We start from the raw sequence: 115,343 nt of genomic DNA, 5'->3' as shown, positions 1-115,343 counted from the left end.
GGGCCGAGTGGGATCGCGCTGAGCTTAACGATCCGGCCTCCATGCAGGCCACCAACGTCAGCGGTACAACCATCGGCGATATCTCCGGCGAAGCTGCCTCGCGCAGCAGTAAAAACAGCGCCACGACGGGCGCGGTCTGGTTCGAAGATAATATCGACGTGTTGTCCGGCACGGCGGTAATTCCGGGGCTGCGTTACGATCACCATAACCAGTTCGGTGGCAACTGGAGCCCGAGCCTGAACGTTTCTCAGGAACTTGGCGATAACGTAAAACTGAAAGCCGGTATCGCGCGCGCCTTTAAAGCGCCGAACCTGTATCAGTCCAGTAAAGGTTATCTGCTTTCCACGCGCGGCAACGGCTGCCCGATTGGCGTGAGCGGGAGTTGCTATCTGCTCGGCAATGAAAATCTGAAACCAGAAATCAGCATCAATAAAGAGATTGGGCTGGAATACACCAAAGAGGGTTTTGACGCGGGCCTGACCTGGTTTCGCAACGATTACCGCAACAAAATCGTCTCCGGCGATCGCGTGGTGGGCTTCGCCTCCAACGGCAACAATATTTTGCGCTGGGAGAACGGCGGCAAAGCCGTGGTCGAAGGGCTGGAAGGCAACCTGACGATCCCGGTCATGAAAGACGTGCTGAGCTGGCGCACCAATGCGACGTATATGATTAAGTCGGAAATGAAAAAGAACGGCAACCCGCTGTCGGTTATCCCGAAATATACCGTTAATACGATGCTCGACTGGCAGGTGAATGACAAACTTTCCACCAACCTGAACTGGACTTTCTATGGCCGGCAGAAACCGCGTCAGGCGGCGGAAATTCGTCTTGAAGACGGTGGGAACCTTTCCCGTAAAGAGGGCGGCGCGTATTCCATCGTTGGCGTGGGCGTAAACTATGCGCTGACCAAAGATTTGCGCCTGAACGGCGGCGTCAGCAATCTGTTCGACAAAACGCTGTATCGTGAAAACGAAGGCGCTTCCACGTATAACGAACCGGGCCGTGCGTACTACGCGGGTGTGACGATGTCGTTCTGATGCCTCATGGGGGAGGCGCGCCTCCCCTTTTACCACAGCAAGATAACCCCGCTTTTCCCGTTTTTTCCTGCCTTTAGCGCCCAGAACCGGTGTTATTATACGGTCGCGCCACGCCCTTCAGGCTGCGCACAATGAACGAATAACACTAGCTGAGAAGCCCCATGACGACAGAGCAAGCCACTCCACAAGGTGAACTGGTTTTACGTACCCTGGCGATGCCCGCCGATACCAACGCCAACGGCGATATTTTTGGCGGCTGGCTGATGTCCCAGATGGACATTGGCGGCGCGATCCTTGCCAAAGAAATTGCCCACGGGCGCGTGGTAACCGTGCGTGTCGACGGCATGACGTTTCTGCGCCCGGTCGCGGTAGGCGATGTGGTGTGCTGTTACGCCCGCTGCGTCAAGCGCGGCAACACGTCGGTGACGATCAATATCGAGGTATGGGTCAAAAAGGTCTCTTCCGAGCCGATTGGCCAGCGCTATCGCGCGACCGAAGCGCTGTTTATTTATGTCGCGGTCGATGACGACGGCAAACCACGTCCGTTGCCGCCCGTGGCGTAACGGCAAAAAAAAGCCAGAGGCTGAGCTCTGGCTTTTTTTCACATGCAGCATTACTGCATCGTAGCGCCGCCATTGATGCGGAACACGATATTCACAATCAACCCTGTGCCAGGCTTACCCGCTTCGTAACGCCATTTGCGCATCGCCTGTTTTACTTCTCGCTCAAACATGTTGGCGGGTTTCGCCGACAGGATTTGCACATTCTCCACGCTGCCATCGGGTGCGACGTCAAATTTCACGCGCACCTGCCCTTCCATCCGCAGCGCATAAGCGCGCGCCGGATATTGCGGCTGATTACGGCTTAGCGCGCGCGGGCCCGCGGGCGCGACATTCGCGGGCGCTGACGGCGCGGGCCGCGACGCAGGGGCCGTGGTACGCGCCGGGGAATTATTCTCAAACGGCGACGCCGGGCGCGGCTCAGCGGGTTTGACTTCCCGCTTCGGTGCCTCTTCCACCTTTTTCACCGGTTTGGGTTTCGGCTTCGGTTTCGGCTTCGGTTTTTCAATAACGACCGGTGCTTCTTTCGGCGGCTCCGGTACAACTTCGGGTTCCGGTTCTGGCTCGGCGACAGGCTCCGGCGGCGGCGCCACTACAGGCTTTGGCGGCTCCAGCGATTCAGGCGCGACCATCGTCACGGAGATCGGCTGCGACGGTGCGGGCATCTCAACCACCTGATTTGCCGAGGTATATAGCACAGCCGCCGCCACAATGGCGCCGTGGATCGCGACGGAAAGCAGCGTCGGCCACGGAAAACGGCGAGGCATATCAAGGGTCATTGAAGTCATAGTCGTTTCACTGAATGAATGAGAGCTCAATTTTAAATGCAAATAGCAATCATATTCAACAACTCAGCCCGCTTCTGCGTCGTTTCTCAGGCGGAGTGCTGAAAATTCCCGCGCTGATGTTAAGGATTTAACAGGCCATTTAACTTTGCGTTGCACACCTGACGGCTTTCACCTACCGTTATTCACCTTGCCGTTTCATAAAAAGGAGTGCGACATGCTGTATGTCATTTACGCGGAAGATGTGGCTGATTCTCTGGACAAGCGTCAGTCGGTGCGCCCGGCGCACCTGGCGCGTTTACAACTGTTACGTGATGAAGGGCGTCTGCTGACAGCAGGGCCAATGCCTGCGGTAGACAGCAACGATCCGGGTGTAGCGGGTTTTACCGGCTCAACGGTGATCGCAGAGTTTGCCTCGCTTGAAGAAGCGCAGGCCTGGGCTGAGGCCGACCCGTATATTGCCGCAGGCGTTTACAAGACAGTCGCGGTAAAGCCTTACAAAAAAGTATTCTGACCGCGGCCGACAGGCTGCGTAGTGCAAAGGGCATTAACCGTTGGTGTGCCCTTTTTTTGCGCGGTCATTTTAGCAGGCGGGCGTTATTTTCCGCCCGGAACCAGCTGCAGCACCGTTGCGGTGGCATGGTGACGTGCGTTATGGCATCGATGAGACGTCACAAACTGACGCGCCGCTTCGCAGGCCGAAACACTTTCTGGCAGACGCTGACTGACGGTAACCGCCTCTTTTGCAAAACCAAAAATTCCGCTGGTTAATGTTCTGTCATCAACAGTTTTTGGCCTCGCTCCACAGGCGCCTTTGTGTAACAAAAATTTATGGATTTCTGTCAGAAATTCCTCTTGCTTAGTCATAAATGCTCCAGCAGTCACGAATGAAAGTTGCACCTGTAGGAATACAAGCTGTCGATGAAGATAATCTAACCTGGACTGACCAGAAACAATCGCCGGAAATAACATTAAAAAGGCTTCATTTTACATAAGAGCAATTATCACCGGCGGAAATACACGATATATGACAATTTGTGAATTTACGTTAAGTTTCGAAAAGTATTTTAAAGCATTGTTTTTTAATGGATTACTTTGATTCGATCAGCATAATCCCAAATCGAAAATATTCAAAAGCAACGAATTTTAGATGGTGGTTTTTTATACCAGAATATTCCTATTTTTATTCCAACCCATTAGCGCGACGCGAGAAGACAAGATCTAAAATTTACCTTAATGCACGCACGATTAAAGAGACGATAAAAAGAGGAATTTGGCGTAATTCAGACGACAGCGATAGAAGGTTTACGAAGGGGCGGTTTTGGCGATATTTCGGGGCACCGCAGGCGGTGCCCTTTCACTACGTTTAGCGATCGTGGATGGCGAACAGCAACGAATTGCGCTGACGATTCACAAGACATTTTCTGATAGCGTGAATTCGCATATTGCGTCGGGATTGTGCTTCCAGCCAGCGCGCTTTACGTCGTTGAGACTGCCGCTGCATGCGCCAGCGCCCAACTTCGGTTCTACTACGCCTCATTTCTGATACTCTTGACTGAAACAGAACCGTCATTATAGCCCCTTCCCGCCTGCAAACCAGCGCTTTTCTGACAGGTTCTTATTGGAGTGCGAAAGGGTTGTGCGTAAACTCTTAACGATACGCTTTTTAAAGGATTTTTAATCTATGACAACCTTCTACACGGTAGTGAGTTGGCTGATCATTCTGGGATACTGGCTACTCATCGCAGGCGTGACGCTGCGCATTCTGATGAAACGTCGCGCGGTTCCTTCTGCGATGGCCTGGCTGCTTGTCATTTATATTCTGCCGCTGGTCGGGATAGTCGCGTATCTGTCGGTCGGTGAGCTTCACTTGGGCAAACGACGCGCCGAACGCGCCCGCGCCATGTGGCCATCGACCGCGAAATGGCTGAACGATCTTAAAGCCTGTAAACATATTTTCGCCGAAGAAAACAGCGCGGTGGCGAGCGCACTCTTTCAGCTTTGCGAGCGCCGCCAGGGCATTGCGGGCGTTAAAGGCAACCAGTTGCAGTTGCTCACCTCCTCTGACGACGTGATGCAGGCGCTGATCCGCGATATTCAGCTCGCCCGCCATAATATTGAGATGGTTTTTTATATCTGGCAGCCCGGCGGAATGGCCGATCAGGTCGCCGAATCGCTGATGGCCGCAGCGCGTCGCGGCGTGCATTGCCGCCTGATGCTCGACTCCGCAGGCAGTGTCGCCTTCTTTCGCAGCCCCTGGGCGGGCATGATGCGCAATGCAGGCATTGAAGTCGTCGAAGCGCTGAAGGTCAACCTGATGCGTGTGTTCCTGCGCCGTATGGACCTGCGCCAGCACCGCAAAATGATCATGATCGACAACTATATTGCCTACACCGGCAGTATGAATATGGTAGACCCGCGTTATTTCAAACAGGACGCGGGCGTCGGTCAGTGGGTGGATTTGATGGCGCGCATGGAAGGCCCGGTCGCCACCGCGATGGGCATCGTCTACTCCTGCGACTGGGAGATTGAAACCGGCAAACGCCTGCTTCCTCCGCCGCCAGACGCCAACATCATGCCTTTTGAGCAGGCGAGCGGACACACGATCCATACCATCGCGTCCGGGCCTGGCTTCCCGGAAGATCTCATCCATCAGGCGCTGCTGACTTCGGTGTATGCGGCGCGTGAATATCTCATTATGACCACGCCCTACTTCGTGCCGAGTGATGACCTGCTGCACGCCATCTGTACGGCGGCGCAGCGCGGCGTGGATGTGAGCATTATTCTGCCGCGTAAGAATGACTCCCTGCTGGTGGGCTGGGCGAGCCGCGCGTTCTTTAGCGAGCTGCTGGCGGCGGGCGTGAAAATTTATCAGTTTGAAGGCGGGCTGCTGCACACCAAAAGCGTACTGGTCGATGGCGAACTGAGCCTGGTCGGTACCGTTAATCTGGATATGCGCAGCCTGTGGCTTAATTTTGAAATTACGCTGGTCATTGATGACGCCGGATTCGGTGCCGATCTCGCCGAAGTGCAGGATGATTATATCTCTCGCTCGCGCCTGCTGGATGCGCGCCTGTGGGTAAAACGGCCCTTCTGGCAACGTGTGGTAGAGCGACTGTTTTACTTCTTCAGTCCGTTGCTGTAAAACGTGCCCAACATCATTTACTGGGGTAGTCACGATGGAAATGGATCTGAATAACCGCCTGACGGAAGACGAAACGCTTGAACAGGCTTACGATATTTTTCTGGAGCTGGCGGCGGACAATCTCGACCCGGCGGATATCATTCTGTTTAATTTACAGTTTGAAGAGCGTGGCGGCGCGGAGCTGTTCGATCCGTCTGAAGAGTGGCTTTCGCATGTCGATTACGATCTGAACCCGGATTTCTTCTCTGAGGTCGTCATTGGCCTTGCGGAGAAAGACGGCGATGAAATCACCGACGTCTTCGCCCGCGTGCTGCTGTGCCGCGAAAAAGATCACAAGCTGTGCCACATTCTGTGGCGTGAGTAATTACAATTCGCGCGGCATTCGCCGCGCAATTATTTCTCGTCCCTGATTTTTACCCCGCACGCCTGACAATAATTCGCCTGTTTTTGATATTTCGCGCCACATGCCGGGCAGCGCTGCGCCTCTTTTTTATCCGCCAGCGCGCTGGTCATTTGCGAAGTAATAATGCCGGTCGGAATAGCAATCACAGAATAGCCAATCAGAATGAGCAGCGAGGCCACCGCGCGGCCACCCGCGGTATGCGGCGTAATGTCGCCATAACCGACCGTCGTTACCGTCACCACCGCCCAGTAGACCGAGGTGCCAAGCGTATTAAAACCGCTTGATGCGCCCTCAATGCCGTACATCAGCGCGCCGGCAATCACCATAACGATAGAAATAAACGCATAAAACGCGATGAGCTGATGGCGGGCATTCACAATGGCCTGCCAGAGCAGGCTGGAGGAGGACATGATGCGCAGCAGTTTCAGAATGCGCAGCACGCGCACGGCGCGCAGCGTACGCCAGATAAAGAGGTAGTTAATGCCAAGCTCAGGCCAGAGCCAGAGCACATAGAGCGGCAGCACGGTCGCCAGATCGATAAGCCCCCAGAAGCTCAACGCATAGCGCGCCGGATTCGGCCAGACCAGCAGGCGCAGCAGATACTCCAGCGTAAAGACAAAGGTAATGCCCATCTCAATCAATACGAAGATATGCCATTCGCTGTAAGTGAGATGATATTGCGTACCGAGGCCGGACTCGATAAACACAACAATGACGCTGAAGAGCGCAAACAGCCCACAAAGCGCCTCAAAGCGGCGACCGCTACGCTGATGCTGGTCGAAAAGAAAATGGTAGGCGCGCTGACGAAATTCGGTTATCCGTGACACGTTGTCCTCGCAAAAGAAAAGGGCTGGCACCTGCCAGCCCTTGCGATTATAACGGGTCCACCTTCAGGCAGGAAACCGCATGGCGGAAACTGCCTTCCAGCACCGGCCGCGTCTGGGCGCATTCCGGTCCGGCCATCGGGCATCGCGTGCGGAATACGCAGCCCGACGGCGGATTGATGGGCGACGGCAGCTCGCCTTCCAGCAACTGAATGGTTTTGTTTTTTTCGAGATCCGGGTCCGGGATCGGCACCGCCGACATCAGCGCGCGCGTGTAAGGGTGCAGCGGATGATGGTAGACCTCATCATAGGTGCCAAGCTCCACAGCATGTCCCAGATACATCACCAGCACGCGATCGGAAATATGCTTCACCACCGCCAGATCGTGCGCGATAAAAATCAGCGACAGGCCCATCTCACGCTGCAGTTTTTGCAGCAGGTTCACCACCTGCGCCTGAATCGACACGTCGAGCGCAGAAACCGGTTCGTCGCAGATAATCAGTTTCGGCTCAAGGATCAGCGCACGAGCGATGCCGATACGCTGGCACTGGCCACCGGAGAATTCATGCGGGTAGCGGTTGACGAGGTTTGGCAGCAGGCCCACTTTCATCATCATCGCTTTTACGCGGTCACGGACTTCCTGACGCGGCATTTTCGGATGATAGGTGCGCAGCGGCTCGGCGATGATATCGCCTATGGTCATACGCGGGTTCAGCGAGGCGAGCGGATCCTGGAAAATCATCTGGATATCGCTGCGCACATCGCGCCACTCTTCCTGTTGCATGCCCAGCAGATCTTTACCGAGCCACGCCACGCGGCCGCTGGTGGCTTTGACCAGACCAATAATGGCGCGCGCGAAGGTGGATTTTCCGCAACCGGATTCCCCCACCACGCCCAGCGTTTCGCCTTCATATAGCCGCAGCGTCACGCCATCGACCGCTTTTAACGTTTTGGCCGGCTGCCAGAACCACTGCTTGCCGTCTTTAATATCGAAATGCACCTTGAGATCGGCCACTTCGAGCAGAACTTTTCTCTCTTCAGCTACGGTGCTCATTTCAGCTCCTCCACCGGTTTAAAGCAGGCGCGCAGGCGGCCAGGGGCGAATTCTTCCAGCGGCGGCGTCGTGCTGCAGATTTCCATTGCGTGCGGGCAGCGCGGCTGGAACGGACAGCCTTTTGGCAGGCGCAGGAGGTTCGGCGGGTTGCCCGGAATGGTGAGCAGGGATTCGCCTTCCGCATCGAGACGCGGTACGGCATTAAGCAGACCGATAGAATACGGGTGCGCCGGATCGTAAAAGACCTCACGCGCTTTGCCATATTCCATGGTGCGGCCTGCGTACATCACCAGCACTTTGTCGCAGATGCCCGCGACCACGCCGAGGTCGTGGGTGATCATAATGATGGCGGTGTTGAATTCGCGCTTAAGTTCGTTCAGGAGCGTCATGATCTGCGCCTGAACGGTCACGTCGAGCGCGGTGGTCGGTTCATCGGCGATCAGCAATTTCGGACGGCACAGCAGCGCCATCGCGATCATCACGCGCTGGCGCATACCGCCGGAGAATTCGTGCGGGTACATGCGCATGCGCTTGCGCGCTTCCGGCATTTTCACCGCGTCCAGCATCCGTACCGACTCTTCAAATGCTTCGGCTTTGCTCATGCTTTTATGCAGCATCAGCACTTCCATCAGTTGCTCACCAACGCGCATATACGGGTTCAGCGAGGTCATCGGATCCTGGAAAATCATCGAAATCTGCTCGGCGCGCAGGCGGTTTAGCTCGCGCTCCGGCAGGTTGAGGATTTCACGGCCGTTAAACGTCGCCGAACCGCCAATGCGGCCATTGGCGGCGAGCAAGCCCATCAGCGCGAACGCCGTCTGGGATTTGCCGGAGCCGGATTCGCCGACGATGCCGAGCGTTTCGCCGGCGCGCAGGCTGAAGTTCAGGTCGTTGACGGCGGTGACATCGCCGTCAGGCGTCGCGAAAGTGACGCGTAAATCTTTAACGTCAAGCAGCGTCGCTTGAGACGCCGCGGTCTGTTGCGGCGCAGAGAGTTCAATGGTGCTCATGGCGGCACTCCTTAACGATCTTTCGGGTCGAGGGCATCACGCAAGCCATCGCCGATAAAGTTAAAACAAAACAGGGTGACCACCAGGAAACCCGCCGGGAAGAGCAGCAGCCAGGGCGACACTTCCATGGAGTTAGCGCCATCGCTCAGCAGCGCGCCCCAGGAGCTGAGCGGCTCCTGCGTACCGAGGCCGAGGAAGCTTAAGAAAGATTCAAACAGGATCATGCTTGGCACCAGCAGCGAGGCGTAAACCACCACCACGCCCAGCACGTTCGGCACGATATGACGCACGACAATGTTCGCCGTCGACACGCCGCCCACCTGCGCTGCTTCGATGAACTCTTTACGCTTCAGGCTGAGCGTCTGGCCGCGTACGATACGCGCCATATCAAGCCAGGAGACCATCCCGATAGCGACGAAAATCAGCAGGATGTTCTGACCGAAAAAGGTCACCAGCAGAATAACGAAGAACATGAACGGGAAGGAGTTAAGGATTTCCAGCAGACGCATCATCACCGAGTCCACTTTGCCGCCGAGATAGCCGGAAAGCGAGCCGTAGAGCGTACCCACGATTACCGCCACCAGCGCCGCCGCGACGCCCACCATCAGCGAGATACGCCCGCCGATAGCAACACGCACCAGCAGATCGCGGCCAGAAGAATCGGTGCCGAACCAGTGGCCCGATTCGGTATCAGGTGGCGCGGACATCATGCCCCAGTCGGTATCAAAATAGCTGAACTGCGACAGCATCGGCGCGAGGGTGACGAACAGCGCAATCAGCGCCAGCACAATCAGGCTCGCCACCGCCGCGCGGTTATGCATAAAGCGACGGCGGGCGTCCTGCCACAGGCTACGCCCTTCTACTTCCAGTTTTTCACTGAAGTTTTCCAGCGCCTCGCTGTTTTTCTTACTCAACATCATGGCGTACTCCAGTGTCAGTAACGAATTTTCGGATCGATAACGGCATACAGCACATCGACGATCGCGTTAAACAGAATGGTCAGCGCGCCGACCAGAATCGTCAGGCTCAGTACCAGCGAATAGTCGCGGTTCAGCGCGCCGTTCACGAACAGCTGGCCAATGCCCGGCAGGCCGTAAATAGTTTCAATAACCATCGAACCGGTGATGATGCCGACAAACGCAGGGCCCATATAGGAGAGCACCGGCAGCAGTGCGGGTTTCAGCGCGTGGCGCAGAATAATGCGGCGCATCGGCAGCCCTTTGGCGCGAGCGGTACGAATGAAGTTGGAGTGCAATACTTCAATCATGGAGCCACGGGTAATACGCGCGATACTGGCGATATAAGCCAGCGACAGCGCGACCATCGGCAGGATCATGAATTTCAGCGCCCCGCCGTTCCAGCCGCCGCCCGGCAGCCAGTGCAGCGTTATCGCGAAGATCATGACCAGCAGTGGCGCCACAACGAAGCTTGGAATGACCACGCCGGTCATCGCCACCCCCATGACGGCGAAATCCCACTTCGTGTTTTGTTTGAGCGCGGCCATCACACCTGCCGCCACGCCTAAAATCACCGCCAGTAAAAACGCCGCAGCGCCTAATTTCGCGGAAACCGGGAAGCTTGAGGCCACCAGATCGTTTACCGAATAATCCTTGTATTTAAAGGACGGACCGAAATCACCTTTCGCCAGTTGCTTCAGATAATTGAAGTACTGGGTCATGATGGGGTCGTTAAGATGATATTTCGCCTCGATATTCGCCATCACTTCCGGCGGAAGATTACGTTCGCCGGTAAAAGGACTCCCCGGCGCGAGACGCATCATAAAGAAGGAGATAGTAATTAGAATAAACAGCGTCGGAATCGCTTCCAGACAGCGACGTAAAATAAATTTCAACATTGCCCGTACCTTCTGGCGTGTGCCTTTGACTCACGGAAAAATAAGACACAGTGGGGCAGGACGCCCTGCCCCACGCATTGCCATTAATGTTTGATAATATACAGGTTTTTAACGTATACATTATCCAGCGGGTCTTTACCGGTGTAGCCACCGACCCACGGTTTCACCAGGCGGGCGTTCACGTAGTAATAAACCGGAACGATAACGGAATCTTTATCCAGTTGTTGCTCCGCTTTGTTGTAAAGCTCGCTACGCTGACCTTCGTCACTCACCTGCAGCGTCTCCTGCATCACCTTATCAAACGCGTCGCTCTTATAGTGCGAGGTGTTGTTGGAGCTGTTGGAGAGCATGGTGTTCAGGAAGGACGTCGGTTCGTTGTAATCCGCACACCAGCCCGCACGCGCCACGTCAAAGTTGCCCTGATGACGGGTATCCAGGAAGGTTTTCCACTCCTGGTTTTCCAGCTTCACGTTCACGCCCAGGTTTTTCTTCCAGATGGACGCGGCCGCGATCGCCAGTTTTTTGTGCAGATCGGAGGTGTTGTACAGCAGATCGAACGTCAGCGGCTTGTCAGCGGTATAGCCCGCTTCGGCGAGCAGTTTTTTCGCTTCGGCGTTACGCTGTTCCTGGGTCATTTTGAACCAGGCCGGTTCGGTGAATTTCGCGCCATCGGTGTACGGCGGGGTGTAACCATAGGCTGGCAGGTCGCCCTGGTTTTTCACTTTATTCACGATGATATCGCGATCCAGACCCAGCTTCAGCGCGGTACGGACGCGCGGATCGTTAAACGGCGCTTTCTGGTTGTTGATTTCGTAGTAGTAGGTGCACAGGTACGGGTCGACGTGCACTTCTTTCGGGATCTCTTTTTTGAGCTTCTGGAACAGTTCAATCGGCATGTTGTTATAGGTCATGTCGATTTCGCCGCTGCGGTAGCGGTTAACATCAGTGACTTCAGAAGAGATAGGCAGGTAGGTCACTTCGTTGATAACGGTTTTCGCGTTATCCCAGTAGTTGGTGTTGCGCTCAAGCACGATGCGCTCGTTCACCACCCAGGATTTCAGTTTGTACGCGCCGTTGGACACGATGTTTGCCGGCTGAGTCCATTTCTCGCCAAATTTCTCAACGACGGCTTTAGGCACCGGAGACATGGAGGAGTGAACCAGCAGCTTGTAGAAATACGGGACCGGCTCGCTCAGGGTGACTTCAAGCGTATGGTCGTCGATCGCTTTTACGCCAAGATCGGTGGCGGGTTTTTTACCGGCGATGATGTCGTCGATATTCGTAATGTGGCCGTATTGCAGGTAGCTTTCATACGGAGAGGCGGTTTTCGGGTCAGCCAGGCGCTGCCAGCTGTAAACGAAATCCTGTGCCGTGACCGGCTCGCCATTGGACCATTTTGCGTCTTTACGCAGATGGAAGGTCCAGACTTTAAAATCTTTGTTTTCCCACTTTTCGGCAACACCCGCGCTCGGGTGGCCTTCAACATCAGTAACCAGCAGACCTTCGAAGAGGTCACGGTTGATGTTGGACTCCGGCACGCCTTCAATTTTATGCGGGTCGAGAGACTGTACTTCTGAACCGTTGTTGCGCACCAGCGTCTGCTTTTCCGCCAGTTGCACACCCGCAGGGACATTCGCAGCCATTGCGTTACCCGCGATTAGCGCAGAAAGGATCCCCGCAGCTACCAGACTTTTTTTTGTGATGATGGACATTGTGTTGGTACTCCACTCATTATTATTACTGACGAAAGTCAGCCCGTTCTCCCCTGACGGGGACCTGTGCAGCGCAGGAGCTTTCGCGTCTGCCAGGTGGTTTTCTTTTTTACAGCTTGCTATCACCGACTTTATTTATCACGGCCGCTCTCTGGCAGCCTGTCGTCGATTCTTTACTGCCCTTCCCTGTTTTAAGGACAGTCTCTTTGCGCGCTACCTGTTGGAGGAAAGCGCTTTCATACGAAAATCGTTCTCACCTGTTGATAATTCGCAGGCAAATGTTTTGCCGGAAAGTATCAAATGCGTGAATTGTGCGCCAATACAATTTACAAATTTGTTAACCGCTTCTCTTTTGTCATGAAGGACAATGTGGAGCCAGGCAGGCTGCAAAGTACAGATTTCTAATTATTATCCTGTTCATTCAACAGGTTACACAAAATCAGTCGTATGCGCGCGTCATGTCACTCTGCTCACAGCGCATCGCAACATAAAGTTAACAATTGAACAAAAATTAGCACATTTATCTACGCTGGCGTTGAAATTACTAATATCATTTCGTTAAACCCGCATCAATACTCAAACTATCATGTGACAAAAATAACAGACTGATTGCTTTATTTATGAACGCAACGAATGTAACCGACACTGTAATTGATTGTTTTAATAATCAATTACCAGATATCAGATAAAGTTATGAGTAAAAAATCGAAACGCAGAGGGTTATAGGAAATGCTAATAATAAAAGAAAAAAGCGAAGCATCCGCTTCGCTTTTATGAGGAAAGAAAATGACTAACTTACCAGGCCCGGAAAGAGCGCTTTAATCCCTGTCACGATAAATTCAATGCCCAGCGCCATCAATAATAGCCCCATGATACGGGTAATGACGTTAATGCCCGTCTGCCCCAGAAGGCGAACCAGCCACGGCGCGAGGCGAAACACCCCCCAGCAACACGCCGCGAAAAGCGCGATGGCGACCGTAAAGCCCAGCATATATTGCCAGCTGTGGTAACGCGTACCCCAGACGATAGTTGAACTGATTGCCCCCGGGCCCGCCATCAGTGGTAATGCCAGTGGTACGACGCCGATGCTTTCACGGATCGCCGTTTCTGACTTCTCTTGCTTATTCTGCTTATCCTCGCCCAGTTTCCCGCTAATCATCGACATCGCAATGGTGACAACGAGAATACCGCCAGCGATGCGGAAGGAGTCAATCGAGATGCCGAAAATCTGCAGTATGGCATCACCGAGAAACAGCGATGTCCAGAGAATAATGGCCACGGAGAGGTTTGCCGTCAGATTGGTTTTATTGCGCGCCGCCGCGGTCTGATAGCTCGTCATACTAATGAAGACGGGAATGATGCCCACCGGGTTTACCAGTGCGAACAGACCAATAAAGAACTTAAAAAAGGTTGGCAAATCAAACAGCATAGAATTCAAGGGAAGCTCCGCAGATTGGTGAGGCAACGGCGTGCGTAATGTAATGCAAAACCCCTGCTTACGCTACGCCCTTACGCCTTTATACATTCCTGATCTCGCGCCCATTTGACCGCGTCGACCTGTGTTATTCTTTTGTTGATTTATGGTGATTTAATTATTCAAAAGTGTAGTAAATATATTAACCAACGCTGAAATACCGCTATAAGGGCTGCTGAAAGGAGTCAGCATGGGGTTAAATTGATTTAGATCACGCTTTTGGTAACCAGAAGTGAGTATCTTGATGATGCCGCCAGGGAGTAAGACATTTCCCAGAGAAATGTTTTAAGGCAAGGCTCTTTTAGTAAATCAGCGGGGGTTTGTGGTCGTTGTGCTGGTAAACCTGTCTGTAACGCACGCTGTTTGGGGCTGACTATACTGTCGTTTCGAGCAGATGATTTACTAAAAGAGTTTAACATTATCAGGAGAGCATTATGGCTGTTACTAATGTCGCTGAACTAAACGCCCTCGTCGAGCGCGTCAAAAAAGCCCAGCGTGAATATGCCAACTTCACCCAAGAACAGGTTGACAAAATCTTCCGCGCCGCCGCTCTGGCCGCTGCAGATGCTCGAATCCCCCTCGCTAAAATGGCCGTTGCCGAATCCGGAATGGGTATCGTCGAAGATAAAGTGATCAAAAACCACTTTGCTTCTGAATATATCTACAACGCCTATAAAGACGAGAAAACCTGCGGCATTCTCGACGAAGATGACACCTTTGGTACGATTACCATCGCTGAACCTATCGGCATCATCTGCGGTATCGTTCCGACCACTAACCCAACGTCTACCGCCATTTTCAAATCGCTTATCAGCCTGAAAACCCGTAACGCGATCATTTTCTCTCCGCATCCGCGTGCGAAAGATGCAACTAATAAGGCAGCGGATATCGTGCTGCAAGCCGCTATCGCTGCAGGCGCGCCGAAAGATCTGATCGGCTGGATTGATCAGCCTTCCGTTGAGCTGTCTAACGCGCTGATGCATCACCCGGATATCAACCTGATTCTGGCCACGGGTGGCCCGGGCATGGTGAAAGCAGCGTACAGCTCCGGTAAGCCTGCGATCGGCGTAGGTGCTGGTAACACGCCGGTTGTTATCGACGAAACAGCCGATATCAAACGCGCTGTCGCTTCTATCCTGATGTCTAAGACGTTTGATAACGGCGTTATCTGTGCCTCTGAACAGTCTGTCATCGTGGTTGATTCTGTTTATGATGCGGTGCGCGAACGTTTCGCGAGCCACGGCGGCTACCTGCTGCAGGGCGCGGAACTGAAAGCCGTGCAGAATATCATTCTGAAGAATGGCGCGCTGAACGCAGCTATCGTAGGTCAGCCGGCGGTAAAAATCGCCGAGATGGCAGGCATCACTGTGCCGTCCAGCACTAAGATCCTGATTGGCGAAGTCTCTCTGGTGGATGAAAGCGAACCGTTCGCTCATGAGAAACTCTCTCCGACCCTCGCCATGTATCGCGCGAAAGATTTCGAAGATGCCGTTGAAAAAGCGGAAAAACTGGTTGCGATGGGCGGTATCGGTCATACCTCTTGCCTGTACACTGACCAGGATAACCAACCGGCTCGCGTCACTTTCTTCGGCGATAAAATGAAAACCGCGCGTATCCTTATCAACACGCCGGCTTCTCAGGGTGGTATCGGGGATCTCTACAACTTCAAGCTGGCGCCGTCTCTAACGCTGGGTTGCGGCTCCTGGGGTGGTAACTCCATCTCTGAAAACGTTGGTCCGAAACACCTGATCAACAAGAAAACCGTTGCTAAGCGAGCTGAAAACATGTTGTGGCATAAACTTCCGAAATCTATCTACTTCCGTCGCGGCTCACTGCCGATTGCGCTGGATGAAGTGATTACTGATGGTCACAAACGCGCCATGATCGTGACTGACCGCTTCCTGTTCAACAACGGTTATGCCGACCAGATCACTTCCGTACTGAAAGCGGCTGGTGTTGAAACTGAAGTGTTCTTTGAAGTAGAAGCTGACCCAACCCTGAGCGTGGTTCGCAAAGGCGCTGAGCTGATGAACTCCTTTAAACCGGACGTTATCATCGCGCTCGGTGGTGGCTCCCCGATGGATGCCGCGAAAATCATGTGGGTCATGTACGAACACCCGGAAACCCACTTCGAAGAACTGGCGCTGCGCTTTATGGATATCCGTAAACGTATCTACAAGTTCCCGAAAATGGGCGTGAAAGCGAAAATGATCGCCGTCACCACCACTTCCGGTACCGGTTCTGAAGTTACGCCGTTTGCGGTGGTTACCGACGACGAAACCGGTCAGAAATATCCGCTGGCGGACTACGCCCTGACTCCGGATATGGCGATTGTCGATGCCAACCTGGTGATGGATATGCCGAAGTCACTCTGCGCCTTCGGTGGTCTGGATGCGGTCACTCACGCGCTGGAAGCTTACGTTTCTGTACTGGCCTCTGAATTCTCCGATGGTCAGGCGCTGCAGGCACTGAAACTGCTGAAAGAAAACCTGCCGGCGTCTTACCATGAAGGTTCGAAAAACCCGGTTGCGCGTGAACGTGTTCACAGTGCTGCGACTATCGCCGGTATCGCGTTTGCGAACGCCTTCCTCGGCGTGTGTCACTCCATGGCTCACAAACTGGGTTCACAGTTCCACATTCCGCATGGTCTGGCGAACGCCCTGCTGATTTCTAACGTTATCCGCTATAACGCGAACGATAACCCGACCAAGCAGACCGCTTTCAGCCAGTATGACCGTCCGCAGGCGCGTCGCCGTTATGCTGAAGTGGCCGACCATCTGGGTCTCACTGCACCGGGCGACCGTACCGCAGCGAAAATTGAGAAACTGCTGGCATGGCTGGAAAGCATCAAAGCTGAGCTGGGTATTCCGAAATCTATCCGTGAAGCGGGCGTTCAGGAAGCCGACTTCCTGGCCCATGTTGATAAACTGTCTGAAGATGCCTTCGATGACCAGTGTACTGGCGCTAACCCGCGCTACCCGCTGATTGCCGAGCTGAAACAGATCCTGCTGGATAGCTTCTACGGTCGTGAATACAAAGAAGGTGCTGAAGCTGTAAAAGCTGAAGCCGCTCCTGTCGCGAAAGCTGACAAAAAAGCCAAGAAAACGGTTTAAGATCGTTTAAAGTTAAAAACCCGCCGCCCGGCGGGTTTTTTTTGCTCTGTACAAACCGGTGTACCAAAGAAAAGCAGACAGCGCGTTACCATCCATCGTCTGACTAAAACCCCACATCAGACTTAAACCTCACTGATGCACTAATGAATGTTGCGCTTCATCGGTTTTTACCAGCAATGTGGCGAGGTATATAGAAGACGCATATGAAGTGGAAAACCCCGTATCCTTCTCTCAGTACCCTCCTGCGCCCCAGTTTCTTTTGACTTTAACGGTCAGATGACCCTATTCATAAAAAAGCCTCAGCGCAATCGTGAGGCTTGTCCAGTTGGACCCATAGGGGGCGCAGGCTAAAGTCTTTTAGCGGCCCTGAATCGCTTTTAGGGAGCCCTTTTCCAGGGCTTCTTTATAATGCTTACGACACACCGACACATAACGCTCGTTGCCACCAATGACGACCTGTTCGCCTTCATTATAAGGTCGGCCCTCATGGTCGAGACGAAGCACCATGCTCGCTTTACGACCACAAAAGCAGACGGTTTTCAGCTCTACCAGTTTGTCAGACCATGCCAGCAAATACTGGCTTCCTCCAAAGAGTTCGCCACGAAAATCCGTACGCAGGCCATAACAGAGCACGGGTATATCCAGCTTATCGACGACTTCAGAAAGGGCGTAAACCTGATCGCGGGTCAGAAACTGACTTTCATCCACCAGCACGCAATGAACGGGGGCTTCCTGATGCGCATCGCGAATATCTTCAAATAAAGACGTATGCGCATTATAAAGTCTTGCTGGCGAGGATAATCCTATACGGGAACTCACCTTTCCTGCGCCAAAACGATCATCAATTTCCGCGGTATAAACAAGGGTACGCATTCCCCTTTCCTGGTAGTTATATGAAGACTGGAGTAATGCTGTAGATTTACCGGCATTCATCGCCGAATAGTAAAAATAAAGTTGCGCCATCTGCTCGATAACCCTGGCTTAAGTGTTGGTTAGTCGCAGCCAGTGTATCATATTCTCTGTAAGGGGCATGCAACTCTCGGCTCGTCGCAAGCCACCCTTATATAGCGAGTGGCGAAAAGCCGCCCGCTCAACACTTTGAAACACATTTATGGCTCTTATTGTGGATAAACTGTGGAGACCGCGGCCATTTTAGCCTGTTAATCAAATAGGCATAACGTGCTGGCTATTCTAATAAGCAGCGGTCAGCGATTGATGAGTGATCCACTAATACAGAGGCGAGATATTTACTGATGCGGATAATAATCCCTTAAAAAATGGTGTTTCTCTTGTGAATTCGTACCTGGCGGCCCCGCTATCAGGGCAGTTTTTACATGGGTAACTTTGTGCGTCACTTCAAGAAAAATTTAAGTATCGCTTTATTAAACGCGCACAAATAATCCGATATTTTGACTTCCTTACATTTCGGCCTATTGCAGAACTGAATTTAAGGCTCTATTATTAGCTCAACACACCACCCCATTATAAGTTTGAGATTACTACAATGAGCGAAGCACTTAAAATTCTGAACAACATCCGTACTCTTCGTGCACAGGCGAGAGAATGTACTCTGGAAACTCTGGAAGAGATGCTGGAGAAATTAGAAGTGGTTGTAAATGAGCGCCGTGAAGAAGAAAGCGCTGCCGCTGCGGAAATCGAAGAACGTACTCGCAAATTACAGCAGTACCGTGAAATGCTGATCGCTGACGGTATTGATCCGAATGAATTACTGAACAGCATGTCTGCCGCTAAAACCGGTACTAAAGCTAAACGTGCTGCACGTCCGGCTAAATATCGTTATACCGACGAAAACGGCGAAAGCAAAACCTGGACCGGCCAGGGCCGTACGCCTGCCGTGATCAAAAAAGCAATCGACGAGCAAGGCAAACAGCTGGACGATTTCCTGATCAAGGATTAATTTCGTTCAGACAGTGCTTTTGGTGCTGTATTAAAAAACCCGCCTCGGCGGGTTTTTTGTTTTAAAGCCTCTCATAACAAGCGAGAGGCGATTTGAGACAATAACAGTGGAGGACTACGACTCTACGTTATAAAACGCTTTATACCACGTCACAAAGCGTTTAACGCCCTCTTCCACGCTGGTCTGCGGCTTAAACCCGATCACCTCATAGAGTGCGGAGGTGTCAGCACTCGTCTCAAGCACATCACCCGGTTGCATCGGCAGCATATTTTTCTGCGCTTCTTTGCCCAGCGCTTTTTCCAGGGCGGAAATATAATCCATTAACGCAACGGGAGAACTGTTGCCGATATTATAAACACGGTACGGCGCGGAACTGGTGGCCGGAGAACCGTTTTCCACGGTCCACTGCGGGTCTGCCTGCGGAATAACATCCTGCAACCGGACAATCGCCTCAGCAATATCGTCGATATAAGTAAAATCGCGTCGCATCTGGCCATGATTATAAACATCAATGCTGCTGCCTTTGACAATTGCCTGCGTAAATTTAAAGAGCGCCATATCCGGACGCCCCCAGGGGCCATATACGGTGAAAAAGCGCAGCCCTGTGGTCGGCAAGCCATACAGATGCGAATAAGTATGCGACATCAGCTCATTGGCTTTTTTGGTCGCCGCATATAAAGAAACCGGATGATCGACAGAGTCGTCAGTAGAAAATGGCATTTTACGGTTAAGACCGTAAACGGAGCTGGAAGATGCGTATAATAAATGTTCAACCTTATGGTGGCGGCAACCTTCCAGCACGTTTAAATGCCCGGTCAGGTTGGCATCCGCATAGGCATGAGGATTTTCCAGTGAATAACGCACGCCAGCCTGTGCGGCAAGATGAATGACGCGTTGCGGCTGATGCTGTGCAAATAACGTTTCCATTGCCTGACGGTCTGCCAGATCAATTTTTTCGAAATAAAAAGCAGTGTGTTGTTTAAGAAGATTGAGGCGGGCAAGTTTGAGGTTGACGTCATAATAGTCATTCAGGTTATCGATACCGATAACCTGGTGACCGGCTGCCAGCAGACGTTCGCTAACATGAAAACCAATAAAGCCCGCTGCGCCGGTAACCAGAAATTTCATACGATCCTCATTAATTATGCAATGTTAATGGATGCTCCACGGCCGATTGCATAATAAACAAAGCCGCGTTTGCTGAGCCTTGCCGGATCATACAGGTTACGGCCATCAAAGATAACCGGTTCTTTCAGGGAATTTTTGATGAAATCAAAATCCGGCGCGCGGAATGCCTGCCACTCGGTGCAGATAATCAACGCGTCCGCGCCCTGCAGCGCCGCTTCTTTGGTGCCCATCAAACGCAAGTCTGCACGATGACCGTAAATACGCTGGGTTTCATCCATCGCTTCCGGATCGTAAGCCTGAACGGTGGCGCCATGTTTCCACAGCTCTTCCATCAGCACGCGGCTTGAGGCTTCGCGCATATCGTCAGTATTTGGTTTGAAAGAAAGTCCCCAGACCGCGAAGGTTTTACCTTCCAGATTCTCGCCGAAATGACGACGAATAAATTCTGGCAGCTTCATCTTCTGATCGTTGTTGACGTCTTCCACCGCTTTCAGCAGGCGCGGCACATAACCGATATGCTCAGCAGTGCGGATCAGCGCCTGAACATCTTTCGGGAAGCAGGAGCCGCCGTAGCCGCAGCCAGGATAGATAAAGTGGTAGCCGATACGGGAATCGGAGCCGATGCCCTGACGCACTTTCTCGACATCCGCGCCCAGGCGCTCAGCCAGGTTTGAGATCTCGTTCATGAAGCTGATTTTGGTTGCCAGCATGCAGTTGGCGGCATATTTCGTCAGCTCGGCGCTGCGGATATCCATCAGGATCATGCGATCGTGATTGCGGTTGAACGGCTCATACAACTCACGCAGCAGTTCGACCACGTCGTCGTTGTCCGTCCCAACCACGATACGCTCAGGACGCATGCAGTCGGCAACCGCGGCGCCCTCTTTGAGGAATTCGGGGTTGGAAACCACATCGAATGGGAAATCCACACCGCGCGCTTTCAGCGTTTCGCTCATTACCTGACGGACTTTATCCGCCGTGCCAACCGGAACGGTAGATTTATCCAGCACGACTTTATGGCTGGTCATATGCTGGGCGATAGTGCGCGCCACAGCAGTAACATATTTCAGGTCGGCAGAGCCGTCCTCATCAGGCGGCGTGCCTACGGCGATAAACTGCATCACGCCGTGGTTTACGCCTTCTGCGGCGTCAGTGCTGAAATGCAGACGCCCTTCTTCGTAGTTTTTCTTCACCAGCGGCGTGAGGCCTGGTTCATAGATAGGGATAACCCCTTTCTTCAGGTTTTCAACCTTGTTGGCGTCGACGTCAATACACATAACGTCATGACCAACTTCCGCCAGTACAGCGGCCTGTACCAGCCCCACATAGCCAATACCAAATACGGTTACTTTCATTACGTTGTCCCGGGTGATTAATTACTTCTTGTCGCCGACGGTGTCGTTAAGCCAGGCTTTGAACTCTTCACCCAGCGTATTGTGGCGAATTCCGTATTCCACAAAGGCCTGCATGTAACCCAGTTTGTTACCGCAATCGTGGCTTTTGCCTTTCATGTGGTACGCCTCGACGGTTTCTTTATCCATCAGCATCGCGATGGAGTCGGTCAGTTGGATCTCATCACCTGCTCCCGGAGGCGTTTTCGCCAGCAGAGGCCAGATATCCGCGCCGAGCACGTAACGACCAACAACCGCGAGGTTGGACGGCGCCACGTCGGCTTTCGGTTTCTCAACGATGCCCACCATCGGTACGCTGTCGCCCGGCTGCAGTTGCGCGCCCTGGCAGTCCACCACGCCGTAGGCAGTCACGTCTTCTACCGGCTCAACCATGATCTGGCTGCGGCCAGTCTCATCGAAACGTTTGATCATTTCTGCCAGGTTGTCCTGGGAGAGGTCGGATTCAAATTCATCGAGAATAACGTCTGGCAGAATGACCGCTACCGGCTCGTTGCCGACAACCGGATGCGCGCACATCACCGCATGGCCCAGACCTTTTGCGAGGCCCTGACGCACCTGCATGATGGTCACGTGCGGCGGGCAGATAGACTGCACTTCTTCCAGCAGCTGGCGCTTCACGCGTTTTTCCAGCATCGCTTCGAGTTCAAAACTGGTATCGAAGTGGTTTTCGATGGAATTTTTTGAGGAGTGAGTGACCAGAACAATCTCAGTAATGCCAGCGGCAATACACTCATTAACCACATACTGAATTAACGGTTTATCCACCAGCGGCAGCATCTCTTTTGGAATCGCCTTCGTGGCCGGCAACATCCTGGTTCCTAATCCCGCAACAGGGATTACTGCTTTTTTCACTTTCGAATTAATGGCAGCCATTGAATATTCTCCTGGACTGTTCAAGTTTCACACTTGTTCGTCAATTAAAAACGCGTTCGAGTATATCAGTTAAAAAATGGGGAAAGAGTCTGAATACCCTTACGTCATGGCAATTTAGGACAAATACGAAGAAAACTGACGCGATATTACCACCCGTGCAGACAGCCTGGAAAAGCTATCTGCATCAGATAAATCAAATGCTCATTCTGCAGACAACATGAGTCTTAAGCGACCACCTGCACCCCAGACCTGACACTGCCAGGCTTCGCAGCGCTGGCTGATTTGATTTAAGTAAGTATTACCCAGAGTGCCCAAAGGGACACCATTACTGAGCTGAATTTGGTTATCTCCGGTATTTAACGTCGCGTTAAGACCGGCTGAGACTAATATGAGGTTTTTTAATTCGCTGTGGTAATAACCGACCAGCAAAGGAAATTGCCCGTACAAATTTGCCTGGCGCAACAATTGATTTACCTGCTTAAGTAAAGCCCCAAGCTCGGGTAAACGCTGCCGCTGTTGCGAGAGTTGTTCCTGAAGCAAACCATTAAATAATGCGCGTAATAACAGCGCGGCCAGCACGCCGTTGTCGCCAGCGCGCGTCACATCCAGGCAATAAAACGCCAGGTCGTTGTCGGAAATTGGCGCAATATCCAGCACCAGTCCCAGTTCATCCGCGGCGACTAACTGGCGATAATTCACCCGGCAGTGCGACATCACCTGCTGCACCGGCGGCTGCAACTCTTTCAGCAGCTTAGCGGCGGCGTGAGGATTATTGACCAGCGCGTCCCAGTCCTGAAACAACCGCTCTTCTTCCTCAACGCGCGAATTAAACATGTTGGGATAGAGACAGGCGTAAACGGTTTCACGCAGCCGGTTAAAATCTTTGACGGGTTTTAGCAACACATCCTGCACGCCAAGGCGCAGCGCTTTGGCGATATCCGCCATATTGTCCGTCGCGGAGATGACCAGAATCGGGGTTTGATTGCCGTCGTTGCGCAGACGCTCGATCAGCTTCAGGCCATTCATGCGCGGCATTTCCAGATCGCAAATCAGCAGATCGGGCGCGGCGTCGTGCATTTGCTCCAGCGCGTCAACGCCATCTTCAGCAAGATGGGTCTGCGCGCCCAGCGATGATAGCCATGCATCAAGCATTGAACGAAAAACGGCTTCATCTTCAACGATGAGGATCTGTTTGCCGGCTAATGGTTGCGTCATCTCTCCCCCCCTGAATGACTTGTTGCCAAGTTTGGCATGCTCAGGCGGGCTGTGCCTGTCAGAATTGCCCGAAGAATGTCAGCGCAACAGGAAGAAACATAACGCTTTTGCGCCTGGCGCAATATAGCGGGAGTGATAGTGCCCTGTGACCAAAAGATAAACTGCAGCATGTGAATACTTTATTTTATACCTTTGTGTAAGGCTAAGCCTTGCTGTGTGTGTTCGCCCAGGCATCAGGCGCCACGGGCGTAAAAGTCTGCATCTCTGGCGGCGGCGTGGCATCAAGGCCGTCGCTCGGTTAACATAGTGCCGCTGTGGCGTTTAACGCCTTAATTTTGTCCTCAAGGAGAAATCGTGTCGCAACTTTGTCCTTGCGGTAGCGCTCTGGAGTATAGCCTATGTTGCCAGCCTTATCTTTCTGGTAACAAGAGCGCAGCCCTGGCATCACAGCTTATGCGCTCTCGCTACTGCGCTTTCGTGATGAAAAATGCGGAGTATTTGATAAAGACCTGGCATCCCGCCTGCCAGGCAGACCGTTTTCGCGCCGATATTGAAGCGGGTTTTGCCCATACACAGTGGCTTGGCCTGACGATTTTTGAAGAAGCGCCTGGTCATACCGAAAACGAAGCGTACGTCAGTTTTGTGGCGCGTTTCCAGGAAAATGGCAAATCGGGCGCAATTATCGAGCGGTCGCGTTTTCTCAGTGAACAGGGCCGCTGGTACTATATCGACGGCACCCGTCCGGTTTTCGGGCGCAACGATCCGTGCCCGTGCGGTTCCGGGAAAAAATTTAAAAAGTGTTGCGGGCAATAAACCGCTGACTGACAACACACTGGCAAACCTTCAACAGGATCACCCCTGCAATGCAAGCATTACAACGTAAAGTACTGCGTACCATCTGCCCGGATCAGAAAGGGCTCATCGCGCGCATCACCAATATTTGCTACAAGCACGAGCTGAACATTGTGCAGAACAATGAGTTCGTCGATCACCGCACCGGTCGCTTCTTCATGCGTACCGAGCTGGAAGGGATTTTTAACGACGCCACACTGCTTGCCGATCTCGACAGCGCGCTGCCTGCAGGTTCCGTTCGCGAGCTGAACCCGGCCGGACGCCGCCGCATCGTCATTCTGGTGACCAAAGAGGCGCACTGCCTCGGTGATTTGCTGATGAAAGCCAACTACGGCGGTCTGGATGTCGACATCGCTGCGGTCATCGGCAACCATGAAACGCTGCGCCCGCTGGTTGAGCGTTTCGATATTCCGTTTGAACTGGTAAGCCATGAAGGGCTGACCCGCGAAGCGCACGATAAACAGATGGCAGACGCCATCGCGGCGCACGAGCCGGATTACGTGGTTCTCGCGAAATACATGCGCGTCCTGACGCCAGATTTCGTCGCCCGCTTCCCGAACAAGATTATTAATATTCATCACTCGTTCCTGCCGGCGTTTATTGGCGCGCGCCCTTATCACCAGGCCTACGAGCGCGGCGTGAAAATCATCGGCGCTACCGCGCACTATGTGAATGACAATCTGGATGAAGGCCCGATCATCATGCAGGACGTGATTCATGTGGATCACACCTACACGGCGGAAGATATGATGCGCGCGGGCCGTGACGTTGAGAAAAACGTGCTCAGCCGCGCCCTGTATCAGGTGCTGGCTCAGCGCGTGTTTGTTTACGGTAACCGCACGATTATTCTGTAGGGCATTGCCCGTTTCTGTTTAGGTTTAAAACGTTACGGGCAAAAAGTACGCAAACAATCGTTATTCGCTAACGGAAGGCTTTACAGGGGCGCGACATTTGGTATGATGCGCCCCGCTTCCCGCAGCGGAGGCAGGCCAGTACAACGCATTACCCCGTGGTGGGGTTCCCGAGCGTACATGAGGGAGCTGACTGCAAATCTGCCGTCATCGACTTCGAAGGTTCGACTCGAGCGTAGTGAGAGAACGTTGCCGAAGGCAACGGCCCGAAGGGTGAGTCGCGAAGCGACGAATAATCCTTCCTTGCTACGATAATGCGTAATAAAGCGTTTTACCCCGTGGTGGGGTTCCCGAGCGGCCAAAGGGAGCAGACTGTAAATCTGCCGTCATCGACTTCGAAGGTTCGAATCCTTCCCCCACCACCATTTTCAACCACTGCACCGTGGTTACCTTGTAAAGTTTACTTCATAAGAAAACTTACAGGGGAAGGGTGAGAACCTTTGATAAGGTTCGAGTCGAGCGATAGCGAGACAACGTTGCCGCAGGCAACGGCCCGAAGGGTGAGGAGCGAAGCGACGAATAATCCTTCCCCCACCACCATTTCACGCAGTACCTCTACAATATGAATTACCCCGTGGTGGGGTTCCCGAGCGGCCAAAGGGAGCAGACTGTAAATCTGCCGTCACAGACTTCGAAGGTTCGAATCCTTCCCCCACCACCATCTCTTTCAAATATCTCCCCAGACTCATACACTCTCCCATCTTGCATATGCTATGGACCGGGGAAGGATGAGAAGCGTCGACAAGGTTCGAGTCGAGCGACAGAGAAATAGCATGTCGCATCATCTGCTTTCGATGGATGCGCTTCGCTTATCCACCCTACAGTGCCTTCACACCTTCGCCCGGCTAATTAGCAAGCAAACGGGGAATGTTGCTGCGCTTCGGTAAGAAATTGCAGGGCATCTTCACCCGCCGCGGTGTAGAGCGGCGTGTTTTTATCGCGAGCCACGGCAAAAATAGCGTTCGCTACATCGGCTGCGTGCGTCACGGGCGAGCCGGCATCGCCCGCCATGCGGATAAATTCATCCACCATATTTCCATACGCCAGATCGTCCCGCCCGCCAAAATACGCCCTAGCGTTTTCACCAAACTTCGTTTCAGGCGAGCGCCCCGGTAACACCACATGAACGCGAATACCAAAGGGGCGAACCTCAAGGGCTAATGACTCGCTCCAGGCATTCAGCGCCGCTTTACTGGCACGATAAAGCCCAATCAGCGGCATCGCTTTGGTGGTGATAGAGGACGACACATTGATGATCACCCCTGATTTTTGTTCTCTCATTTGCGGGAGAAAGGCCTGAGTCAATAACAGCGTGCCCAGAACATTGGTGTTCATTAACTGCTGCGCGGTGGCAAGCGGCGTCAGTTCAACCGGGACCGGCGCGCCGACGCCTGCATTATTCACCAGCAGATCGATCGCGCCCGCCCTTTTCACCACGGCACGAATACTCTCCTCAGACGTAATATCCAGCGGCAAAATTGTCAGCCTGTCACTTTCAGGAAAAAGCGACGGATCGGGTGTTCTCATGGTGGCAATCACATTCCAGCCTTTGTCTAAAAAAAGTTGTGCTGTGGCCAGCCCAAAACCTGAAGAGCATCCGGTAATCAGTGCAGTTGACATGGTTAATCCTCTCTGTTGGCAAGAGCAGCAATCATAGCCGCCGCCAGCTGGACAATATATAATCAGAAGTCCGCTTAACTTTAGAGAGCGTCCAGTGACCGATCCGTTAACCGATATTGTTGCTTTGCTTAACCCCAGGCCAACGCGCGCAAAACTCGTTGAAGGCGCAGGTCAGTGGCGTATTCTCCGCGAGTCTGCCGGCGAGGCGTTTTACTGCGCCGTGTTGCAGGGCGAATGCCTGATGCACATTAACGGTAAAGCGCCCGTGCGGCTGGTGGCCGGCGATTTTATGCTGATCCCTGCCACTTACACCTTTGAAAACACCAGCACGGGCACCACGCCTCCTGTCGATATCTCCGTGCCAACGCTCCTCAGCGATGGACACGTGAGAATTGGTGCAACGACGGGCCCGGCTGAGCTTCTGATGAATGTGGGGCACTGTGAATTCGACACGCCGGACAGAGCGCTTATCGTCGCGTTACTACCGAATGAAATTCTGATCAAAGGACAGCGTCGTTTCGTCACGCTCTTTGAACTCCTGCTGGATGAAAGCAGGAACCGGCGGCCCGGACGTGACGTGGTGATGACGCATCTTTTGCAACTGTTGCTGGTGGAATCGTTGCGAAGCGATCCGGAGCTCGCGAAAACGGCGGGTATTCTGCGCGGGTTACAACACGAAAAGATCGCTACAGCGCTGCATCTCATCCATGATAAGCCCGGCGCGGACTGGCAAATCGCGCATCTCGCCCGAGAGTGCGCGATGTCCCGCTCCGCTTTTTTCGCCACCTTCAGCGAGACCGTCGGCATGTCGCCCATGCAATACCTGCTCTTCTGGCGGATGTCGCTTGCCAGAAAAGCCCTGACGAGTGGCCAGGATAACATCGAACAGATTGCGTTGCGCACAGGCTACCAGTCGGCGAGCGCGTTCAGCGTCGCCTTCACGAAACACGCGGGCATGCCGCCGGGCGAATTTCGCCGCCAGAGCAGAACGGCGCGGTCGATTCAGCCAGCCCAGCACGAGGAGGAGCCACTGGCCTGATGATGGGCATCACTGGTAAAAGCGTTTTTTAGCCTGGTGAAAATCAGGGAAAGAAAGAGAAGCGGGCAACGCCGTAACGGCCTGTAAAGCCGTAAAAAAAACGCCAGGCCCGACGGGACTGGCGTTTGGCGTTGCGGAAAAAAGCTTAGCGACGCGCGCGTACTACCTGGTATTTGCGGGTCAGATACTCGACCGGCGCGCTCCAGACGTGCACCAGACGCGTGAACGGGAACACCAGGAACAGCGTCATACCGAGCACCAGATGCACGCGGTAGATAAACGCCACGCCGTCCAGATGTTCAGCCGCGCCGCTGCGGAACGTCACCACGCTCTGCGCCCAGCCCACCAGTTTCATCATCTCGCTACCGTCCATATGCTGGGCGGAGAACGGAATGGTGATAAGACCAAGCGTACACTGCGTCAGCAGCAGCGCCAGGATCAGAATATCAGCGCCGGTCGAGGTCGCGCGCACGCGCGGGCTGAACAGACGACGCTTCAGCAGCAGCAGGCCGCCAACGAGCGTCATCGCGCCGAAGATCCCGCCTGCGATCATCGCCAGTTGCTGTTTCACGGCAATTGGCAGGAACGATTCGTACATCCAGTGCGGCGTCAGCATCCCGAACAGGTGGCCGAAGAAAATCCCGAGGATACCGAAATGAAACAGGTTTGAGGCCATGTTCATCCCTTTGCGGTCCAGCATCTGGCTGGAGGCGGCGCGCCAGGTGTACTGCCCGTAGTCGTAACGCAGCCAGCTGCCCACCAGAAATACCGTACCGGCAATGTACGGGTAGATACTAAAGAAGAACATATTCAGGAAGTGCATTATTGCTGTCCTCCGGCAGAGATATTCAGATATTGCGGAGCGACCGCTCCGGCGAAGCGGCGCTGGTGCGCGGCGATGTCAGATTCGCCGCAGCCCTGGTCGGCGAAGAATTTCACCTGCTCTTCTTCCCAGACGGCATCCAGCGCCTGCGGTGTGTCGTCGCGCGCCTCATCGGCGATTTTCTCGCTCACTTTGTGGGTATCCACCTGCGTGTCAGAAAGCGCAATCAGCAGATCAAACAGCACCGCGTAACGGCTTTCACGCTGTTTAAGACGCGCGCCGAGCAGCGCCAGAATCGGCGCGATATCCCGCAGGCCGTCAATCGCCTCGTGCGCCGGACGCTGCGCCAGATACTCCAGATAGAGCGGCAGATGATCCGGCAGCTCGCGGCTGTCGAGCACAAGCCCCGCGCGCTCATACTGCGCCAGCAGATCCACCATCGCCTGCCCGCGATCGCGCGATTCACCATGCACATGTTCGAACAGCAGCAGCGACGTGGCGCGGCCGCGGCCGAACAGTTCGCCGTAGGCCGCCTGCGCATCCAGCAAATCTTCCTGCAACAGATCGCGGATAAAGACGCCCAGATGATGGGCGTTTTGCAGCGACAGATGCTGCGTCTCTGTCAGCGCGTCAAACAGCTCCTGCTGATGCTGCCACAGGGCAGCATCCGGGTACTCCAGCAGGCGGGAGATAATCAGCAGTTCGGTCATTGGCGCGGCTCCGTTTTCACCGTCACGTCGATGGCGTCGATGCGGCGGCTGTTGAACAGGTTGAATTTGCTGTCCGAACCGTGGCAACCGTCGCCAAAGCTGAAGCCGCAGCCGTTACGTTCCGGGAACGCGTCGTGCGCCAGTTCACGGTGGCTCGACGGCACCACGAAGCGGTCTTCGTAGTTCGCGATCGCCAGGTAACGGTACATCTCCTGCGCCTGCGCTTCGGTCAGCCCCACCTCTTCCAGCGCGCGGGTATCGTTCACGCCGTCAACGGTTTCCGCACGTTTGTAGTGACGCATCGCGAGCATGCGTTTCAGCGCCAGCAGCACCGGCGCGGTATCGCCCGCGGTCAGCAGGTTCGCCAGGTACTGCACCGGAATGCGCAGGCTGTCGACATCCGGCAGAATGCCGTTGCGGCCCAGCTCGCCCGCGTCGGCGGCAGACTGAATCGGTGACAGCGGCGGCACGTACCAGACCATCGGCAGCGTGCGGTATTCCGGGTGCAGCGGCAGCGCCAGCTTCCAGTCCATCGCCAGTTTCCACACCGGCGACTGTTGCGCCGCGTCAATCACGCTCTGCGGCACGCCATCTTTCAGCGCCTGTTCAATAACCGCCGGATCGTTCGGGTCGAGGAACACATCCAGCTGGCGCTGATAGAGATCGGTTTCATGCTCGGTGCTCGCCGCCTGTTCGATGGCGTCCGCGTCATACAGCAGCACGCCGAGGTAGCGAATGCGGCCTACGCAGGTTTCGGAGCAGACCGTCGGCATCCCCGCTTCGATACGCGGATAACAAAAGATGCACTTCTCGGACTTCCCGCTCTTCCAGTTGAAGTAGATTTTTTTGTACGGGCAGCCGGTGATGCACATACGCCAGCCGCGGCATTTGTCCTGGTCAATCAGCACGATGCCGTCTTCTTCACGTTTGTAAATCGCGCCGCTCGGGCAGGTCGCCACGCACGCGGGGTTCAGGCAGTGCTCGCACAGGCGCGGGAGATACATCATGAAGGTGTTTTCGAACTGGCCGTACATCGCCTTCTGCATGTTCTCGAAGTTTTTGTCCTGCGAACGTTTTTCGAACTCGCCGCCCAGGATCTCTTCCCAGTTCGGGCCCGCTTCGATTTTGTTCATCCGCTGGCCGGTAATCAGCGAGCGCGGACGGGCAATCGGCTGGTGTTTGCCTTCCGGCGCGTTATGCAGATGCTGATAGTCGTAGTCGAACGGCTCGTAGTAATCGTCGATGCCCGGCAGATGCGGGTTGGCGAAAATTTTGCCGAGCAGCATCCCGCGGCCGCCCATGCGCGGCTGCAGTTTGCCGTTGATTTTGCGCACCCAGCCGCCCTTCCACTTCTCCTGGTTTTCCCAGTCGTTCGGGAAGCCGACGCCCGGCTTGCTTTCGACATTGTTGAACCAGGCGTATTCCATCCCTTCGCGGCTGGTCCAGACGTTTTTACAGGTCACCGAACAGGTGTGGCAGCCGATGCACTTATCAAGGTTCAGCACCATGCCGACTTGTGAACGAATTTTCATTTTACGCTCTCCTGTTTCTGGTCGTTGCCTTCGCCGTCCAACCAGTCAATGTTCTTCATCTTACGTACTACCACGAACTCATCGCGGTTAGAGCCGACGGTGCCGTAGTAGTTAAAGCCGTAGGCCAGTTGCGCATAGCCGCCAATCATATGCGTCGGTTTCGGGCTGATGCGCGTCACCGAGTTATGAATACCGCCGCGCTGGCCGGTGATTTCCGAGCCCGGAATATTCACGATGCGTTCCTGCGCGTGGTACATCATTGTCATCCCGGCAGGCACACGCTGGCTTACCACCGCACGGGCGGTCAGCGCGCCGTTGGCGTTAAACACTTCAATCCAGTCGTTATCCGCAATGCCGAGATCTTTCGCGTCGACTTCGCTCATCCAGACAATCGGGCCGCCGCGCGACAGCGTCAGCATCAGCAGGTTGTCGCTGTAGGTGGAGTGAATGCCCCATTTCTGGTGCGGCGTCAGGAAGTTCAGCGCCTTCTCAGGGTTGCCGTTGGATTTCTGCCCCATTACGGCTTTCACCGAACGGGTGTCGATCGGCGGACGATACACCAGCAGGCTCTCGCCGAAATCGCGCATCCACGGGTGATCCTGATAGAGCTGCTGACGACCAGAGAGCGTGCGCCACGGGATCAGCTCGTGAACGTTGGTATAACCGGCGTTGTACGAGACATGCTCATCTTCAAGCCCGGACCAGGTGGGGCTGGAGATGATTTTGCGCGGCTGCGCCTGGATATCGCGGAAGCGAATCTTCTCTTCTTCTTTGTTCAGCGCGAGATGCGTATGGTCGCGGCCGGTGAATTCACTCAGCGCCGCCCAGGCTTTTACCGCCACCTGGCCGTTGGTTTCCGGCGCGAGCGTTAAGATCATCTCGGCGGCGTCAATCGCGGTGTTCAGCATCGGCTGGCCTTTGGCCGGGCCGTCCTGCTTGGTGTAGTTAAGCTTGCGCAGCAGATCCATTTCGCTCTGGGTATTCCAGGCGATGCCCTTGCCGCCGTTGCCGATGGTCTCCAGCAGCGGGCCGATGGAGGTGAAGCGCTCATAGGTCGCCGGGTAGTCGCGCTGTACCGCGATGATGTGCGGCGCGGTTTTGCCGGGGATCAGGTCGCATTCGCCTTTTTTCCAGTCTTTCACATCGAGCGGCTGCGCCAGTTCGGCGGCGGAGTCGTGCTGAATAGGCAGCGTGACGACGTCGGTTTCCACGCCGAGATGGCCGACGCACAGCTCGGAGAATTTCTTCGCGATGCCTTTGTAAATCTCCCAGTCGCTTTTGGATTCCCAGGCCGGGTCCACCGCGGCGGAAAGCGGATGAATAAACGGATGCATATCCGAAGTATTCATATCGTCTTTCTCATACCAGGTGGCGGTCGGCAGCACGATATCGGAATAGAGACAGGTGCTGGAGAGGCGGAAATCGAGCGTCACCACCAGATCCAGTTTGCCGTCAAGGCCGTTGTCCTGCCATTCGATCTCTTCCGGCTTCACGCCGCCCTGCTGGCCCAAATCTTTGCCCTGAATGCCGTTTTCGGTGCCGAGCAGGTATTTGAGCATGTACTCATGCCCTTTACCGGAAGAACCCAGCAGGTTGGAGCGCCAGACGAACAGGTTGCGCGGGTGGTTTTTGCCGTTTTCTGGCTCTTCGGCCGCAAAGCGAATGTCGCCCGATTTCAGCGCGTTCACGGTGTAATCCACCGGGCTCATGCCGGCGGCGTCCGCCGCGGCTTTGATGCGCAGCGGGTTGGTGCCAAGCTGCGGCGCGGACGGCAGCCAGCCCATACGCTCGGCGCGCACGTTAAAGTCAATCAGATGGCCGCTGTAGCGCGACTTATCCGCGAGCGGCGACAGCAGATCGTCGGTCGTCAGGGATTCGTAGCGCCACTGGCTGGAGTGGTTGTAGAAGAACGACGTGCTGTTCATATGGCGCGGCGGACGGTTCCAGTCCAGCGCGAACGCCAGCGGCGTCCAGCCTGTTTGCGGACGCAGTTTCTCCTGGCCCACATAGTGCGCCCAGCCGCCGCCGCTCTGACCGACGCAGCCGCAGAACACCAGCATATTGATGAGCCCACGGTAGTTCATGTCCATGTGATACCAGTGGTTCATACCGGCACCGACGATGATCATCGAACGGCCATGGGTCTTATCGGCGTTATCGGCAAATTCGCGTGCGGTACGGATAATCTGCGCGCGCGGCACGCCGGTCACCTGTTCGGCCCAGGCCGGGGTGTAGGCTTTCACGTCGTCGTAGCTCGCCGCGCAGTTGGCATCGCCAAGACCGCGATCCAGACCATAGTTGGCAAGCGTTAAGTCGTAGACCGTCGCCACCAGCGCGCTGGAGCCGTCGGCAAGCTGCAGGCGTTTCACCGGCAGTTTATGCAGCAGAATGTTTTCAAGCTTCACGCTGTTGAAATGTTCGCTGCTTTCACCGCCAAAGTACGGGAAGCCAACCTCTGCCACCTCGTCGTGGTGGCCCAGCAGCGAGAGACGCAGTTCGGTCTCTTCACCGGTGGTGCCATCGCGCTGTTCCAGGTTCCATTTGCCTTTTTCGCCCCAGCGGAAGCCGATAGAGCCGTTCGGCGCGACCATATCGCCATCGCGGTTATCGAACGCGACGGTTTTCCACTCGGGGTTATTTTCCTGGCCCAGATTATCGACCAGATCCGAGGCGCGCAGCATGCGGCCCGCGGCGTAGAAGCCGTCGCGCGCTTCGAGCATCACCAGCATCGGCATGTCGGTGTAGCGGCGCACGTAATCGGTGAAATACTGGCTCGGTTTGTCGAGGTGGAATTCACGCAACATCACATGGCCCATCGCCAGCGCCATCGCGCTGTCGGTGCCCTGTTTGGGCGCGAGCCACAGGTCGCACAGTTTGGCGATTTCGGCGTAATCCGGCGTAACGGCGACGGTTTTGGTGCCTTTGTAGCGCACTTCGGTAAAGAAGTGGGCGTCCGGGGTACGGGTCTGCGGAACGTTAGAACCCCAGGCGATGATGTAGCTGGAGTTATACCAGTCGGCGGATTCCGGCACGTCGGTTTGTTCGCCCCAGGTCATCGGCGAGGCGGGCGGCAGGTCGCAATACCAGTCGTAAAAGCTCAGGCAGGTACCGCCAATAAGCGACAGGTAACGCGCGCCGGAGGCGTAAGAAACCATCGACATGGCCGGGATCGGCGAGAAGCCCGCGATGCGGTCCGGGCCAAAGGTTTTGGCGGTCCAGACGTTAGCGGCGGCGATAAGCTCATTCACCTCCTGCCAGGAAGAGCGCACAAAACCGCCGCGTCCGCGCGCCTGTTTGTAGCTTTTCGCTTTTTCGCTGTCTTCCATGATGGACGCCCAGGCGTTCACCGGATCGCTGTGCTGCGCTTTCGCGTCGCGCCACAGTTTAATCAGGCGTTTGCGCATCAGCGGATATTTCAGACGGTTGGCGCTGTAGAGATACCAGGAGTAGCTGGCCCCACGCGGGCAGCCACGCGGCTCGTGGTTCGGCATATCAGGGCGGGTACGTGGGTAGTCGGTCTGCTGGGTTTCCCAGGTGACCAGACCGTTTTTGACGTAAATCTTCCAGCTGCAGGAACCGGTACAGTTAACGCCGTGGGTGGAGCGGACAATTTTGTCATGCTGCCAGCGCTGACGGTAACCCTCTTCCCAGTCCCGGTTCGTATCCAGAAGTTGTCCATGCCCATCGGCAAAGGTTTCGCCTTTCTGTTTGAAATAGCGGAACCTGTCCAGGAATTTACTCATTCGGGGTGTTCTCCTGTGTGGAGCCTGTTGGCTCTCTGGTCAAATCGACATTGGCTCAATGGACGGGACGGTAACGCGTGGATTAGCCAGCAGAATTGACAACGATCAACGCGGTCTGGCTTAGAAAATGCACCGCAAAATGTCATTACCCCCAAAGGGGGATACAGGACAATCCATTAACTCTTTGTATATAATATATTTTTTATCAAAATGACGATTTTTTAACCGCTTTCGGTTAACCGTCGGGTATTAAGGGGTAGTCTGAAAGTGAACGTGAGCTCCGCCACGCTTATTTGCCGTTTTATCGCCCCCGGCCCGCACTGAAACGCTAAAGCCATCAATAAGTATGTTGTAACTAACTCAGGCATAAAAAAAGCGCGGCCAGGCCGCGCAAAGGATAACCAAAAGGTTAAGGGGTCAGCGTGCTGATTTACGGCCATAGACGGCCCAGGTCAGCACTACGCAAGCAATATAAAACACTAAGAAGACTTTCATCGCGCCTGCCGGTGAGCCGGTGAGCGCCAGCGATGTACCAAACGCTTTCGGGATAAAGAACCCGCCAATGGCGCCAATCGCGGAGATAAACCCGAGCGCCGCCGCGGTGTCAGTCGCGGCTTCACGCATCGCCTGCTCATCGCTGCCGCCTGCCGCTTTCACGCGATCCATGGTCAGTTTGCGGAAAATCACCGAAATCATCTGGAACGTCGAACCACTGCCGAGCCCGGCGGTCAGGAACAGCGCCAGGAACACGCCAAAGAAGGCCGCAAAATTGCCGCCCACACCGCCTGACGGCAGCGTTACAAACAGCAGCGCGCTGAACACCGCCATCAGAACGAAGTTCACCAGCGTTACGCGCGTACCGCCCAGACGGTCAGAAATCGCCCCGCCTGCCGAGCGCGCCAGCGCGCCGAGCAGCGGCCCGAAGAAAGCAAAGTGCATCACGTTCACTTGCGGGAACTGGGTTTTTGAAAGCATCGCAAAACCCGCCGAGAAGCCGATGAACGAGCCGAAGGTCGCGAGATACAGCAGGCTCATCATCCACAGATGACCGCGTTTAAGCACCGGAAGCTGCGCGCGGAAAGACGCTTTCGAAGTCGCCAGATCGTTCATGCCAAACCACGCCGCCAGCGTAAAGACTGCGAGGAACGGCACCCACACCCACGCGGCGTTTTCCAGATAAAGGCGCGTGCCGTCATCCTGCATAACGCCTTCGCTGCCGAACGCGGCGAAGATGGAGAGCGAAATCGCAAGCGGCGCGACCAGCTGCATCACGCTGACGCCCAGGTTGCCGAGACCGCCGTTAATACCGAGCGCCCCGCCCTGTTTCTGTTTCGGGAAGAAAAAGCTGATGTTCGCCATGCTGGACGCGAAGTTCGCCCCGGCAAAACCGCACAGCAGTGAAATGATGATAAACGTGCCAAAGGACGTGGAAGGATCCTGCACGGCAAAACCCAGCCACACGCACGGAATAATCAGGATGCCGGTGCTGAACGCCGTCCAGCGACGACCGCCGAAAATCGGCACCATAAAGGAGTAGGGCACGCGCAGCAGCGCGCCGGAGACCGACGGCAGCGCGGTCAGCATAAACAGCTGATCGGTGGTAAAACGAAAGCCCACCTTATTCAGATTGACCGCCACTGCGCTGAACAACATCCAGACGCAGAAAGCGAGCAGCAGACAAGGCACGGAGATCCACAGATTACGACGGGCGGTGTGCTGGCCGGTACGCTGCCAGAACTGAACATCCTCAGGTCGCCAGTCGGTAATCAACCCGCTTGTGGAACGTGCCGCAGCGGAAGAGTCACTCATAAACACCTCAAACATGAAGGGGATAATGCCGCCACGGTAGCGTCTCGCCGCGCGCTTAAGTTGATGTAAATCAATGGATATACGCTCTCTGATTTGTGCAAAAAAACGCCTTACCCCCCAGGGAGTAGAGCTAAGCGCTAAAAAAAGTGTGGTTTTTCAGACGCAGCGCTTGTGCGCATGCCGCCGGTGTACAATGGGTGACATGAATGGCAATTAAGGAGTAATCCACAATGGGTATGGGTATACTCCAGGGGATACCTGAGAATAGATCCTACGCCTGTCCCGACGCCGCGTTAAGGAGCGCGCATCGCCATGCTGAAACGACGCTTTTCCCCGCTGACCCTCGCTAATCAACTGGCGATCATCGTGCTACTGCTCGCCGGCCTCGGCATGGGGGGCATGGCGCTGGCGGGCTGGCTGGCGCAGGGCGTTCAGGGCAGCGCGCATGCTATCAACAAAGCCGGGTCGCTGCGCATGCAGAGCTATCGTCTGCTCGCCGCCGTCCCGGTCGGCACTACCCGCACCGGGATGTTTAACGAGATGGAGCGCACCGCCTGGAGCGATGAGCTGCAGCAGGCCGCGGTGCGCGATGGTCAGCAGGCAGCGCTGCTGGCTATCCAGCGCTACTGGCGACAGCATCTTGCGCCCGCGCTGCGCGACGCCCATTCGCCGCAGGAGGTGAGCGGGCAAGTCACGCAGTTTGTCGGCCAGATAGACGCGCTGGTCAGCGCCTTTGACAGCTCCACTGAACACCGCATCGCGCAGATAGTCATGTTGCAGCGCGGCATGGCGCTGCTGATGGGGCTTTTACTGCTCTTTACCCTGCTCTGGCTGCGCCGCCGCCTGCTGCGCCCGTGGCGACAGCTGCTTGAAATAGCCCACGCCGTGGGCCACCGCGATTTCAGCCAGCGCGCCAGCGTCTCCGGGCGCGATGAGATGGCAACGCTTGGCCATGCGCTTAACAGCATGTCGGCGGAGCTTGCCGAAAGCTACGCGAGCCTTGAGCAACGCGTGCAGGAAAAAACCGCCGGGCTTGAGCAGAAAAACCAGATCCTGTCGTTTTTGTGGGAGGCGAACCGTCGCCTGCATTCCGACGTGCCGCTGTGCGAGCGGCTGGCACCGGTGCTGACGCGCCTGCAAAATCTCACGCTGCTGCGCGATATCGCACTGCGCGTTTATGAAGTGGACGACGAAGAGCACTATCAGGAGTTTGTCTGGCAACCGGACGAGCGCTGCGACGAAATCGGCTGTCATCTTTGCCCGCGGCATCTGCGCACGGAGAGCGAAACCGGCACGACGCTGAAATGGCGGCTTGGCGATCTTCACACCCAGTATGGCCTCCTGCTGGCGACGTTGCCCGCGGGTTGTCATCTGAGCCGCGACCAGCAGCAGATGATCGACACGCTCATGGAGCAGCTCACTGCAACGCTGGCGCTGGAGCGTCAGCAGGAGCGCAAACAGCAGCTGCTGGTGATGGAGGAGCGCGCCGCCATTGCGCGTGAGCTGCATGACTCTATCGCGCAGTCGCTCTCCTGTATGAAAATGCAAATCAGCTGCCTGCAGATGCAGGGCGATGCGCTGCCGCAGGAGAGCCGCGAACTGCTGGGCCAGATCCGCCATGAACTGAACGCCTCCTGGCGGCAACTGCGCGAGCTGCTCACGACGTTCCGTTTACAGCTCAACGAGCCAGGGCTTAAGGCGGCGCTGGTGGCAAGCTGTCAGGAGTTCAGCGCGCGGCTCGGTTTCCCGGTGGTGCTTGATTATCAGCTCCCGCCGCGGCTGGTGCCGTCGCATCAGGCGATTCATCTGGTGCAGATTGCGCGCGAGGCGTTAAACAATGCGTTTAAGCATGCCGATGCCAGCGAAATTCGCGTCAGCGTCACGCTGCAGGAGGGCCAGGTACGGCTGTGCGTGGCCGACAATGGCCGTGGCCTGCCGGATAACGCCGGGCGCACTAACCACTACGGCTTAATTATTATGCGCGACCGCGCGCAGAGTTTGCGCGGCGACTGTCAGGTACGGCGACGAGCAGAAGGCGGCACCGAAGTGGTGGTGACCTTTATCCCCGATGCGCCGTTTTCATCCGTCCCCGCTCTTCCAGAAGGAGAAGTTCATGAATAACCCGGAACCGGCAACCATTCTGCTGATTGACGATCACCCTATGCTTCGCAGCGGCGTAAAACAGTTGGTCAGCATGGCACCCGCTATCACGGTGGTCGGCGAAGCCGGAAACGGCGAGCAAGGTATCGAAATGGCCGAAGCGCTCGACCCGGATCTGATCCTGCTTGATCTCAATATGCCCGGTATGAACGGCCTGGAAACCCTCGATAAACTGCGTGAAAAAGCGCTGTCGGGCCGTGTGGTGGTCTTCAGCGTCTCGAACCACGAAGAGGACGTAGTGACGGCGCTTAAGCGCGGCGCGGATGGGTACTTGCTTAAAGATATGGAGCCGGAAGATCTGCTCAAGGCGCTGCAACAGGCGGCAGCGGGCGAAATGGTCTTAAGCGAAGCGTTAACGCCGGTGCTGGCGGCGAGCCTGCGTGCGAGCCGCGCGACGTCAGGCCGCGATGTCTCCCAGCTCACGCCGCGCGAGCGCGATATTCTCAAGCTCATCGCCCAGGGCCTGCCGAACAAAATGATCGCCCGCAAGCTCGATATCACCGAAAGCACCGTCAAAGTGCATGTGAAGCATCTGCTGAAAAAGATGAAGCTCAAATCGCGCGTCGAAGCGGCGGTCTGGGTACATCAGGAACGCATTTTTTAAGGCACCGGTGCCAGCAGTTCATAGCGCGGATCGTCCTGCGGCAGCGTCTGTACCGGCGCGGAAAGCTTCAGGGTTATCCAGTTTGAGGTCACGCGCTGGCCCTGTTCATCCTCGACCGTCACCGACAGCCGCCAGCTGTTGCTGGCCCCCGGCGCGTTATCCCAGGCGGGCATAATGACCGTCCAGCCGTCGGCGCTGGTGCTGTCCAGCGGCGGCGTCAGGCTCAGCGCCTGAGTGTCGCCCTGCCAGGAGAGCTGGCGGATCCCGTGGCGGCTGCGTACCTGTAACTTCAGCGCCACGGTTTCGCCCGCGCTGAGATCCCACGGCGGCGTCGCGAGGAATACCGACAGCGTCTTGCGCTGGCGAAACTCCATCACCGGCACGTTAGTGCGCTCCACGCGGTCATAGCGGCTGCCGCGAAGCGAACGTGAGGCGGCCACTTCGTCCGGCGAGAGTTGCTTAGTAAGCGGCACGCCAAAGCGGTAATTCAGCTTCAGCCCTAAATCATTCTGGCTCACGCCGCTTTCCCCCTGGCGGTGATGCGCGCTGACGGTGACGAGTGGCACCGGCGTATAGCTCAGCCCCACTTTCACCGCGACCGGGTTGTGATAACCGGTGCCGCTGTCGAACAGCTCTACCTGATCGCCGAAATATTGCTCAAAGCTGACGCTGGTATTGATGTGCTGATAGAACGGCAGATACGCCTGCGCGGTCACGTCATAACCGCGCGCCATGCGCTGTTCCAGCAAACCCGCGCGGTGCTGCCAGCCGCCAAGCGGTTGATAATAGTTAGCGGAAAGGCGCAGATAGTCGCCCCACGCCTCTGCGCCAAACCCGGCGCGTGAGGTATCGTCGTCAAACAGACGGTCATAAAAGGTGTTATAGCCGAGCAGCCAGTGACCGGCCGCCCAGCGCTGGCCGATGCCTGCGTTACCCACCAGCCCCTGATTTTGCTGGCTGACGCCGACCTGGCTCCAGGTGAGATAGCGGTTATTGTCCTGCCAGGGCGTAAACAGCGAGCCGCTGCTGCCGTTAAAATTCCCCTCTTCATCCACCAGCAGATCCACCGTGGCGTTACCCCACGGCGACAGCAGGCTTTCGGCCTCGCTGGTAATGCTGCTGCTCACCGCGTCACGCAAACGGTCAAACGCGAAATGGCGCGCCTGCTGGCCGGGTGAAAGCGTGCTGTCGGTCTGGCTCGCTTCGCCAAAGGCTTTTAACACGCGGGCGAAATGCTTCTCCGCCGCGTTATTTTCGGGCGCGAGGCCGAGATCGGGCAGGTTATCGCCATTTTCATCGAAGGGGTTTTGCGCCTGGCGCACGTAGTCGTCGCTCTGGCTAGCCGCATCTGCACGGACCGGCAGCAGCGCGGCGGTAACAACTGAGGGAAGGACAACCAATAACCACCGCATCACGTATGAATTTGTCTCTCCTGGGCCGGTTTTGCCGGAAATGGATACATTTATACAGTATACCATATCGCGTTTGCCGCTCCCGACAAGCCCTGACGCGGCTTTTAAGGATAATCCTCATCCCGTTTACGCGCGGTGCGCTACGCTTAACATTCCCACCCTGCGTGAGACACGCCGATGAAAAAAACGCTGCTCGCTTGCCTGCTGGCGGTTGCCGCTGTGAACGCCGCCGCTGCGTCCGATGACGGTATTTTTATGTTGCAGTCCCCCTCGTTCGCCGATAACGGCATGATGGAGAAAAAATTCGCCGGTAACGCGAAGCAAAACCCCAACTGTACCGGTGAGAATCAGTCGCCTGCGCTGGTCTGGAGCCATGCGCCGCAGGGCACGACGCGTTTCGCGCTGATCGTCCATGACCCGGAGGGCGCGAAGGGGCTTGGCGTGACGCACCTGGTGGCCTATAACATACCCGCCAGCACCACTGGCCTTGCCGCCAATGCGCTGACAGAGGGCAAAGGCTTTACCGGCGGGAAAAACACGCCGGGGACCAGCGCCTGGCACGGCCCCTGCCCGCCGCCCGGCAGTGGCGCGCACCATTACACCTTTACGCTTATCGCAACCGATCTACCGGCCGATCTCCCGCCCGGCCTGACGCGTGAGGAGCTCTTCACGAAACTCAAAGGCCACGCGCTCGCCGCCACCGGTCTGATTGGCCGCTTCGGGCAGTGACGCCGTCTGCGCCAGCAGCGCTTTAAGCTCCGGGATGCAGGAGCCGCAGTTGGTGCCACAGCGCAGGGCGTCACCCAGTTTCCCGGCGCTGTCGCATCCGGCGCGAATGGCGGCGCGGATGGCGTTCTCACCCACGCCGAAACAGCTACAGATAGTGCGCCCCTTTGCGGGCGCGCTCTGCGCACCTTTACCGGCCAGCAGCGCATGACGCGCGGCAGCGTTCGCAGGCGGTTCCAGGAACGCCGCCGCAATCGCCTCGCGCTGAACCGCCGGGCGACGCGCCGCGCTGTAAAACGCCAGCATCAGCGCGCCGTCGCGCCACGCCAGCAGATGAAAGACCCCTTCGCCCTGCGCATACTGCAGTTGCCAGCTTTCGCGGGCGGCCATTTCACGCAGCCAGCGTTGCGGCGACGCATTGCCCGCCAGAGTGACATGCAGGCAGCCGTCCAGCGCCTGACGCCACCACAGCAGATCGGGCGCAAGCGGCGGCATATCGCGACAAAACAGCTCGCCCTGCCACGCGGTGCGGCGTTTTTGCAGACGCACGGCGGTCTGTTTGCTTTCCGGCTGGCCGGAGTGCGGGCAGCAGACCGGGGCCACCAGCGTATTGACGCGCCCGTGGCTTGCGAACTGCGCGTTCCAGTGCATCGGGGCGAACAGCGCGCCGGGTGCCTGGGCGTCATCAGGTGCCGCCCAGCCCACCATAAACCCTTGCGCTGAGGCCACTTCTACCAGGTCGCCCTCGCGCACACCGTAGCGCGCCGCATCGTCAGGATGCATCACCACCTGCGGCAGCGGCTGGTGCTGCATCAGCCGCGCCACGCGGCCGGTACGGGTCATCGTGTGCCACTGATCGCGGATACGCCCGGTATTGAGCCACAGCGGGTAACGCGCGTCGGGCCGCGCCTGCGGCAGCGCCGGAGAAACCGCTACCATATTCAGCCTGCCGCCACGCCAGCCTGTCCCGGTTTCCAGCAGACGCGGCGTACCCTGCGGCTGTTTGTTCGTCACCGGCCACTGCACCGGCGCGAGCGCGTCATACGCCTCGCGGGTTAACGCGGCCAGCCCACTGATATCAAACGCCCGCGCGCCGTCGTTCTCAAACCCCGACAGCGCCGCGTGCTCGCAGAAAATCTCATGCGGATGCTGCCAGCCAAACGCCTCGCCAAAACCCAGGCGATGCGCCATCTGCGCGACTATCCACCAGTCAGGGCGCGCCTCGCCGGGCGCGGGCAGAAAGGCGCGCTGGCGCGAGATCCGCCGCTCTGAATTGGTCACCGTGCCGTTTTTCTCCCCCCACCCCAGCGCCGGAAAACGAATATGCGCAAAAGCAGCCGTATCGGTCTGCGCGGTAATGTCAGACACCATCACCAGTTCGCAGCGCGCCAGCGCCTGGCGCACCGCGTCGCTGTCCGGCAGCGATACCGCCGGGTTGGTGCCCATTATCCAGACGGCTTTTACCTCACCGCGCCCGATGGCGTCGAAGAGTTCCACCGCCATCAGGCCGGGCGTCTGCGCGATGCGCTCGCTACCCCAGAATCGCCCGAGGCGGGCGATATCCGCCGGTTCAAAGCCCATATGGCAGGCGAGCTGATTAGCCAGCCCGCCCACTTCGCGACCGCCCATCGCGTTCGGCTGACCGGTCAGCGAAAACGGCCCGCAGCCGGGCCGCCCGATGTGACCACTCGCCAGATGCACGTTAATGATGGCGTTGCACTTGTCGCTGCCGCTGGAGGACTGGTTAATGCCCATGGTGTAGAGCGTCATCGCCGTGGGCGCACTCAAAAACCAGTCGTAAAAGCGCGCCACTTCGGCTTCTGGCAGCCCACAGAACTGCGCCACGCGCGCCACGCTCCACGCCCGCGCGGCCGCGAGCGCCTGCGCCTGGCCGTCGAACGTCTCAGGCGCGAGCAGTGCTGAAAGCGCGTTCAGCAGCCCGACAAACAGCCCGGCGTCACTGCCGGGCGCCAGCGCCAGGTGGAGATCGGCGATATCACAGGTCGCGGTACGCCGCGGATCGATGACGACGATTTTCATCGCCGGGCGTGCCTGCTTCGCGGCCGCGATGCGCTGATACAGCACCGGGTGCGCCCAGGCGGCGTTCGATCCAACAAACACCAGCAGATCGGTCTGCTCCAGATCCGCATAGCTACACGGCACCGCATCGGCCCCGAACGCCCGCTTGTAGCCCACCACGGCGGAAGACATGCAGAGCCGCGAGTTGGTGTCGATATTCGCCGCGCCGATAAACCCTTTCATGAGCTTGTTGGCGGCGTAGTAATCCTCGGTGAGTAGCTGCCCGGAGACGTAAAACGCCACCGCCTGCGGGCCGTGCTTATCGATAATATCGCCAAGCCGCGAGGCCGCCGCGTCGAGCGCCGTCTCCCAGCTTGCCCGTTCGCCGTTGACTTCCGGGTACAGCAGACGCCCGTCATGGCCGGTCGTCTCGCCAAGCGCCGCGCCTTTGACGCACAGCCGCCCGAAGTTCGCGGGATGGTTTTCATCGCCCCGCACGCTCACCGTGCCGCTGTCGTTGCGCTGCGCCACCACGCCACAGCCGACCCCGCAATAGGGGCAGGTGGTCTTAACGCCGTTCATGACGCCTGCGCCTGTAACAGCAGCGCCTGACCGGCCACCCACACCTTTCCGCCCTCCACTTTCACGGGCCAGGCGCGTACCGCCTCGGTGAGCGCTTCCGCAAGCCGCCCGTCACGCAGCCGGATGCGCTGTTTGTAGAGCGGCGAAATTACCACCGGTTCGCCGCCGACATCCCCCAGCAGCCCGCGCGACAACACATTGGCGTCGCTGCCCGGCTCCAGGTTATCGAGCGCGTAAACGCGATCGCCAAAGCGGAACAGCGCAATCTGCATGTCGCCAAGCCGCGCGCCGATGCCCGCCTGCGGTGGAATGTCTTTCAGCTCACACACCGCCTGCCACGGGCGCTCCGGCGCGCGCGGCGTCAGCGGCTGCACGACCTCCACCGGCTGCGGCTGGCCTCTGAGCTCGCGGCGCTGCACGGCTTCATCCGGTTTATCGCTGTTGACATACGAACGGAACAGCGTCAGCCGGTCGGGGCTTGCCAGCGTGGTCTGCCATTCGCACTGGTAGCTTTCGACCACCTGCGCCATTTCGCGCTCCAGCTCCTCGCCAATCCCGAGCGAATCTTCAAGAATGACCTCGCGCAGATACTCAATGCCGCCCTCCAGGTTATCCATCCAGGTGCTGGTACGTTGCAGACGGTCGGCGGTGCGGATGTAAAACATCAGAAAGCGGTCGATGGTGCGCAGCAGCGTCTCCCGGTCGAGATCGCTTGCGAAGAGATCCGCGTGGCGCGGCTTCATGCCGCCGTTGCCGCAGACGTAGAGATTCCAGCCTTTGTCAGTGGCGATAACGCCCACATCCTTGCCCTGCGCCTCGGCGCATTCGCGGGTGCAACCGGAGACCGCCATTTTGATTTTGTGCGGCGCGCGCAGCCCCTTGTAGCGGTTCTCAAGCGTTACCGCGAGCCCCGTTGAATCCTGCACGCCGTAGCGGCACCAGGTGGAGCCGACGCACGATTTCACGGTGCGCAGCGATTTCCCGTAGGCGTGGCCGGTCTCAAAGCCCGCCGCCACCAGTTCCGCCCAAATCGCCGGGAGCTGTTCAAGCCGCGCGCCGAAGAGATCGATGCGCTGGCCGCCGGTGATTTTGCTATAAAGCTGATAGCGTTTGGCTATCTGCCCGATGGCGATAAGCCCGTCCGGCGTCACTTCGCCCGCCGCCATCCGCGGTACGATCGAGTAGGTGCCGTCTTTCTGGATATTGGCAAAGTAGCGATCGTTGGTGTCCTGGAGCGGCAGATGCGCCGGTTTCAGCAGGTATTCATTCCAGCACGACGCCAGCACCGAGCCCACCAGCGGTTTACAGATTTCGCAGCCGTGGCCCTGGCCGTAGCGGCTGATGAGCTGGTCAAACGTGCGGATATGATTAACGCGCACGAGGTGGTAAATCTCCTGGCGCGAATACGCAAAGTGCTCGCAGATATCTTTTTTGACCGTGACGCCCTGCTGTTCGAGCTGATACTCCATGACCTGTTTGACCAGCGCGCTACAGCCGCCGCAGCCGGTCGCCGCTCTGGTGCAGCTTTTCACCGCGCCCATATCGCCTGCGCCCCCCGACACCGCCGCGCAGATATCCGCCTTGCTGACGTTATGGCACGAACAGATCTGCGCGCTTTCCGGCAGCGCCGCCACGCCGAGCCCTTTCGCGGGCGCGCCGCTGCTGGCGGGCAGGATCAGCGTCTCCGGCTCGGCGGGGAGCGCCATGCCGTTCAGCATCATCTGTAACAGCGTGGCGTATTCGCTGCTGTCGCCCACCAGCACGCCGCCGAGCAGCGTTTTGCCGTCTGCCGAGACGACAATTTTCTTGTAGATCTGCTTCGGCCCGTGCGTCCACTGATAACTCTGGCTTCCCGGTGTGCGCCCGTGCGCGTCGCCAAACGACGCGACCTCGACGCCAAGCAGCTTCAGTTTGGTGCTCATGTCCGCGCCTCGGAATGCCGCCGTCTCGCCCGCAAGCGTCGCCGCAACGACCCGCGCCATCTGATAGCCTGGTGCCACCAGCCCGAAAATTTTGTTCTCCCACAGCGCGCATTCGCCGATGGCGAAAATATGCGCGTCGCTGGTGCGGCACTGGTCGTCAATCACGATGCCGCCGCGCTCGCCGGTCATAAGCCCCGCCGATGTCGCAAGGCTGTCCTGCGGGCGAATGCCCGCCGAAAAGACAATCAGATCGGTATGCAGGCTGTCGCCATCGGCAAACTGCATCGTCAGTCCGCCATTTTCTTCGACAATCGCGGTGGTGGATTTGCTGGTATGCACGCTGACCTCCAGCGCCTCGATTTTCTCGCGCAGCATCGCAGCGCCAGGCGCATCGAGCTGCACCGCCATCAGCCCCGGCGCAAACTCCACGACGTGCGTTTTCAGCCCCAGTTGTTTAAGGGCATTCGCCGCCTCAAGCCCCAGCAGACCACCGCCCACCACCACGCCGCGCGTGGCGTGCTGCGCGCGTTCGCGGATGGCGTCGAGATCGTCAAGCGTGCGGTAGACGAAACAGCCCGGCAGGTCACGACCCGGCACCGGCGGCACAAACGGCCAGGAGCCGGTAGCAAGCACCAGTTTGTCAAAATGCGTTTCGTGACCCTGTGCGTCGCGCACGATCTGCCGCGCGCGATCCAGCGCCACAATCTGACAGCCGGTGCGTAGTTCAATGCCCGTCTGCGCGAAGAAATCGCCCTGCACCATCGAGAGCGACTGCGCGCTGCGTCCGGCGAAATACTCCGAGAGATGCACGCGATCGTAGGCCGCGTGGCGCTCTTCGCCAAAGACGATGATATGAAAGCGCTCATGCAGCCCGGCGCTGACGCACTGCTCCAGAAAATGGTGCCCAACCATGCCGTGGCCCACGACCACCAGAGTTTGTTTTGTCATCGTGTCATATCCTGCAGCCGCGGGCTGCGTTTCATCGGTTTCATCAAACAGCAGCCCGGCGCTGGCGCGCAGCGGCTGCCCGAAGTGATTCATCAGCTCGCCGGCGCTGTCGGTATCGCCATACAGCAGCACGCCGGTGAGCCTGCCGTGCTCGATAATCAGGCGGCGATAATGGCGGGCTAGTGGGTCGAGGCTTGTCAGCGTCTGCGCCTGCGGGCCCGGCGTCACCTCGCCCGCGCTGAAAACCGCGATACCGGTGACCTTGAGCCGCGTGCCTTTTTCCTCATAACCAAAGCGCGCCGTCTCGCCGCAGAGCCTCGCCGCCAGCACGTCTGCCTGTTGCAGACAGGGCGCCACCAGCCCCCAGGTCTGCGCGTCGATTTCGCAGCACTCGCCGATGGCGCTCACCGCCGGGTGCGAGGCGCGAAGCGTGTCATCCACCACAATGCCGCGCTGGCAAGCGAGCCCGGCGGACTGCGCCAGCGCGATAGCCGGACGCACGCCGGTGGCGATCACCACCCGCTGCGCCGGGACGGTTTCGCCGCAGGCGAGCGTGACGTCATCTGGCGTGATGCGTGTGATGCCGCTGCCGGTCAGCACGCGAATGTGGCGCGCGCGCAGGCTTTCGGCGAGCCACTCGCCCGCCTGCGCATCCAGCTGCTGCTCCATCAACCACGGGTGACGATGCACCAGCGTCACCGCCGCCCCCTGACGGGCGAGCGCCGCGGCCGCTTCCACCCCAAGCAGGCCGCCGCCCAGCACCACGGCGGGGCCGGGCGTCGCGAGAAGCGCCCCGACATCCGCCAGCGTGCGAAAGGCGCGCACGTGCGGCAGCCCGCTGCCTTCAATGGGCGGAATAAACGGCGTCGAGCCGGTGGCGAACACCAGTTCATCCCAGGGCAGCGTGCGCGCCGCGGTGGTGACGGTGCGCGCGTCCAGATCCACCGCCAGCGCCCGCTCGCCGGTTAGTAACGTGACACCGTAACGTAAATACCAGGATGCGTCGTGAAGCTGCGTCTGCGCGGCGGTCTTTTCGCCCGCCAGCACCGGCGAGAGCAGGATGCGGTTATAGGCGGGCAGCGGTTCATCGCCGATAAGCGTGATGGCGAAGCGTTCCGGCGCGCGCGCCAGCAGTTGCTCCACCAGACGCACCGCCGCCATGCCGTTGCCGATAATCACCAGTCGTTGCGCCATCGCCGCTCCTTACGCCGCTTTCGGCTGTTTTTCGTAGAGGAAATGCAGGATCTGCTGACGCATCTGGTGATAGCGGCTGTCGTCGGCGAGCTGCACCCGGTTGCGCGGGCGCGGCAGATTGACCTCCAGCGCCTCGCCCACCGTCGCCGCCGGGCCATTGGTCATCATCAGTACGCGATCGGAGAGCAGCACCGCCTCGTCCACGTCATGCGTAATCAGCACAATCGTGGTGTTAAGCTCCTGCTGGATGTGCATCACGGCATCCTGCAAATGCGCGCGGGTCAGCGCATCAAGCGCGCCGAACGGTTCATCCATCAGCAGCACTTTCGGTTTCATCGCCAGCGCGCGGGCAATGCCGACGCGCTGCTTCATGCCGCCGGAGATCTCGCCGGGGCGTTTGTTGAGCGCGTGCCCCATCTGCACCCGCTCCAGGTTGTGAATAATCCACTCCCGGCGCTGCGCTTTATCCATGGTTTTGCGAAATACCTGATCCACCGCCAGCGCCACATTGTCAAAGCAGGTGAGCCAGGGCAGCAGCGAATGGTTCTGAAACACCACGGCGCGTTCAGGGCCGGGCCCGGCGATTTCACGGTTATCGCACAGCAGCCCGCCTTCGCTCGGCAGCGTGATGCCCGCGATGAGATTGAGCAGCGTCGATTTGCCGCAGCCGGAGTGGCCGATAAGGCTCACGGTTTCGCCCGCGTTGATGTCGAAACTGACGTTTTGCAACGCCAGAAACTCGCCGCTGGCCGTGTTGAAGCGCTGACTGACGTTCTGTACCTGAATGATCGGTTTCATGTTCGCTCCTTATTTGTCCTGCCAGCTGAAGCGGCGGGCGATAAGCATCAGCCCCTGCTCCAGCAAGAGCCCCACCACGCCGATGATGACGATGGCGATGAGAATGTTTTCCACGTTGAGGTTGTTCCACTCGTTCCAGATCCAGAAGCCGATGCCGAGGCCGCCGGTGAGCATTTCGGCGGCGACGATCACAAGCCAGGCGATGCCGATGGAGAGCCGCACGCCGGTAAGCACCGCGGGCAGCACTGCCGGAAAGAGGATGCGGCGCATGACGGTCCACTCGGAGAGCTGTAATACGCGCGCCACGTTGAGGTAGTCCTCCGGGATACGCTTCACTCCTTCGGCGGTGTTGATGACCATCGGCCAGATAGAGCAGATGAAAATGGTCCAGCTGGAGGCCGGCTCAGCCTTCTGAAACAGCAGCAGGCCGATGGGTAGCCAGGCGAGCGGGCTGACCGGGCGCAGGAGCGCGATGAGCGGGTTGAACATCCGCCCGAGAAAGGTAAAGCGGCCAATCAGAAAACCCAGCGGAATGCCCACCAGCGCCGCCAGCCCAAAGCCCACCGCCACGCGACTAAGCGAGGCCAGCACATTCCAGCCGATGCCCTGATCGTTTGGCCCGTCGTTGTAGAACGGATCGGCGAACAGCGTCAGCGCCGAGTCGAGCGTGCTGAGCGGCGTCGGAAAGCCTTTGCTGCTGACGGCCGCGATTTGCCAGGCAATCACCAGCAGCGCCAGGCCCAGAATGGCCGGCACCACGCGGGCCAGCAGCGCGTTTACCGTGGCCGCAAGCGGCGCGCGGCGTTTACGCACCGCCACGCGGGGCATCACTATCACTTCACCGGCGGGCTTTTCAGGCGCCGCGCTGACGGTCTGTTTACGCTTTTTCATGGTTTCCCCTTAACGTTTCATGGCAAAACGGGCGGCATACGCGGCGGGATCGCGCCCGTCCCAGACGCTGCCGTCCATCAGACGGCTGGTGCGACGCGTCGACGCGGGCAGCGCAATCCCGCCCACCGCCTCTGCGGCCTGCTGATAGATGTCGGTGCGGTTAATGCGCGCGGCGATGGCCGCGTAGTCCGGATCGGTTTTCAACAACCCCCAGCGGCGGAACTGGGTTAAGAACCACATGCCGTCGGAGTGCCACGGGTAGCTCACTTCGCCGTCGCGGAAGAAGCGCATGCCGTGATCGTCTTGCCAGCGCTTTCCGGCACCGTCGTCGTACTCGCCGAGCATGCGTGGCGTGAGGTATTGCACTTTGGTATTGAGATACGCGCGTTTCGCCAGCACCTGCGCGGTTTCGCGCCGGTTGTCGTCCGAGGCGTCTATCCAGCGGGCGGCCTCCAGCACGGCGGCGGTGAGCGCGCGGGCGGTGTGCGGGTGCTGCTCCACCCACAGGCGGCGGGTGCCGAGCACTTTTTCGGGGTGGTCCGGGAAGATGGACTGCGAGGTGGCGGCAGTAAAACCGATGCGGTCGTTGATGGCGCGCGCGTTCCACGGCTCGCCGACGCAGAAGCCGACCATATTTCCGATGCGCATGTTCATCACCATTTGCGGCGGCGGCACCACCACGGTGCGTACATCGTTAAAAGGATGAATGCCCGCCGCCGCCAGCCAGTAGTAGAGCCACATGGCGTGGGTGCCGGTCGGAAAGGTATGGGCGAAGGTGTAAGCGCCTGGCTCGCTTGCGGCGATCAGTTTTTTCAGCGCGTCGGGCGTGGTAACGCCTTTCTCCAGCAGATCGGCGCTGAGCGTAATCGCCTGGCCGTTCTGGTTGAGCGTCATCAGGGTCGCCATCGGCTGTGCTTTACCGGCGATACCGAGTTCCAGCCCGTAGATGAGCCCATAGAGCGCATGGGCGGCATCGAGCTCGCCGGAGACCAGTTTGTCGCGCACCGCCGCCCAGCTCGCCTCTTTGCTGGGCAGAATGCGGATGCCATATTTTTTATCGAAGCCTTTCAGCGCGGCCATCACCACCGGCGCGCAGTCGGTGAGCGGAATAAAGCCGACGCGCATGGTGTCGAGCTCGGGTTTGTCAGACCCCGCGGCCCACACGCTGCTCATAAGCCCCGGTAACAGCATTGCGCCGCTAAGCGCGGCCCCGGCCTGCAACAGGCGGCGACGGGTAAGAGAAAAGGATGAATCGCTCATGGCTGCTCCTGAAAATAAAAAAGGCGTCCGCCAATGCCCGAAGACATTGCAGGACGCCTTTATCCTTTCCGGTTTGCCCGCCGCCGTTGGCGAGCTGCCGGGAAATGGTTGTCAGGATTAATTAAGCAAGGGGTGTGCCAGGTTTTAGGGTGGGTTCCGTGGCGGGTGCGCTGCGCTTACCCACCCTACGCATCACATCTCCCCTTCGTAGGGCGGGTAAGTGCAACGCACCCGCCGTCCGGTTTACACGGCCAGGCTGAAGGGAAATATACAAGGTCGGTGAACACGTTCCGTTCGCCATAACGCCTTTTTTATATGGATGCTTCCCTAACGCGAACGTGCAAAGGGGGCTCGCCGCCGCCCCCTTTGCAATCCCGGCTCCCGGCTCCCGGCGGAAAATCGGCCTCATGGGCCGATTTTTTTTTAGCCGGAGCAAAACCCTCTCCTCCGGCCTTTATTCCTGGTTATCGGGAGATGGTGGGTGCGCTGCGCTTACCCACCCTACAAAAACGTGATTGGTTATCCCCGTGGTGGGTGCGCTACGCTTACCCATCCTACAAAAACGTGATTGGTTATTCCTATGGTGGGTGCGCTACGCTTACCCACCCTACAAAAACGTGAGAGCCGATATTGTAGGGCGGGTAAGCGCAGCGCACCCGCCAGTAACACGCGAAAAACGCCCCGCACACTCCCCCGCTCTGCCCCATTTCCATGCATAAAATGCCCGCTGGCTGTGCAGCTACTCCTTTGGGGTTACCGGCCAGAGCCGGGCGACGGCAAGCATCGCCTCGGCAATCTCCACCATCCGTTTATTCTGATCCATCGCGAGCTTGCGCAACTGATGCCACGCCTGCTCCTCGCTGAGCTGCTGATGACTCATCAACAAGCTTTTGGCGCGATCGATAAGCTTACGTTCTTCAAGGTTCGCCTGTAGCGAGGCGAGCTGGCGCGTCAGCGATTCCACCTCGCGAGCCTGCTGGCGCACCAGCGGCAGAAGATGCCGCTCAAGCGCTGGCGTCTCCTGCTCGTCACGCAAAGACGCACGGCGCGCCAGCGCTGCCTCCGGCGATTCGCTGTGCGCCTCCTCGGCCAGCAACTGGCGGGCCTCCGCCAGCAGCGCGGCGATTAGCGCCTCTTCGATATCGCGCAGCGCGTCCAGCCGCGTGGTCTGCAACCCAAACCAGCGCACCGCTCGCGCGCGGTGGTCATCGGCGGGCAGCCGCGTACAGGCGAGACGACGCAGTTGCTCAAGCTCGCGCGTGGCTTCACCGTGGCGATAAAAACGCTCGCGAATATTAGCGCAGGCGAGCGATAAAAACGTCTCGAAACAGCGCTGCTGCCCGTCAATGCGGTCAGCGAGCCGCTGTCGCAGGGGCTCGCTGAACGCGCCCTGCGTAAAACCGATAGCGCCGATAGCGCGCTCCTGGCCCGCCAGCTCTTTACCCTGCATAAAGCTATAGAGCGCCGTCAGCGCGCGGGCGAGCGAGGCTTCATCGACGCTTTCGCTCGCCTCCGGCACCAGATCCAGCAGATGCCGGATCGCCAGATTAAAGCTCTCCATCGCCTCGCCGGGCTCAATATCGCGGGCGAGAATGCGCGCGCGCAGCCCAGGCAACTGCTCAAGCTGCCAGAGCGCGCAGGCCATGTGCCAGGAAAGCAGGCTGCCTGCGGTGGCAACCGGCACGGGCACCGCGCGAAATTGCGCCGCGCGCTGGTCGGTTTCTGTCACGCAAAAGGCGCGCTCGCGCGCGAAAAGCTGCCCGCCGGAACAGAGCCAGATGTTGGACGCGCCGCGCTCGCGCTGTAGCATATGCACCAGATGGCTTATCTGACTGACCCAGTCGCCGACGCCCGACCACGCTTCCAGCTGGCTGCGTTTTCTCTCACGGGCGAAACGAAACCACGCCTGCGCGTTCTGCAAGGATGTCGCGGGAATTGCCATCGCTCTTTCTCCTGTGATCGCCTTTACAGGAATCAAGCAATAACTATGCCGTCATGGCAAAGGAGTTCCGGATGCAAAAAATCGTGATTATCGCCAACGGCGCGGCTTACGGCAGCGAATCGCTGTTTAACAGCCTGCGTCTTGCCATCGCGCTGCGCGACCAGCCGCAGGCCCCTGAGCTGAAACTGTTTTTGATGTCGGATGCCGTCACCGCTGGGCTGCGCGGTCAGAAACCCGCTGAAGGCTATAACGTGCAGCAGATGCTGGAGATCCTCACCGCCCAGAATGTGCCGGTGAGGCTGTGCAAGACCTGCGCCGACGGGCGCGGCGTGAGCGCGCTGCCGCTGATTGACGGCGTGGAGATTGGCACGCTGGTTGAGCTTGCCGGGTGGACGCTGGAGGCTGATAAAGTCCTGACCTTCTGATAATCACGCAGGTGTAATAATATTTACTTATTCGCCTGCGCTGCCCATCAAGTCCCCGCCCTGTGTGCCGATATTTTACTTAAAACCTACAACAACACGCTCGTCTGAAACATAACGCTCACACAACACACAGCAGGGTATACGCCTATGTTAACGTCCATTCGCGCGCGCATTATCGCAGCCACCGCAGGCTGCCTGGTCGGTGCGCTGTTACTGAATACCATCATGAACTATCAGGTCACCCGGCTGGATAATCAGCAGGCGAGCCTGAATACGCTGCGCAGTACCAGCGCCAGCCATAATCTCGCCATCAGCGACTGGGTGAACAGCAAAACGGCGATGATCCAGTCGCTGGATACCGTCGCGCTGGGCGCCGATCCGGTGCCGGTCTTTACGCAGATGGCGAAAGCGGGCGGCTTTATGAACGTCTACGCCGGTTATGCCACTAAAACCGCGAAATTCTCTAACCCGGAAGGCGTCCCGGCGGATTACGATCCGACCATTCGCCCCTGGTATCAGCAGGCGGTGAAAGCTGACGCGCCGGTCGTGACCGCGCCTTACGTGGACGCCGGCACCGGCAAGCTGGTGGTGACGTTCGCGGTACCGGTGAAGCAAAACGGCGTCATTGCGGCGGTGGTCGCAGGCGATCTCTCCATGGAGAGCGTGATTGCCAACGTACGCAGCATTCACCCGACGGAAAACAGCAGCGGGCTGCTGGTGAACGACGACGGCACGCTGATTGCCGCGAAAGACCCGGCGCTGACGTCAAAACCCTTTGATAAAGCGGTATCAGGCGTCGCGTTCAGCGAGCTGAAAACGAGCGATACGGCGCTGGAAGGCGATATCGGCGGCGCGCAAAAAGCACTGCTGGCCACGCGCGTCCCGGGCACCCAGTGGTATCTGGTGGTAGCCCTTGATGAAAACGACGCCACGTCAGGCATGCGCGCCCTGCTCAATACCTCGGCTATTTCCGTGCTGGTGCTGCTGTTAATTACCGGCGCGCTGATGCATTTCCTGGTCACCCGGCTGTTAAAACGCCTGTTGATGATCCGCGACGCGCTGGTGGCTATCAGCAGCGGCACTAACGATCTTTCTCAGCGCCTGCCGGAAGATGGCCGTGACGAAGTGGCGCAAATCGCCCATGCCTTTAACGCCTTCTGCGATAAGCTCGCGGGCGTGATGGGCCAGTTGCGCGACGCCAGCGCCTCGGTGAAAGTGGCGGCGAATGAAATCGCGGCCGGGAACCAGGATCTCTCCGGGCGCACCGAACAGGCCGCCTCCAGCCTGCGTGAAACGGCGAGCGCGGTAGAACAGATAACCGCGTCGGTCGCTAACTCTACCGACGCGGCGGCGCAGGCTAATACCCAGGCGCAGAGCGCGACGGATGCCGCCTCGCGCGGCGGTGAAGTGGTGTCTAAAGCCATCTCCACGATGCAGTTGATTGAAAGCGCCTCGGCGAAAATCGGCGATATCACCAGCGTTATCGACGGTATCGCGTTCCAGACCAACATTCTGGCGCTGAACGCCTCGGTGGAAGCCGCGCGCGCCGGTGAACAGGGCCGCGGCTTCGCGGTGGTGGCGGGTGAAGTGCGTAACCTCGCCAGCCGCAGCGCTCAGGCCGCGAAAGAGATTAAATCGCTTATCGACTCCACAACGGAAAGCGTCGCGACCGGCTCGCGCTACGTGCGCCTCGCGGGCGAATCGATGGAAGAGATAGTCAGCAGCATCGGCAACGTTTCCGGCATCATGCGTGAAATCACCGTCGCCACCAGCGAGCAGATGAAAGGCATTCAGGAAATTAACCACGCGGTGCTGCAGCTCGATCAGATGGTGCAGCAGAACGCCGAGCTGGTGGTACAGTCGGCCGCCGCAGCGGGCGCGTTGCAGGGCCAGGCGGGAGAACTCGCCCAGACGGCCAGCCATTTCCGCATTTAATCAGGCGCAGGCGCGCATTGAGACATTTTCCGCGCGCCTGCCCGCCGCTTTAACGAACAATGTGATGAATATCGTGTTGTGGCCGCATTTTTTGATCAAAATCAGCGTTCGCGGCCTCCCTCTTTGGTGTTATTTCCGACAGGTTTTGTGAACAGCCTCACGTTCGAAAGGCTGTCCTGACGGATTTATCATTGACAGAGGGGTTAAAGATGGCGCGGGTAAAAGCAAGCCTGAAGTTGTTTGGCGGAGACACGGTGGTGGTGCGCTGTTCAGCGAATTGCCATATTCATTTAATGAGCGCGGGTGAACGCGCCAGGCGCGCGGGAGCAGATATTTTAAGCGTCCAGAACCGCAACAGCGCGTATATCAGCGTGCCTTACAGCGGCGTCTGGGATGTACTTATCGACAGTCACAGCCAGACGCTGGAACACTCCATCAGCTACGTTCCGGCCTGACCATTCTCCCCGGCGCTCGCCGGGGTTTTTTCAGGCGAAATGCGGTTGCAGATCGCCACTCTCATCGCCGTCTTGCGCCTGACACGCGCGCACTTCTGACGCCAGTTCATCCAGCGATGCTTCACACATGCCGAGCTTTTTCAGCTCCTGCTCAAGCGAAAAGAGATATTGCGCATTGGTGCCAAGCGGGCCGCTCGCGCGGGCAATCAGCGGCGCGATGGTGGCCGGACGGGTGTCGGCTTCATACAGCGGGTGGCTCGGATCCATGATAAAGACCAGGGCGTGCACGGTGCGGCCGTCATCGAGCGTGAGCTTGCACCAGCCCGGCAGGTAACAGCCGGTGATCATTTCGCGCTTCCACAGCAGCGTCAGTTCGGTTTCAAGCTCTGCTTCCGGCAGACGATACGCAACGCCGGTGGTGGCTCCGCCCTCTTTCAGCGCCAGCATACGCCCGGGCTTGCAGGCGCTGCCGCGCCCGGCGGTGAGCCGCAGGCAGAACGCGCGGTGCCAGCCGTTTAGCGTCGCGGCGCAGCGCTCTTCAAAGACCATTGCCGGGTTCCACATCAGGGAGCCGTAACCAAAAATCCAGACCGGTTCGTTCTCAGGACGACAGGCGAGCGTGGCGGTCAGTGACGCCGCCCGCTGCTCTGGCGTCCACAGTAACGATTCCTCAATGGCTCCGAAAGCCGTCTTACAGTCTGCTGTCATTAAGAAATCACGTGTTAACACCTTCTACCTCCACCACGGCTGCTTCCCTGCGATTTTAAGCGCTTTCAGAATCTTTTTATCGCTCAATCAGAAAGCAATTACGGGGTGACGATAGGGGATTAACGCGCCGCTGACAAGACCGCAGCGGCGTTTTCAACCGACAAAAAACTTATCTGTTCCCGCGCGCTTTACGGGAATAAAGGTAAAGATGGAGAGGAATCAGGCGATTAACGAAGCATTATTTTTTCTTATGCCATTTATCGTCATCGCCTTTTTCATACTCATGTTTAACGGCAGCCCACGCGACGCGATGCGCCGTCTCTTCCCGGCTGGCGTCGCCGCGCCGGTCATCTTCGTCTTTATATTGATCCCAGGCGCTGTTGAACGCCTCTTTATAAATATCCTGCGCATGCGCCGGGAGGACGTTGCGGACATTATCGGGCAAATCGGTTCTTGAAGAGTAAGGCATCGCTACGCTCCTTTATTTCATAAAAAGATAAGTGTGGAACACAATCAGAAAGCGCGCCAGCCGCAAGCGAAGCATGTTGTGATGCCTTCACAATGCTTTGTTTGATAAATGGTTCCTCAATGAAATTCGGTTTTTTGACGCATTTACTGCAAAGTTACGGTTTAGCCGTAAAAAAGCGTAAATAAAGCCTCCTGACCGCGCATTTTTTGGTAGTTTTACGCTCTGTCTTCCTCATCACTATAATGATTATCACCTGCTTCTCTGGAGAATTAACGTGACAAAAACAAACCATGAGGCGGTGAAGACCCGCCATAAGGAGTCTTCTCTCATTTTCCCGGTATTAGCGCTGGCGGTGCTGGCGTTCTGGGGTTCCAGCCAGTCGCTGCCAGTGATTATCGGCATCAACGCGCTGGCGCTGGTCGCGATTCTGAGCAGCGCGTTTAGCGTGGTGCGCCACGCGGATGTGCTGGCGCATCGCCTCGGCGAGCCGTATGGATCGCTGATTCTGAGTCTTTCAGTCGTTATCCTTGAAGTAAGCCTGATCTCCGCGCTCATGGCGACGGGCGATGCCGCGCCGACGCTGATGCGCGATACGCTTTATTCGATCATTATGATTGTCAGCGGCGGCCTGGTGGGCGTGGCGCTGCTGCTCGGCGGGCGTAAATTCGCCACGCAATATGTAAATCTTTTCGGGATTAAACAGTATCTGATCGCCCTTTTCCCACTGGCGGTGATTGTGCTGGTGTTTCCGATGGCGCTGCCGGGCGGTAACTTTTCTACCGGCCAGTCGCTTTTGGTGGCGATGATTTCCGCCGCGATGTATGGCGTGTTTTTGCTTATCCAGACCAAAACGCACCAGAGCCTGTTTGTTTATGAGCATGAAGACGAGAGCGATGACGACGATCCGCACCACGGTAAGCCGTCGGCGCACAGCAGCCTGTGGCACGCGGTGTGGCTGATTGTGCATCTGGTCGCGGTGATCGCAGTGACCAAGATGAACGCGAACCCGCTTGAAGCGCTGTTAAGCCATCTTAACGCGCCGGTGTCGTTCACAGGGTTCCTGGTGGCGCTGCTGATCCTCTCGCCGGAAGGCCTGGGCGCGCTGAAAGCGGTGCTGAATAATCAGGTGCAGCGCGCGATGAATCTCTTTTTCGGCTCGGTGCTGGCGACCATTTCGCTGACCGTGCCGACCGTGACGATTATCGCGATTCTGACCGGCAACGATTTGCAGTTTGCGCTCGGCGCGCCGGAAATGGTGGTGATGCTCGCGGCGTTGATGCTGTGCCAGATTTCGTTTTCCACCGGGCGCACGAATGTGTTGAACGGCAGCGCGCATCTGGCGCTGTTCGCGGCGTATTTGATGACGATTTTTGCGTAAAGGTGGTGGCGGGTGCGCAGCACAGGAACGGTGGGTGCGCGTTGCTTACCCACCCTACATGAAGCTGATTAGTGCATTGGGGCGGTGGGTGCGCTTCGCTTACCCACCCTACGATAAGAGGCTAAATATGTTTTCGTAGGGCGGGTAAGCCTGCGCACCCGCCATATGACATTAACCCCTCTGAGCGGCACGCCGCACGCCCATAAAAAAACCCCGCATCGCGGGGTTTTTATTTTTACGACCGGGCCGATTAATGCTCGGTATCGAGTTCCGGGAAGCTTTTCACCAGATCGTCGATCGCTTTGATCTGCGTGAGGAACGCTTCGAGCTTCGCCAGCGGCAACGCGGACGGGCCGTCGCATTTCGCGTTTTCCGGGTCCGGGTGCGCTTCGATAAAGAGCCCTGCGAGGCCGGTCGCCATACCAGCGCGGGCAAGCTCGGTCACCTGGGCGCGACGACCGCTGGACGCGGCGCCAAACGGGTCGCGGCACTGCAGCGCGTGGGTCACGTCAAAAATCACCGGCGCGTTGCCAGAGACTTTCTTCATCACGCCAAAGCCCAGCATGTCGACCACCAGGTTGTCATAACCAAAGTTGGTGCCGCGATCGCACAGGATAACCTGCTCGTTGCCGCCCTCTTTGAATTTATCGACGATATTGCCGATCTGCCCCGGGCTGATAAACTGCGGTTTTTTCACGTTGATGACCGCGCCGGTTTTCGCCATCGCTTCAACCAGATCGGTCTGGCGCGCCAGGAAGGCCGGCAGCTGGATAACGTCCACGACATCCGCAACCGGCTGTGCCTGCTCGGCGGTATGTACATCGGTGATAATTTTCACGCCAAAGGTCTGCTTCAGCTCCTGAAAGATTTTCATCCCTTCTTCGAGGCCAGGGCCACGGTAAGAGTGAATAGAGGAGCGGTTGGCTTTATCAAAAGACGCTTTGAAAACGTAAGGAATGCCGAGCTTCTGGGTCACGGTGACGTAGTGCTCGCAGATGCGCATCGCCAGATCGCGCGATTCCAGCACGTTCATGCCGCCAAACAGTACGAACGGCAGATCGTTCGCGACGTTGATGTCGCCAATGCTAACCACTTTTTGTTTCATATTGTCGCCTTTATCCTGTGTAAATCGGTACACGCCGCGCTTAGTGCAGGGTAATCTGCTTGTGCGAAATCGAGTTAATCTGCGCCCGAATCATCTCGCTAATCGGATCTTCCGGGCACTGCTCCACAAAATAGCTTAAATCATTGAGCGCCACGTGCTCGCAGTCGAGCTGGGCGTAAATCAGTCCGCGGTCGCGGATCTCATACGGATCTTCCGGGTTAAACTCCAGCAGCGCTTCGCTGGCGCGCAGCGCGAGCTCCATCTGCCGCTCTTCCATCAGCGCCGATTTCAGCGTGTCGAGCAGTTTGCGGATGACGAGACTGTGTTCAGACTCTTCCAGGTCATCCATATAAAGCTCAGCCACCGGGCTGATGTTGCCTTTAAGCCAGACTTCAAGCGTATGTTCATCAAGCGTTTCACCGTTAAACGGGTTGATGAGCCACATTTCGCCATCCATCCAGTCGGCGCGCAGAATCAGCTGCGTCGGGAAAATGACCGGCATCAGCGGAATATCAAGACGCCCGGCTATCCACAGCAGAATAGCCCCGAGCGACACCGCGCTGCCCTGGCGTTTCTTCAGCACTTTGTCCAGCCACAGCGCGTCAGACAGGCGGTAAACGCCGCGCGCGTCGCTAAAGCCCCACTCGCCGTAAAACAGCTCCAGCAGGCGCTCAAGTTGTGTATCCTGATGTGAACCTTCGCAGATCTCTTCACGGGCCAGACGCACCAGGCTTTCGAGCTGGTCGTAGACGTCCTGCACCGGAAAATCGTCGCGGATATGCTGTGAAACCAAAATCATGCCGTCACAGAGCGGCGCGTTGTTAAACTGGAAATCGGCCAACGACTTCATATCAACCCCAATAGCGGTACTTTAGTGGTGGCGAGTTTCACGATGATGTAAAGCACCACCAGCCCAAGCAGGAAGGCAATCCAGCGGACCTGCTGGCTGCGCGGGCGACGCCCGAGCGCGATAAAGCCTAAAACGATGAAGATGATAACGCCAAAGAGCTTTTCAGTCAGCCATGCGCCCTGTGGGGTAAAAGGATAAAAATGCGTGATGAGTACCAGCGCCACACCGCTGCCGAGCAATACGGTGTCGTTGACATGCGGCACGATGCGCACCCAGCGCTTTGAGGACATCGGCGAGCTGCGGTACTGCCACCAGTAGCGCAAAATAAACAGACTGATGGAAATCACCACCGTCAGAATATGTAGGTGTTTTACTGCAAAATAAGCGGCCATGCTGCCTTACTCCTGTGTGTTGCGATCCTGTGTGTCGCGATAGTGTCCCAGCGTCAGACGTTCATTACCGCCATAATCGCGGCAGGTTTCAACAGCCTGATAGCCCGCGCGCGTAAAAAGTTCGCGCACCGCCTCGCCCTGCTGCCAGCCATGTTCCAGCATGAGCCAGCCGTTATCCTCAAGAAAGCGCCGTGCCTCAGTCACCAGCGTTTCAAGATCGGCCAGGCCCGCGTCATCCGCCACCAGCGCGCTTTTCGGCTCAAAACGCACGTCGCCCTGCGAGAGATGCGGATCGTCGCCATCGATATACGGCGGATTGCTGACGATAAGCGAAAAACGCACGTCCGTCAGTGCGGAAAACCAGTGGCTTTGCAAAATCGTGACGTTGTCGATGCCGAGCCGCTGTGCGTTGCGTTTCGCAAGCGCCACAGCCTCCGGGATGACATCCAGTGCGGTGACGTGACAGTCAGGACGCTCGGAGGCGAGCGCCAGCGCAATCGCGCCGGTGCCGGTGCCGAGATCGAGAATGCAGCACGGCGTGGCCGGCAGACGCGCCAGCGCCTGCTCCACCAGACATTCGGTATCGGGACGGGGGATAAGCGTTGCCGGGGAAACCTCCAGCGGCAACGACCAGAATTCACGCTGGCCGATGAGATACGCCACCGGCTCGCCCGCGGCGCGACGCGCCAGCAGGGCATCGAGCCGCTCGTGTTCATCGTCAGTCAGCGCGGTTTCGCCAAAGGCGAGGATAAACGTGCGCGTCCTGCCGGTCACAAACGCCAGCAGGATCTCCGCGTCGCGGCGCGGAGATTCACTTGCAGTGAGACGTTCGATGGCCTGTTTCAGCCACTGCTGATATTCCATTACTCCTGCTCAGCCAGCGCCGCCAGCTGATCGGCCTGATGCTCCTGGATAATCGGCTCAATGAGCGCGTCCAGTTTGCCTTCCATCACTTCGTCAAGACGGTAAAGCGTCAGGTTGATACGATGATCGGTCACGCGGCCCTGCGGGAAGTTGTAGGTGCGGTTGCGATCCGAACGATCGCCGCTGCCGAGCAGATTGCGGCGCGTGGAGGCCTCCGCCTGCTGGCGTTTGGCCACTTCGGCGGCGTGAATGCGCGCGCCCAGCACCGCCAGCGCTTTGGCTTTGTTCTTGTGCTGTGAGCGCTCGTCCTGGCACTCCACGACAATGCCGGTCGGCAGGTGGGTGATACGAATGGCGGAGTCGGTGGTGTTAACGTGCTGACCGCCCGCGCCGGAGGAGCGGAAGGTGTCGATACGCAGATCCGCCGGGTTGATGTCCGGCAGTTCGGCTTCCGGCAGCTCCGGCATCACCGCCACAGTGCAGGCGGAGGTATGGATACGCCCCTGGGATTCGGTCGCCGGAACGCGCTGTACGCGATGCCCGCCGGACTCAAACTTAAGACGCCCGTAGACGCCCTCGCCGCTGATTTTGGCGATGACTTCTTTATAACCGCCATGCTCGCCTTCGCTGGCGCTCATGATCTCCACACGCCAGCGGCGCGATTCAGCGTAACGGCTGTACATACGGAAGAGATCGCCTGCGAACAGCGCGGCTTCATCGCCGCCGGTGCCCGCACGCACTTCCACGAACGCGTTACGTTCATCGTCAGGATCTTTCGGCAGCAACAACAGCTGGAGCTCCTGCTCCAGCGCTTCGCTTTTAGCCTTCGCTTCCAGCAGCTCGTCCTGCGCCATATCGCGCATTTCCGGGTCGCTTAGCATCAGGCGCGCGGTTTCCATATCTTCCTGGACCTGACGCCATTCAAGAAAACAGCGCGAAACGTCGCTCAGCTGGGCATACTCGCGCGACAGCGCGCGAAAACGCTCCTGATCGGCAAGCGTACCCGCATCGCCCAGCAGAGCCTGAACTTCTTCATGACGCTCCTGCAAGGCTTCCAGTTTGGCAACAATAGAAGGCTTCATAGGCGGTAGATCACCCTGTAATTAGAATTGTGTTGTGCTACTCCAGCCCGAGGCTGTTGCGCAGAATATGCAGGCGTTCATCATCCCCGTCACGGGCAGCCTGCTGAAGAGATTTGGTTGGGGTGTGGATCAGGCGGTTGGTCAGCTTGCGCGCCAGATCCTGCATGATGGCTTCGGCATCGCCGCCGGTGCGCAGCGCCGCCAGGGCTTTACTGGTGAGCTCTTCGCGCACCTGATCGGCCTGGGCGCGATACTCGCGGATGGTCTCGCTGACGCTCTGGGCGCGCAGCCAGGCCATAAATTCGCAGGCTTCCTGCTCCACGATAGACTCCGCCTGCACCGCTGCGGCTTTACGCTGCGCGAGGTTGTGCTGGATGATGCTCTGCAGATCGTCAACGCTGTAAAGGTAGGCATTGGCAAGCTTGCCTACTTCCGGCTCGACATCACGCGGCACGGCGATATCCACCAGCAGCATCGGCTGGTTGCGGCGGGCCTTCAGCGCGCGTTCCATCATGCCTTTGCCGATAATCGGCAGCGGGCTTGCGGTGGAGCTGATAATGATATCGGCGTCTTTTAAGCGCTCGTCGATATCGCCAAGCCCGATGACCTCCGCGCCGACTTCATCCGCCAGGCGCTGGGCGCGCTCGCGGGTACGGTTGGCGATGATCATTTTCTGCACGTTATGTTCGCGCAGGTGACGGGCCGCAAGCTCGATGGTTTCACCCGCGCCGACCAGCATCACGGTGACCGTCGAGAGCGATTCGAAAATCTGCCGCGCCAGCGTACAGGCGGCAAACGCCACCGACACGGCGCTGGCGCCGATATCGGTTTCAGTACGCACGCGTTTGGCGACGGAGAAAGATTTCTGGAACATGCGTTCCAGCTCGCTGGCGTTCGCGTGGCCGCGACCAGAATCGGCGAAGGCTTTTTTTACCTGGCCTAAGATTTGCGGCTCGCCCAGCACCAGCGAATCGAGACCACTGGCGACGCGCATCAGATGGCTGACGGCGTCGTTATCGTGGTGCCAGTAGAGGCTGTTGCGAACTTCCTCTTCGTCGAGATTGTGATAATCGCACAGCCAGCGCACGAGCTTGTCGTGCAAGTTGTCCTGTTCCTCAACGCTCAGGTAAAGCTCCGTGCGGTTACACGTCGAGAGCACCACACCGCCCTGCACCATCGGCTGCGACAGCAGGCTTTCCAGCGCCTGGTCGAGCGTATCCGGCGAAAACGTCACGCGTTCTCGCAGCGAAACAGGAGCCGTCTTGTGGTTGATGCCGAGAGCTAACAGGGTCATGGAGCGGGAATAGTACCAGCGTTGATAAGGTTTGCTGTGCGCATCATACAGGATGCGTAAGGTCAATAAAAGAGAACCGCCTCTTTTGGAGTAATAGACAGATTCATGATTTAAGACAACTTGACCATAGACGCCCTCAGCCCCTGACGCTAGCATGAAGGGTTATAACCTCAATCAACATCAAGGATTTGTTCCTGTTATGGCGATTTCTTCTGTGCGTTTTTGGTCTCTCGCCCCGCTGGCGAGCCTGGTGCTGACCGCCTGTGTCAGCCACGCCCCGCAAGGTCCTGGCAAAAGCCCTGACTCTCCCCAGTGGCGACAGCACCAACAGCAGGTGCAAAACCTCGCGCAGTTCCAGACCCGCGGTGCTTTCGCCTATCTTTCCGACCAGCAGAAAGTCTACGCGCGTTTCTTCTGGCAACAGACCGGCAAAGAAAACTATCGCTTGCTGCTAACCAATCCGCTTGGCAGCACTGAGCTTGAGCTGAACGCGAAGCCGGGTGCCGTGGAACTGGTGGATAACAAAGGTAAACACTATCAGGCCACGGACGCCGAGGAGATGATCGGCAAACTGACCGGTATGCCGATTCCGCTCAATAGTCTGCGCCAGTGGATTGTCGGCCTGCCGGGCGATGCGACCGACTACTCGCTTGACGATCAATACCGTTTACGCGAAGTGAATTACACCCAGAACGGCAAAACCTGGAAGGTGGTATACGGCGGTTACGACACTAAAACCCAGCCTGCGATGCCCTCTAACCTGGAGCTGCGCGAAGGCGACCAGCGCATCAAGCTCAAAATGGATAACTGGATTGTTAAATAATGACCCGTTGGCCCTCCCCGGCGAAGCTTAATCTTTTCTTATATATCACGGGCCGTCGTAACGACGGCTACCACAATTTACAGACGCTGTTTCAGTTTCTCGACTATGGCGACACGGTGCTGATAACGCCGCGCATGGACGGCGAGCTTCGGCTGGTGACGCCCGTTGAGGGCGTGGCGCAAGAGGACAATCTCATCATGCGCGCCGCAAGGCTTCTGATGGCGCGCGCTCGTGAAACCGGACGGCTGCCTGAAGGCGCGGGGGCGGATCTGGGCGTGGAGAAGCGTTTACCGATGGGCGGCGGGCTCGGCGGCGGTTCGTCCAACGCCGCGACGGTTCTGGTGGCGCTCAATCATCTCTGGCAGACCGGCTTTAGCGAAGATGAGCTGGCGCGCCTTGGCGTGCAACTTGGTGCCGACGTGCCGGTGTTCGTGCGCGGCCGCGCGGCCTTCGCCGAAGGGGTCGGCGAATTGCTGACGCCTGCCAGCCCTGCGGAGAAATGGTATCTGGTGGCGCACCCGGGCGTGAGCATTCCCACACCCGTGATTTTCGGCGATCCGGAGCTCACACGCGATACGCCCGTCCGGTCAATGGAAACGTTGCTGAAATGTGAATTTCACAACGATTGCGAGCATATCGCAAGAAAACGTTTTCGTGAGGTTGATGCCGCGCTTTCCTGGCTGTTAGAATACGCGCCGTCGCGCCTGACCGGCACCGGAGCTTGTGTGTTTGCTGAATTTAACACCGAATCCGAGGCCCGCCGGGTGCTTGAGAAAGCCCCGGAATGGCTGAAGGGTTTTGTTGCGCGAGGCGTCAACCACTCCCCGTTACAGCAAGCCATCGCCGGGCAAACTGAGTCGTGGTGACAACGTCACCTCTGTTCCAGACGTTGCGCCATGCTCTTTAAATACACCGCCTGGATGGCGAACCTGCTTCCTGTCGCGTTTTGCGGCGCCGCCATCCACCACTGGACGCATGCCTGAGGTTCTTCTCGTGCCTGATATGAAGCTTTTTGCTGGTAACGCCACCCCGGAACTAGCACAACGTATTGCCAACCGCCTGTACACTTCCCTCGGCGACGCTGCTGTCGGTCGCTTTAGCGACGGCGAAGTCAGCGTACAAATTAATGAAAATGTACGCGGTGGTGATATTTTCATCATCCAGTCCACTTGTGCCCCCACCAACGACAACCTGATGGAACTGGTTGTCATGGTCGACGCCCTGCGCCGCGCTTCCGCAGGTCGTATTACCGCCGTTATCCCTTATTTTGGTTATGCCCGTCAGGACCGTCGCGTGCGTTCCGCGCGTGTGCCTATCACCGCGAAAGTGGTGGCGGATTTCCTGTCCAGCGTAGGGGTTGACCGCGTTCTCACTGTGGACCTGCACGCAGAACAGATTCAGGGCTTCTTCGATGTGCCGGTAGATAACGTCTTCGGCAGCCCGATTCTGCTGGAAGATATGCTGCAGCAGAACCTGGATAACCCGATTGTGGTTTCTCCGGACATCGGCGGCGTGGTGCGCGCTCGCGCCATCGCAAAACTGCTCAACGATACCGACATGGCGATCATCGACAAACGTCGTCCGCGCGCTAACGTCTCTCAGGTGATGCACATCATCGGTGACGTGGCAGGCCGCGACTGCGTACTGGTAGATGACATGATCGACACCGGCGGCACCCTGTGCAAAGCGGCTGAAGCGCTGAAAGAGCGCGGCGCTAAACGCGTTTTCGCCTACGCCACCCACCCGATTTTCTCCGGCAACGCGCTGAATAATCTGCGCAACTCCGTGATTGATGAAGTGGTCGTCTGCGACACTATCCCGCTGTCTGAAGAGATCAAAGCGCTGCCGAATGTGCGCACGCTGACCCTCTCCGGTATGCTGGCCGAAGCGATTCGTCGTATCAGCAACGAAGAATCTATCTCCGCCATGTTCGAGCATTAATCGGACTGAGCGTAAAAACCCGCCCCGGCGGGTTTTTTTATTCTTTTGTTTTATTTGTATGATTTATGTATTCATCATCGTATATTTTTTTACATGGTGGTGAACGCATGGATGAAATATCGTGAACACCCAATATCTCTCGCAAATTCTTCCTTTCCGTGCGCTGGTGGAAGCCTGCTGGCGTGAAAAATATACCGTCTCCCGGCTGAGCCGCGATCTGATTGCTGGCATCACCGTCGGCATTATCGCCATTCCGCTCGCCATGGCGCTGGCTATTGGTAGCGGCGTGCCGCCACAATACGGCCTCTATACTTCCGCCATCGCGGGCATTGTTATCGCGCTGAGCGGCGGTTCACGCTACAGCGTCTCGGGGCCGACCGCCGCGTTTGTGGTCATTCTCTACCCTGTCGCGCAGCAATTTGGGCTTTCCGGGCTGCTGGTGGCGACGCTGCTCTCGGGTATCTTTTTAATTCTGTTCGGGCTGGCGCGCTTCGGGCGACTGATTGAGTATATTCCGCTGCCGGTCACGCTGGGCTTTACCTCCGGCATCGGCATTACCATCGCGACCATGCAGATCAAAGATTTCTTTGGCCTCGACATCGCGCATATGCCGGAACATTACCTGCCGAAAGTGGCCGCGCTGGCGGTGGCGCTGCCTGGGCTGAATCCTGGCGATGCGGCGATTGGTATCGTCACGCTGGGTGTGCTGGTGTTCTGGCCGCGTTTCGGCATCCGTCTGCCGGGGCATTTACCGGCGCTGCTGGCAGGCTGCGCGGTGATGGGCGTCGTTCATCTGCTGGGCGGGAATGTCGCGACCATCGGTTCACGTTTTCATTATCTGCTGGCAGACGGCACACAGGGCAACGGTATCCCGCCACTCCTGCCACAACTGGTGCTGCCGTGGGATCTGCCGGGGTCGTCATTTACGTTAAGCCTGGATTCGCTGCGCGCGCTGCTGCCCGCCGCGTTTTCTATGGCGGTGCTGGGCGCTATCGAATCCCTGCTGTGTGCGGTCGTGCTGGACGGCATGACCGGTACGCGCCATAACGCCAACAGTGAGCTAATCGGCCAGGGGCTTGGTAATCTGGTCGCGCCGTTCTTTGGCGGCATCACCGCCACCGCCGCGATAGCCCGTTCGGCGGCCAACGTGCGCGCGGGTGCTACTTCGCCTGTCGCCGCGGTGTTCCATGCGCTACTGGTGCTGTTAGCGCTGCTGGCGCTCGCCCCGCTGCTCTCCTGGCTTCCGCTCTCGGCGATGGCCGCCCTGCTGCTGATGGTGGCGTGGAATATGAGCGAAGCGCATAAGGTGATTGGCCTGCTGCGCCGCGCGCCGAAGGATGACATCGTCGTGATGCTTATCTGCCTGTCGCTGACGGTGCTGTTTGATATGGTGATAGCCATCAGCGTCGGCGTGGTGCTGGCCTCGCTACTGTTTATGCGCCGGGTGGCGCGCATGACGCGGCTCGCGCCGCTGAATGTTTCCGTACCAGAGGATGTCCTGGCCGTGCGGGTGACCGGGCCGCTGTTCTTCGCCGCGGCCGAAGGCGTCTTTACGCCGCTGCTGGCGCAGGCGGCGGGCAAACGCGTTATCGTGATGCAATGGGACGCGGTGCCGGTGCTGGACGCGGGTGGCCTGGATGCCCTGCAACGCTTTATTGAACGCCTGCCGGATGGCTGCGAGCTGCGCATCTGTCATCTCGAATTCCAGCCGCTGCGCACGCTGGCGCGCGCAGGCGTTCAGCCCATCCCTGGGCGTCTTGCTTTCTTCCCGGGGAGCGACGCAGCCTTAGCCGCGCCGTGAATCAAAGTGCAGGCGCAGCCCCCTGCGCCTGCATCAACGCGCCGAATGCCTGTTGCAGCCAGGCGAGCGTTTCCGGCGTCATCCAGGTGCCTTTAGAAAGATGCGGTTCGCGCATCATCGCCTCCCGAAATTTTTGCTGCGTCTGCGGGTTATCGCCAGCGAACGAAGAAAACAGCGTCAGCCAGTGCGCCGCAATTTCGCGCGCTTCTTCGCTTTGCGGGGAGAGGTGCGCGTCCACTGCCGCATGAAGTTTCGCCACCAGCGGCGGCCACTCCATCATGCGATCGAAATAGTGCTCACGGGTGAACGCGTACTCTTCGGGCGTCAGATAACGCTCGTAGATAGCAAGCTTGCTTTCGGCAAAGGCATGCGTGATCCAGTCGACTATCTCAGGCGTAATGCCGGTTTTATCGCGCATTGCAGGCTCGGCGGCATGCATGTCGTTGAGGCGAGTCAGGAACGCAGGGTTGCCCGCGGTATCCCGCTCCAGCGTTTCCATCCAGCGCGTGGCGAGCGCCTGCGCAGCCGGACTGCTGACCGGTACGCCCTGAGAAACCGCTGCCTTAACCTCATTCACCAGCGCCGCCCACTGCGCTTCGCGCTCGGCGTTTTCCTGCGCAAACGGCAACTGTTTCAGTTCGTCGTGCGAAAACCATTTCTCATACATCGTCATTAACTCCAGTGTTTTCAGCCATTCCTGAAGATCCGGCTCACAACCGGCCAGAAGCCCGTCACGCAGCACCACCAGCCGGTCGCGCAGTATCGCGGTACGCGTAAGCTGTGCATTCAGCTGGGTGATTTGCGTGTCAATGACTTCCGTCAGCGTCATGCTGCCGCTCTCCAGACACTCCCGCACCTGCGCCAGACTCAACCCCATTCGCGTCAGTGCCTGAATATGATGCAGGCGCTGAATATCATCGCGGTTATAGAGACGGTAACCGGCGGCCGTGCGGCCGGAGGGAATGAGCAGACCGAGGCTTTCGTAGTGATGCAGCGTGCGGACCGTCAGCCCGGCGCGCTTCGCGAGTTCACCAACCTGTAGCAACATAACGCCTCTCCTCTTCCCTTTCGAAGCCCACTGTGAGCCCTGACGTAACGTAAGGGTCAAGAGCGTATCATAAAAAAAGCTCCCGACCGGCGGGAGCTTTTTACAGCGTTTACGTATTAACGAGAGTAATCATTATGAACTGGAGTGATGGTTGCGCTTGCAACGTTTGTCATAATGGCGCACCCACCAGTAACGATCGCACACTTGTTCATGACCACCAACGCGGGCGCCTGCCAGCCATAACACGGCCCCGACGAAGATACTTAATACCGCGCCATGCGCGAAAAACTGCGGCAGGTTTAGCTGCGGCAGCTGGTTGAGAATGGAGTAACCGACCCCGCCAACCATGACCACTAACCCCAGCCCCATCAAGAAATTGCCGAGCAACGACGCGTTTTTGCGTTTCATAGTCACCTCCGGAAGAATGGGCGGGAAAGTATCCCTGTTATTTATGTGTAAAGTATAGGCAACGCTTATAAATGCGGGTTGCGCCGGGGATCACAATTATGAACTTTCTCTGGACGAAACTTTACAAATAAGCCAATGAATTACATGAAAATCTAATTATTCATGATTGTGATTATTGATTTCCGTTCATCGGTGCGACGCGGTTTTGTGATCTGCGCGACACCACAGTAAACTACGCCGCAAACAGAGGTTTTCAGGAACAGTAACGTGACGATTAAACTGATAGTCGGGCTTGCGAACCCCGGCGCGGAATATGCCGCCACCCGACATAACGCGGGCGCATGGTATGTCGATCTGCTGGCGGATCGCTTTCGCGCCCCGCTGAAAGAAGAGGCTAAATTTTTCGGCTACACCTCACGCATCAACGTGAACGGCAACGATGTACGCCTGCTGGTGCCAACCACTTTTATGAACCTGAGCGGCAAAGCCGTGGCGGCGATGGCCACGTTTTACCGTATCGCGCCGGATGAAATTCTGGTGGCGCACGATGAACTCGATCTGCCGCCAGGCGTGGCGAAGTTCAAATTAGGCGGCGGACATGGCGGTCATAACGGCCTGAAAGACATCATCAGCAAGCTGGGGAATAACCCTAATTTTCACCGCTTACGGCTGGGCATTGGTCATCCGGGCGATAAAAACAAAGTTGTCGGCTTTGTGCTTGGCAAACCGCCAGTGAGCGAGCAAAAGCTGATTGACGAGGCCGTGGACGAAGCGGCACGCTGCACCGAAATCTGGCTGCAGGACGGCTTAACCAAAGCCACTAACCGTCTGCACAGTTTTAAAGCGCAATAAACCGCGTGGCGGCGCGGCATAAGGGCGATTTCTCCCCCGTTGCGCGCCCGTTACGTGTATAATAGCCAAATAACACCATTTCTCATCATCGGGTTAATTTTAACCCTCTGATAAACAAGCAATTAAGGTAATGTAAACCATGGGATTCAAATGCGGTATCGTCGGCTTGCCGAACGTCGGTAAATCCACTCTGTTCAATGCGCTGACCAAAGCAGGTATTGAGGCGGCGAACTTCCCGTTCTGTACCATTGAGCCGAACACCGGCGTCGTGCCTATGCCCGATCCGCGTCTGGACAAAATCGCCGAGATCGTGAAGCCGCAACGTATTCTGCCGACCACGATGGAATTTGTGGATATCGCCGGTCTGGTGAAGGGCGCGTCCAAAGGTGAAGGCCTGGGCAACCAGTTCCTGACCAACATCCGCGAAACCGAAGCTATCGGCCACGTGGTGCGTTGCTTTGAAAACGACAACATCATCCACGTCGCGGGCAAAGTAAACCCGGCGGAAGATATTGATACCATCAATACCGAGCTGGCGCTTTCTGACCTCGATACCTGCGAGCGTGCGATTCATCGTATCTCCAAGAAAGCCAAAGGCGGCGATAAAGACGCCAAAGCCGAGCTGGCCGTACTGGAAAAATGCCTGCCGCAGCTTGAGAACGCCGGTATGCTGCGCGCGCTGGATCTGAGCAAAGAAGAGAAAGATCTCATCAAATACCTGAGTTTCCTGACGCTCAAGCCGACCATGTACATCGCGAACGTCAACGAAGACGGTTTCGAGAACAACCCGTTCCTGGATCAGGTGCGTGAAATCGCCGCGAAAGAAGGCTCTGTGGTTGTGCCGGTGTGCGCCGCCGTGGAAGCGGATATCGCTGAGCTTGACGATGAAGAGCGCGATGAGTTTATGCAGGAGCTGGGCCTCGAAGAGCCGGGGCTGAACCGCGTGATCCGCGCCGGTTACGCGCTGCTGAACCTGCAGACGTATTTCACCGCTGGCGTGAAAGAAGTGCGCGCCTGGACCATTCCTGTCGGTGCCACCGCCCCGCAGGCGGCGGGTAAAATCCACACCGATTTCGAAAAAGGCTTTATCCGCGCGCAAACCATCGCTTATGACGATTTCATCGCTTACAAAGGCGAACAGGGCGCGAAAGAAGCCGGTAAAATGCGTGCCGAAGGCAAAGATTACATCGTCAAAGATGGCGATATCATGAACTTCCTGTTCAACGTCTGACCATTTCTTTTCGCGTGTGGGGTGGTGTTCCATCTCATAAAGCTGACTGAGAATGTAAAATCCACGCTCTGGCGTGGATTTTTCTTTTCGTCCTGAATACCCGTTTTAAGCGCGTCGTATCTTTAGCGGATAACGCCGCGGTTAACAGATTGATGACTAAAGGGACAGGGTAAGTGTTTACACTGCCGGTCCTGGACCTAAGCGCCGAGGAGGCAACATGATGAAAGAAGGCCCGCTGACCGAGAAAGAGCTGGAATGGCTTGACGAGATGCTGGAAAAGTATGGCAGCGAGGATTCGATTGTCGATGTCGCCGAGCTCGATGGCCTGCTGACCGCCGTGCTTTCCGGCCCAAAAACGATTGAGCCGAGCGAATGGCTGGTCGCGCTGTGGGGCGGTCAAAACCGCATTCCCCGCTGGAGCAACGAGCGTGAGATGAACCGCTTTATGGATCTGTGCTTCCAGCATATGAACGATATTGCCGATCGGCTCGCGGAATTCCCCGATCAGTTCGATCCGCTGTTTGGCGTGCGCGAAACCGAAGGCCAGGAATTTACCGTGGTGGAAGAGTGGTGCTTTGGCTATCTGCGCGGCGTGGCACTCGGCGACTGGTCATCACTGCCGGAATCACTGCAGCCCGCGCTGGACGCCATTGCCCTGCACGGCAAGGAAGAGAACTTCCCACAGCTGGAGTCGCTCTCCCAGGAAGAACTCGAAGCGAGTTTCGCTGCTATCCGCCCCGCCGCGCTGGCGCTGCATGATTACTGGATAGCCCTGCCGGAAGCGGTGCCTGAGCCGCAGCAGCCGGTGGTGGCCGAACAAAAGCCTGGGCGAAACGATCCCTGCTTTTGCGGCAGCGGTAAAAAGTATAAGCACTGCTGCCTGCACTAAACACGATGCGCCTGCGGGCGCATTTTTTCGGCGGCGGCAGGACAGAAAGCCGGGACAAAACATCACCGGAACGTGTTCGCCAATGCGTAAACGACAGTTTATCCCTCGCCGCCTTCCCTGTTTTTCTGCAAATTATCGCTTCCCACTCCGCCAATAAAGGGCAGCCGAAGTTTAACTGGCGACAGATCCAGCCCCATATTCAGCCCCAGAATATTGATTTCAAGCCCCTCTTCCACGCCCAGCGTAAATCCCGCCACGCCCAAAAAAGAGACCTGAACGCCGCGTCCTGACGGCGGCAAGCCGACAACATGGCGCAGCGGACGGAAATCTTTGCCGATAGCATTGGCGGGCATATCCAGCTTCAGCGCAGGAACTTCCCGCCCGATATGGGCGATGAACGTGTTGCTGTTTGGGCCAGGCCAGACGCGATAAGTCTCCGGCCACGGCCAGGAGGCGATAGCCGCTTCAATTTGAGGGATCATGGCTTCGGCTTCCTTGCCACGATGCTCAACCAGCAGGCGGGGTTTCGAGCCATACCAGTAACCGTCCGGCACGTTTTGGTTGCGCCGCACTTTCTTACCTGCGCCCCAGCTAATCACTTCATAGCGGGTGTAATGGATTTCCCCGGCGCGTTTATAGATTATCCAGGGATGGACCGCGACCACACCTTTCCAGCCCCATGTCGGCGCGGCGTAAACCTGCACCAATGCCAGCCTGGCGTTTTTTCTCGGATCCGGTGCGAGCCCCGCGGAGTCGCTGCGGGCAGCCCACCAGCCACGCTGCGAAAGTGGCTCATGGTGATACATCTTCTGGCCGACGCTCGCGGCAAATGACAGCAGAGTGATACAAAGAAAACTCAGTAACAGCGTTTTAATCAGGAACATGCGGGGCCGGGTGTGGTTAAAAATAGATCACAATGACACCATCCTAACGCTGTATTTATATCCAGCAAAGTTCGTTTTGTGCTACGAATATCGCGACATGCCTCGAACAGGCATGTCATGCGCTTTTGAGAAAGCCAGCGTTAAGCTCACCACTTGCGGCTTATCTCTTCTCCACCATTCCGACAATCGCATCGCGCAGTTCTGCTTTTGCCTGTGCGGCATCAATCGCGCCTATCGTTACGGCCCAGGAAAGCCCTTCGGCGGCCCCGAACATCGCCCACAGCGCGGCGTCACGCAGCGCGTTATCCGCCCGCAGCGGCGCAAACAGCGTGCGGCATTTATTGATGAATTCCACCGCGTAATCCTGACGCAGCTTTTCAAGCTCCGGCGTGCCGGTGAGCGCCGCCATCACATTTGGCATTTCACGCCCCTGCAACAGCACGCATTCGATATACGCATCGGCGATCACCGCTGCCAGCGGCAACAGTTCAGGTTGAGTGCGTGCGATCGCCTCATCCATTTTGCGGTTCTGGCGCACTTCATATTCGTGATAAAGCGCCGCCAGCAGGCCGGAGCGGCTGGTGAAATGATCGTAGACTACCGGCTTTGTGACGCCCGCCCGTTCCGCGAGCCTGCCAAGCGTCAGCGCCTCGGTGCCCTCTTCACGAATAATCTGCCAGGCCATTTCAATAAGCTGGGTGTGGCGCGCATCGCGGCTTAGCCGCTGGCGCGTGCGAATTTCAGACACGGCGTTTCTCCTTGACAGAATTACCTACCAAAAGTAACTTACCAATGGTAGGTTACTTTTAGTATATCAGATTACGTCTGTCGTCACCCGATGGCAACGCAGGAGGAGTGAATATGCACGCATTAATCGTCGTTTCCCATCCGTTAGCGTCATCTCTGACCCACCGCGTCACGCACGCGCTGGCCGAAGGCATTACCCGTGCCGGTAGCGGTCATACCGCCGACATTGCCGATCTCACACGCGAAGGCTTCGACCCGGTCTTTAACGAGCACGATTACGCCGCGTTTATGAAAACTGCACCGGTGCCGCCAGACGTCGCCCGCGAGCAGGCGCGTATCAATCACGCCGACGCGCTGGTACTGGTGTTTCCGGTGTACTGGTGGTCGATGCCGGGGCTGTTGAAAGGCTGGATCGATCGCGTTTTTTCAAACGGCTGGGCGTATGAAGAAAGCCCGGAAGGGAAAGTAGTCAAAAAACTGGGGCATCTGCCGGTGCATCTGGTGAGTATCGGCGGCGCGGACAGAAAAACGTTCGATAAACACGGTTATCACCAGGCCTGGGACACGCAAATCGCCCACGGGATTTTCGATTACTGCGGTGCGCCGGTTATCACCAACGAAACGCTGTTTCTGCCGGATCTCAGTACGCCTGACGACGCCCTGGAATGCGCACGCGCGCTGGGCGCGAAAATATTTACCGCACCCGCATAAGCGCGTCGGCCAGAGAAGGGTTTACAGAGAGATAACGGGAATAAACGCGGAGGAAACAGCCATCCGGCGCGTCTCTCTTATCCGCTAAACCCCGCAAATAACCGCAGGCGAAAAGCGAATCAAGACGCAGCCGGACGCTCACGGTGCGCCGGGCCGTCAGGCCGCGGCGCCGTTGGTCTGGGCGGTGAGATGAGCGGCCCACAGGCTTGCCACCCATTTCACGCCGCGCGCGGTAAAACGCGGTTGGGCGAAGGTATGCAGGTTTTCACCCACGCCTGAGCGCAGCGTAAAGTAACCCGCCTGCAGGTGGTGGTGCTGCGGTACCAGCGTACCGTTGGCGCGCTGCATAATGTTGCGCTCAAGCAGAAACTGGCGGAACTCCGGCTCCTTCACCTTCAGCATTTTGCACAGCTGGCGAAAGCCAAGCGACTCGTCGACCTGCACGAAACGATCGAAGAACTCGGCTTTAGGGGCGAAGAGAGCCAGCTGCTGCTCCGCCCGCTGACGCTTTTCATACTGCTCGGCCCAGGCGCGCGCGGCGGCGGCCGGGTTGGTAAAGTCCGGCAGGCTGGCGTTACGTTCGCGTTCCTGCCAGCGATCGAGCATTTCGGCGGTAAAGGCGGGCGAAATGCGCGCCACCGTCAGCAGCGAGTCGCGTTTATTCAGTAAGAACTCCTGACGCATCTCCCCTTCCCGTTCGTACAGATTAATGCCGATAGGCTGGGACAGGCGCTGCGCCGTTTCCAGGCTTTTAATCATGCGCTTCACTTCACTGTGGGCAATCCCTGTTAACGTCGCGATTTCACGGCTGCTCATTGTGACCGATTGATCCTGAGCATTAAGATTTTCCAGCGGAATCATCATAGGTTTCACCACTCATTCACTAACTCAATTACAACAACACCTGGTGCTTTGTAGAAATAGTATACAGGCACCTGTTTAAATATCCAGTAGATTTTTTAATCGGTTTTACTTAAGTTGCAGGCGAGACGCGGCCTGCGATGAGTGGTCCGCTATGTGATTAAAAATCAATCCCTTTTCGCTGCCTCCTGCGCTATCTGCCCACCGCGCCCATAAAAAAAGCCCGCGCAGGCGGGCTTTTCAGAAGGTTAAAAACAGCGTTATTCAAGACCGGCGCGATCCAGACCAAACGCCGCGTCCTGGCTGCCGGGTGCCATTTGCGACACCAGTTGCAAACGGTTCCAGCTATTGATGATGGCAACGGCGAACGCGATCTCTGCGATCTCCGTTTCAGAGAAATGTTCACGCGCCTGCTGGTAAACCGCATCGCTGATCCCTTCTTCTCTGATATGCGTTATCGCTTCCGTTAAGGTCAGCGCCGCTTTCTCCTTCGCGCTGAATAGCGGCGATTCTCGCCATACCGGCAGATGGTACAGGCGCAGTTCGCGCTCGCCCGCCATCTTTGCTTCCTTCGCGTGCATATCGACGCAAAACGCGCAGCCGTTGAGCTGCGAAGCGCGCATGTCGATCAGCTGTTTAAGCGTTGGCGTCAGGCTGCTTTTTTTCAGCGCCGCGCTGGCGTTCATCAGGGTGTTAACCAGCGCCGGAATGGTCTGATAATGGTTCACGCGCGTACTCATGGAAACTCCTTACATCACAAGAGAAATCACCCCGCGCGGTGCGGAGCGTGTCAAATTCTTCTCGTCTATCATACGGTGCCATGACATAGTCAAAAGGGTCATAAAACGTGAAATAAGGCAGGACATGAAACCGGGTTATCGTGAAATTTATCAGCGCTATCGCCAGAATATCCACGACGGGCTTCTGAAGCCCGGCAACCGGGTACCGTCCATCCGCGTGCTGGCGCAGGAACTTCAGGTGGCGAAGAAAACGGTGGAGGCGGCCTACGCGGTGCTGGTGGGTGAAGGGTATCTGGTGAGCCGCGGCCCGCAGGGTACACTGGTGAATCCGGCGCTCACGGTGCCGCCGCGCGTGGCAGAGCCAGCACCTGTCCGCCCGGGCGATAACAACGATCTGCTGGCGCTTAATGAGCACGAAGGGTTTCTGCGCCCCGGTCTGCCAGCACTGGATCAGTTTCCTTATAAAAAGTGGCTGCTCCTGAGCGCAAGAGCGACGCGCGCCATGCGCCCCGAAGAGATGGTGAACCCGCCAGTTGCAGGCTACGCGCCACTGCGCGCGGCGATCGCGAGCTATCTGACGCTGTCACGCGGCGTGACGTGTACCGCTGACGATATTTTTATCACCAATGGCTATCGCGGCAATCTGCTGCTCACGGTCCAGGCGTTGCTCGGCGCGGGTGAGAGCGTGGCAATGGAAGATCCTGCCTATTTTCTCGGTCAGCGGCTGCTGAAAACGCTCACGCCGAATCTGCACGCCATACCGGTGGATAACGAAGGCATGGATGTGGACTATCTGCAACATCACCACCCGGACGCCCGGCTCGCGTTTGTCACGCCGACACACCACAGCCCGCTTGGCGTGTCGCTGTCGCTGCCGCGAAAACAGCAGCTACTGGCATGGGCGTCGCGCCATAACGCATGGATTGTGGAAGATGATTATGACGGCGAGTTTCACTTCACCCGCAACGTACTGCCATCGCTGAAAAGCCTCGACACCGATGACCGTGTCGTTTACTTCGGCACCTTCAGTAAAACGATTATGCCGTCGGTGCGTATTGGTTATCTGGTGATGCCGCGCGCGGCGCGCCACGCCTTTCTTGAACACGGCGCGCTGCTGACAGGCGGGCAGCCGCTGCTGATACAGAAAATCCTCGCCGCGTTTCTGACTGGCGGGGAGTTTTACACTCATCTGCGGAAAATGCGCGCGCTCTACCAGCAGCGGCGCACGATGGCTATCGCGGCGCTGCACGCGGTTTACCCTGGCGTATTCGAAACGCCGCTGGAAGATGGCGGGATGCACGTGGTGGCGTATCTGAAAACCGCAACCTGCGATGAGGCGCTTGCCCGCCTCTGGCACCAGCACCAGTTGCAGGTCAGCGCGCTGTCGCCCTGGTACCGGCGGCCCGATAAACGCTACGGGCTGATTATCGGCTACGCCAATCTTCGCTCGGCGGACGAAGCCGTCGCCCTGCTGGCCCGCGCGCAACCGGCGACGCTGGCGCTGCTTAACGGATGACGTAAACGGCAGCTTAACCGAACGCGAAAAACAGAAATTTCCCGTTTACGTGCGCTCGAAACGGGAATATTCGTCTAAGGTTTTCATATGGTTGATTCGCAGTGGTGTGCGCTGCGCCCCTTAAGGAGAATTCATTGATGTCACAACCCGTCACGCGCCGTCCCCGGACGCTGTTTTTCGCCATTCAGGTCGCCCTTAGCGGCGCGCTGCTGGCGTTCTCCACCCTGCCCGCCAGCGCAGAAGAGCCGTCTGGCGCAGAGCGCCCCGCGCCGCAATCACCGGACCAGCTTCTCGGCCCGCTGTTTACGGATGTACAGAGCGCCAAACTGTTCCCCGATCAGAAAACGTTCGCCGACGCGGTGCCGAACAGCGATCCTTTGATGATCCTGGCCGATTACCGCATGCAGCGTAACCAGTCGGGCTTTGACCTGCGCCATTTCGTTGAGCTGAACTTTACCCTGCCGCAAAAAGGCGAAGCCTATGTTCCGCCAGCCGGACAAAGCCTGCGCGAGCATATCGACGGCCTGTGGCCGGTGCTGACGCGCTCGACCGATTCCGCCAGCAAATGGGATTCTCTGCTGCCGCTGCCGAAGCCTTACGTGGTACCGGGCGGGCGTTTCCGCGAGGTCTATTACTGGGACACCTACTTCACCATGCTGGGGCTCGCGGAGAGCAATCACTGGGATAAAGTGCAGGATATGGTCGATAACTTCGCCCATGAAATCGACGCCTGGGGCCATATTCCGAACGGCAACCGCAGCTACTATTTAAGCCGCTCCCAGCCGCCGTTCTTCGCGTTTATGGTTGAACTGCTGGCGACCCATGAAGGCGGCGACGAGACGCTGAAAAAATATCTGCCGCAGTTGCAGAAAGAGTACGCCTACTGGATGGAAGGCAGCGAAAATCTGGCACCGGGCGATGCCCACGAGCGCGTGGTGAAACTTAAAGATGGCGCGGTGCTGAACCGCTACTGGGACGATCGCGACGCGCCGCGTACCGAATCCTGGCTTGATGACGTAACCACCGCCAAAAATAACCCGGATCGCCCGGCAACTGACATCTACCGCGATCTGCGCGCGGGCGCGGCGTCCGGCTGGGATTTCAGCTCGCGCTGGATGGATAATCCGCAGCAGCTTGGCTCGATCCGCACCACCAGTATCGTGCCTGTCGATCTCAACGCCCTGCTGTTCCAGATGGAAAAAACCCTTGCGCGCGCCAGCAAAGCCGCAGGGGACAGCGCGGGTGCCGCCCGCTATGAATCGCTCGCCAGCCAGCGTCAGCAGGCGATTGAAACCCATCTGTGGAATGCGAAACATGGCTGGTACGCGGATTACGATCTGAAAACCAACAAGGTGCGCGATCAGCTGACCGCCGCCGCGCTGTTCCCGCTGTATGTCAAAGCGGCCGCGCAGGATCGCGCCGAGAAAGTGGCGGCGGCAACGCGTGCGCAACTGCTGAAACCGGGCGGTATTGTGACCACGACGGTCAAAACCGGCCAGCAGTGGGATGCGCCGAACGGCTGGGCACCGCTGCAGTGGGTGGCGACCGAAGGTCTGATGAATTACGGGCAGAAAGATCTGGCGATGGACGTCACCTGGCGATTCCTGACCAACGTTCAGCACACCTATAACCGCGAGCAGAAACTGGTGGAGAAATATGACGTTTCTTCGACCGGTACGGGCGGCGGCGGCGGTGAATACCCGCTCCAGGACGGCTTTGGCTGGACCAACGGCGTGACGCTGAAAATGCTCGACCTGCTGTGCGGCACCGAAAAACCGTGTGACGACGTGCCGCAGACCCGTCCGGGCAGCGACAGCGACCACGCGCCGCAGCCGAAGCAGGAAGGCAAAATGCTGAGCAAACCGGCGCAGTCCTCTGGGCCCGCCAAAGCGGAAACGTCAGCACCAGCGAAAACAGAAACGTCTGCGCCGGCAACAACGCAAACGCCAGCCCCGGCGAAAACCGACACCGCTGCGCCTGCGAGCAATAGCGCGCCTGCTGAAAACGCACCGGCCGCGCCGAACAGCAACGCGCAGGATAACGCCGCTGCGCAACCCGCGCCGGCACAGTAATTCACACGCGTTACACCACTGCCCTCTGCGGAGGGCAGTTTTTTTGCTTTTCTGCGCCCGATATATTTTCCCCGCCAATTCTGTTAGTTGCCCCGCACGTTGATAACGATAATAATTCGCATTCTTTATTAGATATCGTTACGTCCCTGCCACGCAGGGAGCAGATGGCAACCAGAGAAGACAACAATGACAATCGCTTTAACCCTGAAACGCTCCGCCGTGCTGTGCGCGCTGGCGCTGGCGGCACCGCACGTCTCGCTCGCCGAAGAGACCATCACCGTTAGCGCCGTCCCCGCGCAAACGGCCGCCTCGCCTACCGAAGGCTACACGGTGAAAACCAGCACAGGTGCGACAAAAACCGATCAGCCGCTTATCACCACCGCGCAGTCGGTTTCCGTCGTCACGCGTCAGCAGATGGAGGATCAGGGGGCGTTGTCGGTTAACAGCGCGCTGAATTACACCGCAGGCGCATTTACCGGGTTCTCCGGCGGGGCAACCCGTTACGACACCATTTCATTGCGCGGCTTCCACGGCGGCGACGTCAATAACACGTTTTTAGACGGTCTGCGTCTGATGAGCGACGGCGGCAGCTATAACGTTTTACAGGTCGACCCGTGGTTCCTTGAACGTATCGATGTGATTAAAGGCCCCTCTTCCGCGCTTTACGGCCAGACCATTCCCGGCGGCGTGGTGATGGAAAGCTCGAAGCGCCCGCTCTTCAGCCCGGAAGGCCATCTGCGCGCCTCGGTCGGCAATCACAACACCCGCAACACCGCGTTTGATTACACCGACGCCATTAACGACGAGTGGGCTTACCGCATTACCGGCCTGACGAAATACACCGACACGCAGTACGAAAAAACGCGTGACGAACGCTACGCGATTTCTCCGCAGTTGCTGTGGCAGCCGGGCGAATCCACGTCGCTGCTGCTGCGCGCGTATCTTGAAAAAGATCCGTCCGGTGGTTATCACGGCTCGGTACCGGCAAGCGGCAGCCTCGATGCCACCTCGCACGGCAAGCTCGACACGGGCTTCTCGGACGTGGAGCCGGGCAACGACGAATTCAAACGCTACCAGCAGCTCTACAGCTACGCGTTTTCGCATGACTTCAATGACACTTGGTCGTTCCGCTCGAACGGCAGCTACACGCACTCGAATCTGGATCTCAAGCAGGCTTACCAGATTGGCTGGGCCGATGCATCGAAGAACGAGCTGACCCGCTACTACAGTGGCGAACACTCTTCGCTGAACGCCTGGGCTATGGACAATCAGTTAGAGGCGCGCTTTAACACTGGTGACCTCGCGCATACCGTAGTGTTAGGCGGCGAATACCATAAATTCACCAACAATCTTTCCGACGACGCGGGCTACACCACCAATCTCAACCCGTGGACCGGCGTCTCCGGCGGCGCGGGCGGCTTCTGGTATTACGACCCGCTCGACCCGACCTACGCCACCCGTCTGCAGGGTCTGCAACGCAAGGACATGAAGCGCGTCTATGAGCAAACCGGCGTTTATCTGCAGGATGAGATGGTCTGGAACCGCTGGCATATGGATCTTTCCGGGCGTTTCGACCACCTGGAAACCAAAAACCGCGTGATCACGCCGTCGGCGGGCACCGATACCACCGATCACCGCAAGGATGATCATTTCAGCGGTCGCGCCTCGCTGCTTTACGCGTTTGAAAACGGCCTGTCGCCGTACCTGAGTTACAGCACGGCGGTGACGCCGCAGGTGCTGACCGACGCCCGCGGCAAGCTGCTCAAGCCCACCACCAGCGAGCAGTATGAAGGCGGCCTGAAATATCAGCCGCCGGGTACGTCCGATCTCTACAGCATCGCCGTTTACGATCTAATGCAGAAAGATGTCGGTAACCGCGTCGTGGTCGGCAGCTATTTCGAACCGGCAGGCAAAGTGCATTCGCAGGGCGTAGAGCTGGAAGCGCACACGCAACTGACGTCGCGTTTCTCGGCTATCGCCAACTACACCTGGAACCATGTGCGCTTTGAAGACGCCATTGACGGCAACAACAAGAACACGCCATACGTAACGCCGGATCAGATGGCGAACCTGTGGGGCCATTATCAGTTTGATTACGGCTTAAGCGCGGGCGCGGGCGTGCGCTACATCGGCAAACAGTGGGCGGATAACGAAAACACGCGCCGCGTGCCTTCCGTCACGCTGGTGGATGCGATGGTGAAAGCCGATCTGGGCGCGTGGAACAGCGCGCTGAAAGGGGCGTTTGTTCAGGTTAATGCGAATAACCTGACCGGACGTGACTACGTGGCGGGCTGCTACGGCACCGGCTACTGCTACTGGGGCGCAGAGCGCAGCGTGACCGCAACCGTCGGCTACGATTTCTGATCCTGACGAAAAAAAACGGCCCCAGGGGGCCGTTTTTACTGACCATTCAGACGGTCCTTACGGACCGTTTTTTAATCCCTGCGCAGCATACGGAAGATCAGCAGCACCACAATGGCACCGACGACCGCCACCAGGAAGCTCGGCAGGTTAAAGCCCGTCACGCTACCGCCCACGCCAAAGAATGTCGCCAGCCAGCCGCCGACCACCGCACCCACGATCCCGAGCACACAGGTCAGAATAAAGCCGCCGCCGTCACGGCCCGGCATAATCAGTTTGGCAATAATACCCGCGATAAGGCCAAATACGATCCAGGACAAAATACCCATAGTCTCCACCCTCTTGGTTAAGTCTCATTGAATGGTTCGCCACAAGGCGCGACAAACCGAATTGGTTCAAGTATAGGTAATAAAAAAAGATTCTTCCGGTAAGCTCGGATTATCCTTATACAGAAAATGATTTATTTTAGGATAAATCTTAAGTTTCTGGCGGACGGGCCGATAACCGTTCACATCTCTCTGTCAGTCATTTGAGGAATCACGCGACGTGAGCAATTACAGTGAGCAGTTTCTGAAGCAAAATCCGCTGGCCGTACTGGGGATTTTACGCGACTTGCAAAAAAGCCAGGCGCCGATCCGCCTCTCCTGGGGCGGCTGGCAGTTTATCAGCCGTATTCTTGACGCCTCGCCGGAACAGCTGGTGCTGGATTTCGGCAGCCAGGCGAGCGAAAACCAGGCCGTGCAAAAAGCGAAAAATATCCAGTTCAGCGCTGAAGCCCAGGGCGCAAAGGTGGAATTTAACCTGCCTGCGCTGAACGTCGGCGAGTTTCAGGATCTGCCTGCGTTTGTCGCTCCGCTGCCGGAAGCCGTGTGGTTTGTGCAGCGCCGCGAGCATTTTCGCATTACCGCGCCGGTGCAGCCGCAGTTCTACAGCCTGGCGCGTATGCCAGATGGCAAGCTGTTTCGCGGTCGCCTGCAGGATTTGTCGCTTGGCGGCATGGGCACGCTGCTGGAAGGCGCGATGCCGGAAGGGCTGGAAGCAGGAATGCAGTTCTCGCCGCTGGAGCTTGACCTGCTGGAGTGGGGAAAATTTCGTGTTGACGCGCAGCTTTTAACCATCAGCGAGCGCAAAGTCGTGGACAGTAAAAACGAGACTATCGCCACGCCGCGCCTGAGCTTTCGCTTTATGAACGTAAGCCCGGGCACCGAGCGCGAACTCCAGCGCATTATCTTCGCGCTGGAGCGTATCGCCCGGGAAAAAGCCAGCCGGGTGCGCTAATCACATGGCGTTCATCGCCTGCTGCACTTTCCAGATATAACGCGGGGCCTGCGGTGCCGGATGATTTTTCGCGACATGTTCGACAAACTCATCCGGGCTGAGATCGTTTATCTTTTCAATCGCCGCTTTGCGGTCTGAAGAGAACGTGCGCAGCAGCGCGCCCGCGCCATTCACATAAGAGACCACCAGCGCGTACTGCATCGTTTCCGGCGCTTCAATGCCCTTCAGGACGCCGTGCTCAAGAATGCTTAAATACGCCGTGCCAATCGAAATATTGCGCTCCGGGTTTTTCAGCTCGCTGGACGACGGCTGGCCGCTCCAGCCCATATAGCGGTAGACTTCGCGCCCGGCGGTGGACGCTTTAATCTGCATCAGCCCGACCGCGTTAGATTTACTGACGAGCGTCGGATTACCGCCCGATTCCACTGCGATAATCGCCGTGACCAGACGCGGGCTGACGCCCCAGGCATTGCCGGCTTTTTCGGTAATCGGCATCCATTGCATTGCGCGTTTCACCGGCACCTCAGGGTTCCAGGGCGGGTTTTTATAATCCGGCGTGGAAGAACACCCGGCGAGGAACACCACTAACCACATCAACCATCTTAATTTCACGCAACTTTCCTTTCCATATCAGTGCCAAACGACGCATCACCCCGGATGGCCGCGCGGGCATCCGGATGACAACCGCTAAGGTTAGCGGCATGATAGCGGTTTCGCCTGGTATGTCAGCAAGGATTTGTCATGGTCTCTGTTCATCTCATCGCCCCGTCGGGCTACTGCATTAATCAGGATGCTGCCTGGCGCGGCGTACGCCGTCTCGAAGAGGCCGGAATAACCGTAAAAAATCAGCATGTTATTACGCGCCGGATGCAGCGTTTCGCCGGGCGCGACGATGAACGTCTCGGCGATTTACAGGCGTTAAGCGCATTGTCTGAAAATGGCGCGATCGTGATGCCGGTACGCGGCGGCTACGGGATGACGCGCCTGCTGGAGCGCTTTGATCCGAAGCCCTTGATTGCCCGCCAGCAGGAAAACCCGCTGCTGATTTGCGGCCACAGCGATTTCACGGCGCTGCAGATGCTGCTGCTGGCGCGCGGCAACACGATAACGTTCAGCGGCTCGATGCTGGCCGGGAATTTCGGCGCGCCGGAGATGAACGATTTTACCTGGCGACACTTCTGGCAGGCGCTCACCGAACCACAATTTACGCTTGCGTGGCGCAGCGACGGCGCGCCCTGCGAAACCGCAGGCACCGTCTGGGGCGGGAACCTGGCGATGCTGGCGTCCATCACCGGTACACCGTGGATGCCGGTTATCGACGGCGGCATTCTGGTGGTCGAAGACATCAACGAACACCCGTTCCGCGTTGAGCGTATGCTGCTGCAACTGCATGCGGCCGGGATTCTGGCGCGTCAGAAGGCGCTTATCCTCGGGAGCTTCACCGCCGCCGCCGTGAACGACTACGACGACGGCTATAACCTTGAAAGCGTCGCCGCCCTGCTGCGCGAGCGGCTCGGGATCCCGGTGCTGACCGGCCTTGCATTTGGCCATGAACAGGAGACCGTTACGTTACCGCTCGGCGCGCACGGCGAACTGCGCCATGACGGCGAACGTGCGCAGCTTCGCCTGAGCGGTCATCCGGTGTTACCTGCTGCGGCAGCGACGGGGTTTAAGCAAGGGAAGTGAGTGAAAGATGTGTCTGAGCAGCGTGGCTGCTCAGACACAGAGGACTTTATACAGAATACGCACGGTGCGGAAATTATATTTTTTTAAATACCGCTTCCTGGCTCGGCTTAATCATACAACCATTTACCTGCTTGCGCTGATGCTGCAAACATTCTTATCGTCAGAGGCCGACGGGTCAGCTCAACCTCTTTTTTATTCAGCTTAAACCAGCGTTGTAAACATGATTTATATTCCCACGGAAAATATAAAGACCAATTTAAATCTTCAAGACTAATATTAAATCTTTCCTTATACTTCCTGATTGCATCTTCCAAATCGTCACGCGGGCAATCATATAAATCCTAATCCAGTTCTAACGGTACTTCTTTCCAGTTTCGATCAAGATAACCCGGTATTTCTTCACGAAAAAGCGCCAGAACTTCATCAGTAATAGTCATCAGAATGAAGTCCATTCAGTAGTATCCATACACTCACCTCATTAGGCCATTGTCGTCTATTCCAGACATCAGTAAAGATAATATTTCCCTCATTGTGTTTCCAGGGTTTTTCGTAGTGGCCTTCTGGAATTGCCAGAGGGTTATTATTCCGTTCCCTGGCGCAGCTATAGCTGGAGATAAAGAGCGTTACAAAAAGCTCACTATACGCTAAAAAACTGCCTGACATTTATTCAGTAATCTATTCAGCCAGAGATAATTTGATTATGCTGATCAACGTTATTTGATCAAGGCCAGAATATGAGTATCTGTTTCATAAGAATGGTGTGTTGAGACATCAATCTACCATCGTAAATTATTCGCAATGTCCGCTCCCTCACGAGCGGACGTTCCGGCTTTAACGCATCACACTTCCGGCCCTTCCACTAACACCAGCGTGCCGGTCGCCGCTTTCAGCCGCATAGATTTGGCGGCCTGATACGCTGGGCTTTCATAAAAGCGCTTCGCGTCGTCGAACGAATCAAATTCCAGAACGAGGTGCTTTTCGTGTGCCTCGCCTTCAAGATTTTCATACTGCCCTGACCATGCCACGATTTTCGGATTAAAAGGCTGCATGGCCTGTGCGGCGGCCTCAGCATATTCCGCGTAAGCAGCCGGATCGGTGATGGTCACGTGAGCCACCAGATAGCCTTTCTTCATTTTCTCTTCCTTTAATAGCAGTGGGTTTTATGCTCGCGCTGGCGAGAGACTGAACGGGCGCGAGACGGGTAAATTATTTTCTGTATCAATGCAAGCAGGTGTCCGGCGCGCGGCAGCGTCATGCGGTTACGCGATTAGAGGCAGTCTATTAGGTACAGAGAGGGTTATAAATACGCAAAAACAGAACACACTGTTACCTGAAAGAGGAATAATCGACACAGGAATATCGCAGCGCGTCAGCTGCTTCACGGGCTGGGTGCAGATCCTGCAACCGTCCTTTGCCTGATACGAGCATTAGCGACAGCGAGACACGCATTTGGCTGCCAGTGAGACGTAAGATAAATCCCGAACCGCCTGCGAAACAGCGCCCTGAAGGCAAAGATGTTGCGAATGGGTAACCGGATGGCCCCTGCGATCTGCTACCCTGATTGACAGTTACGCTACGCAAACATCGGGAAAATGTCATTCACCATGCTAATTAAACCGATTGATTCATAATTAGTATGTTAAGTTTTTAGAAAACCCATCAGCAGAGGAGATCGCGCACGTTGGACGCCGGGACGATAATTAGTCTTTTTATTCTGGGTTCGGTACTGGTCACCTGCAGTATCCTGTTAAGTTCATTCTCGTCACGTCTTGGTATCCCCATCCTGGTGATTTTCCTGGCTATCGGCATGCTTGCGGGCGTGGATGGCGTGGGCGGCATTCCGTTTGACAACTACCCTTTCGCGTATCTGATAAGTAACCTGGCGCTGGCCGTCATCCTGCTGGATGGCGGGATGCGCACCCAGGCCAGCTCCTTTAAAGTGGCCCTCGGCCCTGCGCTGTCGCTCGCGACGGTCGGGGTGCTGATTACCTCCGGGCTGACCGGCATGGCCGCCGCATGGCTGTTCCATCTGGACATCATGGAAGGGTTACTGATAGGGGCGATAGTCGGCTCTACTGACGCCGCAGCGGTTTTCTCGCTGCTCGGCGGCAAAGGCCTGAACGAGCGTGTCAGCTCAACGCTTGAGATTGAGTCCGGCAGTAACGATCCGATGGCGGTGTTTCTTACCATCACGCTGATTTCAATGATTCAGGAGCATCAGACCGCGCTGAGCTGGCTGTTCCTGGTGCATATCATTCAGCAGTTCGGGCTCGGGATACTTATTGGCCTTGGCGGCGGCTGGCTGCTTTTGAAAACCATTAACCGTATTCCGCTGCCCTCCGGGCTTTATCCGCTACTGGCGTTGAGCGGCGGCATCATGGTGTTCTCCGTAACCACCGCGCTGGATGGCAGCGGCATTCTCGCAGTCTATCTGTGCGGTTTTGTGCTGGGTAATAAGCCGATTCGCAACCGCTACGGCATTCAGCAAACGTTCGACGGCCTCGCCTGGCTTGCGCAGATTGGCATGTTCCTGGTGCTCGGCCTGCTGGTGACACCGTCACATCTGCTGCCCATCGCCATTCCGGCGCTGCTGCTGTCGCTGTGGATGATTTTCGTCGCCCGCCCGCTCTCTATTTTTACCGGCCTGCTGCCGTTTCGCGGGTTTACGCTGCGTGAGCGCGTGTTTATCAGCTGGGTAGGCCTGCGCGGCGCGGTGCCGATCATCCTCGCGGTGTTTCCGATGATGGCCGGGCTGCCGCGCGCGAATCTGTTTTTCGATGTGGCATTTTTCGTGGTGCTGGTGTCGCTGCTCTTCCAGGGCACCACGCTCGGCTGGGCCGCGAAAAAGGCCAAAGTGGTGGTGCCGGAAGTCGGCCGCCCGCAGTCGCGCGTTGGGCTTGATATTCACCCGGAAAACCCGTGGGAGCAGTTTGTTTATCAGTTGAGCGCCGATAAATGGTGCGTCGGCGCGGCGCTGCGCGACCTCCACATGCCAAAAGAGACGCGCATCGCGGCGCTGTTTCGTGAAAACCAGCTGATGCACCCGACCGGCAGCACCCGGCTGCGTGAAGGCGACGTGCTGTGCGTGATTGGCCGCGAGCGTGACCTGCCTGCGCTTGGCAAGCTGTTCAGCCAGTCGCCGCCGGTGGCGCTCGACCAGCGTTTCTTCGGCGATTTTATCCTCGAAGCGGACGCGAAATTCTCCGACGTGGCGTTTATCTACGGGCTGGATGACCAGTCGGCGGTGGATCAAAACCGCACCATTGGTGAAGTGGTGCTGGCGCTGATTGGTGCCGCGCCTGTCGTGGGCGACCAGGTGGATTTTGCAGGCATGACGTGGACGGTGGCGGAGAAAGAGAATAACCAGATCCGCCGCATCGGTCTGAAAGTCGCCGAGGATAGTGACGAGTAAGACGTTATCGCGTGGTAGAAAAGAAAAAGGGAAACCCGCGGGTTTCCCTTTTTTATCGCCGGTATGACGCGTTTAGCGCGTGCTGACCGGCACGCGCGGCGCCAGCGCGCACATCAGCTCATAGCCGATAGTGCCGCAGGCCGCGGCGACATCGTCAATTTTAATCTCGTTGCCCCACAGCTCCACCGGGCTGCCGATGCCTGCCTGCGGGCAAGGCGTGAGATCGACTGCCAGCATATCCATCGAGACAGTGCCGACAATGCCGGTACGCACGCCATCCACCAGCACTGGCGTGCCGTCCGGCGCATGACGCGGATACCCGTCAGCGTAACCGCCCGCTACAATGCCGATACGCTGTTCGCGAGCGGCGCGGTAACGGCTGCCGTAACCCACGGTATCGCCCGGCTTTAGCGTCTGCACGCCGATAATCTCGCTTTTCAGCGTCATCACCGGCTGCAGGCCGCTGGTGGCGATATCGCGCCACTGCCCGCTCGGCGACGCGCCGTAAAGCACAATGCCAGGACGAACCCAGTCAAAGTGCGCCTGCGGGTGCCAGAGCGCGGCGGCGGAGTTCGCGAGCGAGCGCGGCGCGTCGATGCCTTCCGCCGCCTGCTCAATGCGCACCATCGCCGCATCGATACCGTCCGGGCGGTCGGCATCGGCGAAGTGCGCCATCAGCGTTATCTGCCCTACATTGGCAATGGTTTTCAGCTGCTGCCAGATGGTGTGCACCCGCTCCGGTACAAAACCGAGACGGTTCATTCCGCTGTTGATTTTGAGATAGACATCCAGCGGCGCGTTAAGCTTCGCCTCCGCCAGCGCCTTTAACTGCCAGTTGCTATGCACGCTCGTGGTGAGCCGGTATTTATCAAACAGCGGCAGTTCATCGGCGTGGAAAAAGCCTTCCAGCATCAGAATCGGCCCCTTCCAGCCGCGCTCGCGCAGCAAAATGGCCTCTTCCAGATTGAGCATGGCAAAACCGTCGGTGGCACCGAGCGCCGACCAGACGCGATCAAGCCCGTGGCCGTAGGCGTTCGCCTTGACCACTGACCAGACGCGCGACCGGGGTGCCGCGCGGCGCACTACCTCCAGGTTGTGACGCAGAGCCTGCAAATCCAGGCTCGCCTGTATCGGACGAGACATGCGGGTTCCTTATCAGGGGTGCGCGCCGTGCAGGCGGTGGGAGGACGACGGCGTAAAGCCTGGCGCGTAACGGGCGACCGACAGATCTTCAAACGGGATCGCAGGCGTGCGGCCGGAGATAATATCGCTCAGAAGCTGGCCGGAGCCGCAGGCCATCGTCCAGCCGAGCGTACCGTGGCCGGTATTGAGCCACAGGTTTTTAAATTCGGTACGCCCGACCACCGGCGTGCCGTCCGGCGTCATCGGGCGCAGGCCGGTCCAGAATTTCGCCTGTTCGATATGGCCGCCGCGCGGGTAGAGATCGCGCACGACCATTTCCAGCGTCTCCTGACGCGGTTTCAAAAGCTCGGTATTAAAGCCGACAATTTCGGCCATACCGCCAACGCGGATGCGGTTATCAAAGCGCGTAATGGCGATTTTGTAGGTTTCATCGAGCACAGTGGAGACCGGCGCGCCGCTTTCATCGGCAATCGGAATGGTGAGCGAATAGCCCTTCAGCGGGTAGACCGGAATATCCACGATGCCTTTGAGCATAGCGGTGGAATAGGATCCGAACGCCATCACATAGCCATCGGCTTTGATGACTTCATCGCCGCACTTCACGCCGTAAATGCGCTGGCCTTCCGAGAGCAGTCTGTCCACCGGCGTGTTGTAACGGAACACCACGCCTGCCGCTTCCGCCATCTGCGCGAGGCGCGTGGTGAAAAGCTGGCAGTCGCCGGTTTCGTCGTTCGGCAGCTGCAGCCCGCCGGTGAGCTTATGCGCCACGTCCGCCAGTGCCGGTTCAACCTGCGCAAGTTCAGCGGCTTTCAGCAGACGGAACGGCACGCCTTCGCTTTCCAGCACCGCGATATCGCGCGAGGCGTTTTCATACTGCTGCTCTGTGCGGAACAGTTGCAGCGTCCCGCCCTGACGGCCTTCATACTGAATGCCGGTGGATTCGCGCAGCGCTTTTAAGCAATCGCGGCTGTACTCCGCAAGCCGCACCATGCGGCCTTTGTTCTGCATGTAGTGGCGGGTGTCGCAGTTGCGCAGCATCTGCCACATCCACTTAAGCTGAAAATGCGTACCGTCAAGGCTGATGGCCAGCGGCGCGTGACGCTGGAACATCCACTTGATGGCTTTCAGCGGCACGCCGGGCGCAGCCCAGGGCGCTGCATAACCGGGCGAGATCTGGCCGGCGTTGGCGGCGCTGGTTTCCAGCGCCGGGCCCGGCTCGCGATCGATCACCGTCACTTCGTGCCCCGCCTGGCGTAAATACCAGGCGCTGGCGACGCCGACAACTCCACTCCCCAGCACGACTACATGCATGTCCTCTTCCTTCTCAGGCTAAAGAATAATTAACTGATTACAAATTGATAACCCAGAAGAAAATATTATTCAACATATGGCTTTTTTATGGTGAACCGACTCACAACTTTCCCCGCCACAGTGGGGATAGCGCTTTCAGGATCTCCTGCTTCCCTTCCCCTTCCGGCAAAATAAAATGCTGCCAGGCCTGTCATTTACCGACAGGTGGGCTCAGGAAATCGCGCAGAAAAAATTTTTGCCGTGGCGCTGATAAGTCGGGGGTGATCTATGCTTGAAATTAAGGCTCTCCCCGGATGAGAGCCGCTAACAATGAGGGCGCGCTGATGGCTACCGTAACTGATTCCCTGAAAAAGGATACCCAACGTCTGAGCGACGGGCCGGACTGGACATTTGAGCTGCTGGATGTCTATCTCGCTGAAATCGATCGCGTGGCGAAACTCTACCGGCTGGACACTTACCCGCATCAGATTGAGATAATCACTTCAGAACAGATGATGGATGCATACTCCAGCGTCGGGATGCCGATTAACTACCCGCACTGGTCGTTTGGTAAGAAATTCATCGAGACCGAGCGGCTCTACAAGCATGGGCAGCAAGGGCTGGCTTATGAAATCGTGATTAACTCCAATCCGTGTATCGCGTATCTGATGGAAGAGAACACCATTACCATGCAGGCGCTGGTGATGGCGCACGCCTGTTACGGCCACAACTCGTTTTTCAAAAATAATTATCTGTTCCGCAGCTGGACCGACGCCAGCTCGATTGTCGATTACCTGATTTTCGCCCGTCATTACATTACCGAGTGCGAAGAGCGCTACGGCGTTGATGAAGTCGAGAAGCTGCTGGATTCGTGCCACGCGCTGATGAATTACGGTGTGGATCGTTATAAACGCCCGCAGAAGATCTCGCTCCAGGAAGAGAAAGCGCGCCAGAAAAGCCGCGAAGAGTATCTGCAAAGCCAGGTCAATATGCTGTGGCGCACGTTGCCGCGGCGTGAAGAGGAGAAAGCCGTCGAGGCACACCACCGCTTCCCGGCCGAGCCGCAGGAAAACCTGCTCTACTTTATGGAGAAGAACGCTCCGCTGCTGGAGCCGTGGCAGCGCGAGATCCTGCGCATCGTGCGTAAGGTGAGCCAGTATTTCTACCCGCAAAAACAGACGCAGGTGATGAACGAAGGCTGGGCGACGTTCTGGCACTACACCATCCTGAACCATCTCTATGATGAAGGAAAAGTGACCGAGCGCTTTATGCTGGAATTTTTACACAGCCACACCAACGTGGTATTCCAGCCGCCCTATAACAGCCAGTGGTACAGCGGTATTAACCCGTATGCGCTCGGCTTCGCTATGTTCCAGGACATCAAGCGTATCTGCCAGAACCCGACCGACGAAGACCGCCACTGGTTCCCGGATATCGCCGGCTCCGACTGGCTGGAAACCCTGCATTTCGCCATGCGCGACTTCAAAGACGAGAGCTTTATCAGCCAGTTCCTGTCGCCGAAAGTGATGCGCGATTTCCGCTTTTTTACGGTGCTGGATGACGATCGCAACAACTATCTGGAAATTGAGGCGATTCATAATGAAGAGGGCTACCGGTCGATTCGTAATGAGCTGTCGGCCCAGTACAATCTCAGTAACCTGGAGCCGAATATTCAGGTGTGGAACGTTAACCTGCGCGGCGATCGCGCGCTGACGCTGCGCTACATTCCCCAGCATCGTGCGCCGCTCGACAAAGGCCGCCGCGAAGTGCTGAAACATGTGCATCGCCTGTGGGGCTTCGACGTGCTGCTGGAGCAGCAGAACGAAGACGGCAGCGTGGAACTGCTGGAGCGCTGCCCGCCGCGCATCAATACGCTCTGACACCTGCGTCCAACAAAAAAGGCTTCCCGAAGGAAGCCTTTTTTATGCCTGCGCAATGCCTTAACGGCTGTGCATCGCCAGATCGCCCGGCAGGTTTTTCTGCATCCGGTGCCAGATCTCGCCACTTTCACGGCCGTAAGTACGCACCACGTCGTAAACCTGATCGTGCAACCCTTCGCGCGAGAGCGTGCCGAGCTTATGGTAGAAGCCCAGCGCCAGGCTACGCGCTTCCGGGTTAGAGAAATAGTGACGGCCAATGCGGGTATAGAGCCCTTTCATGCCGTTGAGAATCAGCCCGTAGATAGGGTTGCCGGAGGCGAACGCCAGACCGCGGAAAATGTTGTAATCGAGCTCCGCAAAAGCGTCTGCGTGATCTTCCACTTCATCCGCCGTCGCGAGCACTTCACGCGCGCGCTCCGGGTGCATACGCAACGCGGTACGAATAAAAATCGTCGCGATGTTGGTGCGCACGGAAAGCAGGTTGTCGATAAGCTGCGGGACGCTTTCGTGGTCGAGACGCGCCAGCGTTTCGAGAATATTGAGGCCTGAGGTTTCCCAGAAGTTGTTTACTTTCGTAGGCTTACCGTGCTGGATAGTCAGCCAGCCGTCGCGCGCCAGGCGCTGTAACACTTCGCGCAGGGTGGTGCGCGTCACGCCAATCAGTTCAGAGAGTTCGCGTTCAGCAGGCAGAATAGATCCCGGAGGGAAGCGGTTATTCCAGATGCTTTCAATAATGTACTCTTCCGCGAAACCCGCCGGGCTCTGCGCCTTAATCACCATAATGAGCTTTCCAATACACCTGAGATGCAAAATTCACTCATCATACCAGACGCGCCGGGGCGCAGATAGCATGACGAAATGTAAAAAAAGGGATCGTGGTTCGGTTTTTAACAATCCCCACCGGCCCGCCATACGCGCCTGCGGCTTGATTGCCGCACCACTGCCGGGTACCCTGACATGTTAACGAAAAATAACCGTAAAGGATCATGGCATGGAAATTTCATATGGCCGGGCGTTGTATCGTAACTTTTTAGGACAATCTCCGGACTGGTACAAGCTTTGTTTACTTGGCTTTTTGATTCTTAATCCTCTGGTTTTCTGGGTAAGCCCCTTCACCGCCGGCTGGCTGCTGGTGATTGAGTTTATCTTCACGCTGGCGATGGCGTTGAAGTGTTACCCTCTGCTGCCGGGCGGGTTGCTGGCCGTCGAGGCGCTGTTTATCGGGATGACCAGCGCCGAGCACGTGCGCGAAGAAGTGGCGAATAACCTCGCCGTGGTACTGCTGCTGATTTTCATGGTGGCGGGCATTTACTTTATGAAGCAGTTGCTGCTGCTGATTTTCACCCGCCTGCTGCTGGGCATTCGCTCCAAGACCCTGCTCTCACTGGCATTCTGCTTTGCGGCGGCGTTTCTTTCCGCGTTCCTCGACGCGCTGACGGTCGTTGCTGTGGTTATCAGCGTGGCGGTGGGCTTTTACGGTATCTACCATCGCGTCGCGTCGAATCGTGATGAGGGGCAGGAGCTGGTGGATGATGCCCAGCTGGACGACGAGCGCCGCGCCACGCTTGAGCGCTTTCGCGCGTTTCTGCGCAGCCTGATGATGCACGCGGGCGTCGGCACCGCGCTTGGCGGCGTGATGACGATGGTCGGCGAACCGCAGAACCTGATTATCGCGCACGCGGCGGGCTGGAGCTTCGGCGACTTCCTGCTGCGCGTCGCGCCCGTGAGCGTGCCGGTCTTTATCTGCGGCATCGTCACCTGCATTCTCGTGGAGAAAACCAAATCGTTCGGCTATGGCGAACCGCTGCCGGAGCCGGTGCGTAAGATCCTGCGCGAATACGACGACAAGAGCCGCCAGAAGCGTACCCGTCAGGACACCATGAAACTGATAATCCAGGGGCTTATCGGCGTGTGGCTGATTACGGCGCTGGCGCTGCATCTGGCCGAAGTGGGCCTGATTGGTCTTTCGGTCATTATTCTCGCCTCGTCGCTGTGCGGCGTCACCGATGAGCACGCTATCGGCAAAGCGTTTACCGAGGCGCTGCCGTTTACCGCCCTGCTGACAGTGTTCTTCGCCGTGGTGGCCGTTATCATCGACCAGCATCTCTTCGCGCCGATTATCGCCTATGTGCTCGAAGCCTCGCCGCATAACCAGCTGTCGCTGTTCTATCTCTTCAACGGCCTGCTGTCGTCTATCTCCGATAATGTGTTTGTTGGCACGGTGTATATCAACGAAGCGAAAAGCGCGCTCCAACAGGGGGTTATCGACGCGAAACAGTTTGAGATGCTGGCGGTGGCGATCAATACCGGCACCAACCTCCCGTCCGTCGCCACGCCAAACGGCCAGGCGGCGTTTCTGTTCCTTCTGACCTCAGCCCTGGCGCCGCTAATCCGTCTCTCCTATGGCCGCATGGTCTGGATGGCGCTGCCGTATACAATCGTACTGACGCTGGTGGGACTCGCCTGTGTACAGTTTACGCTGGTGCCGTTCACCGACTGGCTACTGCAAAGCGGCTGGGTGAGTACGCCTGCCACGACGGCGCTGCTGCATTAATCGCAAATCGGGCTCCCGCAGCCCGATTTTCTTTTTATGGGCAGAGGTTTAATGCGTTATTTTTGATGTGGCTAGTGGCGTCAAACCCGTTTTCGTTTACACTGCCGGTTCAACGCAGATTGCAGAGATAATCATTATGTTGCGATATTTAAACCAGTGTTCGCGTGGGCGCGGCGCATGGCTTTTGCTGGCGCTTACCGCTTTCGCGCTGGAAATGGTGGCGCTGTGGTTCCAGCATGTCATGATGCTGAAGCCGTGCGTGTTGTGTATTTATGAACGTTGCGCGCTGTTTGGCGTAATGGGCGCAGGGCTGGTGGGAGCCATTGCACCAAAAACCCCGTTACGTTTTGTGGCGATGGGTATCTGGATTTACAGCGCCTGGAAAGGCCTGATGCTCGCCATTGAGCACACAAACATCCAGTTGCACCCTTCACCGTTTGTGACCTGCGATTTCGCAGCGCGTTTCCCGAGCTGGCTGCCGCTCGATAAATGGCTGCCGCAGGTGTTTGTCGCCAGCGGCGACTGCGCCGAGCGCCAGTGGTCCTTCCTGACGCTTGAGATGCCGCAGTGGTTAATCGGCATTTTCGCCGCTTATCTGGTGGTTGCCCTGCTGGTGCTGCTGGCGCAGGCGTTCAAACCGAAAAAACGCGATCTTTTCGGCCGCTACTGAGTGCTTCTCAGTTGCGCTGCACCACGCCCACCGCGCTCCGGCCGGTGGGCGTTTTTATTGGCTCAACATACGCATTGCCTTTACCGCCTGGCTTGTTCTGAGTTCACCTGCCTATACTTAAGTGTGTGTTTGATTAACGACAGGAGGACGTGATGAATAAGTATTTACTTAACGTCGAAAAAGACGATCCGAACGAAGCACCGGAATCTGGCGATAAAAGGCCGAGCCCGAATCAGAAGTAAGTATAAGGTCGCTGAGGCGGCCTTTTTTATCGTATTTTTTTACAATCGCTGGTTTATTAGACAATAAGGTCTTTACTTAACTTTACGATTAAAAACAGAGCCTTAATTATCACTACAATAGATATAGACTATCAGTTCAATCACTATAAAAAGGTGAATTGTATCAAGGCAAGAGATGTGCTATTTGTGTGGTCAGATGATTTTGCTAAGCCTTCTCAGCCTTATGAACCCACTGATTTTTCGTGACGATATTTGCATTAAAGCCGTGTTCACGGCGTCCGGTACGCTGCGCGGCGTATCGATTATCCGACTTTCGGATAATGAAAATCTGATAACCATCATCGCGCAACCCTGCAGCCATCTTGAAGAACAGGTTGCTCGTTTTTTATCCCTCACTACTGATGAGCACGCTACGCTGCATCAGTTCCTCGCGCAATTCTGCGAACCAGAATAAGCCGTCATTACGCTTTAATTAATGAAAATGCAATTATTCAGACTTGCTTAAGAAATATCTCAGACCGCACTAAGCGAAAAGTCTGATTTTTTAAAATTACAGATGCACCGGAATAAACAGTAGCTATACTCCCTGTGTCGTAAACAAGAAGCCCGGAGTATTGTATGGAGATTTCAAGCAGAACTGCGGTTTTACTTAACCTGTTCGCCTTTGCTGGTCTACTCCTTTCCTTATCCGTCAGGTTTGGCTGGATCTGAGCCGCCCTGCGTCTCGTCGCCGACAGCAAACCCTCTTGCCACGCGATGTTCTTCCCGCTATAACGGGTGAGAAAAACCGCAACGCTTACCTTCCGGATAAAAAAAAGCCGCTCTTCGTTAGCGGCTTTTTTTTATTTTTTTATTTAGCAGATTCACGGTTCATAGTCTTCGAAAAAAGAATATGCGTTTATTCTGCCCAATCCGGTTTGTTTAAAATATGGTCTTGCCAGTCGCGCACTTCGGATTCTTTAACGGCAATATGACGCACCGAAATACGCTCGGCGTGCATCGCGGCTTTTGAGCCGGTGCGCAGCGGATGCCACAGCGGCAGGTTTTTCCCTTCGGCCAGCAGCCGATACGCGCAGGTCGGCGGTAGCCACTCGAAAGTTGGCAGGTTTTCACGCGTCAGCTTGATGCAGTCCGGCTCATACTCGAAGCGCCGTTCATAATTACGGCACTGACAGGTTTTGATATTCAGCTGACGGCAGGCGACGTTGGTGAAATAAATTTCGTCGGTGTCTTCATCCATCAGCTTATGCAAGCAGCACTGACCGCACCCGTCGCAGAGCGATTCCCACTCGGCGTCGCTCATCTCATCCAGGGTTTTACGCTGCCAGAAAGGCGTTTCGGTCATAACGGTGTCCGCGCATCAAAAATTAAGCTGCACCTTATAAACACTCTGACGCCAGGATGCAAGTTTTGCCGCCCTGTGGGCGGCATCTTTACAGAACGCGCGTCGAGAGCGAGTGGTTGTCGAAGGTAATGTCAAGCGCGTCGCCGCTGTTAAGCGGACCGACGCCCTCCGGCGTGCCGGTCAGGATCACATCGCCTGCGCGTAGCGTGAAGAAACGGCTCATGTAGGCGATAAGCGGCACGATCTTATGGATCATATCGGCGGTATTGCCGCTCTGGCGTACCTCGCCGTTCACGCGCAGGCTGAGCGGCGTGTTTTGCGGATCGCCGGTAAACTCCCCTGCCGGGATAAACCCGGAGATCGGGCAGGAATTATCAAACGCTTTCGCCTTCTCCCACGGCTGTCCGGCCTTTTTCATTTTGCCCTGGATATCGCGAAGCGTCAGATCGAGCGCGACGCCATAACCGGCGATCGCTTTGGCGACGTGCTCTTCGCTCGCCTGACGCAGCGTTGCGCCAATCAGTACCGCCAGCTCCACTTCATGATGCACCGAGCCGAGCCCCTGCGGCAGCACAAGCGGCTGGCGCAGATCGCACAACGCAGTTTCCGGCTTAATAAAAAGCACCGGCTCTTCCGGCGTAGCGCTGCCCATCTCCTGAATATGCTTTGCGTAGTTACTGCCCACACAAACCACTTTGCTGACCGGATAATCAAGCAGCGCGCCCTGCCAGTGATGATGTTGGTACATAGCGTCCCTCTGTGTTCGATGATAAGACAGTACGTAACTATTTGCCCCGCCAGTGCGAAAAGTCAAACCGCGCGCATTGGCGCAAAAAAAGCGCCGTATAAAAACGGCGCGCAGGACTATTTTTTACCGATCGATTCGAGATGCTGTTTAAGCAAATTTTCCGGCGGCGGGGGGAGCTGTAAATAATAGCCCTGGTCTTTAAGCGCCTGTTTCACTTTTTCGAGATCGGCGTTGGCTAATTTTTTACGACCATCCAGCGGCAGCATCATGGTCATAATTGGCTGCCCAAAACCGGCCAGCAATTCTTCCGGCACTCGCGAAAAATCGTCTTTTTTTTCAACATAAAGATAAGTTTGTTCGCGACGCGCGCTTCGATAGATCACACAAAACATGTTTTTACTCTAATTTAGCCAGATGGTTACTTGCCTGAATATAAGGCTGACTATAACATGCCTGATGTGCTTCGGAATATCATCCCACTGCGGTGGGGATTTAAACTGAATTGAGTAAGGCCAGGATGTCAAACACGCCCATCGAGCTAAAAGGCAGTAGTTTCACTTTATCAGTGGTTCATTTGCATGATGCTCACCCTGAGGTTATTCGCAAGGCGCTTGAAGAAAAAATTGCTCAGGCGCCGGCCTTTCTCAAAAATGCGCCAGTGGTTGTGAATGTTGCGGGGCTTGATGGGTCGATAAACTGGCAGCAACTGCACCAGACGTTTATCGACAGCGGGCTGCATCTGGTCGGCATCAGCGGCTGTCAGGATGACGCGCTGAAAGCGGAAATTTCGCGTGCGGGACTGGCGCTGCTCACTGAGGGAAAAGCCAGCGCACCACGCGCTGCAAAGCCTGCTGAAACGCCCGCGCCGCCAGCGGCGGCGCTGCGTACCCGGTTAATCGATCTGCCGGTGCGTTCCGGCCAGCGGATCTACGCGCCGGGTGCCGATCTGGTGGTCACAAGTCACGTCAGCGCGGGCGCGGAGCTTATCGCCGATGGCAATATTCACGTCTATGGCACCATGCGCGGGCGCGCCCTCGCCGGTGCCGGCGGCGATAAAGAAGCACAAATATTTTCAACGAATCTCGCGGCGGAGCTGGTTTCCATCGCCGGGGTTTACTGGCTGAGCGATCAAATCCCGGCCGAGTTTTACAACAAAGCGGCACGCCTGCGACTGGCCGACGGCGCGCTGACGGTTCAACCATTAAATTAAGCCCTTTTAACAAGGAATTCCTTTATGGCACGCATTATTGTAGTTACATCAGGTAAAGGGGGCGTTGGCAAAACCACCTCCAGCGCGGCCATCGCTACGGGTCTGGCCCAGAAGGGAAAGAAGACCGTAGTTATCGATTTCGATATCGGCCTGCGTAACCTTGATCTCATCATGGGTTGTGAACGCCGTGTCGTATACGATTTTGTGAACGTGATTCAGGGCGATGCCACGCTGAATCAGGCGCTTATCCGCGATAAACGCACCGAAAGCCTCTATATCCTGCCCGCGTCGCAGACCCGCGACAAAGACGCGCTGACCCGCGAAGGCGTGGAAAAGGTGCTGGATGAGCTGAAAAAGATGGAGTTCGACTTCATTGTCTGTGACTCCCCTGCCGGTATCGAAACCGGTGCGCTGATGGCACTCTATTTTGCTGACGAAGCCATCATTACCACTAACCCGGAAGTCTCCTCCGTGCGCGACTCCGACCGTATCCTGGGCATCCTCTCTTCCAAATCGCGCCGCGCCGAAAATGGCGAAGAGCCGATTAAAGAGCACCTGCTGCTGACCCGCTACAACCCGGGCCGCGTCAGCAAAGGCGATATGCTCAGCATGGAAGATGTGCTGGAGATCCTGCGTATTCCTCTGGTGGGCGTCATCCCGGAAGATCAGTCTGTGCTTCGCGCCTCTAACCAGGGCGAGCCGGTCATTCTTGACGCCACATCCGACGCAGGTAAAGCCTACGCCGATACCGTTGATCGCCTGATGGGAGAAGAACGTCCTTTCCGCTTCATTGAAGAAGAGAAGAAAGGTTTCCTCAAACGCCTGTTCGGAGGATAAGTTATGGCATTACTCGACTTTTTTCTCTCCAGAAAAAAGAACACCGCCAGTATCGCCAAAGAGCGCTTACAAATTATTGTTGCTGAGCGTCGTCGTAGCGATGCTGAACCGCATTATTTACCGCAGCTGAAGCGGGATATTCTGGAAGTGATTTGCAAATACGTTCAGATTGATCCGGAAATGGTAACCGTTCAGCTGGAACAAAAAGGCGACGATATTTCGATTCTCGAACTTAATGTCACCTTACCGGAAGCGGAAGAGACAAAATAACACTAAAAAATACCCCGGCATGCCGGGGTATTTTTTCAGTCAATTCACTGTATATATTTTCAGTAAACTTCACATCTCCTGTAAATAATTACAGGTCACGCCGTTAATAATTTTCCAGCAGCGTTTTTAATGATTCATTTAATAGCTCGCCGCGCCACCCGCTGATTAATTCCGGCAATTGATTCTGCGGTTTCAGCTTCCAGTGCCAGTTCAGCAGCTGGTTAATCTGGCGGCGTGAGGCCATCAGCTCGGCGCTGATCTTGTGCGCCTCGCTCGTCGCCTGCACCAGCGCTTTGATCTCTTTAAACACCTTGCGATAGCCCGGCATGTCGACCAGATTCGCGAGCGGCTCCGGCAGCGCCTCTTCCGGCAGCGCCTGCGCCTGCGCGACCAGCGCCAGTAGCGTCTTGCCGTGGAAGCGGATTTCACTGCCGGAAAGGCCCATGCCGTCAAGCTCGCCAAGCGAGCCTGGCATATGGCGCGCCACTTTCCAGAGGTTTTCTTCGCGCACCACGAAATTCACCGCCATATCGCGCTCGCGCGCTTTGCGCAGACGCCAGCCCGCCAGCAGCTTCAGGCACGCAAGCTGACGCGGACGCAGTTGCCAGGCGTTGGTGATTTCACGCCAGGCTTCATCAGGATCGAGCACCTCGCCGCGGCGCTGGGTCATCAGGCGGCATTCATTAATGGCGGCGGTCAGCCAGCCGGCTTCGCGCACCTGTTCCATCAGTTTGTGGGCGATCGGCAGCAGATACCAGACATCCGCCGCCGCGTAATCGCACTGGCGCTCGGTCAGCGGACGCGCCAGCCAGTCGGTGCGCGACTCGCTTTTATCCAGCACCACGCCGGTGTGATGTTCCACAAGCGTCGCAAAACCGCAGGAGAGCGGATGGCCAACGAACGAAGCCAGCACCTGAGTGTCGATAAACGGATCGGGCATCATGCTGAACGCGTTCTGAAACACTTCCAGATCTTCGCTGCCCGCGTGGAGAAACTTGGTGACGTTTTGATCCTGCAACAGCGCCTGAAACGGCGCCCAGTCGGTGATGGTCAGCGGATCGATAAGCGCGACGTTTTCGCCGTCATACAGCTGGATAAGCCCCAGCTGTGGGTAGTAAGTACGGGTACGGACAAATTCGGTGTCCAGCGCCAGGGCGCGCTGCGTGCGTGCGGTCTCGCACAGCGTCGCCAGCGCGTCATTGGTGGTAATCATCTGGTAATTCAAATCGCTCTCTCTTTGTCTGCGCCCATAAAAAACGCCGGTAGAACCGGCGTCAGGGCGACGTGATTGCAGCTCAGGCGGTATTGTCGCCCGCCCGGCGCGCTTCGTCACGTAGTTCTCGTCGTAAAATTTTCCCGACGTTGGATTTTGGCAGCTCGGTGCGAAATTCCACCTGCTTCGGCACTTTATAGCCCGTCAGGTGACGGCGACAGAAGGTAATCAGCGCTTCTTCCGTAAGCGATGCTTCTTTCTTCACCACGAAGATTTTCACCAGCTCGCCGCTGGCTTCCGACGGGATGCCTACCGCCGCGACTTCCTGCACGCCACTGTGCTGCATTACCACATCTTCAATTTCATTCGGATAGACGTTAAATCCGGAGACCAGAATCATATCTTTTTTGCGATCGACGATACGCAGGAAACCCTCTTCGTCCATCACCGCGATATCACCGGTGCGCAGCCAGCCGTCCTGAAGGATCTCGTCGGTGGCGTCCGGACGCTGCCAGTAGCCCAGCATCACCTGCGGGCCTTTAATGCACAGCTCGCCAGGCTCACCGGGTGCCACTTCATTGCCTTCGTCGTCAATCAGTTTGACTTCGGTGGACGGCACCGGCAGGCCAATGCTGCCGCTGTGGTAGTCGATATCGTGCGGGTTAACGCTCACCAGCGGCGAGCATTCGGTAAGCCCGTAGCCTTCCAGCAGGAACTGGCCGGTGAGTTTTTCCCAGCGCTCCGCGACCGCCTGATGCACCGGCATCCCGCCGCCCGCCGAAAGGTGCAGCGAGGAGAAATCGAGCTTATGGAAATCTTTGTTATTCAGCAGCGCGTTAAACAGCGTGTTCACGCCGGTCATCGCGGTAAATGGATATTTGCCAAGCTCTTTAACCAGCCCCGGAATATCGCGCGGGTTGGTAATCAGCACGTTCTGCCCGCCGAGTTCAATAAAGAGCAGACAGTTCATGGTGAGCGCGAAAATGTGGTACAGCGGCAGCGCGGTAATCACCAGCTCTTTGCCGCGATGCAGCAGCGGGCCGTACGTGCCGAGCACTTGTTCGAGGTTAGCAAGCATGTTGCGATGGGTCAGCATCGCGCCTTTCGCCACGCCCGTAGTACCGCCGGTGTATTGCAGGAAAGCGAGATCGTCTGGCGTTACTTCCGGCTTGATGTACTGCATCCGGTAGCCGTTATGCAGCGCGCTGCGAAACGAAATGGCGTCCGGCAGGTGGTATTTCGGCACCAGACGTTTCACGTACTTCACCACAAAGTTCACCAGCGTGCCTTTGGCGGTGGAGAGCTGATCGCCCATGCGGGTCAGAATGACGTGTTTCACCTGGGTCTTATCGACCACTTTTTCCAGCGTGTGGGCAAAGTTAGAAACGATGACGATGGCGCTGGCGCCGCTGTCGTTCAGCTGATGCTCCAGCTCGCGCGGCGTGTAGAGCGGGTTGACGTTCACAACGATCATTCCGGCACGCAGAATGCCAAAGAGCGCCACCGGATATTGCAGAAGGTTCGGCATCATCAGCGCCACGCGATCGCCTTTTTGCAGGCCGAGGCCCTGTTGCAGCCAGGCGGCGAAGGCGCGGCTGCGCTCTTCCAGCTTGCGGAAGGTCATCACCTCGCCCATGTTGGTAAAGGCGGGCTGGTAGGCGTAGCGTGTGCAGGATTGCTCAAACATATCCACCAGGGAGTGATAACGGTCCGGGTTTATTTCCGCCGGAACATCCGCCGGATAACGGTTAAGCCAAACCTTCTTCAATGCGTCACCTCTGAATGTATTATTCGTCGTCATCACAACCCCAAAACAATAAACACGGTGTTAACATAATATTAACTCATTGTACCAGTTTATTAATTCGCCTGATTTAAGGTTGCGAAGCGCGTCACTAATTATTTTTGTTATACCGATAAAACAAATAAACAGCGGACGGGCCGCTGTTTATTTTATTCACTAAATCAATGAATTACTCGGTTACTACGGTCTGAACCTGAGCCGGGCCGGGATTATACCAGCCCCACGGGCCATAGCCATATCCCCAGCCGGGGCGCGGTCCCCACATCCACGGATCGATAGGCTGTGGTGGCATCACCACCTGCTGCGTCACGCGCCAGCGCTTGAAGCCGTTCACCTGCATTACCATGAATTTGTACGGGCTCGCACCGATTTTCCCTTCTGCCGTGCCGGTGATGGGGCCAACCACCGTCACGAGCTGATTACGGAAGTCCACCGGGTCGAGAAAGCCGCCAACGTCGGCAAAGATGCGTCCGCGCGACGGCTGGCCGAGCAGCGGCCGCGCCGCGCTGTCGAGCGGCAGCGTGGCTATCTCAAGGCGGGTTTTGCCCTTCTCGTTATCGACATTGACCACTCGCCCGCCGAAGCGCGCCTCCTGGCCGATGTAGAGCTCCGGCGCGTTCATTACGCGCACCAGATCCTGCTGCGGCGTCGGGCTGGTGCCTTTAATCGCGTCGGGAACGCTGACACACCCACTGACGAGCAAAACGCTCAGCGCCAGAAGCCCACTGCGCACCATTGATTGTTGACCCACCATAAGCGACTCCTTAAACCCGCCCGCGGTTTGCGTCGGGATGTTATTCCCGGCCTGGCAGTTTTTTCCACGCCACTTCGTTGCGCAGATAGACCGGTTCTGCATGTTCGACCGCAACAACGCGCTGTTGTTCGAACAACCGGCACGCCAGCGGCAACATATCTTCCGCCGCCGGCAGCGTTACCTGGCCGTCGGTAAGCGTAAGTCCGCTGCCGTTCGCCATATCCGGCCACGCCTGCCAGCCGGTGCCGACCGTCGCCCACTCGCCGTCAAGCGCCTTCAGGCGCTCCGTGACGGCGTCGGGCTTGAGCACCGCTTCAGTCTCTTCGCCGTGCCAGACGCCCTGCTCATCGCGCTGGTACTCGGCCCAGTAGACTTCGCCCATGCGGGCGTCGATCGCCGCCAGCACGCGGGTCGCGCCGCTGACGCGCCATGCGCCCTGCGCCATCGTCATCAGCGTCGACACGCCGACCATCGGAAGTTCTGCGCCAAGCGCCAGCCCTTGCGCGATGCCGATGCCGATTCGCACGCCGGTAAAGCTTCCCGGCCCGCGGCCAAAGGCCAGCGCGTCCATCGCCGACAGCGCAACGCCGCTTTCGGTGAGGATCTCACTGACCATCGGCAGAATACGCTGGGTGTGCTCGCGCGGGCAGAGTTCAAAAAGGGCGGACGTTTTACCGTTGTCCCACAAGGCGACGGAACAGGCCTCGGTGGCGGTATCAATAGCCAGAATTCGCATGGATCTATAACACTCTTACGCGTCGTGGTGGTTCAAAAAGGGGCGCATCTTATCACAGTCTGGCACAAATTACTGCCGCGCCGCGTCGGTGAGAAAGCGCGCCGCCTCGCCGATATCGCGGGTGCGCGGCGTCGGCGGCAGGCTTTTCAGAAAGACCGCGCCGTAGGGGCGCATTACCAGGCGGTTGTCGCAAATCACCAGCACGCCGCGGTCGTCGACGTCGCGGATAAGACGCCCGACGCCCTGCTTGAGCGTGATGACCGCCTCCGGCAGCTGAACTTCATCAAACGGATCGCCGCCGCGCAGGCGACAATCTTCCATCCGCGCTTTCAGCAGCGGATCGTCCGGCGAGGTGAACGGCAGTTTGTCGATAATCACCAGCGACAGCGCGTCGCCGCGAACGTCCACCCCTTCCCAGAAGCTGCTTGTCGCCACCAGCAGCGCGTTACCCGCGCTGATAAACTGCTCCAGCAGCTGGCTTTTACTGGTTTCACCCTGCAAAAGCACCGGCAGCGTCATGGTGGCGCGAAATTGCTCGGCCAGCTCGCGCATCATGGCGTGCGACGTGCAGAGCATAAAACAGCGGCCCTGGTTGGCCTCAATCAGCGGTTGTAACATCCGCGCCAGCGCTTTCCCGGCCTGCGGCTGGTTAGTCTGCGGCAGACCTCGCGGCACGCAAAGCAGCGCCTGGCGGGCATAGTCGAACGGACTGGGCAGCAGAAGAGTTTTTGCCTCGTGAATGCCGAGCCGCTCCGTGAAGTGATGAAGATCGTCATTCACCGAGAGCGTGGCGGAGGTGAAAATCCAGCTGCCGCCCTTTTCGGCGATCACGTCCTGGAATTTATCCGCGACGGTCAGCGGCGTGAGCGCCAGCGTAAAGTGGCGCGAGTTGCACTCATACCAGTAGCTGTAGCCTGGCTGATTAATCTCTTTTAAGCGTTTGAGACGCGCGCGATAGAGCGTGGCGCGCTCAAAAGCGGCGTCCAGCAGCGCCGAGCGGCCAAGCGACAGCTTCGCCACGTCGTAGCAGAGCTCCAGCGCGTCATCGAGCAGCAGCAACGCGCGGCTGATGGAGGTGTCCGCCAACAGTTCGCGCAGGTTGCCGCGAAAGCCAGGGTCGCCCAACTGCAGCCTGAAATCCTGGGTGCTTTGCGCCAGCCGGTCGGCGCACTTTTGTAGCTGCTGGGTATCTTTCACCTCGGTGCGATAGGCGATGATAATGTCTCTTGCGAGATCAAGCAGCTGGCGGCTGGAGAGGGACTGGCCGAAATACTGGCTGGCGATATCGGGAAGCTGATGGGCTTCGTCGAAAATAATCACTTCAGCCTCCGGGATAAGCTCCGCAAAGCCGCTCTCTTTGACCACCATATCGGCGAGAAACAGGTGATGGTTCACCACCACGACGTCGGCCTCCATCGCCTTTTTGCGCGCTTTCACCACAAAGCAGTCTTTGTAGAGCGGGCAATCGGTGCCAAGGCAGTTATCGTTGGTGCTGGTGACAAGCGGCCAGACGGGGGCGTCTTCCGCCACGCGCCCGCAGGTGCTGATATCGCCATCGACGGTTTCGTTGGCCCAGCCGCGCAGCTGGATAACGTCGCTTAAGGTTTGAACCGGCAGATCGCCGCCCGCCAGCGCCTGTTGCTCAAGGCGCTCCAGGCATAAATAGTTTGAGCGCCCTTTTAAGAGCGCCAGACGGCCTTTGAATTCCAGCGCTTTGGCGACGGTCGGCAGATCGCGGCTATAGAGCTGATCCTGCAGCGCTTTCGAACCGGTGGAAATAATCACTTTCTTACCGGCACGCAGCGCGGGCGCCAGATAGGCGTAAGTTTTCCCGGTCCCGGTACCCGCCTCGACCACCAGCGGCGTCGCGGCCTCAATGGCGGCGCTGACCGCCTGCGCCATCTGACGCTGCGGCTCGCGCGGTTTAAAGCCGGGAATCGCGTTGGCCAGTTGGCCATCTGCTGCAAAATCGTCTGTCACACTGCCCCCTGGTTAAATTGCCAGTGATTATGTCAGGGCGGCCACGCTTACGCCAGCCGAACAGATGACGGCGCTCGCGCTTTATGGCAGGCTTGCACCCTGCTAAACAGAACAGGAAAAGGAAAAAGCGATGACAATCGTGCGTATCGATCCCGCAGATCGTTGGTCTGACGCGGTGATTCACAACCAGACGATTTACTACACCGGCGTGCCGGAAAATCTCGACGGCGACGCTTACGAACAAACCGCCAATACACTGGCGCAAATCGACACGCTGTTAACCGCGCAGGGCAGCGATAAATCCCGTATTCTCGACGCCACCATCTTTCTGGCCGACGGCGACGATTTCGCGCTGATGAATAAAGCCTGGGATGAGTGGGTGGTGGCAGGCTCCGCACCGGTACGCTGCACCGTGCAGGCCCGCCTGATGAACCCGCGCTATAAAGTAGAAATCAAAATTATCGCCGCAGTTTGAGCCCCGCCGTCACCGTTCGCCGGTGGCGGTTTCTTCGGGTTTTCTTCCCATTCTGAGTAAATGCCGCCGTTGCAGCCGCAGCAGATCTTTCACCGTGAGTATCTGGTATGACAACCCGTGTGTTTTCGCGACCTGGGCGATGATAGCGCTCAGCGCCGGAAAGTGGCGGTGGCTCCAGTCAGGAAAGAGATGATGCGTCAGGTGGAGATTTAAACCGCCGAGCCAGTATCCCATCAGGCGTGGCCGCATGTGCCAGTCAAACGTTGTCGCAAACGCATGGTGATAGACGCTCTGCGGCATCACGTTATCGGCCGGCGCAGGATAGAAATGGCCCTTCGCCCAGTGCGTTCCGATAAGCAGCGACACAAACAGCGCCGAAACCAGCATCTGGCTGATGAGGTAAACGGCAAGGACAGCTGGAAACGTGATGGCTTCGTCCAAAAGCAGCATCGGAAGCCCCAGCGCCAGCCAAAAGTGTGCGGCTTTCAGCAGTAAAAACAGGAGTGCGCCACCTGCGCCCGGGTGAGGTAAATGGCGCGTAAAAGGCGTTTCGCCCAACCGGTCGCGCCAGTCCATCCACCACGCATACCAGGGAAAGGTCAGCGCGGCCACCAGCGGCCAGTAAAGATGCTGTGCGCGCATAAAAGGCTTGCGGCGCTGGAACGGCGTCTGGCACAGGACGCCGTTTTCATCGATATCGGGGTCGTACCCCTGAATATTGGTATAGGGGTGATGAAACTGCACATGCCGTACTTGCCAGTTGTCAGCATCAAGCCCCAGAGGAACGCTCACCAGACGGCCAAGCCAGGCGTTCGCCGCACCGGAACGGCAGTATGCATTGTGACTGGCATCATGCAACACATTGACCACCAGCATCATGGCGAAAAAGATAAAACCGAAATACCAGAGCGCAAAACCGGTGAGATGCGATGACGTCAGGCTTAGCAGGTAACAGGCCGCGCAGCAGAGCGCGAGAAAAACGAGTTTCGCCCACATGCCCTTATCGGCGAAGCGATGCTCCTGCTGCGTCGTCAGATAGTGCTGACAGGCCGTGCGGAACGCTTTATGCAACGCGGGATCGTGGCGTTCCACACGCAGCGGTGGCAAATTACGCGTCATGCGGGTTGCCCATCTGAACCAGAAATACCCGCTGCGCGGCGCGAAGTTCACGATAGCTGATGCAGCGATACGGCAACCCATGTTCCAGTGCCAGCCGCGCCACTATCCGCGCGAGCGCCGGATAGTGGCGATGGTGCCAGCCTGGGAACAGATGGTGCGTCAGGTGATAATTCAGCCCGCCGGTAAATGTCTCCAGCCAGCGCCGTGGCGTGTGCCAGTCGCAGGCGGTGGTGAAGTTGTGGTGATACCAGCCATGCGCCATTCGCTTCTCCCCGTCCTGAGGAGCCTGATAAAACGTGGCTCCGGCCCAGTGGGTGCCGAGAAGCAAAAAGACCACCAGCAGCGACGTACACATCTGGGTCAGCAGATAAATGCCCGCCACCATCCAGACGTTATGCCCCGCGATGATCGGTACACACAGCATCAGCGTGATATGCGCTATTTTACTAAAGATAAAAGCGCTCCATCCTTTCACGCCAGGCAGCAGCCGCTCCGCATGCAGCGGCGTGCGGCCCAGCCTGTCGGCCCAGTCAAACACAAGGCCTATCCAGCTCAGGGATAAGGCTGCCACCAGCGGCCAGTAGAGATGCTGAAAGTGCATCCACCTGCGCCAGCGCTGAAACGGCGTCTGGCGAAAAATCCCGTTCTCTTCGGTATCCAGATCGTAGTGTTCAATATTCGCGTAGCGATGGTGATAACTGACGTGTCGCGTGCGCCAGTAAACAGGCTCAATACCGGTTGAAAGCGTCACCGCGCGGCTGATGAACGCGTTCCAGAAGCGGCGGCGAGTAAATGTCAGGTGTGAGGCGTCATGATTAACATCAATATTCAACCACATCATCAAAACGGCGAATGACGCATAGCAGGCGATGAACCACACCGCGTCAGAGGCCTGCAGAGCCAGCGCATAGCATGCAATGCTTGCCAGCAGGATCAGAAGCGCTTTGATGCGCGCCGGACGGTCAGCAAAACGGTGGTCGTTGCGATCGTGAAGATAAGCATATGCCTCCTGCTGGAGAGCGCGATGAAACGCACCTTCGGCTGCCGGGCTGAAGCGTAACGGGATAAGCGCTTTAGTCATGGCGTAGCGCCCTCTTTTGCATCGCAGGCATGGCCAGGACTATCAGACCGTGCAGCGCCAGTGCAGGCAGGCTTAGCTGCCAGATAAACCCCTGCCAGCCAAAAAGATGCAGACAACACAGCGGCATCAAGCCGGTCACGACGGCCCAGCCGATGCGGCTTGCACGATGCCCGTCATTCATCAGTCCCATCATCACTGACGCGGCCACCAGCAGCAAAAACAGCGTCATTTGTTCCCGGCCGATATCGTCATAACCATAGCCATAACGCTGGATATAACCGATAACCGGAATAAACAGCAGCAGCGTACCGCTGATGATAATGTATGGCGCAGGAGAGACGCTGCCTTTCGTGTGCGGCGCAGGGCGAAAGCCAAGCAGGCGGGCAAAAGGCGCGTTACTTTCCCGCAGCGGATTGGCAGAGGCGCGATAGCCTTTTACACCATACTGATGTTCATCCCGCGCCGGTGGCGTATGACAAAACGATCCGAAAAGTTTATCCCAGAGGATCAACGTACCGCCGTAGTTGGTGTCAGCAAAACGGCGCTCGCACAGGTGGTGAACCCGATGATGCGACGGCGTGACCAGCAACCGCTCCAGAAAGCCGAGTCGCCCGGTGAACGCGTTGTGGTTAAAAAACTGGATACTGTAGTGAATCACAGAGACCGCAAGAAACACTGACAGCGGCACACCCGCCACGGCCAGCAGCATAAAAAAGGGGATTGAGGTCAGCGATGAGTACCAGGAATTGCGCACGCCGAGCGAGAGATTATAGTGTTCACCGTGATGGTGTACGCTGTGAACGGCCCAGAGTAAGGGCCATTCATGATGCAACCGGTGCAGCCAGTAAAACCCAAAATCCCAGGCGATAAAGGCAAAGCCCCACACCACAACCGCAGGTGCTCCCTGAAAAAGCTCAAGGTTTACGTTGCGGGAAATGACGCTGTAGCACAGCACCTCCAGCCCCCGGAACAGCCACAGCATCATCTGCCCGGAGTTGACATTAAACACTATGTCACGCCAGTTCACCGGCGCACGTACGCGCCATTTCAACAGAAGCGCCTCACCAAAGACCAGCCCCAGCATCACTACGATGGGTAACGTTAATTCATTCATGATTCAATTCCTTTTGTATCATCCAGTAAGACAACATTTTTCGCGCCAGCATGCCTGCCAGCAGCGTAAGCGCGACGCCGCCGACCAAATCGACAAACAGATGGCGTCGCAGCTGCAAAATCGACACGCTAATCGCCGCGCCCCAGAGCACCGCGGCAAGGGTATAGCCCCACTGCCCGCGTTTGCTGATGCCCCAGACCATCAGCAGGGTCAGCGCCATATGCAGTGACGGGAAACAGTTCTGCGGCGAATCCACCGCCAGCAGAATACGCAGCGCGTCAGCGCTGATGCCCTCGCCGGTGACGGCGGGATAAGCCATCGTCGTCGGCCACGCCAGATAGACTGCCCCAGCAAACAGCGCCGCCAGTTGCGTGGCCCGCATCAGCCATTTCACTTCTGAGCGCGGGGTTAACCAGTAGCCCGCAGGAACGAGCAGGAAAAACGACATATAAAGCCAGATGGCCGAGGGCGTGAAATCCAGCAGCGTGTCGAACCACAGCGGCGGTAGTTTGTGCCCGGCGCGCTGAAGCAGATCGGTCGTGGAATAGACTATGCCAACGCTTCCCCACCCCAGCAGCAGAGATTTCAGGCGATAAGCCGTTTCGTTCATGCGCGCTCCCTTACACGCACGATACGCCGCCGCTTGGCCCCGGCGGCCGCTTGCGGGATCTGCGCTAAAAGCGTCCAGCGAAGAACATCGCACGCCACGCCCTGTTGTTCAAAAAGCGCCATTAGCGCGGCCTGCGCCTGCGCGCGCTGTGCGTCGTCGGCCTCGACGATAAGCGTCAGGCGCTCCGCGCCGTGCTGAATTAGCCGGTAATCCGCCGTGAAGGGCAGAACGCGCGCCAGCGCGCGGTTGCAGAGATCGCCAAAGATGACCCGCTCGCCGCCCTGCCCGTCCGGCAACAGGAGTTGATCGTCCTGTCGCCCTTCAATATGCGCCAGCGCCAGCCACGGATCGCCGCAGGCGCACGGCGTATCGCGCACCGCCAGCACATCGTCCAGCCGGTAACGCACGATGGGCTGCGTGGTACGGGTAAAATCGGTGATGACCGGAACAAAACGACGCGCATCCAGCCACTTCTTTTCAACATGGATAAACGCTTCGTTCAGGTGCAGCACGCCATGCGAACAGGTGGCGGCGAGAAAGCCTTCGGTCGCCTGATATACTTCGCCGACGTCAGGAAAAATACTTTTCAGCAGCGCGCTGTCCTGCGCGTCGAGCACTTCTGCCACGGAAATGACTTTCTTTGGCGCAATCTTCAGAGCGCCTGCCTGGACTGCCAGCGCGAGCGCGCGCAGTACCTGCGCAGGTGCAACGATAATCGACGGCGATTCGGCTTCAAGCCGTGTAAGCAGGGCGTCGAAGGGCTCAAAGAGATCGTAAAAACCGAGGCTCAGCCAGCGGCTGTTCACGCTCTGGTAGAGGTTATTGTCGGCGCGCAAAAAGAGTGCCACCCGCTCGCCTGCAAAGAGGCCGTCTGGCAGCATTTTTGCGAGCATCGCGCCTGCCCACAGCGCCTGCTCCTGCGGGCTGACCGCGAAAATCCCGCGCCGCCCGGATGTGCCGCTCGACAGCCCCACGCTGTAACGCCCGACCGTCGGCGAAAAATTGCGGTCGTTTTCACTTTTGAGCGCGCACGCCATCACGTCTGCCGCTTTCAGGCCGCCGGTGTTCATCTCATCGAAATGCGCCATCATCAGCGCTTTGTCCATTAGCGGCCATTCGCCAAACGGCAGCGTACGGTAGCGCCTGAACCACGGGCTTTTCGCCAGCACGCGCGCGGCAAACCGCCCAAGCTGTTTTTGCTGGTAGCGCTCAAGCGCCGCGCGATTTTGAAAACGCAGACGCTTCACACGGGAATAGTGCCAGAGCATGGCGAGCTTATTCACAAATCGCCCTCGTGCGCGAGACGGATCTCCGCGCCGCCATCGCGCCAGAGCCGATGCAGTAAATCGAGCGTGCGCGTGGCGGCCGCCGGATCGGCAATCACCAGATTCGCGAGCCGCGACGGGCCGCGCTGTTCACGGTAGCTGACCGGCGACCAGGCGGCGTCGGCCGCGAGCAGCACCCAGCCGTTATCCGTCAGCACAAACGCGCCGATATGCCCGGCGGCGTGGCCCGGCAGCGGCACCAGCAACACCTCGCCGTTGCTGCCTGGCAGCAGGAAGCCGGTATCAAACGGCGCGAGTGCGGCGGGCAGCGCCACGCGCTCAAAGCTCTCGATAAATCTGACCGCGCTTTCAAACTTTTCCGGGATGAGCCCTGGCACGAACGCCTGACGCAGCGCGGCAAACCCACGCAGCGTGCGGGTCTGCGCCCAGCCTTCGCCGGAGCAGATAAAGCGGTTATCCGCGAAGTCACGCAGCCCGGCGATATGGTCGGCGTGAAAGTGCGAGAGGATCAGCGCGTCGATGTCACCGGGGCCATAACCATTCGCCGCAAGCTGGCGCAACAGCGACTGTTCCGGGGAAAAGTAAACCGGCGTCACGCGGCGATAAAGTTGATAGATCCCGCGTCGGGTGTAATCGTCAAACCACGAGGCGTAGCCGGTATCCCACAGCCAGCGTTTGCCGCCCGCGTCGATAAGGCTCGCGCGGGCCGGAAATTTACAGGTTTTCCATGCCGCGCCCTTCAGCGCGATACAGCCTAAATGGGTGCAGTAGCCGGTTTCAAACGTCGTAATCGTGGCCATTCAGCCTCTCCTTTCGCGCAGCCAGGCGCCGGTAAGCCGCACGCCTTCTGCCAGCGACACCGGCGGTCGGTAGCCGAGCCGGGTTATTGCCTTCTCCTGGCTTAACGTCATATCGAAACTGACGGTGCCTGCGCTGTAGCGCGTCAGGCGCGGTTCCGTGCCGGTAAGATGCCCGTGGATTTCCATGCCCTGCGCCACGAGCGAGAGCAGCGGCCAGGGCACCGACGCCACGCGATACTGTAACCGAAGCTCATCGCGCAGCAGGCTGCCGAGCATCTCTACCAGCCGCTGCGGTTCATGATTGGTAATATTGAATGCTTCACCGGAGATGAGCCCCGGCGTGTCGGTGGCAAGACGCATCGCATGCACCACATTGCCGACCCAGGTTAAATCCAGCAGCGCCTCGCCGCCGCGCGGCAGACGCAGCACGCCGCGGTCGGCCTCAAGCTGGCGCAGCAGGCGTGGAATAATCACGCGATCGTGCGCGCCGAACAGCCCGCGCGGGCGCAGAATAATAAACGTGACGTGCGTAAAACGCCTCGCCGCCGCCTGAATGACCTGTTCCGCCGCATATTTACTGCTGGCGTAATGGCAGGCGAAACGGGCAGCCCGGTAGTGTTCATCCACATTATGGTGGTGACGGAAATCGAAATAGATAGCGGGCGTGGAGATATGAATGAAACGCGTGACGCCTGCCCGCGCCGAAGCATGAGCCAGCCGTTCGGTGGCCGCGACATTCACCGCATGAAACGCCTGCGCGCTGCCCCACGGCGACGATTTGGCCGCGCAGTGCCAGACCACATCACAGCCCTGCATCAATGCATCGCAGCGGGCGTCATCGGCCTGCGCAAGCTCCAGCGGCACGAATTGCGCGCCGAGCGCGGTAAGCTCAGCGCCCGCGTTTTCGTCACGCCCGGTCGCGCGCACGTCACAGCCCTGCGCGAGCAGC

The 115,343-nt window shown here is 57.5% G+C and carries 105 protein-coding genes, 2 tRNA genes, 2 other RNA genes and 1 pseudogene (2 of these 110 running past the window's edge); 46 read left to right on the top strand and 64 right to left on the bottom strand.

Going from position 1 to position 115,343, the window contains the following annotated elements; all coding sequences use genetic code 11:
- Together G6041_RS04005 and yciA are read left to right on the top strand one after the other, a co-directional pair.
- Positions 1–1,037, top strand: partial view of a TonB-dependent siderophore receptor gene (locus tag G6041_RS04005; protein ID WP_012124561.1) — the end only. 1,153 nt of this gene lie to the left of the window's left edge; 1,037 of the gene's 2,190 nt are visible here — the last part of the coding sequence; its start codon lies off the left edge, out of view; its stop codon occupies positions 1,035–1,037.
- Between the two features lie 161 nt (positions 1,038–1,198).
- Positions 1,199–1,600, top strand: coding sequence for an acyl-CoA thioester hydrolase YciA (gene yciA / locus G6041_RS04000; RefSeq protein ID WP_007850564.1), 402 nt, complete (start codon positions 1,199–1,201; stop codon positions 1,598–1,600).
- 50 nt (positions 1,601–1,650) lie between these two features.
- Here the strand turns inward: yciA and tonB are convergent, their stop codons facing one another.
- Positions 1,651–2,385 (bottom strand): TonB system transport protein TonB, encoded by a 735-nt coding sequence (tonB, locus tag G6041_RS03995; RefSeq protein WP_104669001.1) that lies wholly within the window; start codon positions 2,383–2,385, stop codon positions 1,651–1,653.
- A 214-nt stretch (positions 2,386–2,599) separates the two neighbouring features.
- Between tonB and G6041_RS03990 the strand changes: the two genes are divergently transcribed.
- On the top strand, positions 2,600–2,896 hold the full coding sequence (locus tag G6041_RS03990; RefSeq protein ID WP_007868299.1) for a YciI family protein: 297 nt from the start codon (positions 2,600–2,602) through the stop codon (positions 2,894–2,896).
- A gap of 83 nt (positions 2,897–2,979) precedes the next feature.
- On the opposite strand, the gene G6041_RS03985 is transcribed toward G6041_RS03990, so the two are convergent.
- Both G6041_RS03985 and G6041_RS03980 read right to left on the bottom strand, forming a co-directional pair.
- Positions 2,980–3,249, bottom strand: coding sequence for a hypothetical protein (locus G6041_RS03985; RefSeq protein ID WP_007868301.1), 270 nt, complete (start codon positions 3,247–3,249; stop codon positions 2,980–2,982).
- Between the two features lie 499 nt (positions 3,250–3,748).
- Positions 3,749–3,922 carry a YciY family protein gene (locus G6041_RS03980; RefSeq protein WP_100207185.1) on the bottom strand — a complete coding sequence of 58 codons (174 nt, stop codon included), beginning with the start codon at positions 3,920–3,922 and terminating at the stop codon, positions 3,749–3,751.
- Positions 3,923–4,066: 144 nt separating this feature from the next.
- Between G6041_RS03980 and cls the strand changes: the two genes are divergently transcribed.
- Together cls and G6041_RS03970 are read left to right on the top strand one after the other, a co-directional pair.
- Entirely contained in the window at positions 4,067–5,527 is a 1,461-nt protein-coding gene (gene cls / locus G6041_RS03975) for a cardiolipin synthase (RefSeq protein WP_007850578.1), read from the top strand.
- A 34-nt stretch (positions 5,528–5,561) separates the two neighbouring features.
- The gene (locus tag G6041_RS03970) at positions 5,562–5,891 is read left to right on the top strand and encodes an HI1450 family dsDNA-mimic protein (RefSeq protein ID WP_004385008.1); all 330 of its coding nucleotides are present in this window, start codon (positions 5,562–5,564) and stop codon (positions 5,889–5,891) included.
- A gap of 29 nt (positions 5,892–5,920) precedes the next feature.
- Here G6041_RS03970 and G6041_RS03965 read toward each other — a convergent pair whose 3' ends face one another.
- From G6041_RS03965 to G6041_RS03935, 7 genes are all read right to left on the bottom strand, one after another.
- Entirely contained in the window at positions 5,921–6,757 is an 837-nt protein-coding gene (locus tag G6041_RS03965) for an ion transporter (protein WP_041460480.1), read from the bottom strand.
- 46 nt (positions 6,758–6,803) lie between these two features.
- Complete coding sequence (gene oppF, locus G6041_RS03960) at positions 6,804–7,808, bottom strand: murein tripeptide/oligopeptide ABC transporter ATP binding protein OppF (RefSeq protein WP_004385006.1); 1,005 nt, start codon at positions 7,806–7,808, stop codon at positions 6,804–6,806.
- Positions 7,805–8,818 (bottom strand): ABC transporter ATP-binding protein, encoded by a 1,014-nt coding sequence (locus tag G6041_RS03955; protein WP_007794075.1) that lies wholly within the window; start codon positions 8,816–8,818, stop codon positions 7,805–7,807. Before G6041_RS03955 ends, oppF begins: the two co-directional genes overlap by 4 nt.
- A gap of 11 nt (positions 8,819–8,829) precedes the next feature.
- Entirely contained in the window at positions 8,830–9,738 is a 909-nt protein-coding gene (gene oppC, locus G6041_RS03950) for an oligopeptide ABC transporter permease OppC (protein ID WP_004385004.1), read from the bottom strand.
- Between the two features lie 14 nt (positions 9,739–9,752).
- Positions 9,753–10,673: an oligopeptide ABC transporter permease OppB gene (gene oppB, locus G6041_RS03945; RefSeq protein ID WP_004385003.1), complete on the bottom strand. Its 921-nt coding sequence runs from the start codon at positions 10,671–10,673 to the stop codon at positions 9,753–9,755.
- Positions 10,674–10,756: 83 nt separating this feature from the next.
- Positions 10,757–12,385: an oligopeptide ABC transporter substrate-binding protein OppA gene (oppA, locus tag G6041_RS03940; protein WP_007850594.1), complete on the bottom strand. Its 1,629-nt coding sequence runs from the start codon at positions 12,383–12,385 to the stop codon at positions 10,757–10,759.
- A gap of 790 nt (positions 12,386–13,175) precedes the next feature.
- Positions 13,176–13,814 carry a YchE family NAAT transporter gene (locus G6041_RS03935; RefSeq protein WP_004385002.1) on the bottom strand — a complete coding sequence of 213 codons (639 nt, stop codon included), beginning with the start codon at positions 13,812–13,814 and terminating at the stop codon, positions 13,176–13,178.
- 479 nt (positions 13,815–14,293) lie between these two features.
- Here G6041_RS03935 and adhE point away from each other — a divergent pair, with 479 nt between their 5' ends.
- Entirely contained in the window at positions 14,294–16,972 is a 2,679-nt protein-coding gene (adhE, locus tag G6041_RS03930; RefSeq protein WP_007850596.1) for a bifunctional acetaldehyde-CoA/alcohol dehydrogenase, read from the top strand.
- Positions 16,973–17,329: 357 nt separating this feature from the next.
- On the opposite strand, the gene tdk is transcribed toward adhE, so the two are convergent.
- Positions 17,330–17,935 carry a thymidine kinase gene (tdk, locus tag G6041_RS03925; RefSeq protein ID WP_012124558.1) on the bottom strand — a complete coding sequence of 202 codons (606 nt, stop codon included), beginning with the start codon at positions 17,933–17,935 and terminating at the stop codon, positions 17,330–17,332.
- Between the two features lie 541 nt (positions 17,936–18,476).
- On the opposite strand from tdk, the gene hns reads away from it, so the two are divergent.
- Positions 18,477–18,890, top strand: coding sequence for a histone-like nucleoid-structuring protein H-NS (gene hns, locus G6041_RS03920; protein WP_007679581.1), 414 nt, complete (start codon positions 18,477–18,479; stop codon positions 18,888–18,890).
- Positions 18,891–19,004: 114 nt separating this feature from the next.
- Here hns and G6041_RS03915 read toward each other — a convergent pair whose 3' ends face one another.
- The 4 genes from G6041_RS03915 to rssB all read right to left on the bottom strand — a co-directional run bounded on the left by G6041_RS03915 (position 19,005) and on the right by rssB (position 23,518).
- On the bottom strand, positions 19,005–20,018 hold the full coding sequence (locus G6041_RS03915; RefSeq protein WP_012124557.1) for an NAD-dependent epimerase: 1,014 nt from the start codon (positions 20,016–20,018) through the stop codon (positions 19,005–19,007).
- Positions 20,019–20,032: 14 nt separating this feature from the next.
- Positions 20,033–21,373, bottom strand: coding sequence for a UDP-glucose dehydrogenase family protein (locus G6041_RS03910; protein WP_004384996.1), 1,341 nt, complete (start codon positions 21,371–21,373; stop codon positions 20,033–20,035).
- A 21-nt stretch (positions 21,374–21,394) separates the two neighbouring features.
- On the bottom strand, positions 21,395–22,303 hold the full coding sequence (gene galU / locus G6041_RS03905) for a UTP--glucose-1-phosphate uridylyltransferase GalU (RefSeq protein WP_007850600.1): 909 nt from the start codon (positions 22,301–22,303) through the stop codon (positions 21,395–21,397).
- A gap of 201 nt (positions 22,304–22,504) precedes the next feature.
- A complete protein-coding gene (gene rssB / locus G6041_RS03900; protein WP_004384995.1) occupies positions 22,505–23,518 on the bottom strand; it encodes a two-component system response regulator RssB in 1,014 nt (337 codons plus the stop codon).
- 354 nt (positions 23,519–23,872) lie between these two features.
- Here rssB and G6041_RS03895 point away from each other — a divergent pair, with 354 nt between their 5' ends.
- From G6041_RS03895 to G6041_RS03870, 6 genes are all read left to right on the top strand, one after another.
- Positions 23,873–24,331, top strand: coding sequence for a YchJ family protein (locus tag G6041_RS03895; protein WP_015386618.1), 459 nt, complete (start codon positions 23,873–23,875; stop codon positions 24,329–24,331).
- Positions 24,332–24,381: 50 nt separating this feature from the next.
- A complete protein-coding gene (gene purU / locus G6041_RS03890) occupies positions 24,382–25,224 on the top strand; it encodes a formyltetrahydrofolate deformylase (RefSeq protein ID WP_004384993.1) in 843 nt (280 codons plus the stop codon).
- Between the two features lie 168 nt (positions 25,225–25,392).
- Positions 25,393–25,533, top strand: a non-coding RNA gene (locus G6041_RS03885) — RtT sRNA.
- Positions 25,534–25,561: 28 nt separating this feature from the next.
- Positions 25,562–25,646: transfer RNA gene (locus G6041_RS03880), tRNA-Tyr, on the top strand.
- Positions 25,647–25,690: 44 nt separating this feature from the next.
- A non-coding RNA gene (locus tag G6041_RS03875) (RtT sRNA) lies at positions 25,691–25,821 on the top strand.
- Positions 25,822–25,857: 36 nt separating this feature from the next.
- Positions 25,858–25,942, top strand: a tRNA-Tyr gene (locus tag G6041_RS03870).
- A gap of 188 nt (positions 25,943–26,130) precedes the next feature.
- On the opposite strand, the gene G6041_RS03865 is transcribed toward G6041_RS03870, so the two are convergent.
- Positions 26,131–26,901 carry an SDR family oxidoreductase gene (locus tag G6041_RS03865; RefSeq protein WP_012124553.1) on the bottom strand — a complete coding sequence of 257 codons (771 nt, stop codon included), beginning with the start codon at positions 26,899–26,901 and terminating at the stop codon, positions 26,131–26,133.
- A gap of 94 nt (positions 26,902–26,995) precedes the next feature.
- Here G6041_RS03865 and G6041_RS03860 point away from each other — a divergent pair, with 94 nt between their 5' ends.
- Positions 26,996–27,940 (top strand): AraC family transcriptional regulator, encoded by a 945-nt coding sequence (locus tag G6041_RS03860; protein ID WP_012124552.1) that lies wholly within the window; start codon positions 26,996–26,998, stop codon positions 27,938–27,940.
- A gap of 145 nt (positions 27,941–28,085) precedes the next feature.
- Here G6041_RS03860 and narI read toward each other — a convergent pair whose 3' ends face one another.
- The 5 genes from narI to G6041_RS03835 all read right to left on the bottom strand — a co-directional run bounded on the left by narI (position 28,086) and on the right by G6041_RS03835 (position 36,557).
- A complete protein-coding gene (gene narI / locus G6041_RS03855) occupies positions 28,086–28,763 on the bottom strand; it encodes a respiratory nitrate reductase subunit gamma (RefSeq protein ID WP_004386024.1) in 678 nt (225 codons plus the stop codon).
- A complete protein-coding gene (gene narJ / locus G6041_RS03850; protein ID WP_012124551.1) occupies positions 28,763–29,473 on the bottom strand; it encodes a nitrate reductase molybdenum cofactor assembly chaperone in 711 nt (236 codons plus the stop codon). Before narJ ends, narI begins: the two co-directional genes overlap by 1 nt.
- On the bottom strand, positions 29,470–31,005 hold the full coding sequence (gene narH, locus G6041_RS03845; RefSeq protein WP_007890044.1) for a nitrate reductase subunit beta: 1,536 nt from the start codon (positions 31,003–31,005) through the stop codon (positions 29,470–29,472). Before narH ends, narJ begins: the two co-directional genes overlap by 4 nt.
- A complete protein-coding gene (locus G6041_RS03840) occupies positions 31,002–34,748 on the bottom strand; it encodes a nitrate reductase subunit alpha (RefSeq protein WP_012124550.1) in 3,747 nt (1,248 codons plus the stop codon). The genes narH and G6041_RS03840 overlap by 4 nt, the downstream gene beginning before the upstream one ends.
- Before the next feature lie 417 nt (positions 34,749–35,165).
- Complete coding sequence (locus G6041_RS03835) at positions 35,166–36,557, bottom strand: NarK family nitrate/nitrite MFS transporter (protein WP_087601209.1); 1,392 nt, start codon at positions 36,555–36,557, stop codon at positions 35,166–35,168.
- A gap of 312 nt (positions 36,558–36,869) precedes the next feature.
- On the opposite strand from G6041_RS03835, the gene narX reads away from it, so the two are divergent.
- Both narX and narL read left to right on the top strand, forming a co-directional pair.
- A complete protein-coding gene (narX, locus tag G6041_RS03830) occupies positions 36,870–38,678 on the top strand; it encodes a nitrate/nitrite two-component system sensor histidine kinase NarX (RefSeq protein WP_012124548.1) in 1,809 nt (602 codons plus the stop codon).
- The gene (gene narL / locus G6041_RS03825; RefSeq protein ID WP_007698510.1) at positions 38,671–39,321 is read left to right on the top strand and encodes a two-component system response regulator NarL; all 651 of its coding nucleotides are present in this window, start codon (positions 38,671–38,673) and stop codon (positions 39,319–39,321) included. Before narX ends, narL begins: the two co-directional genes overlap by 8 nt.
- On the opposite strand, the gene G6041_RS03820 is transcribed toward narL, so the two are convergent.
- The gene (locus G6041_RS03820; RefSeq protein WP_012124547.1) at positions 39,318–40,733 is read right to left on the bottom strand and encodes a YchO/YchP family invasin; all 1,416 of its coding nucleotides are present in this window, start codon (positions 40,731–40,733) and stop codon (positions 39,318–39,320) included. The two genes, narL and G6041_RS03820, sit on opposite strands and share 4 nt — an antisense overlap.
- Positions 40,734–40,910: 177 nt before the next feature.
- Between G6041_RS03820 and G6041_RS03815 the strand changes: the two genes are divergently transcribed.
- Positions 40,911–41,462: a YbhB/YbcL family Raf kinase inhibitor-like protein gene (locus G6041_RS03815; protein ID WP_012124546.1), complete on the top strand. Its 552-nt coding sequence runs from the start codon at positions 40,911–40,913 to the stop codon at positions 41,460–41,462.
- Here G6041_RS03815 and G6041_RS03810 read toward each other — a convergent pair.
- The 5 genes from G6041_RS03810 to G6041_RS03790 are packed head-to-tail and all read right to left on the bottom strand — an operon-like array spanning position 41,358 to position 51,073.
- A complete protein-coding gene (locus G6041_RS03810; RefSeq protein WP_012124545.1) occupies positions 41,358–44,060 on the bottom strand; it encodes a nitrate reductase in 2,703 nt (900 codons plus the stop codon). The genes G6041_RS03815 and G6041_RS03810 overlap by 105 nt on opposite strands.
- Entirely contained in the window at positions 44,057–48,124 is a 4,068-nt protein-coding gene (gene nirB, locus G6041_RS03805; protein WP_012124544.1) for a nitrite reductase large subunit NirB, read from the bottom strand. The genes G6041_RS03810 and nirB overlap by 4 nt, the downstream gene beginning before the upstream one ends.
- A gap of 9 nt (positions 48,125–48,133) precedes the next feature.
- Positions 48,134–48,922 (bottom strand): ABC transporter ATP-binding protein, encoded by a 789-nt coding sequence (locus G6041_RS03800; protein ID WP_012124543.1) that lies wholly within the window; start codon positions 48,920–48,922, stop codon positions 48,134–48,136.
- Between the two features lie 9 nt (positions 48,923–48,931).
- Positions 48,932–49,813 (bottom strand): nitrate ABC transporter permease, encoded by an 882-nt coding sequence (gene ntrB, locus G6041_RS03795; protein WP_012124542.1) that lies wholly within the window; start codon positions 49,811–49,813, stop codon positions 48,932–48,934.
- A gap of 9 nt (positions 49,814–49,822) precedes the next feature.
- Positions 49,823–51,073, bottom strand: a complete 1,251-nt coding sequence (locus G6041_RS03790; protein ID WP_012124541.1) for a CmpA/NrtA family ABC transporter substrate-binding protein — start codon at positions 51,071–51,073, stop codon at positions 49,823–49,825.
- Between G6041_RS03790 and G6041_RS21535 the strand changes: the two genes are divergently transcribed.
- On the top strand, positions 51,072–51,194 hold the full coding sequence (locus tag G6041_RS21535) for a hypothetical protein (RefSeq protein WP_007868408.1): 123 nt from the start codon (positions 51,072–51,074) through the stop codon (positions 51,192–51,194). The two genes, G6041_RS03790 and G6041_RS21535, sit on opposite strands and share 2 nt — an antisense overlap.
- Positions 51,195–51,812: 618 nt before the next feature.
- Here the strand turns inward: G6041_RS21535 and G6041_RS03785 are convergent.
- On the bottom strand, positions 51,813–53,015 hold the full coding sequence (locus tag G6041_RS03785; protein WP_012124540.1) for a nitrate regulatory protein: 1,203 nt from the start codon (positions 53,013–53,015) through the stop codon (positions 51,813–51,815).
- Between the two features lie 71 nt (positions 53,016–53,086).
- On the opposite strand from G6041_RS03785, the gene G6041_RS03780 reads away from it, so the two are divergent.
- The 3 genes from G6041_RS03780 (at position 53,087) to G6041_RS03770 (ending at position 55,830) form a co-directional block, all read left to right on the top strand.
- Positions 53,087–53,440, top strand: a complete 354-nt coding sequence (locus tag G6041_RS03780; protein WP_041460479.1) for a DsrE/DsrF/TusD sulfur relay family protein — start codon at positions 53,087–53,089, stop codon at positions 53,438–53,440.
- Between the two features lie 147 nt (positions 53,441–53,587).
- Positions 53,588–55,375, top strand: a complete 1,788-nt coding sequence (locus G6041_RS03775) for a methyl-accepting chemotaxis protein (RefSeq protein ID WP_007892444.1) — start codon at positions 53,588–53,590, stop codon at positions 55,373–55,375.
- A 209-nt stretch (positions 55,376–55,584) separates the two neighbouring features.
- Positions 55,585–55,830, top strand: coding sequence for a DUF1883 domain-containing protein (locus G6041_RS03770; RefSeq protein ID WP_004388056.1), 246 nt, complete (start codon positions 55,585–55,587; stop codon positions 55,828–55,830).
- A 30-nt stretch (positions 55,831–55,860) separates the two neighbouring features.
- On the opposite strand, the gene G6041_RS03765 is transcribed toward G6041_RS03770, so the two are convergent.
- Both G6041_RS03765 and chaB read right to left on the bottom strand, forming a co-directional pair.
- Positions 55,861–56,559, bottom strand: a complete 699-nt coding sequence (locus G6041_RS03765; protein ID WP_041460478.1) for a gamma-glutamylcyclotransferase — start codon at positions 56,557–56,559, stop codon at positions 55,861–55,863.
- 217 nt (positions 56,560–56,776) lie between these two features.
- Positions 56,777–57,007 carry a putative cation transport regulator ChaB gene (gene chaB, locus G6041_RS03760; RefSeq protein ID WP_004388054.1) on the bottom strand — a complete coding sequence of 77 codons (231 nt, stop codon included), beginning with the start codon at positions 57,005–57,007 and terminating at the stop codon, positions 56,777–56,779.
- Positions 57,008–57,281: 274 nt separating this feature from the next.
- Between chaB and chaA the strand changes: the two genes are divergently transcribed.
- Entirely contained in the window at positions 57,282–58,385 is a 1,104-nt protein-coding gene (gene chaA / locus G6041_RS03755) for a sodium-potassium/proton antiporter ChaA (RefSeq protein ID WP_004388053.1), read from the top strand.
- A 250-nt stretch (positions 58,386–58,635) separates the two neighbouring features.
- Here chaA and kdsA read toward each other — a convergent pair whose 3' ends face one another.
- Genes kdsA through hemA form a run of 6 tightly spaced genes read right to left on the bottom strand, consistent with a single transcriptional unit; the run spans position 58,636 to position 63,972 of the window.
- Positions 58,636–59,490: a 3-deoxy-8-phosphooctulonate synthase gene (gene kdsA, locus G6041_RS03750; protein WP_004388052.1), complete on the bottom strand. Its 855-nt coding sequence runs from the start codon at positions 59,488–59,490 to the stop codon at positions 58,636–58,638.
- 40 nt (positions 59,491–59,530) lie between these two features.
- A complete protein-coding gene (sirB1, locus tag G6041_RS03745; RefSeq protein WP_004388051.1) occupies positions 59,531–60,340 on the bottom strand; it encodes an invasion regulator SirB1 in 810 nt (269 codons plus the stop codon).
- Positions 60,337–60,732, bottom strand: a complete 396-nt coding sequence (locus tag G6041_RS03740; RefSeq protein WP_012124537.1) for a SirB2 family protein — start codon at positions 60,730–60,732, stop codon at positions 60,337–60,339. Before G6041_RS03740 ends, sirB1 begins: the two co-directional genes overlap by 4 nt.
- A gap of 6 nt (positions 60,733–60,738) precedes the next feature.
- Positions 60,739–61,596: a peptide chain release factor N(5)-glutamine methyltransferase gene (prmC, locus tag G6041_RS03735; RefSeq protein ID WP_012124536.1), complete on the bottom strand. Its 858-nt coding sequence runs from the start codon at positions 61,594–61,596 to the stop codon at positions 60,739–60,741.
- Positions 61,596–62,678, bottom strand: a complete 1,083-nt coding sequence (gene prfA, locus G6041_RS03730) for a peptide chain release factor 1 (RefSeq protein ID WP_007868426.1) — start codon at positions 62,676–62,678, stop codon at positions 61,596–61,598. The genes prmC and prfA overlap by 1 nt, the downstream gene beginning before the upstream one ends.
- Before the next feature lie 37 nt (positions 62,679–62,715).
- A complete protein-coding gene (gene hemA / locus G6041_RS03725; protein ID WP_004386063.1) occupies positions 62,716–63,972 on the bottom strand; it encodes a glutamyl-tRNA reductase in 1,257 nt (418 codons plus the stop codon).
- Between the two features lie 199 nt (positions 63,973–64,171).
- Between hemA and lolB the strand changes: the two genes are divergently transcribed.
- From lolB to dauA, 4 genes are all read left to right on the top strand, one after another.
- Positions 64,172–64,795, top strand: coding sequence for a lipoprotein insertase outer membrane protein LolB (gene lolB, locus G6041_RS03720; RefSeq protein ID WP_004386062.1), 624 nt, complete (start codon positions 64,172–64,174; stop codon positions 64,793–64,795).
- Complete coding sequence (gene ispE, locus G6041_RS03715) at positions 64,795–65,661, top strand: 4-(cytidine 5'-diphospho)-2-C-methyl-D-erythritol kinase (RefSeq protein WP_012124533.1); 867 nt, start codon at positions 64,795–64,797, stop codon at positions 65,659–65,661. Before lolB ends, ispE begins: the two co-directional genes overlap by 1 nt.
- A gap of 127 nt (positions 65,662–65,788) precedes the next feature.
- The gene (gene prs / locus G6041_RS03710; protein WP_004386060.1) at positions 65,789–66,736 is read left to right on the top strand and encodes a ribose-phosphate diphosphokinase; all 948 of its coding nucleotides are present in this window, start codon (positions 65,789–65,791) and stop codon (positions 66,734–66,736) included.
- Positions 66,737–66,857: 121 nt separating this feature from the next.
- Complete coding sequence (gene dauA, locus G6041_RS03705) at positions 66,858–68,537, top strand: C4-dicarboxylic acid transporter DauA (RefSeq protein ID WP_012124530.1); 1,680 nt, start codon at positions 66,858–66,860, stop codon at positions 68,535–68,537.
- A 1-nt stretch (position 68,538) separates the two neighbouring features.
- On the opposite strand, the gene G6041_RS03700 is transcribed toward dauA, so the two are convergent.
- Entirely contained in the window at positions 68,539–69,585 is a 1,047-nt protein-coding gene (locus tag G6041_RS03700) for a MerR family transcriptional regulator (protein ID WP_054628642.1), read from the bottom strand.
- A gap of 132 nt (positions 69,586–69,717) precedes the next feature.
- Positions 69,718–69,993, bottom strand: a complete 276-nt coding sequence (ychH, locus tag G6041_RS03695; protein WP_007850694.1) for a stress-induced protein YchH — start codon at positions 69,991–69,993, stop codon at positions 69,718–69,720.
- A 267-nt stretch (positions 69,994–70,260) separates the two neighbouring features.
- On the opposite strand from ychH, the gene pth reads away from it, so the two are divergent.
- The 3 genes from pth (at position 70,261) to G6041_RS03680 (ending at position 72,965) form a co-directional block, all read left to right on the top strand.
- Positions 70,261–70,845 (top strand): aminoacyl-tRNA hydrolase, encoded by a 585-nt coding sequence (pth, locus tag G6041_RS03690; RefSeq protein WP_004387867.1) that lies wholly within the window; start codon positions 70,261–70,263, stop codon positions 70,843–70,845.
- A 139-nt stretch (positions 70,846–70,984) separates the two neighbouring features.
- A complete protein-coding gene (ychF, locus tag G6041_RS03685; protein WP_004387866.1) occupies positions 70,985–72,076 on the top strand; it encodes a redox-regulated ATPase YchF in 1,092 nt (363 codons plus the stop codon).
- Between the two features lie 220 nt (positions 72,077–72,296).
- Complete coding sequence (locus G6041_RS03680) at positions 72,297–72,965, top strand: YecA/YgfB family protein (RefSeq protein WP_041460702.1); 669 nt, start codon at positions 72,297–72,299, stop codon at positions 72,963–72,965.
- A 98-nt stretch (positions 72,966–73,063) separates the two neighbouring features.
- On the opposite strand, the gene G6041_RS03675 is transcribed toward G6041_RS03680, so the two are convergent.
- Together G6041_RS03675 and G6041_RS03670 are read right to left on the bottom strand one after the other, a co-directional pair.
- Complete coding sequence (locus G6041_RS03675; RefSeq protein ID WP_012124526.1) at positions 73,064–73,849, bottom strand: DUF3750 domain-containing protein; 786 nt, start codon at positions 73,847–73,849, stop codon at positions 73,064–73,066.
- Positions 73,850–74,009: 160 nt separating this feature from the next.
- Complete coding sequence (locus G6041_RS03670; protein ID WP_032989375.1) at positions 74,010–74,597, bottom strand: TetR/AcrR family transcriptional regulator; 588 nt, start codon at positions 74,595–74,597, stop codon at positions 74,010–74,012.
- Between the two features lie 113 nt (positions 74,598–74,710).
- Between G6041_RS03670 and G6041_RS03665 the strand changes: the two genes are divergently transcribed.
- On the top strand, positions 74,711–75,307 hold the full coding sequence (locus G6041_RS03665; protein ID WP_012124524.1) for an NAD(P)H-dependent oxidoreductase: 597 nt from the start codon (positions 74,711–74,713) through the stop codon (positions 75,305–75,307).
- 156 nt (positions 75,308–75,463) lie between these two features.
- Here the strand turns inward: G6041_RS03665 and G6041_RS03660 are convergent, their stop codons facing one another.
- Together G6041_RS03660 and G6041_RS03655 are read right to left on the bottom strand one after the other, a co-directional pair.
- Positions 75,464–76,171 (bottom strand): phage antirepressor KilAC domain-containing protein, encoded by a 708-nt coding sequence (locus G6041_RS03660; RefSeq protein ID WP_012124523.1) that lies wholly within the window; start codon positions 76,169–76,171, stop codon positions 75,464–75,466.
- A 257-nt stretch (positions 76,172–76,428) separates the two neighbouring features.
- Positions 76,429–76,908, bottom strand: coding sequence for a carboxymuconolactone decarboxylase family protein (locus G6041_RS03655; protein WP_012124522.1), 480 nt, complete (start codon positions 76,906–76,908; stop codon positions 76,429–76,431).
- A gap of 124 nt (positions 76,909–77,032) precedes the next feature.
- Between G6041_RS03655 and pdxR the strand changes: the two genes are divergently transcribed.
- The 3 genes from pdxR to G6041_RS03640 all read left to right on the top strand — a co-directional run bounded on the left by pdxR (position 77,033) and on the right by G6041_RS03640 (position 82,860).
- Positions 77,033–78,424: a MocR-like pyridoxine biosynthesis transcription factor PdxR gene (pdxR, locus tag G6041_RS03650; protein ID WP_041460477.1), complete on the top strand. Its 1,392-nt coding sequence runs from the start codon at positions 77,033–77,035 to the stop codon at positions 78,422–78,424.
- A gap of 137 nt (positions 78,425–78,561) precedes the next feature.
- The gene (locus G6041_RS03645) at positions 78,562–80,496 is read left to right on the top strand and encodes an alpha,alpha-trehalase (protein WP_012124520.1); all 1,935 of its coding nucleotides are present in this window, start codon (positions 78,562–78,564) and stop codon (positions 80,494–80,496) included.
- Positions 80,497–80,682: 186 nt separating this feature from the next.
- Positions 80,683–82,860 carry a TonB-dependent siderophore receptor gene (locus G6041_RS03640; RefSeq protein ID WP_012124519.1) on the top strand — a complete coding sequence of 726 codons (2,178 nt, stop codon included), beginning with the start codon at positions 80,683–80,685 and terminating at the stop codon, positions 82,858–82,860.
- A 71-nt stretch (positions 82,861–82,931) separates the two neighbouring features.
- Here the strand turns inward: G6041_RS03640 and G6041_RS03635 are convergent, their stop codons facing one another.
- Positions 82,932–83,186: a GlsB/YeaQ/YmgE family stress response membrane protein gene (locus tag G6041_RS03635; protein ID WP_004386309.1), complete on the bottom strand. Its 255-nt coding sequence runs from the start codon at positions 83,184–83,186 to the stop codon at positions 82,932–82,934.
- A 217-nt stretch (positions 83,187–83,403) separates the two neighbouring features.
- On the opposite strand from G6041_RS03635, the gene ycgR reads away from it, so the two are divergent.
- Entirely contained in the window at positions 83,404–84,135 is a 732-nt protein-coding gene (gene ycgR, locus G6041_RS03630; RefSeq protein WP_012124518.1) for a flagellar brake protein YcgR, read from the top strand.
- Here ycgR and emtA read toward each other — a convergent pair whose 3' ends face one another.
- A complete protein-coding gene (emtA, locus tag G6041_RS03625; protein WP_007775739.1) occupies positions 84,136–84,747 on the bottom strand; it encodes a membrane-bound lytic murein transglycosylase EmtA in 612 nt (203 codons plus the stop codon).
- Positions 84,748–84,876: 129 nt separating this feature from the next.
- Between emtA and ldcA the strand changes: the two genes are divergently transcribed.
- A complete protein-coding gene (gene ldcA, locus G6041_RS03620) occupies positions 84,877–85,821 on the top strand; it encodes a muramoyltetrapeptide carboxypeptidase (RefSeq protein WP_166491628.1) in 945 nt (314 codons plus the stop codon).
- Between the two features lie 107 nt (positions 85,822–85,928).
- Here the strand turns inward: ldcA and G6041_RS03615 are convergent.
- A pseudogene (locus G6041_RS03615) lies at positions 85,929–86,273 on the bottom strand (DUF1493 family protein).
- Positions 86,274–86,660: 387 nt separating this feature from the next.
- Positions 86,661–86,954: a DUF1330 domain-containing protein gene (locus tag G6041_RS03610; RefSeq protein ID WP_012124514.1), complete on the bottom strand. Its 294-nt coding sequence runs from the start codon at positions 86,952–86,954 to the stop codon at positions 86,661–86,663.
- 548 nt (positions 86,955–87,502) lie between these two features.
- On the opposite strand from G6041_RS03610, the gene G6041_RS03605 reads away from it, so the two are divergent.
- A complete protein-coding gene (locus G6041_RS03605) occupies positions 87,503–89,233 on the top strand; it encodes a potassium/proton antiporter (RefSeq protein ID WP_004384991.1) in 1,731 nt (576 codons plus the stop codon).
- 72 nt (positions 89,234–89,305) lie between these two features.
- Here the strand turns inward: G6041_RS03605 and dadX are convergent, their stop codons facing one another.
- Positions 89,306–90,376, bottom strand: coding sequence for a catabolic alanine racemase DadX (dadX, locus tag G6041_RS03600; protein ID WP_063264466.1), 1,071 nt, complete (start codon positions 90,374–90,376; stop codon positions 89,306–89,308).
- A gap of 12 nt (positions 90,377–90,388) precedes the next feature.
- Entirely contained in the window at positions 90,389–91,687 is a 1,299-nt protein-coding gene (locus G6041_RS03595; protein ID WP_012124512.1) for a D-amino acid dehydrogenase, read from the bottom strand.
- Positions 91,688–92,010: 323 nt separating this feature from the next.
- Between G6041_RS03595 and G6041_RS03590 the strand changes: the two genes are divergently transcribed.
- Positions 92,011–93,546 carry a SpoVR family protein gene (locus tag G6041_RS03590; protein ID WP_004384988.1) on the top strand — a complete coding sequence of 512 codons (1,536 nt, stop codon included), beginning with the start codon at positions 92,011–92,013 and terminating at the stop codon, positions 93,544–93,546.
- A 60-nt stretch (positions 93,547–93,606) separates the two neighbouring features.
- Here the strand turns inward: G6041_RS03590 and fadR are convergent, their stop codons facing one another.
- A complete protein-coding gene (gene fadR / locus G6041_RS03585; protein WP_012124511.1) occupies positions 93,607–94,326 on the bottom strand; it encodes a fatty acid metabolism transcriptional regulator FadR in 720 nt (239 codons plus the stop codon).
- 211 nt (positions 94,327–94,537) lie between these two features.
- Here fadR and nhaB point away from each other — a divergent pair, with 211 nt between their 5' ends.
- The 5 genes from nhaB (at position 94,538) to yncL (ending at position 97,723) form a co-directional block, all read left to right on the top strand.
- Positions 94,538–96,100 (top strand): sodium/proton antiporter NhaB, encoded by a 1,563-nt coding sequence (gene nhaB / locus G6041_RS03580; protein WP_012124510.1) that lies wholly within the window; start codon positions 94,538–94,540, stop codon positions 96,098–96,100.
- A gap of 136 nt (positions 96,101–96,236) precedes the next feature.
- Positions 96,237–96,770, top strand: coding sequence for a disulfide bond formation protein DsbB (dsbB, locus tag G6041_RS03575; protein ID WP_004384985.1), 534 nt, complete (start codon positions 96,237–96,239; stop codon positions 96,768–96,770).
- A gap of 152 nt (positions 96,771–96,922) precedes the next feature.
- Positions 96,923–97,012: a hypothetical protein gene (locus G6041_RS21355; RefSeq protein WP_085959387.1), complete on the top strand. Its 90-nt coding sequence runs from the start codon at positions 96,923–96,925 to the stop codon at positions 97,010–97,012.
- 223 nt (positions 97,013–97,235) lie between these two features.
- Positions 97,236–97,466: a hypothetical protein gene (locus G6041_RS03570; protein ID WP_041460701.1), complete on the top strand. Its 231-nt coding sequence runs from the start codon at positions 97,236–97,238 to the stop codon at positions 97,464–97,466.
- Between the two features lie 164 nt (positions 97,467–97,630).
- Positions 97,631–97,723, top strand: a complete 93-nt coding sequence (yncL, locus tag G6041_RS21530) for a stress response membrane protein YncL (RefSeq protein ID WP_071601485.1) — start codon at positions 97,631–97,633, stop codon at positions 97,721–97,723.
- A gap of 187 nt (positions 97,724–97,910) precedes the next feature.
- Here the strand turns inward: yncL and G6041_RS03560 are convergent, their stop codons facing one another.
- From G6041_RS03560 to G6041_RS03550, 3 genes are all read right to left on the bottom strand, one after another.
- Positions 97,911–98,357: a YcgN family cysteine cluster protein gene (locus tag G6041_RS03560; RefSeq protein WP_007868487.1), complete on the bottom strand. Its 447-nt coding sequence runs from the start codon at positions 98,355–98,357 to the stop codon at positions 97,911–97,913.
- An 88-nt stretch (positions 98,358–98,445) separates the two neighbouring features.
- Positions 98,446–99,105 (bottom strand): fumarylacetoacetate hydrolase family protein, encoded by a 660-nt coding sequence (locus G6041_RS03555; protein ID WP_007888075.1) that lies wholly within the window; start codon positions 99,103–99,105, stop codon positions 98,446–98,448.
- 116 nt (positions 99,106–99,221) lie between these two features.
- Positions 99,222–99,497, bottom strand: a complete 276-nt coding sequence (locus G6041_RS03550) for a YcgL domain-containing protein (RefSeq protein ID WP_004384981.1) — start codon at positions 99,495–99,497, stop codon at positions 99,222–99,224.
- 125 nt (positions 99,498–99,622) lie between these two features.
- On the opposite strand from G6041_RS03550, the gene minC reads away from it, so the two are divergent.
- From minC to minE, 3 genes are read left to right on the top strand one after another with little or no spacing between them, the layout of a single operon-like run.
- Complete coding sequence (minC, locus tag G6041_RS03545) at positions 99,623–100,315, top strand: septum site-determining protein MinC (protein WP_004384980.1); 693 nt, start codon at positions 99,623–99,625, stop codon at positions 100,313–100,315.
- Positions 100,316–100,339: 24 nt separating this feature from the next.
- Positions 100,340–101,152 (top strand): septum site-determining protein MinD, encoded by an 813-nt coding sequence (gene minD / locus G6041_RS03540; RefSeq protein WP_004384979.1) that lies wholly within the window; start codon positions 100,340–100,342, stop codon positions 101,150–101,152.
- A 3-nt stretch (positions 101,153–101,155) separates the two neighbouring features.
- On the top strand, positions 101,156–101,422 hold the full coding sequence (gene minE / locus G6041_RS03535; protein ID WP_004384978.1) for a cell division topological specificity factor MinE: 267 nt from the start codon (positions 101,156–101,158) through the stop codon (positions 101,420–101,422).
- A gap of 103 nt (positions 101,423–101,525) precedes the next feature.
- On the opposite strand, the gene rnd is transcribed toward minE, so the two are convergent.
- The 5 genes from rnd to G6041_RS03510 all read right to left on the bottom strand — a co-directional run bounded on the left by rnd (position 101,526) and on the right by G6041_RS03510 (position 107,909).
- Complete coding sequence (gene rnd / locus G6041_RS03530; protein ID WP_012124508.1) at positions 101,526–102,635, bottom strand: ribonuclease D; 1,110 nt, start codon at positions 102,633–102,635, stop codon at positions 101,526–101,528.
- Between the two features lie 82 nt (positions 102,636–102,717).
- The gene (gene fadD, locus G6041_RS03525; protein ID WP_143336886.1) at positions 102,718–104,403 is read right to left on the bottom strand and encodes a long-chain-fatty-acid--CoA ligase FadD; all 1,686 of its coding nucleotides are present in this window, start codon (positions 104,401–104,403) and stop codon (positions 102,718–102,720) included.
- A 205-nt stretch (positions 104,404–104,608) separates the two neighbouring features.
- On the bottom strand, positions 104,609–105,193 hold the full coding sequence (locus G6041_RS03520) for a Slp family lipoprotein (protein WP_007888065.1): 585 nt from the start codon (positions 105,191–105,193) through the stop codon (positions 104,609–104,611).
- A gap of 40 nt (positions 105,194–105,233) precedes the next feature.
- Positions 105,234–105,929, bottom strand: a complete 696-nt coding sequence (tsaB, locus tag G6041_RS03515) for a tRNA (adenosine(37)-N6)-threonylcarbamoyltransferase complex dimerization subunit type 1 TsaB (protein ID WP_012124506.1) — start codon at positions 105,927–105,929, stop codon at positions 105,234–105,236.
- Between the two features lie 69 nt (positions 105,930–105,998).
- Complete coding sequence (locus tag G6041_RS03510; RefSeq protein WP_007868510.1) at positions 105,999–107,909, bottom strand: ATP-dependent DNA helicase; 1,911 nt, start codon at positions 107,907–107,909, stop codon at positions 105,999–106,001.
- Positions 107,910–108,039: 130 nt separating this feature from the next.
- On the opposite strand from G6041_RS03510, the gene G6041_RS03505 reads away from it, so the two are divergent.
- The gene (locus G6041_RS03505) at positions 108,040–108,384 is read left to right on the top strand and encodes a RidA family protein (RefSeq protein WP_004384975.1); all 345 of its coding nucleotides are present in this window, start codon (positions 108,040–108,042) and stop codon (positions 108,382–108,384) included.
- 9 nt (positions 108,385–108,393) lie between these two features.
- Here G6041_RS03505 and G6041_RS03500 read toward each other — a convergent pair whose 3' ends face one another.
- The 7 genes in view from G6041_RS03500 to G6041_RS03470 are tightly spaced (each overlapping or abutting the next) and all read right to left on the bottom strand, a layout consistent with a single transcriptional unit that may run on beyond the window.
- Entirely contained in the window at positions 108,394–109,503 is a 1,110-nt protein-coding gene (locus tag G6041_RS03500; RefSeq protein WP_012124505.1) for an acyl-CoA desaturase, read from the bottom strand.
- Complete coding sequence (locus tag G6041_RS03495) at positions 109,493–110,584, bottom strand: fatty acid desaturase family protein (RefSeq protein ID WP_012124504.1); 1,092 nt, start codon at positions 110,582–110,584, stop codon at positions 109,493–109,495. The genes G6041_RS03500 and G6041_RS03495 overlap by 11 nt, the downstream gene beginning before the upstream one ends.
- On the bottom strand, positions 110,577–111,698 hold the full coding sequence (locus G6041_RS03490) for a sterol desaturase family protein (protein ID WP_012124503.1): 1,122 nt from the start codon (positions 111,696–111,698) through the stop codon (positions 110,577–110,579). Before G6041_RS03490 ends, G6041_RS03495 begins: the two co-directional genes overlap by 8 nt.
- Positions 111,691–112,308, bottom strand: a complete 618-nt coding sequence (locus G6041_RS03485) for a phosphatase PAP2 family protein (protein WP_012124502.1) — start codon at positions 112,306–112,308, stop codon at positions 111,691–111,693. The genes G6041_RS03490 and G6041_RS03485 overlap by 8 nt, the downstream gene beginning before the upstream one ends.
- The gene (locus G6041_RS03480; protein ID WP_166491627.1) at positions 112,305–113,591 is read right to left on the bottom strand and encodes a F390 synthetase-related protein; all 1,287 of its coding nucleotides are present in this window, start codon (positions 113,589–113,591) and stop codon (positions 112,305–112,307) included. Before G6041_RS03480 ends, G6041_RS03485 begins: the two co-directional genes overlap by 4 nt.
- Positions 113,588–114,394 (bottom strand): MBL fold metallo-hydrolase, encoded by an 807-nt coding sequence (locus tag G6041_RS03475; RefSeq protein WP_012124500.1) that lies wholly within the window; start codon positions 114,392–114,394, stop codon positions 113,588–113,590. Before G6041_RS03475 ends, G6041_RS03480 begins: the two co-directional genes overlap by 4 nt.
- Positions 114,395–115,343 carry the 3' portion of an NAD-dependent epimerase/dehydratase family protein gene (locus tag G6041_RS03470; RefSeq protein WP_012124499.1) on the bottom strand. It continues 56 nt past the right edge of the window, so only the last 949 of its 1,005 coding nucleotides appear in the window; its start codon lies off the right edge, out of view; the stop codon is at positions 114,395–114,397. It lies immediately after the preceding gene.

The organism is Cronobacter sp. HA18003 (genome assembly GCF_011605905.1).
GTDB lineage: Bacteria > Pseudomonadota > Gammaproteobacteria > Enterobacterales > Enterobacteriaceae > Cronobacter > Cronobacter sakazakii.
This window is presented reverse-complemented; position numbering and strand designations above follow the sequence as displayed.

Coding starts and splice junctions, on each gene's coding strand:
- G6041_RS03700 (WP_054628642.1), bottom strand. CDS start 69,585: ATGTTGCTACAGGTTGGTGAACTCGCGAAGCGCGCCGGGCTGACGGTC.
- rnd (WP_012124508.1), bottom strand. CDS start 102,635: ATGATTACCACCAATGACGCGCTGGCGACGCTGTGCGAGACCGCACGC.
- narI (WP_004386024.1), bottom strand. CDS start 28,763: ATGCACTTCCTGAATATGTTCTTCTTTAGTATCTACCCGTACATTGCC.
- G6041_RS03810 (WP_012124545.1), bottom strand. CDS start 44,060: ATGAACGGCGTTAAGACCACCTGCCCCTATTGCGGGGTCGGCTGTGGC.
- oppA (WP_007850594.1), bottom strand. CDS start 12,385: ATGTCCATCATCACAAAAAAAAGTCTGGTAGCTGCGGGGATCCTTTCT.
- G6041_RS03550 (WP_004384981.1), bottom strand. CDS start 99,497: ATGTTTTGTGTGATCTATCGAAGCGCGCGTCGCGAACAAACTTATCTT.
- G6041_RS03800 (WP_012124543.1), bottom strand. CDS start 48,922: ATGAAACCGATCATTCAGGTACAGAACGTCAGTCAGCGCTTCAACACG.
- G6041_RS03560 (WP_007868487.1), bottom strand. CDS start 98,357: ATGACCGAAACGCCTTTCTGGCAGCGTAAAACCCTGGATGAGATGAGC.
- G6041_RS03640 (WP_012124519.1), top strand. CDS start 80,683: ATGACAATCGCTTTAACCCTGAAACGCTCCGCCGTGCTGTGCGCGCTG.
- lolB (WP_004386062.1), top strand. CDS start 64,172: ATGGCGATTTCTTCTGTGCGTTTTTGGTCTCTCGCCCCGCTGGCGAGC.
- ldcA (WP_166491628.1), top strand. CDS start 84,877: ATGGTCTCTGTTCATCTCATCGCCCCGTCGGGCTACTGCATTAATCAG.
- purU (WP_004384993.1), top strand. CDS start 24,382: ATGCAAGCATTACAACGTAAAGTACTGCGTACCATCTGCCCGGATCAG.
- G6041_RS03505 (WP_004384975.1), top strand. CDS start 108,040: ATGACAATCGTGCGTATCGATCCCGCAGATCGTTGGTCTGACGCGGTG.
- sirB1 (WP_004388051.1), bottom strand. CDS start 60,340: ATGAAGTCGTTGGCCGATTTCCAGTTTAACAACGCGCCGCTCTGTGAC.
- G6041_RS03590 (WP_004384988.1), top strand. CDS start 92,011: ATGGCTACCGTAACTGATTCCCTGAAAAAGGATACCCAACGTCTGAGC.
- narH (WP_007890044.1), bottom strand. CDS start 31,005: ATGAAAATTCGTTCACAAGTCGGCATGGTGCTGAACCTTGATAAGTGC.
- kdsA (WP_004388052.1), bottom strand. CDS start 59,490: ATGAAACAAAAAGTGGTTAGCATTGGCGACATCAACGTCGCGAACGAT.
- narX (WP_012124548.1), top strand. CDS start 36,870: ATGCTGAAACGACGCTTTTCCCCGCTGACCCTCGCTAATCAACTGGCG.
- galU (WP_007850600.1), bottom strand. CDS start 22,303: ATGGCTGCCATTAATTCGAAAGTGAAAAAAGCAGTAATCCCTGTTGCG.
- tsaB (WP_012124506.1), bottom strand. CDS start 105,929: ATGCGAATTCTGGCTATTGATACCGCCACCGAGGCCTGTTCCGTCGCC.
- G6041_RS03910 (WP_004384996.1), bottom strand. CDS start 21,373: ATGAAAGTAACCGTATTTGGTATTGGCTATGTGGGGCTGGTACAGGCC.
- yncL (WP_071601485.1), top strand. CDS start 97,631: ATGGAGATTTCAAGCAGAACTGCGGTTTTACTTAACCTGTTCGCCTTT.
- oppF (WP_004385006.1), bottom strand. CDS start 7,808: ATGAGCACCGTAGCTGAAGAGAGAAAAGTTCTGCTCGAAGTGGCCGAT.
- ispE (WP_012124533.1), top strand. CDS start 64,795: ATGACCCGTTGGCCCTCCCCGGCGAAGCTTAATCTTTTCTTATATATC.
- tdk (WP_012124558.1), bottom strand. CDS start 17,935: ATGGCGCAACTTTATTTTTACTATTCGGCGATGAATGCCGGTAAATCT.
- G6041_RS03665 (WP_012124524.1), top strand. CDS start 74,711: ATGCACGCATTAATCGTCGTTTCCCATCCGTTAGCGTCATCTCTGACC.
- G6041_RS03780 (WP_041460479.1), top strand. CDS start 53,087: ATGCAAAAAATCGTGATTATCGCCAACGGCGCGGCTTACGGCAGCGAA.
- cls (WP_007850578.1), top strand. CDS start 4,067: ATGACAACCTTCTACACGGTAGTGAGTTGGCTGATCATTCTGGGATAC.
- rssB (WP_004384995.1), bottom strand. CDS start 23,518: ATGACGCAACCATTAGCCGGCAAACAGATCCTCATCGTTGAAGATGAA.
- minC (WP_004384980.1), top strand. CDS start 99,623: ATGTCAAACACGCCCATCGAGCTAAAAGGCAGTAGTTTCACTTTATCA.
- G6041_RS03660 (WP_012124523.1), bottom strand. CDS start 76,171: ATGATGATTCCGCTGGAAAATCTTAATGCTCAGGATCAATCGGTCACA.
- dadX (WP_063264466.1), bottom strand. CDS start 90,376: ATGTCTCGTCCGATACAGGCGAGCCTGGATTTGCAGGCTCTGCGTCAC.
- chaB (WP_004388054.1), bottom strand. CDS start 57,007: ATGCCTTACTCTTCAAGAACCGATTTGCCCGATAATGTCCGCAACGTC.
- G6041_RS03570 (WP_041460701.1), top strand. CDS start 97,236: ATGAACCCACTGATTTTTCGTGACGATATTTGCATTAAAGCCGTGTTC.
- G6041_RS03490 (WP_012124503.1), bottom strand. CDS start 111,698: ATGAATGAATTAACGTTACCCATCGTAGTGATGCTGGGGCTGGTCTTT.
- G6041_RS03970 (WP_004385008.1), top strand. CDS start 5,562: ATGGAAATGGATCTGAATAACCGCCTGACGGAAGACGAAACGCTTGAA.
- G6041_RS03595 (WP_012124512.1), bottom strand. CDS start 91,687: ATGCATGTAGTCGTGCTGGGGAGTGGAGTTGTCGGCGTCGCCAGCGCC.
- G6041_RS03675 (WP_012124526.1), bottom strand. CDS start 73,849: ATGTTCCTGATTAAAACGCTGTTACTGAGTTTTCTTTGTATCACTCTG.
- G6041_RS03915 (WP_012124557.1), bottom strand. CDS start 20,018: ATGAAATTTCTGGTTACCGGCGCAGCGGGCTTTATTGGTTTTCATGTT.
- G6041_RS03775 (WP_007892444.1), top strand. CDS start 53,588: ATGTTAACGTCCATTCGCGCGCGCATTATCGCAGCCACCGCAGGCTGC.
- nirB (WP_012124544.1), bottom strand. CDS start 48,124: ATGGCGCAACGACTGGTGATTATCGGCAACGGCATGGCGGCGGTGCGT.
- G6041_RS03520 (WP_007888065.1), bottom strand. CDS start 105,193: ATGGTGGGTCAACAATCAATGGTGCGCAGTGGGCTTCTGGCGCTGAGC.
- ychF (WP_004387866.1), top strand. CDS start 70,985: ATGGGATTCAAATGCGGTATCGTCGGCTTGCCGAACGTCGGTAAATCC.
- fadR (WP_012124511.1), bottom strand. CDS start 94,326: ATGGTGATTAAGGCGCAGAGCCCGGCGGGTTTCGCGGAAGAGTACATT.
- G6041_RS03840 (WP_012124550.1), bottom strand. CDS start 34,748: ATGAGTAAATTCCTGGACAGGTTCCGCTATTTCAAACAGAAAGGCGAA.
- G6041_RS03990 (WP_007868299.1), top strand. CDS start 2,600: ATGCTGTATGTCATTTACGCGGAAGATGTGGCTGATTCTCTGGACAAG.
- oppC (WP_004385004.1), bottom strand. CDS start 9,738: ATGATGTTGAGTAAGAAAAACAGCGAGGCGCTGGAAAACTTCAGTGAA.
- yciA (WP_007850564.1), top strand. CDS start 1,199: ATGACGACAGAGCAAGCCACTCCACAAGGTGAACTGGTTTTACGTACC.
- G6041_RS03655 (WP_012124522.1), bottom strand. CDS start 76,908: ATGAGTACGCGCGTGAACCATTATCAGACCATTCCGGCGCTGGTTAAC.
- G6041_RS03955 (WP_007794075.1), bottom strand. CDS start 8,818: ATGAGCACCATTGAACTCTCTGCGCCGCAACAGACCGCGGCGTCTCAA.
- G6041_RS03790 (WP_012124541.1), bottom strand. CDS start 51,073: ATGAGCGATTCATCCTTTTCTCTTACCCGTCGCCGCCTGTTGCAGGCC.
- G6041_RS03785 (WP_012124540.1), bottom strand. CDS start 53,015: ATGGCAATTCCCGCGACATCCTTGCAGAACGCGCAGGCGTGGTTTCGT.
- G6041_RS03820 (WP_012124547.1), bottom strand. CDS start 40,733: ATGCGGTGGTTATTGGTTGTCCTTCCCTCAGTTGTTACCGCCGCGCTG.
- adhE (WP_007850596.1), top strand. CDS start 14,294: ATGGCTGTTACTAATGTCGCTGAACTAAACGCCCTCGTCGAGCGCGTC.
- pdxR (WP_041460477.1), top strand. CDS start 77,033: ATGAAACCGGGTTATCGTGAAATTTATCAGCGCTATCGCCAGAATATC.
- G6041_RS21535 (WP_007868408.1), top strand. CDS start 51,072: ATGGCTGCTCCTGAAAATAAAAAAGGCGTCCGCCAATGCCCGAAGACA.
- G6041_RS03770 (WP_004388056.1), top strand. CDS start 55,585: ATGGCGCGGGTAAAAGCAAGCCTGAAGTTGTTTGGCGGAGACACGGTG.
- G6041_RS03815 (WP_012124546.1), top strand. CDS start 40,911: ATGAAAAAAACGCTGCTCGCTTGCCTGCTGGCGGTTGCCGCTGTGAAC.
- G6041_RS21355 (WP_085959387.1), top strand. CDS start 96,923: ATGAATAAGTATTTACTTAACGTCGAAAAAGACGATCCGAACGAAGCA.
- G6041_RS03635 (WP_004386309.1), bottom strand. CDS start 83,186: ATGGGTATTTTGTCCTGGATCGTATTTGGCCTTATCGCGGGTATTATT.
- hemA (WP_004386063.1), bottom strand. CDS start 63,972: ATGACCCTGTTAGCTCTCGGCATCAACCACAAGACGGCTCCTGTTTCG.
- G6041_RS03610 (WP_012124514.1), bottom strand. CDS start 86,954: ATGAAGAAAGGCTATCTGGTGGCTCACGTGACCATCACCGATCCGGCT.
- G6041_RS03740 (WP_012124537.1), bottom strand. CDS start 60,732: ATGGCCGCTTATTTTGCAGTAAAACACCTACATATTCTGACGGTGGTG.
- G6041_RS03985 (WP_007868301.1), bottom strand. CDS start 3,249: ATGACTAAGCAAGAGGAATTTCTGACAGAAATCCATAAATTTTTGTTA.
- prmC (WP_012124536.1), bottom strand. CDS start 61,596: ATGGAATATCAGCAGTGGCTGAAACAGGCCATCGAACGTCTCACTGCA.
- ntrB (WP_012124542.1), bottom strand. CDS start 49,813: ATGAAAAAGCGTAAACAGACCGTCAGCGCGGCGCCTGAAAAGCCCGCC.
- minD (WP_004384979.1), top strand. CDS start 100,340: ATGGCACGCATTATTGTAGTTACATCAGGTAAAGGGGGCGTTGGCAAA.
- nhaB (WP_012124510.1), top strand. CDS start 94,538: ATGGAAATTTCATATGGCCGGGCGTTGTATCGTAACTTTTTAGGACAA.
- ychH (WP_007850694.1), bottom strand. CDS start 69,993: ATGAAACGCAAAAACGCGTCGTTGCTCGGCAATTTCTTGATGGGGCTG.
- G6041_RS03980 (WP_100207185.1), bottom strand. CDS start 3,922: ATGAGGCGTAGTAGAACCGAAGTTGGGCGCTGGCGCATGCAGCGGCAG.
- oppB (WP_004385003.1), bottom strand. CDS start 10,673: ATGTTGAAATTTATTTTACGTCGCTGTCTGGAAGCGATTCCGACGCTG.
- G6041_RS03555 (WP_007888075.1), bottom strand. CDS start 99,105: ATGTACCAACATCATCACTGGCAGGGCGCGCTGCTTGATTATCCGGTC.
- prfA (WP_007868426.1), bottom strand. CDS start 62,678: ATGAAGCCTTCTATTGTTGCCAAACTGGAAGCCTTGCAGGAGCGTCAT.
- minE (WP_004384978.1), top strand. CDS start 101,156: ATGGCATTACTCGACTTTTTTCTCTCCAGAAAAAAGAACACCGCCAGT.
- G6041_RS03935 (WP_004385002.1), bottom strand. CDS start 13,814: ATGCTGTTTGATTTGCCAACCTTTTTTAAGTTCTTTATTGGTCTGTTC.
- G6041_RS03495 (WP_012124504.1), bottom strand. CDS start 110,584: ATGACTAAAGCGCTTATCCCGTTACGCTTCAGCCCGGCAGCCGAAGGT.
- G6041_RS03865 (WP_012124553.1), bottom strand. CDS start 26,901: ATGTCAACTGCACTGATTACCGGATGCTCTTCAGGTTTTGGGCTGGCC.
- hns (WP_007679581.1), top strand. CDS start 18,477: ATGAGCGAAGCACTTAAAATTCTGAACAACATCCGTACTCTTCGTGCA.
- dsbB (WP_004384985.1), top strand. CDS start 96,237: ATGTTGCGATATTTAAACCAGTGTTCGCGTGGGCGCGGCGCATGGCTT.
- G6041_RS03835 (WP_087601209.1), bottom strand. CDS start 36,557: ATGAGTGACTCTTCCGCTGCGGCACGTTCCACAAGCGGGTTGATTACC.
- G6041_RS03500 (WP_012124505.1), bottom strand. CDS start 109,503: ATGACGCGTAATTTGCCACCGCTGCGTGTGGAACGCCACGATCCCGCG.
- G6041_RS03645 (WP_012124520.1), top strand. CDS start 78,562: ATGTCACAACCCGTCACGCGCCGTCCCCGGACGCTGTTTTTCGCCATT.
- G6041_RS03485 (WP_012124502.1), bottom strand. CDS start 112,308: ATGAACGAAACGGCTTATCGCCTGAAATCTCTGCTGCTGGGGTGGGGA.
- tonB (WP_104669001.1), bottom strand. CDS start 2,385: ATGACTTCAATGACCCTTGATATGCCTCGCCGTTTTCCGTGGCCGACG.
- narL (WP_007698510.1), top strand. CDS start 38,671: ATGAATAACCCGGAACCGGCAACCATTCTGCTGATTGACGATCACCCT.
- narJ (WP_012124551.1), bottom strand. CDS start 29,473: ATGACCGAACTGCTGATTATCTCCCGCCTGCTGGAGTACCCGGATGCT.
- G6041_RS03680 (WP_041460702.1), top strand. CDS start 72,297: ATGAAAGAAGGCCCGCTGACCGAGAAAGAGCTGGAATGGCTTGACGAG.
- G6041_RS03475 (WP_012124500.1), bottom strand. CDS start 114,394: ATGGCCACGATTACGACGTTTGAAACCGGCTACTGCACCCATTTAGGC.